The sequence below is a fragment of the Streptomyces sp. NPDC005794 genome, assembly GCF_042871445.1.
Lineage (GTDB): Bacteria > Actinomycetota > Actinomycetes > Streptomycetales > Streptomycetaceae > Streptomyces.
The window spans coordinates 173,015-260,444 of sequence record NZ_JBIAIN010000012.1 but is presented as its reverse complement, the minus strand read 5'-3'; the positions used below and the strand labels follow the sequence as shown (position 1 = coordinate 260,444).

Below are 87,430 nucleotides of genomic sequence, written 5' to 3'. Positions count from 1 at the left end.
CCGCTTCTGGTACTTGCTTGCCACCTGGTCACTGCTTCCTCTGGAACCACTCAGGTCCCAGTTTCCAGGTGTTCACGATCAAGGGGAAGCTTCAGGACTGCGCTTCAGCACAGACCAGCTGCTCGCCGATGTGGCGGGCAGCTGCATGTACCGGGCACTGGTCCCCAGCCTTGGTCCCCAAGCCAGCACGGCTTCATCTCCCTCGCTTCGACACACACGTCATGCACCTGCGGCACCAGCATCGACTCAAGAGCGCAATGAAGGAGCTCGCGGCAACCATCCATGAGTGAAACAAGTAACCGGGAAAAGGTGCGATCTAGCCAACCGGGGCCCCGAAGGAACGAGGCAGAGGCCATGCTGCCTACCGACCTCGAACCCGAGGCAGCTGTGTCCTCCGCGTGTTCGGGTCTAGATCCCCTGACCGGGGCCATCGCGCCGGGCACCGCCTGGCTGTATCGCAACCGGGGCGCAGAGGAGACGCGCACCACCTGCTGATGATGCCAAACAGCGGCCACCACGTGAAGATCATGATCTACAGCTGGAGCATCACATCAGCCTCCCGCCACGTTGGGCAGCACCTCACCCGCGCATGGGGGTCCTTGCGTGCTTCAGGCATCCGGACCTCGCCCCGCGATCGGGGCGTGCCCGGCCTGCGGGGTATTTGCCCAGACGGCCAGAAGTTCTCGCTGGATGGCCTGGCCACGAGCTCACGCAGCGAACTATTGGGTTCACGGTCTCACTGAGCAGCGCCTCGTGTAGGAATCGGTGTCAGCGGTCGCCAGCCGGGCGTTCTCAGCCTCCGGGGGATGTTCTCACGATCAATCACGGACCCGCCATCCATCGTGGGCTGTATGAATGGGGCAGGGCTCTCCATCGAACCCCCTCACACACTGCCCCCGTCACCCGCGCGACGGTTTCAGAGGCTTTCCCCAAAAGGCGCTTGTACCGCGATAACCCGGCTCAGCGGTTCTCACGGCAACGGTCGAGCCCCTTCAGTTCCTGAAGTTCGTCCCGACTCAGGTTCCCGCCAAAGTTCCGGTCCCGGCTCCGGCCCGGCATCAGCTTGGACAGCATCCGGCTGCCGGTCGCGTCTCGACCGCACCACCGTCAGGAAATCACGGGGAGTCGGGCTGCGGACGTCCCGAGGCGTCAAGCCAGTATGTGGAGAGCATCTCGCCCGGCCAAGTCGGCTGACGGACTTCACTTCGCGGTCCCATCTCCTTGAAGTAGGGCGCCAAATCGATAATCGGTGTCCCGTCGACGGCGTCAAGATCCGTCACCAGGAGATCCCGTCCCTCCACTTTCAGCAACCGCGGGTAGCTGGTCGCCAGCTGGTTGGGCCTCCGATGGTTGCGGTGGACAAACGTACCCGTCGCCGGCCACCTCGGATTTCCCCGTGGGCTGCGCGCGTGCAACTGGACGTCTTCCGGCTGCGCCATGTGGAAGCGCCACGTCACCGTCAGGTGGGAGAAGTCCTCGATGCCCTGCAATGTCTCGAGGGGGTACGCGTCGTTGAGTCTGATGACAGATTCGATCCCGCCCTGGTAGTCGTCCTGAACGCGAGTGTGGCCCCCGACCACCGTTGCAATCGACTCGACCTCGTACGTCGCCATTAGGAATCGTTCCCCTCACTCAGAATCTCGCATCCTGCAGCCGTCACGCGACGCAACGGGCCTGCTCCACGGTCAGCCTATGACCCGCAGCATCTCCCGTGCCCGGCGGTCCAACTCGGCAACGTGGCGACCTCCGCGTTGTCGAACGGGCGAGAGGTCGCTCTGCATGCGGACGATGACGTCACGGGCGCGGCCGGACTGGATGTCAGCCATGGCATCGAGTGCTCGCCCCCACGTGCCACATGCCTCATCGAGACGTCCTTGCTGGACCTGCACGGCGCCGAGGTAGCCGAGGGTCACGCTGTGGGTGCGGGCAAATTGCTGCCGACGGCGGGTGGCGACACTGTGCTGAAAGTGGCTCTCCGCGTCGAGGGGGTTGCCCAGGTCCCGGAGGGCGCAGGCGGTCTCGTGGGCGAGGGAGGCTTCCTGGAAGAAGCCGACGCGGTCGGGGGCGTCCTGGGTGTCGGCGTGTGCGAGGTCTTTCTCCGCGCGGCTGATGGCCGCGAGGGTGCCGGGGCGGTCGCCGTCGGCGGCCAGGGCGCGGGCGTGGACGATCGCGAGCAGAGCCTTCTCCCGAAAGCCGGCCTGGCCGTAGTGGGTGCGGGACATGGAGGCATCGGCCAGGTCGAGCGCTCTGCGTGGGAGCCCGAGGTCGACCGCCTGATGGGCAAGGGCGCGCAGGATGTGGCCGCCCAGTGGTCCGTCCCCGGCTTCGGCCGCGATGCGTGCTGCCAGGGTGAGGTAGCGCTGAGCAGTTCGGTGTTCGGATGCGTCGAACGCCATCCAGCCGGCGAGGTAGGTCATCTCTGCGACGGCCGAGTACGTGTCCCGGCGGTGCTGTTCGGTTCGGAAGCTGCTGCCCAGGAGCGGTACTGCTTCGTCGCGGAGATGGCCGGCCAGGGCGGAGCGTCCCGAGGCTCCACCGCGCTGTTGGTCGCGCGCGGAGTAGAAGGTGGTCAGGCTACGGACGTCGTCGATGTCGGCCTGGGTTACCCGGCGGGGAGAGACTGCTTTGCGCGTTGCCGCCGTGGCCGGGGCAGCTGCCCACCACGAGGCGGAAGGCAGGGCGAGGCCGGCGGCCGAGTATGCGGTGGTTGCCAGCAGCTTGCGTCGGTGCATGTCCAGATCGTCGCTTCCCAGCTCGGCCAGCACGGTCAGGGGGTCGACGCTCCAGTCGGAACTGCTGTCGGTCGTGCCTGTCGGCCCGTCTTCCAGTCCGAGGTCGGCCAGGGTGAGGAGGCGGCCGAGCCTGCGGGACAGCGTCTCACGCAGGATATGAGGCGCTCGTCCGCTGGGTTTGGTGCCCTGGACCCACATGGCGATGTGGGAGCGGGAGATGGCCTCCAGCTCGCGCGCACCGCTCTCTGCGGCAACGCGCGCGACCGCACCAGCGGCTTGAGGCTGGGACCAGCCCGCTTCGCGCAGGAGCGCGGCAAGGGCGGTGTTTCGCTCACGGGCCATGGACTGCCCCTCAGGTCCGGAATGATCTTTGACGCCTTTGACGGCCTTGACGGCCGCGCAGGCATACCCCTCGGAAGGGATTCGCGGTTCGCTCAACGTAGCGGCCGTATCACTCACCATGCACCTCGCTCGACGACAGTGCGTGGCGTCACTCGCTCAAGTTGCCTTGGAACGTACAGGAGTTGTGTCATGCGTCTTTTACTGGCTCCCCGTCGGGCGTCCCGCCGAAGCAGTGGCCCGGGCCGGAGAAGCCACCTGCTGGGTGAGGCGGGCCTGCCCCGGGACCAGACGGTTTCCGCGACGGAGACGGTGATGCTCGTACTGGGCAAGGACTCGCCGTTGCCCGAAACTGTGGCCGATGTGGAGGACCTCGCTCTGCGGCTGCGAGGACACGTCGGCCGGCTCGGAGCCCTGACTTCGTCGCGCGAGCCGACCCTGCTACGTGCGCAGCGGCTCTGCTCGGACGGTCTCCCCGATGGCTATGTGCCCAGCCGGGTGCATCTGGTCGAGCTGGCCACGGCGACCCAGGCGCTGATCACTGTCGTGCGCGCCCACGAGGTGGTCACCGCGACGAAGTCTCCGCGCCGACGGCGCTGGGGGAAGCCGCCGCTCAACATCCTGCGCGGCTCGGTCTTCGCGCTTGCCTTCGCCTGCTTGGTTCTCGCCGCATCGGTGTCCCGGAGGTGACCGTGTTCGGGGCAGTTTAAACGGCGCTGATTCTCAGCCCGACGGAGTGGCTGGTTCTCCAAGACGGCTGAGCAACCCGCCACACCGCGGGTCGAGGAATCTACGCCGAGGCAAAACAGACGCCCCCTGCGGTAGCTACCGAGTGCCTCCTCCCCATCATTGCTGGCTGCTGAGGCGGCCCGGACATCACCCCCGGTTTTGCGGGGTCTACGGAGATTCTCACGATGACGCGCCTTCCACGTATCGAGCAGTACGGCCTGATCGGCGACATGCAGACCAGTGCCCACGTCTGCGATGACGGGTCGATCGACTGGTTGTGCCTGCCCCGCTTCGACCGCCCGGCCGTCTTCGCCGGCCTGCTCGGCACGCAGGAACACGGCTCCTGGCAGATCGCTCCGGCCTCGCCTGCTGGCGAACCCGGCTCCGAAGTGGCCGCCGAGCGCCGGTACCGCGGTGACTCGCTCGTCCTGGAGTCGGTGTGGTGCACCCCGACCGGTTCGGTGCGGGTGCTCGATTTCATGCCGCCGCGCGACGGCGAGCCGCAGGTGATCCGGATCGTCGAGGGCTTGGCCGGCGAGGTGGAGATGGTCTCGGCCATGCGCCCGCGACCTGGATACGGCAGCGTCAGCCCGTGGATCCATGAGGTCGGCGGGCGCATGGTCGCGGAGGCCGGCGCGGACGCACTGTGGCTCGACACCGGTGTCCGGCAGGTGGAGAAGGACGGCGTCCTCGTCAGCGCCTTCGCCGTCGCGGGTGGTCAGAGCGTGGCGTTCGTGCTCAGTTGGTGCCCCTCCCACGCAGCCGCGCCGGAGATTCCGGATCCAGTGGCCGCACTCGCCGCGACGCTCGCCTTCTGGGAGGACTGGACGCGGGAATGCTCCTACGAGGGGCCCCACCGTGAGGCCGTGGTCAGGTCGTTGATCACGCTGAAGGCGATGACGTACGGGCCGAGCGGGGGGATTGTTGCGGCGCCGACCACGTCGCTCCCGGAGGAGATCCGCGGGGAACGACAGTGGGACTACCGTTTCACCTGGCTGCGTGACGCCTCCACCACATTGGCCGCGCTGTTGGGAACCGGCTACCGGCAAGAGGCGCAGGCATGGCGCCGATGGCTCTTGCGAGCCGTGGCCGGCGACCCGGAGAACCTGCAGATCATGTACGGAATCACCGCGGAGCGCGATCTGCGGGAACGGGAGCTGCCTTGGCTGCCCGGGTACGAGGGCTCCGCCCCTGTGCGGGTCGGAAACGGAGCGGCGAACCAGCTCCAGCTCGACGTGTACGGCGAGGTGATCGAGACTCTGTACCTCGCGCACGAGAGCGGCGTCGCCCACTGCGCCGACACCGCGGTGCTGCACCGGCGACTCGTCGAGCATCTGGCACAGCGGTGGCAGGAACCCGACGAGGGGATCTGGGAGATCCGCGGGGCACGCCAGCATTTCGTGCACTCCAAAGTGATGGCCTGGGTAGCGGTCGACCGCACCATCCGCCTAGTCGAAGCCGGCGCGCTCGACATGGACCTGGTCGCCCTGATCGAGCTGCGAGCGGCGATCCATCACGAGGTGTGTGCCAAGGGCTTCGACCCGGCGCGCAACACCTTCACCCAGTCGTACGGCTCCCAGGAACTGGACGCCTCCACTCTGCTTATCCCCAGCGTCGGCTTCCTTCCTCCCGACGATCCCCGTGTCATCGGCACCGTGGACGCGGTACGTCGGGAACTCTCCACGGCGGACGGACTCGTGCGCCGGTACCCGACCAGCGGCGACCACACCGGGGTGGACGGCCTGTCCGGCGACGAGGGCACCTTCGTCCTCTGCTCCTTCTGGCTCGTCGATGCCCTGTCCCTGACCGGCCGCCTCGACGAGGCGCGCAAGTTGTTCGACCGCCTCCTAGCCCTGCGTAGCGATCTCGGGCTCCTGGCCGAGGAGTACGACCCTGTGCAGCAGCGCCAGCTCGGCAACTTTCCGCAGGCGTTCAGCCACATGGGCCTGATTCAGAGCGCCCGGCTCCTTCAGCAGCTGGCGAACCACCCCTCCCAATCGGCAGACGGGAGCACGGTTTCGACGCCCCGCTCACGGACAGCAGCACGCCCCGAACCTGCACAGACCTGACACCGCAGCACGCCTAGCCATCCCACCCCTGACAAGGATTCCCATGCCTGACAGCGCCTTCCTGGCACGGTCGGCCACTCCCGGCCACCGCAGACTTCGGCCTTCACGGATCGATCCGATCACGCTGCACCGAGTCCGCCGGGCCGTGGCCGTGCCCTTGGTGCTCCTGGCCGCGCTGCTGGGCGCCGCCTTTGTCCTCTGGTCGATGTCCACAGCAGGTCCCGGCTGGCTCCTGGCCGGCCTTGTCTTCGGGTTGGCCGGAGTGGCGCTGGTGGCGGCTCGCGGAGCGCGAACGGTCGCTGAGGCCGTGCAGGCAGCCATGGAGGAGCGCCAGGCAACAGCGCTGACGGCGGTCATAGGGGCAGCGGCGGTCGTCGAGAAGTCGGTGCAGTGGTCGGCGGACGAGCTGTGCCGCGGAGGACGCCCGCCGCTACCGGACATGCGGGCACCGCAGTCGGCCAGTTCACCGAACGCCGAGATCAACAAGGCATTGAGCGCACTTCAGGGACAGGCCATCGCGTCGCTGATACGCGTGCATGAGGAGTCTCAGTCCGTCGTCCTCCTGGACGTGCTGCGCCGTCTGGCTATGCGGGAGCACGCCCTGGTCGGGAAGGCGCTTGAAGCACTGACTCAGCTGGAGATGCTGACCGACGATCCGGAGCTGCTGGCGAAGATCTTCGAGATCGATCACCTCGTGACGCGGATGCGTCGTCAGGTGGAGAGTACGGCGGTGCTAGGCGGGCAGTCCCTGCGCAGTGCGCGCCGACCTGTCCCCGTCACGACTGTGCTGCGCGGCGCGGTCTCCGAAGTGGTGCAGTATCCGCGTGTGGTGGTCGCGGCCGGGTCCGTGGGTGCTGAGCTGGGCCTTCCGGGACATGTCGGCCCGGACCTGACGCACCTGCTGGCCGAGCTGATCGAGAACTCGTGCGAGTGCTCCGATCCGGCAGCGAGGGTGACCGTACGTGCGCAGCGGGTCTCGAATGGGCTGGCGATCGAGGTCGAGGACCGGGCCATCCCTATGCATCCGCAGGCCCGCGCGCAGATGAACCACTTGCTCATGGCCCCGAATGAGGTCGACGTCAGCGGCCAGGTGCGAGAGGGCCGGCTCGGTCTGCTGGTCGCCGCGAAGATCGCCCAGTCACACGGGCTGTCCGTCCTCCTGCAGGAGAATGTGACAGGAGGAACCACCGCCCTGGTCGTCATACCGGCCCGACTCCTCGTAGCTATTACTCCCCTCGGGGACACGAGCGCCCGCCACCGCGAAACACATCCCTCCGCACCCCCGTCACGGCGAGCCGCTGCAATAACCGACGCCTCGGCGGGTCAGGCCAGACGCCCGACCGTCACAGGGGCACCGTCAGCCGGTGAAGCGGATCACCCTGCTCCTGTGCCCGTCCTTCCCCGGCGCACTCGTCAGACGGGTTCGTTCCGTCCGCCGCACGAGGGAGAGCAAGCCCCCGCGACTGCGGCGAGGCCCGGACTCGCCGGCGCCTTCCGCAAAGGCATGCAAGCCGGCGGGAACGCCAGCTCGCCCCCCGATGCGGCCGGGCAGACCAGGCACTGACACGCATCCATCCCGCATTCCCGCGGCCCCGGACATATCCGACGGCCCTCCCTCCTCTGGAGTGATACCCATGAGCACCCACCCTGAGATGACCAACGTGGCCGGAGGCGCCTCCGCGCCGGAGCTGGAACGGACGGCGAGCGGTAGGCGGAGCGACATGCTCTGGCTGCTGAGGCATTTCGCCGCCGAGGTTCCGGGCGTCACTCACGCCGTTCTGCTGTCGCGGGACGGGCTGCGGCTGCTGGACAGCGACGTCGACAAGGACTGGGCAGACGAGCTGTCGGCCGCCATCGCCGGAATGGCCTCACTCGCGGCGAACATCACCGGCCCCACGCACCAGAAGCGGCCGGCCAGGCAGGTCGTCATCGAGCGAGACGACTGTCTGTTCTTCATCCAGAGCGCCGGTCACAGCACAGCTTTCGACCACCACCCCGGCAGCCGCGGCGTGGTGGACACAATCCTCGCTGTCGTCGCCACCACGGACGCCGATGCGGGCAACGTCGGATTCGAAACAGCCCGGCTGGTACAGAAGTTCGCCCCCCACATGCAGATCCCCGTCCGCGTCGGCACCGAGGAGGAGATCCGGTGAGCACACCCGGCGAAGCGGCCGAAGATCTCACGTTCGTGCGGCCCTACACGCTGACGCGCGGTCGCACCCGGCCCAAGCACCTCCTGAGCCTGGAAACTGTGCTGGATGCCGGCACCGGACGGCCCGGCCCGGGCCAGACCGAAGAATACGAAGAGATCTTCGCCCTGTGTCGGGAGCACCGGCGGTCGGTGACCGAGCTGGCGGGCCGACTCCACCGCCCCGTCACCGTCGTCAAGATCCTCGTCTCGGACCTCCTGGACGCCGACGCCCTCGTCATCCCCGTCACCGCCCCCTATGCCGCGACGGACACGGACGCGGACGCACGCCCCTCCACACAACTGCTGGCGGCCCTCTCTACGGCCCTGAAAAGGAAGTGGCCCGATGCCATCGCCTACCCGCAAGCCGGATGACCCCGTAGGAGGGCCGTGGACTGCGTCGCACCCGCATACCGGTGCACCAACCGTGCTGAAGGTCGTGATCGCCGGAGGCTTCGGAGTAGGCAAGACCACCGCCGTGGGCGCGGTCAGCGAGATCACCCCGCTGAGCACCGAGGAGTACCTGACCGAGGCGAGCGCGGACGTGGACAGCCTGGAGGGCGTCGAGGCGAAGCAGACCACCACTGTCGCCTTCGACTTCGGTCGCCTCAGCCTGCCCGGCCCCAAGCCCTTGGAGCTGTTTCTGTTTGGCACGCCCGGCCAGGACCGGTTCGTCGACCTCTGGTATGACCTGGCCCGCGGCGCCGTCGGGGCGATTGTCCTGGTCGACACCCGCCGCCTGGAAAGCAGCTTCACCCCCGTCAGCTTCTTCGAAGACATCGGCCTGCCCTTCGTCGTGGCGATGAATGAGTTCGACGGAGCACATCGCCACCGCCCTGAAGACGTCCGCGCCGCCCTCGAACTTCCCTCTTCCGTACCGGTGGTCCCCTGTGACGCCCGCGATGCGATGAACGTCGCCGGCATCCTGCTGACCCTCGTCGACCACGCCGTAAAGAACACAGCAGGCACAGCTCAGCCCACACCCACCACCACCCTCCAGGACGCCTGATGTCATATGTGAACAAAAACCCCTACCCAGTAGTGCAGGACGCTTCGCCCGCGCTGCCCTTGCCGCAGCGCGGCATGCGGGACACCTCCCAAGGGCTGTCCCTCCCGGCCGGTGCGTCCATAACCGGCCCGCAGGCCCAGCGAGTGACCGAACTGACGCAGCGGTATGAGCTGCTGGAGCGCCTGGGCGTATCCACCGTTGCCAGCCGGGATTTCGACGAGCTGGCGCGCGACATGGCCGAGCAGGCAGGGTTCCTGTACGGGTTCGTGAATCTGTTCCTGGAGGAGCAGACCTTCGTGGGGCTGCACCAGCCGCCCGCGGACAGCGGGTACGTCATTGTGGGCCGCACCATGAGCCACGATCACGGCTGGTGCCCGGAGGTCGTGGCCCGCAAGAAGGCCCTGCCGCTGCATGACGTGCACGCCAGTCCGCGCTTCAGCGGCAACCACGTGGTCGACGCGGTCGGAATCCGCTCGTACTTCGGCGCACCGCTCATCCACGACAGCGGCACCGTGCTGGGCACGGTCTGCGTCATCGACCCGGAGAAGCGGCCCCTGAGTGAGGCCCGACGGCTCAGAGACATCGTCATCAACGCCGGCACACAGGTGATGGACCACATCGCCCATACGCCCGTCCGCTAGACGCCTTCCACCGCCCCCACCCGGGAGCCGCAAGCGATCCCCGGCCGCTCCACCGCGCGACCTTCACCCAGGGAGAGGGAGACGACCATGACCGCCACACCCACCGCGCCACCTCCGGCGCTGCGCCCCTATCTCACCGCCCGCCACGAACGGCTGTGGAACGAAGCGGACGCCTTCGCCGCCGAGCACGTCGCGCCGCGCGCCGTACGGATGGAGGCCGCTCCGGGCAGGGTGGAGCGCAAAGTCGCCGATCTGATGGCCGCTCGGCGGTGGTTTGCCATCACCGTCCCGGCAGCGTACGGCGGTCTGGGCGCCGGCCATGTGGCCAAAACGGTCCTGATCCACCGCATCGCCTGCGTCTCGGCGGCTGCCGCAGCCATCTTGCAGGCCACCCTGATCCCCGTCGGTGCCCTGCTGCACTTCGCCACCCTGGAGCAGAAGGTCCGCTGGCTGCCGCAGGTGGCGGACGGTTCGCTGCTTCTGTCGATCGCCGTGACCGAACCGGCCGCCGGCGGGCACATCGGCGGCATCGAGACGACCGCCGAGCGCACCGGCAGCCAATGGGTGATCACCGGCACCAAGGCCCACATCGGCAACAGCCACCTCGCCGGAGCCCACCTCGTCGTCGCCCGGACCGCCGAGCCCGGCGTACGTACCCCGCAGGCGCTGACCGCTTTCATGGTCGAATCCGGCCGCCCCGGGCTCTCCGTCTCCGACCACCGTCCCGCCCTTGGCCTGCACGGCTTCTCCACCGGCCACCTCGACCTCGACCAGGTCCGCGTCCCCGCGGACAACGTGATCGGAGAGATCGGCCAAGGACTGAGCGTGGCGCAGAGCAGCAGCATCCTGTACGGCCGTCCCAATTTGGCCGCCGTCAGCCTCGGCATCCACGAAAGGGTCGTCGCCACCACGACTGCGCGCCTCAATGCACGCCCCCGCTACCAGGGCGCCCTGTCCGATCTGCCGGTCCTGCGGGGGCGGGTCGGTGACATGGAAGCCCGCCTGCGTGCCGCACGCATCCTGGCCTACCAGTCCGTACACCTTCTCGATCAGGGCTTGTCCTGCGACGCCGACCTGATCAATGCGAAGTACCTGGGCCATCAGTGGGCCATGCAGTCAGTTCAGGACGCCATGGAACTGCACGGTGCCCAGGCTCTGGACCGCGACTACGTCCTCCAGCGCCTGTGGCGCGACATCCAGCACACCTACCCTCCGGCCGGGACCGGTGAAGTCCAGCGCATACGCCTTGCCGACGCCGCCTTCGACGAAGACCACATCCAGTGGTCCGAACGCCTCGCCGCCGAAACCGCCCAGGCACAACCCGATCCCACCGCCGCATGAACCCCCGCGCGCGGCACCCCGTGAATTCCCACCGCCGCGCGCGGGCCCGTGTCGCCGGCCCCCGTCCCCCGCGGGGGCCGGCGACACCCTTCCAGCGACCGTCCTGCCCCTCAAGCTCGCCTAGCCGCCACAGCGGTGGAACACCCCTGCGGCTGCCCTCCCTTGGACTCCGGACATGACAACCAACGCACCGATCACACCCTTAAATCCCACTCGTCAGCGCGTCGCTCAACACCTCATGAACGGCCTATCCCCCAGGGACATCGCCACGCAGACCGGACTGACGGACCACACCATTCGCCAGTACGTTCGCGATATCCGGGCGAGCGTCCACTGCCCGCCCCGTTGTAAGCCCCCGGTGCTCGCGCACTTCCTGCTCGCAGCTCAGCAGGTCACCCCACCCCCGACGGGCCAGCCAGCGCCCGATCTCAGCCCGGAGCAACGGCTGCTGCTGCACGCGGTCGCTGAGCACAGCACCCCCCGTGACATCGCCCTCGCCGCAAAGATCGCCCCTGCCGACCTCCGATCCGCACACGACGAACTGCTCGACAAGACCGGGGCGGTCGATGCCACCCAGCTCGTGACCCTTGCCCACGCGGGGGGCCTTCTGGGTAATCGGACGACCGGCACAGTGGAGAGCGGAGCGAGCCGTTGAACACCTCACCCACTTCCGCGGCCACCACGCCATCCCCCACACCCCCACATCAGCGCACGCCGGAGTCACCAGCCGTGTACGAGATACGGACCCTGTGCACGGGCGCCGAACGAAAGGAGGCCGCAGCCCTCGTCCAGGAGCGCCATCGCTGGCTCACTGTGCGCGGCCTGCCGATGCCCGCCCGAGCCGACTCCCCGGCCCTGTACCGCGACCCGCAGGCGTGGCCTGCCGGATTGTTCGAGGGCGGGCTGTTGCTGGCCTGCATGATCCCGCAGCTCGCACCCGACCTCGGATGGGGCGAGGGCCCGTGCCTCTACCTGGGCAGCGTCCACACCTTGCCCGACTGCTCCGACGACACCGTCCGGCTGATCACGCTGTGGGCCTCTGACTTCGCCGCGCGGCTCGACGTACCGCTCGTGCGGGCCGAGGCCCTGGCCCGCAGCCCCCTTGACGTTGACCCGATCGCCCCCTTCCTTCGTCGGCTCACCGACATGGGCTGGGAGGTGCGGGACCCAGGGATCGGCCGGGACGGTGAGCGAGTCGCTCGCCTCGAACTCGCCGCCGAGCACCGGCCTGGGCTGAGCGCACTCATCGGCTGCCATGTGCACGATCCTCAGCCCGCCGCAGGCAGCTGGTGCGTCACATGACAACCACCGAACCGCTGCGGCCGGACCTCGCCCGAGAACTCATCGCCCGCGCCGCGCAGTCGGCGGAGCGCCGGGCCAAACGCCTACGGAACTACCTTGATGCCGTGCAGCTCGGCCAACACCGCCACGCTGACCACGCCGACACCAAGGTGCTGCGCCAAATCCTGAGCGAGTATGACTGGCCCGGCCACCGCCTCGTCGGCGCCGATGCGGCACGTGCCGCATGGAGCCTCGCTCTTCACGCCGACGACGAACCAGATCTCCAGCGGGCGGCCACCACCCTGTTAGATCGGGCAGTGCAGGACGGCGACGCGCGCATCCAGCACTGGGCTCACCTCCACGACCGCGCACTGGTCAACAGCGGTCACCCGCAGGAGTTCGGGACCCAACTGCGCCTCAAGGCAACAGCGGTTGCGCTGTGCCCGCTGCGTGCGCCGGAGTCCGTGGACCAGCGAAGGGCCTCCGTGGGACTGTCACCAAGCGCCGTCGCCCTGGAAACGGTGCGCCGTCGGTTCGCCCCGGATCGCCATGCCACCGACTCCTCGACCGTCGTGCTCGCGCAGGTCGCATGACCCAGCTAGTCCAACCCACTCCATCGCTCCGACTCACCCCAGAGCCCACTCACCTGAAACGGACCGTTGACGTATGAAGCTCTCCACCGCTGTTCTCGCCGCCGGCGCTGCCGTCTCCCTCACCACTGCCGCGGTCGGAGCTGCCAGGCTCCGGCAGGACGCGCGGCACCAGGGCGAGCGGAACGAAGCGATCGTTGCGCGGAACCAGCTCGACTGGTTGGCGCAGCTGTCCACCAATCCCGGCCTCGCCAAGCTCTGGGCACCCGAGGACATGGACGTCCAGGAGTACATGCAGCTACTGCAGGCCAACCAGCTCATCTGCTCCCTCAGCCTGCGCGACCGATTGGGCTTCGTCCGCGACGAAAGACTGCCGTTCTTCGCCTCGATGGTCATGAACAGCGACGTCTACAGGCGGTACTGGGCCCGTTTCGGAGACTTTCGCGCCCAGGAGGCTGAGGGCGACGAGCGTGCCGAGCGTTTCGCGGACGCCCTGAGCCGGGCCGCGCAAGCCCATTCGCACGAACACCCCGCAGCCGCCTGAAGAAGTGGCTGCCTCGTCCTGCCGCAAGCAGCCTCGCCCACAACTCGCGAAGGAAACTGATGGACTTCAGTGCTGTTCCCCTACCGCCCGGCGATTTCACCATCGGAAAGACGTTCAGCTTCGAGGCTGGTCACCGGCTTCCCGGGCTGCCGGACGAGCACAAGTGCTCGCGCCAGCACGGACACAGCTATGAGGTCGAGGTCATCCTCACCGCCTCTGCGCTGGAGGAGCCCGGATTCGTCACGGATTTCGGGGCGCTCGCTCCGTTCAAACGGTTTTTGGACGTCGAACTCGACCATCACAACCTGCACGAGATTCTTCCCTTCGAACCGACCTCGGAGCGCCTGGCCCAGTTCCTGACCGGCTGGTTCATCCAGAACCTTCAACCCACCGTCCCCGGCCGCCTGGTCGCCGTCCTGGTCCGCGAGACCCAGAGCAGCTGGGCCCGCTTCGATGTGGAGGGACAGTGACCGCATCCGAAACGATCACCGACGAACCGACGGCTGACGCAGGCGAATCCCGCCTGATCATCGCGGAGTGCTTCGGCGTCGAGGTTCCAACCTTCCAGGGCGAGGGACCGAGCTGCGGACACCCGGCGCTGTTCATCCGCCTGTCCCGGTGCAACCTCACCTGCGTGAAATGCGACACGAAGTACACCTGGGACTGGTCTAGGTTCGACCCGCGCAAGGAGTCGACGAAGCGGTCCGTGGCGGACCTGGTGGCCTGGGCGCAGTCCTCGCCGGTCGGGCTTGTCGTGATCACCGGCGGCGAGCCGTTGATCCAGCAGGCGCGGCTGGTGCCTCTCGTGCGGGGGCTGACAGCAGCCGGCAAGCGGGTCGAGTTCGAGACGAACGGCACCATCGCGCCCGCTCCCGAGCTGATGGCCGACGGGATCCGGTTCAACGTCTCGCCCAAGCTCGCCAGCTTCGGCGTAGAGGAGACCAAGAGCATCGTCCCCGCCGCGCTGGAGTCGTTCGTGGCCTCCGGGCGGTCGGCGTTCAAGTTCGTCGCTTCCACGGTGGTTGACCTCGACCGGATCGCTGAACTGGCCGACGCCCACCGGCTCGCACCGGTGTGGGTAATGCCGGAGGGCACCACCCCCGAGGCGATCACCGCGACCACTCGGGTCCTCGCGGACGCGGTCGCGGCCCGGCACTGGCACTTCACCACCCGGCTACACGTGTTGGCCTTCGCGGACGCCCGAGGCCGCTGACCGCACGCGCCACCATGCCCATCCGTTCCCCAGTCCCCGGAAACGAGAGACGCCCATGACGACCTCTATCGCCAGCCCGGCTGTGGTGCCGCCCGCCGCCGCCCCCGGGCCCACTGCGGCCATCGACACCGGCCGGGTCGCCGGCCTGATCCACCAGCTCTTGGTCGAGCTGGGCGAGGACCCCGCCCGCGAGGGGCTGACCGGCACTCCGGACCGCGTAGCGGCCTGGTGGAACGCCTTCCTGTCCCCGGACGGCGCAGCAACGGCCACCTGCTTCACCGAGTCCCAGTTGGGCGGTCAGCTGGTCATCGTGGGCGGCATGAGCGTGTGGTCGCTCTGCGAGCACCACATGCTGCCCATGAACTTGCAGGTCACGGCCGGATACGTGCCGGACGGTGAGGTGGTGGGCCTGTCGAAGTTCGGCCGGATCGCCCAGCACTTCGCTGGCCGACTGCAGGTCCAGGAACGCTTCACCCGCCAGGTCGCCGAATACCTGGGCGGCGTGATCGGACACGAGGACGTCGCCGTCACCGTGCGCGGCGTGCACCTGTGCATGAGCATGCGTGGCGTACGGATGGAGGAGGCCCGCACCACCACTGTGCACTCGGGCGGGCGCTTCGGTACCGACCTCGTCCTTTCCCAACAGTTCCTCACCCTCACCACCGGCCTGTGGGGGGCGCGGTGATCGCCAACACCGGCATCGACTTTTCCGTCATCGCTCCGCCTGCCTACCTGGAGCACTTCGTCGCCCAGGAGCCCGCCCGCGTCCACCACGTCGCCGCCCAGCGCGTGCTGTCCGACGAGATCTACAGGGGCTTCTTCGCTCGCGAGGCCGAGCGTGGTGCCGAGATCATCGTCGACAACGGGCTCTTCGACCTCGGCTACGCCCTGCCGGCGGAAAGCCTTGTCGAAGCCGCGCTGGCGGTGTCAGCGAGGGAGATCATCCTGCCGGACGTCATGCGGGACGGGGCCGCGACCTTGAAGGCGAGCGAGAAGGCCGCGCGCGAGATCCGGGAGCTGTCCGGCAATGCATTCCGGCTGTGCGCGGTACTGCACGCTGGGGACGATGACGAATGGCTGCGCACCTACGACGCCTTCGTGACCAGCGACTGGGCCGGGGCCATCGCCCTGCCGGCCTCGCGTCGACCGGACCCCGACGAGCAGTTGTGCCGCACCCGCTGGTTGGCGACCGCCTACCTGCAGGACCACGGCTTGGTCGACGATCTGCTCGTCTACCGGCTCCTCGGTCTGGGCCGGACCGGGCACCTGGAGCTGATCGAGCAGCGCGAGCACGAGTGGATCTCCTCCGTGGACGGCGCGGCCCCGGTCATCCTCGGCGCAATGGGCGTCGCCCTGTTGCCCGAAGGGCCTTACGAGAAGCCGTCCACGCCCCGGATCGAGAAGCTCGGCCCGATCTCCGAGGACCGGTTCGGCCTCATTCGGAAGAACATCTCCGTCGTCCGCGCGGCGGCCGGCAGCACCGTGACGATCGCCGAGGAGCACCGATGAGCCCCTTACTGGCCGACCCCGCCCCCGGGCTACTGCGCGCCGCCCCGATCGAGCCAGCCGGGCACACCATGACCCACGCGAGGCTGCTGCGCTATCTGGAGATCAAGGTCCACCACCTCATCCAGGACCAGAACTGGGACAGCATCCGCGTCATCGGCGGCTACGACCGCACAGCGGTGGTCTCCCGGTACGAGAAGACCGGGAAGCTGTTCAACATCGAGCGGCCCACCGCGGAGGTCCACGGCCGTGACCTCGTCGTCAAGGCGTTCCCTGGAGCCGACTACGTCCAGCACTACGCCCTGATCATCGCCACGTACCTGGCCATGACCGGCCGCCCGGCCGACACCGTCACCTATCAGCCGCCCGATCAGGAGGAGTGCCGAACGGCGCTCAACGCGCTTGACCTGGAACTTGACGGCGACCTGGTGGTCGTCGGCTGGGGCCTTCAATACCTCGCTCCCGAGAACGGAGTCTGGACCCGGGGGCCCGGCTACGCGTGGCAACGCACCGAGGTCGCCGGCCGTCGTGTCGTCTACCTCGGGTTCCTCCACAGCATCTGGGGAGACGTGGCCGGACGGGTCGTCGCCCGGCTTGCCGAACTCGGCGCAGGCGATGTCGTCTACGTCGGCAAGGTCGGCTCGCTGACCCCGGGCGTCGAACCGAACACCTGGCTGGCGACCGGTAACACCAGCCTGGTACGCGGGGCGATGGTGAGCTGGGACGACTTCTTCGGCGACTACACCGCCGCCTGCGAAGGGGTGCGCAGCGGCCTGCACGTCTCCTCCCCGTCGATCCTGCTGGAGAACTGCGACTGGCTTCTCCAGCACACCGCCTCGTATGCCTTCGTCGACCCGGAGATCGGCCCCATGGGGGCGGCGGCGCGCCAGGCGGGGATCAGGTTCGGTTACCTCCACGTCATTTCCAACAACCTCGCCACCCACTTTGCCGCCGACCTGTCCAATGAGCGTCACAGCGACGTCCTGCGCCAGCGCGCCGTCCTAGTGGACCGCATCCGCACCATCATCACCGGCCGCCTGACCTCCAGCCCGACCCACACCCTGGGAGAATCCCGATGACGGCGAACGCGCCGACCACCCCCGCAGCCGGGAAGTTGATCACCTTCGTCGGCGGTGACGGGGCCGGCAAGTCCACCCTCGCTGCCCGCCTACACCAGGCCCTCAACGACGCCGGCCACACGGCAGTCCTCATCGGCAAGCACAGCACCGACGTCCCCCAGGACCCGGAGCTGTCCGCCTACCTCGACCGCCTCAACGAGCTGGTCTACCGGCGCGACGCCCGCGTTGCCCAGGCATGCGGCGACCACTACTGGCTGCTGGCCCTGGCCTCCTGGTACACCCTGCAGGACCGGCTCGTCATCCAGCCGGCCCTCGCCGCGGGCACCCACGTGATCCTCGACAACGCGCACCACAAGATCCTCGCCCGGTACGCCGCCAACCCCCAGGTCCCCGCCAGCCTGTGTGAGCAGGTCTTCGCGCATCTGACGAAGCCGGATCTGGTGTTCTTCCTGAACATCGGCGCCCACGAGGCGCTCGTCCGCAAGGGTTCGTTCACGTCCCTGGAGGCCGGCCACGCCGGCGGCGGTGACGAGGACTTCATCCGCTACCAGGACACCGTCCTGGACCAGATGCGCGGACAGGCGCAGCGAGGTACCTGGCTGACGCTGGACGTCGCCCCGTTGGACCGCGACCAGGTCTTCAAGGCCGCTGCCGCTGCCCTGGCCGACCGTCTGCACCTGACCGTCTGACCCGGCCCTCCCGCCCCGATCGACAAGGAACGCGCCATGGACCAGGCCCTGTCAGCCAGCGGAACATACGTCTGCCACGGCATCACCTGGGCGAGCGGAGACGCCCGTCTTCTGCTCGCCCCTGTGACCGGCGGGCCACTTGTCTACGCCCCGGTCATGGGCAGGCGCCTGGGTTACCAGGTGAGCAGTACCGGCCGGTGGTGCACCGGCCGGTACCGGTTCGCCGACCGCGTCCGCGTCGAGGCAGTCGCCTGCCCTGACCGGGCCCCGGCCGAGGCCGGCGGCCAGTGCGCGGCCTGCGCCGGCCGGGACGACTTCCGCTTCGCCCACCGATTCCACTCGGGCGGGCACGTTCCTGACACCCTGGCGGCCTACATGGCCCAGCCGCACTGGCTGTACCTGGCGACGTTCGCCAATGGCACCACCAAAATCGGCACCGCGGCCGAACCCCGTAAGCGCTCCCGCCTCGACGAACAGGGCGCGCTGATCGCCACCTACCTCGCACGGAATCCTGACGGCCGCGCCGTGCGATTCCTGGAGGATGCCCTCACCCGCCGCCTCGGCCTGGCGCAGACCGTGCGAGCCGCGGCCAAACTGACGGCCCTCGCTGAGCTGCGCGACCTCACCCCGGCCCGCACCGCCCACCAGCAGCACCTCGACCGCGCCACCGAGGCCCTGAGCGGCCTGAACGTCCCGGCCACACCGGAGCCGTGGACACCGCCCGGCGAAGGTGACCTGCTGCGGACGCCGGAGACCGGGCGCGCCTTGTACCCACACGACCCGCGCTCCGGTGAGCACGGGCTGACGGTGCTCTCCTGCCTCGGCTCCCAAGTCCTCGCCACCCTCGACGACGACGGTGAACAACTGCCCTACCTGCTCGACCTCGGCACCCTCAAGGGCCGGCGCATCGTCCTCGGCGCCCAATTCTCCTCACCGCCCGCCGCCGTACAGTCCGCGCTCTTTTGACCCTGCCCGAACGCCCGGCCTGCACTGCCGGGCCGCCCCGAGAAGCGAGGCCACAGCAACATGGCACCCCAGGACGCCATCCTCGGCTGGGACGAGGACAGCAATGCCGAGGCATACAACGCCTTCACCCGCGACCACTCCATGTACGACGCGACCAGCCGCGACCTCGCCCGCCGAGGCCAACTGGCCAACGCCAGCCTGGTGGTCGACCTGTGCGGCGGCGCCGGCGCGACCGCCCGCGCGATCCTCGACCTGATCCCCGCCCGCGCCCGGGTCGTCTCCACCGACAACGCCGCCGCGTTGCAGCGTGTCGGCCGCCGCACCCTGACCGACGCCCGCCTGACCTGGATCACCGCCCGAGCCGAACGGCTCGCCGACCACCTCCACACTGGCAGCGCCGATGCCGTGGTGTGCAACTCCGCAATCTGGAAAACCGATACCGCCGCAGTGTTCGCGGCCGTCGCGCACATCCTGCGCCCCGGCGGGCACTTCGTCTTCAACATCGGCGGCGGCTTCGCCGGCGTCCGGCACCCCGACGAACTGTCCGCCCGCATCGGGCCTTCCCTCAACGCCCTCATCCGCCAAGTCGCCGCTGAGGCCCACGGATACATCCCACCGCCTCGCGACGCCGACAGGCCACCGAAGCTGCCGCTGGAGACAGTCACCACGCAGCTGACCGCGGCGGGACTGACGGTCGTCGGCACAGAGGTCACCGCCCAGCACAGCACCATGGCCGAAAAGAAGGCGTGGCTGTCCATCCCCGTCTTCGCGCGGCCCGAGGGCGACTTCACCCACGCCCAGCGGATGCAGATTCTCGACACCGCCTACGCCATGACCACCCCCGATGCCGCGGCCGTGACGAGCTGGCTCGTCGTCGCCGCCCAACGGCCGGAGGCCGCCGCATGACCCCGGCAGCCCCGGCTCCCGGCGGCAGGATCCGCCTCTGTGACCACGCAAGCGTCGGGGTACTGATCTCCTCCCCGAGCGGCCTCCTGGTGTTCGAGCGGGCGACCCCTCCGGCCGGAATCGCCCCGGTCGCCGGCCACATCGACCAGCATGGCGGCCCCGAGCAGACGGCGCGCAACGAGGTCTCCGAAGAGGTCGGTCTCACCGTCACCCACCTGCACCTGCTGCTGGAGCAGTGGCGGCCCAACCAATGCCGCCGCACGCCCAGTGGCCCGGTCGGCCACCACTGGTGGATCTTCCAGGCCGAGGTTTCGGGATCGCTGTGCCCCTCGGCAAGGGAGGTCCGCACCCCCCGGTGGATCCACCCCGACCAGCTGCAGCTACAGGCGCAGCGGACCGCCGCGTACGCCAACGGGTGCCTGGGCCGTAAGGAGTTCGAGCGCGAACCCGGCCTGGAGCCGGTGTGGTGCCGCTTCCTGCACGACCTTGAGCTCGTCACTCTGCCCGCGGCCGACCTCGATCGGATTGAGGCCGTCCTGTGAACGGCGACCCAGGACATACCTCAGCGGGAGCCGACCGCCCGGCCAGCTGCCAGGCGGCGAGCGTGCGCACGGATCCGCTCGCGGTCCTCTGGGAAGACGCTGTCCCAGTCGCTGTCCAAACGGAGCCATGCCGCCGGCTGGTTCTGCTCCCCGGCGAGCGGTACGTCGCGTTCGGCGACCGCGGCATAGGACAGGCCCAGCGTCGGAGACCAGTCGGCCCGGTAGGAACGCACCGCCACAGCTACGGGCTCGGGCAGCAGCTCGCAGCGCAGGCCGGTTTCCTCCAGCAGCTCTCGTGCCGCCGCCGCACGCGGCGCCTCGCCCGGCTCAACCTTGCCGCCAGGCGGCACCCATCCACGCACGCGGTGCTTGACCAGCAGGACGTGCTCGAAAGCGGGGTCGGTGACCCACACCTCGGCCGCCAGCGGCTCCATCGGGTGCTGGCGGGCTTCGTCCAGCCAGGCCCGTGCACCGTCGAACTCCCATGCGGCGAGGCGGGCATCCACAACAGCCTCGTCCAAGATCATCTGACCGACTTCACCATGATTCACCCGTCCCACCCTAGGCCGACGAACTGGCCGGACGTCGCAGCGACGAGCAGGCAGCCATCCGGGGGTGTGCGGCCGACCCGGTGGCCCCTCCGGGCAGCAGGACGATCACCCGTGGCGCTCACTTCACACGAAGGAGTCCAGCATGCACGATGAGCAATACTTGGGCTGGGGGGCCTGGGTCGTCCTCGGCGGTGTCCACCTCCTCAACCGCACCGCGCCACGGCGCCCAGACGAGCCGATCGTGCTCGTACGAGTGCCACCGCAAGAGGTGTGCAGGCCGGCCACCACCGTGGTCGTCCGCTGGAACGCGCTGGGGCCGTGCTTAGCCGAAACGCTGCACCCCGGCGGCACCCGGCTCGGGACGGCCAGGATCGACGGCGGCGAACTGTTCCCTGACACCATCGCCGGCCCCGCCCTGCGCGGTCTGGTCGGCACCGAGGCTGCCCCCGGCCTGGTGCCGCTGTGCTACCTGGCTGAACACCCCAGCGGCGGCTATCACGCGTACGCGCAGATCCGCTTCCACCCCGAGGACGCCTGCTTCGTCCGCACTACCCGAGAACCAGTCGGCCACGGCCCGGTCGAGGAACTGCGCTGGCTCGAGCCCATGCTGACGGCGCACGCGGAGTCAGGCACGGCGCTCAACAACCACCTGCGTTACTTCCGCAAGCACTTCTCCGGCACCGAGCTGGAGTTCAAGTACACCCTCGACCCGGCACCGGACATCTGGGCCGCGTCCATGGAACTACTCAAGGCACTACGCGACGGCAAGCTGGAAGGCTGCCGTCCGGAGTACCGGGAAGAGTTCCAGATCCACCACACCGAGAACCATCTGTTCGACGTCACTGGCCCCGAGCCCGAGATCGGCTACGCCTCCTTCATCCCCACCGTCACCGCCGGGCACGTGCTCAAGCGGAAGTGGTTCGCCGAGGACGCCTTCGCCCGCCGCGAGGAACTCACCCCCGGCCTCGACATCACCCCCGACCGCTTCGAGGCGTTCCTGCGCGAAAACCTGGGCCTCCAGGTCCGGGCCATGCCGCCCTTCCAGCGCGTCCGCTACGACATCCAGTGCGAGTCGATGCGCACCGGACACGTCTACGGCATCTTCCTCGACCGCTGCGCCCTCCTGACGGCCCCCGAGGTGGTGCTCTCCCAGTGCGAGCTGGAGTATCTCCGCTCGCGCAGCATCCTCGACCACGACCAAGACGAGGTCCTCATCGAGATGAAGCGGATCGACATCTGGCTCTGCGATTACCTCGCCAGCCACGGCTGGGCAGCCGAGCACACCTTCTACTCGAAACGCAGCTTCCTTCGCGAGGCCATCGCCCTCCGCCCGGATCTCGCCACGCCATGACCGACCAGGCGGCCCCCGGCAATCCCCCGCAGGAGGTACCGCAACCCACATGAGTGATCGAACACAGCATCACAACCCGCCCCATCCGGCCACATAAGGAGAGGACCCACTATTCGAAAACAGGTTCCAGAATTCGCCCGCTTCCACCCGTTACGGCGACAGCAGACCCGCCGTTACCCGATCACCTGTCCGCATCCGCCCCGAGGAGCTCGCATGCATCCTGTACGCCGCTCTACGCTCGTTCATCCCGCGTTCGAAAACGCCGCTGCCTCCTCGGGTGTCAGCCTTCCCCTCGCCTCCGACCGCGCCGCCGGCGAACCGCTCAACCACGCCGCATGGCGCGAAGCGGAAGAAGAGACGGGGGTCTGCATCAGCGTCGAGCAACAGGAGTTCTGCGGCCTCATTGACCACCATGAATCCGCGGACGGCCCGGACCTGATAACCGCCACCTTCGCCGCCCAGTCGTGGGCGGGCGAGCCGCACAATGCCGAGCCGGACAAGCACGAGGGCTTGTTCTGGGTGTCGATGGAGAAGCCCCCGCCGGACTGCCACCCGTACACCACCTCCATCTTCCACATGATCACTCACGGCCCGTCCTCCCGGGCTCTGAACCGGCCGACGCAGGGAGGCAGCGAGTGAAGCGATTCTTCGGCAAGGTCCGCATGGCGGAGCCCCAGGTATCCGAAGCAGAACGCGAACTCTTCGGCGGGCCGTTGCGCTACGACATGGGCTGGTCCCAGCATGAGCACGCGGGCCTGGACTTGACCATGCGCTCCGCGCTGCGCCAGATGCCCAGACTCGTCGGCGCCGCCCTGCGGATGGCCTGGAGCGCGGATCGCCGCGCGCTCGTGGCAGTGGCAATCAGCGAACTCGGCCAAGGCATCGCCGCCGCGATCGGCCTGCTTGCCATCAACGCGGTCATGCACGCGCTGTTAGGGGGCGGAGACGCTGTCGAGCGGCTGCACGCCTTGCTGCCGGGACTGGTCGCAGCCGCAGGCGTCGCCGTCGTGAACTCCGCCCTGGCCGGCTGGTCGACCTCTCGGGCCGGCCGCCTGGAGCCAAAGGTCGAGCGAATCGCCACCACCCAGTACCTGGCCGCGGCCACCGCCGTCGAGCTCGAAGCCATCGACGACCCGGACTTTCGTCGTCTGATCGACATCGCACAGTACGGGCCCGCCTCCGCGCGCCGCATGATCGGCGCCTGTGTCTCCGCGCTGAACAGCAGTATCTCGCTGATCGCCACGGCCGGTGTGCTCACCGTCCTGCATCCGGCGCTGCTGCCCATGCTGCTGGTCATCGCCGCACCCCGCGGGTGGGGCGCCATGCGGGTGGCACAGGAACGCTACGTGTCGATGATGAGCTGGATCGAGCACCTGCGGGCCAGCCGCCTCATCGGCAACCTCCTCACCGAACGCACCGCCGCACAAGAAGTGCGCATCCACGCCGTCGGTCCCTTCCTCCTCGACCGGTACCGGCGCATGGCCGACAGCGCAGAGGCGGAGCAGGAACGTCTGGCCTCCAGCAAGGCCGTCACCGAATGGGTCGCCTCCGCACTGTCCGGGCTGGCGATGGCCGCCACCTACGGAACGATGATCTGGCTGATCATGGCCGGGCACATGAGCCTCGCCGTCGCCGGCACTGCCGTGATCGCGGTACGGACCGGGTCAGCGAGCCTGGGTGCCCTGGTGATGAACATCAACCAGCTGCACGAAGAGTCCCTCTACGTCCGGGACCACGGACAGTTCCTGGTCGAAGCTACCCAACGCGCCATCCCCCAGACCGGCAGTCCCGTCCCCTCCCAGGTCAAACAGGTCTCCCTTGAACACGTCACCTACCGGTACCCCGACCGCGACGCACCGGCCCTGGACGACGTGACGCTCACCTTCCCCATGGGGTCGGTCGTCGCCGTGGTAGGCGAGAACGGCTCCGGCAAAAGCACCTTGATGAAGATCCTGTCCGGTCTGCTCCTCCCTCACGCCGGGTCGGTGAGGTGGGGCGAGGTTGACGTCTCCGGGCTGAAGCGCTCCCAGGTCTTCGACCGCGTCTCGCTTCTCACACAGGACTTCCAGCGCTGGCCCGTAACCGCCGCGATGAACATCCGCATCGGCCGCCCCGGCCACGACGCCTCGACGCATGACCTGCAGACGTCCGTCGACTACGCCGGAGCCGGATCCGTCACCGCCAAACTCCCCAACGGCCTGGAAAGCATGCTCGGCCGCATGTTCCGCGGAGCCATCGAACTCTCCGGCGGCGAATGGCAGAAGGTGGGCCTAGCCCGCACCCACTGGCGCAGCTCGACATCGCACGAGGACAGCGTCCTCATCGTCGACGAGCCGACCTCCGCGCTCGACCCCCAAGCCGAGATCGCTGCCTTCGACCGCATCCGCCGCCTCGCCGCCCCGCACCGGGCCGTTGTCCTGGTCACCCACCGCATGTCCGGCGTCCGCCATGCCGACCACATCTACGTCCTCAACCAAGGGCGCCTCGCCGAGCACGGCACGCACGACGACCTCATCGCCGCACGTGGCCGATATGCCGCCATGTTCGACACACAAGCCGCCCAGTACGCCCCGGCCCCGAACGTCCCGAAGCCTGCTTCGCCCCGCGTCGCAGACAAGGCATGACCCGCCCCATCGAAAGGCAGAGCCATGTCCTCCTCTCTCCCCCCGTCACCACGAGTTGCCTCGCAGTCCGTCCTGTCAGCAGCGCAGTACGCCGCAACCCGTCACGCTGTGTGGCTCGGCGCCGCCGCGATCATCACCGACCAGGTCGGCCGCGTTCTGTTGGTCCACCCCACCTACCACGAGGACGACAGATGGCTGCTACCCGGAGGCGTCGTCGAACCCGGCGAGCATCCCTTGGACACCTGCCGGCGCGAGATCACCGAGGAACTGGGCCTGTCGAACCTGCCCCTGACAAGCGTGCTCGCCGTCCACTCCCTCTCGTCACACCACGCCGACCTCCGGCCCGGCATGTCCTGCCCCGGAGAGATCCGCTACGTCTTCGACGGAGGAACCCTCACCGCCGACCAGGCCGAGGCGATCTGCCTGCCGCGCGAGGAACTGTCTGAGTTCGCCTTCTTCGAAACCCGCGACGCGGTGCAGCGGCTGCGCTCCATGGACGGGCAGATCATGCTCGCCGCCTACCGTGCCCGGCTGGGGAATACCGCCACGGCGCACCTCGCCGACGGCCAGCACATTCTCGACGTCCCGGCGCTGGACCATCATGATGTCCACGTCCGCTACCGCCCCATGTGGGACAGCCCCCTCAACCGCGGCCCCATGCCCGAGCGGCTCCCCGTGCAGCAAGCCCGGGCTTGGTGCTTCGTTCCCGACGGCAGGGTCGTACTTGTGGCCGACCCCGGCCCGCAGGGCGCGCTGCCGATGCTGCCCGGCGGCACCGTGGAGAGCACCGACGCGACACCCGAGGACACTCTGCACCGCGAAGCCGCCGAGGAAGCCCAGCTCACCCTGACCGATCCGGTTCGGCTGGGCTGGGTGCTGGATGAGACCGGCGAGGTCTACGGCGGCGTGGGGCCCAACGCCCGGCTCCGCCTGGCCGCCCGGGTCACCGCCATCGGGCCGGCGGCCGTCGACCCCGCCACCGGCCGCCCCTTCGCCCGCCTGCTCGCCACCCCCGCCCAGGCCGCCGCCCTGCTGGGCTGGGGCCCGCCCGGAGCGCGGCAAGCGCAGCTCTCCGTGGACACGGCACGACAGCGGTGGGGCCTACCCGCCGCAGCCCTCGCCGCTATCGAGGAGATCCCTGCGGAGGGGATGCGGCTGAGCTGACCCGAACCCACCCTCATCTCCTCCCGCTCCACGCCCCTCTGAGGTAGCCCCCATGCCGTTGTCGCACGATCACATCCGCACCACCGTCGATGCCTACCTCGCACGCCACCCCCACGAGCGCGAGCAGCTCGGCGGCCTCCTCGACGCCCTCGACCGGACCGGCGACGACATCGCCAGCCGTTCGACCTTCACCGGACACGTCACCTGCAGCGCGATCGTCGTCGATCAGCTCGGCCGCGTCCTGCACGTGCTGCACCTGGCCAGCGGGAAGGTACTAACCCCCGGCGGACACACCGAGCCCACCGACGATTCTCTTGCAGCGGTGGCCCTGCGGGAGCTGCACGAGGAGACCGGGATCCCGCCCCGAGCCGTCACGGCGTGGCCCGGCTACGAGACCGTGCCGCTGGACATCGACATCCACGACATCGACGCCCACCCGGGCAAGGGCGAACCGGGGCGCCAGCACTTCGACCTCCGCTTCCTCTTCCGGCTGCACACCTCGACCGAGGTGCCGGTCGTGCTTCAGGAGGACGAAGTCGTCGGCATCGAGTGGCGCCCCGTGGACCGGGTGACCTCACCGGCCCTGCGCGAGAAGCTGCTCAAGCTCCCGCTCCAGGTCGAACCGGAGACGGCCAACGCCTCGGCCCTGATCCACAACGACCGCGGCAAGTACCTGCTGCACCTGCGCGACTACTTCCCCGGCCAGATTTGGGAGCCGGGCATGTGGTCCCTTCTGGGCGGCGGCCGAGAGCCCCAGGACGCCAGCCTGGAGCACACCGTCCGGCGCGAACTGGCTGAGGAAGCCGGCCTCGACCTCACCGACCTGACCCCGTTCGGCACCGAGTACGCCACCGACGACGCCGGCGCGACCGTGCCCATCGCCATCTACGCAGGCCGCTGGAACGGTGATCCGCGCGACCTCCATCTGACCGAAGGCGTAATGCTCGCCTGGTTCGCCCCCTCGGACCTCCACCGCCTGCGCATCGCGGACACCACCAGCGACCTCGTTCGGCGCCACGCCGCCCGCAATCCAGCGACGCACAGCGGACCCGAACCCGAGGAGAAACGTCTGGCATCGCCGGACGGCACGGTCCCCAACATCATCGGCGTCCACCTCTATCTGGAGCGGCCCGACGGGACGGTGCTGCTCGGACTGCGCCACCCCAACTCCGCGTTCGCGCCGTCCACCTGGCACGTCTTGGCTGGCCACTGCGAGCAGGAGAACGCCATCGCCTGCCTGATCAGGGAGGCCCAGGAGGAGGCCGGCCTGCACATCGAGCGCCAGGACGTCGAACTCGTCCACGTCGTCCACCACATCGGCAAGCCCAGGAACCCACCCCGCATGGGCCTGTTCTTCCGCGCCCGTACCTGGCGCGGGGAACCGAAGCTGCGCGAGCCGGACAAGTGCCTGCAGTGGAAATTCTGGGACCCGACTGCACTCCCCGATGACCTCGTCCCCTATACCCGACTGGCTATCGCGAAGATCCTGAGCGGTGAGCTGTACAGCGAAACGGGCTGGCCCGCATGACCGGCACCCCCACCAGCGCACCCAGTCGCGTGCTCGCTGCGACGGCGGCCGGGCGCCCGGACACCCGCCTCGTGGTGATCCGCGGGAACTCGGCGTCGGGCAAGTCGAGCGTGGCCCAGGGGCTGCGAGATCACTACGGCCGCGGTGTCGCGATCGTGGGCCAGGACGTGATCCGCCGGAACGTACTCAGGGAACACGACACCGCGCGCGGCGCCAACATCGCCCTGCTCGGCAGGATCGCACGCGCAGCCCTGAACGCCGGCTTCCACGTCGTGCTCGAAGGGATCCTGTACGCAGACCGCTACGGCCACATGATCACGTCGCTGGTACGGGACCACCGCGGCGTCTCAGCCTGCTACTACCTGGACGTGCCGCTGGAGTCGACGTTGGCACGGCATGCATCGAAGGCGGACGCCGCGTATCTGGAGCAAGTCACCGACAGCCACCTCACCTCGTGGTACCGGGAGCTGGATCTGCTGCCCGGCGGGCTGGAAGCCGTGATCCCGGCCGAGAGCACGCTGCAGGAAACCGTCGCCCGGATCGTGCGCGACACCGATCTGATCCCTGCCACCGCCCTGCCACCGCAGTGCAAGCCTTCACAGGGAGACTCCGTGAACCCTCTGGTGCTGATGTCCGATCCGCAGGTCGCCGCGATCCCGGTGCGCGAGTGCGGAGAACTGCTCGTCGACGTGCGCGACCACGACTTCCGCGTCGACCCCCGCAAGCAAGACCCCCTGGGCGCATTCGCCCACGTCCGTGAAGGCATCCTCACCCGGCTGAAGCACGCCCGCTCGCTCCTGCCCGCCGGCACCGACCTGCTGTTCATCGAGGGCTACCGACCACTGGCCCTCCAACAGATCTACTTCACCGCGTACCGCGATGAGCTGGCCGCCGCCCATCCCGACTGGACACCTGAGCAGCTGCACCAGGCCGCCAGCCGGTACGTGTCTCCGCCGGAGATCGCGCCGCACTCCGCGGGAGCAGCCGTGGACGTGACCCTCGTCGACCAGGACGGCCACGAACTCGACCTCGGCACCTGCGTCAACGCCTCCCCCGAGGAGAGCAACGGGGCCTGCTTCACGCACGCCTTGAACCTCAGCGACCAGGCGCGCCACCACCGGATGCTGCTGCTCAACGCCATGCAGGGCGCGGGCTTTACGAACTATGGAACCGAGTTTTGGCACTTCTCGGCAGCGGACCTGTACGACGCGCTGATGCGCCAGGAGCCGCACGCGCGCTACGGACCGATCGAACTGCCCTAGCACCCCGGCGGACTCGTTCGCTTCCCCGCCACCCACTCCGATCCGCAGACACAGGAGTGCGCGGCCACCGCTCCACGACCAGTCCGCACGACCGCGACGAACGAACAGCACCGAACGGAGGCACGTATGTCCGACGACACACAGCAGACGATCCGGGCCGTCCCGAGCCCGTCGGCCGGCAACATACCGCCCGAGCACCACAGGCACCTGCTCGGGCGGTACTACCGCCACGTGGAAGCCGGTCGTAAGACGATCGAAGTGAGAGTGGCCGCTCCGAACAAGCGCGACATCGGGGTCGGTGACACGGTCGTCTTCCACGACCGGGACACCGGGCGGGAACTCGACGTCATCGTGCAGCGGATTACCCCGTACTCCTCCTTCGAGGACCTGCTCCGCTCGGAGGACACCGCTCGCATCGACCCGGACGGGCCGCCCGGAGAGCTGCTCGCCAACCTCCGCGGCATCTACCCACCGGATGAGGAAGCCCTTGGCGTGCTCGCCCTTGCCTTCGATCACCGCCCCGCCCGGCCCGGCCGCCCCATGCCGATGACAGCCGAGGAGTACGCGCAGACCGTCCCCCACCACACGGTGTACGGCTGCCTGTACATCCGCGACGCGCACGACCGGCCCATCCAGCTCCGCTCGGTCTACGGCTCGAGACTCTGGCAGTTCCCGGGCGGCAACTTGGACGCCCCGGACGAGGAACCGCTGCAGACCGCTCAGCGCGAGCCGGTCGAGGAGACGGGCCTCGCACTCGGTCTGGACGCGCCGAGGCTACTTCTCACGCACTTCATGCACGCCGGTTCACGCCTGCCGTTGAACAAGATCGGGCTCATCTTCGACGGAGGTCGGCTGACCGCCGAGCAGCTCGGCCGGATCCGCCTCGACCCCGCCGAGCACGACATGTGGGCCGTCCACGACCTCGCGACCTGGCGGGAGCTGATGGCACCGCTCGCTTTCGCCCGTCTCGACGCCGTCGAACTCGCAAGGCGCGGTGACGGCCCCACCTTCCTGACCACTCACACCTGAACCTTCACCATCCCTATCAGGAGGCAACCGTGCCCGCCGAGGACACCAACACCCGGGCCTGGCAGATCTACGGCCAGCGGCAAATGGCCCGCGCCTACACACCGCCCGTCCCCAACCGGCTCGGCTGGACGCCCTGGGAAGGGATCGGACCGGGAGCGGAGGTCCTCGGCGATGTCGCAGGCCGCCGTGTCCTGGACATCGGCTCCGGGGCTGGACACCACGCCGTCCATCTCGCCCAGGCTCACGGAGCCCGCGTCACCGGCATCGAACTGTCCCCGACCCAGCACGAACGCGCAGTCTCCGCCCACGCGGACGTAGAGGGCGTGGAGTTCGTCCAGGCGGACGTGACCGAGTACCTGGCCGAAGTCGAGCCGTTCGACGCCGCGTACGCGATCGGGACGCTCTCCTTCATTGATCCGCACAGCTCGCTGCCGGCACTGCGCGACGGCCTGCACCCCGGCGCACCTCTGATCCTCTCCCTCCTCCACACCGACCTGCACGGCCGCGGTCCGTCCACGGAAGTGGCACCGCGCGAGCAGATGATCCTGCTGCGCGACGACCCGCCCCTGCCGACGCAAATGTGGGTCCTGGCACCGCAGCTGTGGGAGGACCTGCTCACCGAATACGGCTTCCGAGTCGAGGCCATCGAGCTGTTCCCGCACCCCGACGAGAGCGCCTCGGTCATCCAGCAGCTCATCCGCGCCCGGCGCCTTCCCAAGCGGCCCGCGCGAGTCTCCAGCCGACCCCGCAGCACCCGAGCGCCGGCCGCCCACGCGGCCGTCGGCGTCGGCGCGATCCTGCTCAGCGAACGGGGCATCCTGCTGGGCCGGCACAACCGCGGAACACTCGAACTGCCCGGCGGCAGCGTAGAGGCCGGGGAAACCTTCGAAGACGCGGTCATCCGCGAGCTCGCCGAGGAATGCGGTCTGGTCGCTCGGCGCGGCGACGTGAGACTCCTGGGCACGCTTGTCGACCACGTCGAAGGTGTCCTGCGGATCACCGTCGGCGCGCTCGTCCACGCCTGGCAAGGACAACCGGCTACGCAGCCGGAGGAGAGCGTCGGCGACTGGGCGTGGTATCCGCTCGACCAGCTCCCCGACGGCCTGTTCGTCTGCAGCGCCCAGATCCTCACCTCCTGGCGGCCCAGCCTGCCCATCGACCACCCGCCGGCGCACTTCACCACCTTCGCCCCAGCGGAGTAGTCGGTGCACTAGCACAACGGTCGACACCGATGATCTGCCGCGACACGAGGTAGGTGCCGCGCTCCTGTAGCAACACACACCACTCAAGATCAAGTTGGAGTCCTCCATGCCACATCTCTCCATGCGCCGGCCCATATCCTCGGACGGCGCCGTCGGCACCGGCCGATTGCATGATCTGGAGCAGACCGCCCTGCGCCACAAAGTCCCCGTCGAGGACGTGCTGCTGATCGCCGTCAACCTGTACGGGATCACTTCGGCCCAGGACCGTCACCGGGCCAGGGTCAACCTCCGCCTCGTGCGCCGCCCCGACGTTGCCTGGCAGATCATCGTTCCGCTGAACCAGCCGGCCAGCCCGTTCCGGCTCCGGGGTGACGAGCTGTCGCTGAACGGCGAGGTGGTCGCACACGTCGAGCGCATCGCTGCCGACGAGGCGGTCGGAGGGTACTTCCGAAACGAGGGGCGTGCCGCGACCCTCAATCCCAACGCCCGCAGCCGGTGCGTCGGGTGCGGCTGGTGCCCGAACACCCTGGAGGCCGCCGCCGACCCGAGGATGCAGGAGGACCAAGGGCTCGACGCTCTGCTGCGGGCCCTCGGCGAGCAGCACCCCCGCCGCAACCTGGCCGAGTTGGAGGAGGTCACCGTCTCCACCGGTTGCTTCGAGCGCGAGGGGGCCGCCGTCGCGCACTTGACCGCCTTACGCCCCGCTCTGCAGCGGGCCGGTGTCACGGCTCGGATCGGCTTCCTCACCTCCGTGCTGCGCACCGACGAGGCGTTCGAGACCATCGCATCGCAGGTCTCGCCGTTCGTGCTCAGGCTGACGACCGAGCACTTCACCCGGCGCATCGCCCTGATGAAAGCGACTAAAGCCGACCTTGGCCCCGAGCAGATGCCGCGCCTGCTGACGCGGGCGCGGAAGGCAGGGCTGGACACCTCGTACACGTACATCGTCGGCCTGGACCCGATGGAGGACCTCACGCGCGGGGTGAACGAGCTGGCGGGCGAGGTCACGGCGTTCCCGAACGTCCAGGTCTTCCAGGCACACACAGTGATCATGCAGGGGATGCGGACGCCGGGCGCGGAGAGCCTGGAGTACTACCTGCAGGCACGTACGGTGATCGAGCGGGCCATGGCGAAGACTGGGCTGCAGCCGGTGGGCTGGGAGTGCTACCGACCGCTGTGGTACTTCACCTACGCGGGAGAGGACCTCGTCGATGGGCCTCGCTGACCCGGCCATCGACCGGGGTGAGGGTCGAGCGCCTCGACGAAAACGTGGCGGGCCCGTGGGAGGCCGGCGACAGCCAGTTCGCGGTGGTGGTCGAGTCCGGCGGGGTGGCCGGAGTGTTCGCTCCGGTCGACGAGCTGCCCGCCGCCTTGGTAGCCACCCGGCTCGGGCAGAGCGCTCTGCACCACCCGGTGGTCGACCACGACGGTCTGCTGCGCAGACTCCTGGCCGAACTCGGTCCGCACGCGGCGGGGCTCGGACGCTGGGCGGTCGGGGCGCTGGATTGCGCGGTATGGGACCTGCACGGGCACCTCGCCGGCCTCCCGGTCGCGGCCCTGCTCAGCGACCGTCCCGCACGGCAGGTGCCGGTGTACGCCTCCTGGCTCTCCCTGGACCTGAACGCGGCTTCGGCCGTCGAGTCGGTCAAGGCCACCGCTGGCCAGGGGTTCGCCTTCACCAAATGGGCGCTGCGCGAGGCCGAAGCCGACGAACTGGCGCTGCTGGCCGAACGGGCCGCGGAGTGGGCGGGGCAGAGCGTAGCGGTGGACGCCCTGGGCACGTGGGGCCACACACGGTCCAGGGAAGTTGCACGGCGGCTCACACTGGAGGCCGTGCGCTGGGTAGAGGACCCGCTCCCGCGGACCGATCTGGCCGCCTACACACTTCTGCGCAGCCAGACGAAAGGTCTACCGGTCGCGGTGGGCGAGCGGCTGTCCTGCCTGGAGGAGGTCGCAGTCCTGCTGAGGCGATGCCGACCGGAGGCGCTTACGTTCGACGCGGTGTGGTGCGGCGGCATCACCGAAGCGCGGGACTGGCTGGGTGTCGCTCACGATGCCGGGGTGCCGGTCCATCTACACGGGCGGGCGTTCCTTCCCGCCGTGCACCTGGCCGCAGCCTTCCCTCACGCGGCGGGCGCGGTGGAGTACCAGGTGGTGTGGGAGCCGCGCCGGCAGCGGACGCTGCGCGGCACGCTCCGGCCGGAGGGCGGGCACGTGGCCCTTCCCGACCGGCCCGGTCTCGGGGTGGAGGTGCGCTGGTAATGCCTCGACACACAGGTGAGTTAGTGGTCCGCGGACGTCTGGAGCAGCGCGAAGGAGCCGTCCTGCTCGTCGTGGACGAGCGGCTGAGCGGACACGACACTTTCCTGTCGACAACTCTCCGCCTCGACCAGCCGGTGCGCCTGCCCGACCTCCCTGTCCGGATCCTCACGTTCGACGACGTCACCGTTCTGGCACCCCTCGTCTCCGTCCTGCCCCAGTCGCAGGACGGCGAGGAGTGGGGCGGTACCTTGCTGATTCCGCACGGCGCCCGCCCGCCGACGATCCCCGACGACCTCGCCCAGGCTGCTGCCGAGGCCGGTGTCGACACCAGCAGCTGGTCGCCGGCCGAAGCCCGGCACTTGCTGACCTTCCTCAGCGAAGCTGGTTCCGGGCCAGTGCGCACCGAGCGGATCGGCCTGATCATCGCGGCTCTGGCGGGTCTGTCGTGAACGCAGGTGGGGTGCGGCTGGTGAGCCTCGATGTCGGATACACCCTGGGCGAGCCGTCAGGGACAACGCTGACGCAGCGCCTGGTGGAGCTGTCCCCGCTCCCGGCCCGTGAGGCGAAGCAGGTCGCCCAGCGGATCCTGCACGCCCTGGACCCGCGCCGTGATGCGTCGGGGCCGCAGACGGTGTGCGCCGCTCTGGGTCTCGCGCCGTCTGCCTTCCCCCACGACCACCGCCCGCCTCACTTCACTCTGTGGCCCGGCGCGGTAGTGGCGGTGGCACGGATCGCCCGGATCGTGCCAGTGGTCACCCTGTCGAACGTGAGCCACTGGGACGAGCGGGAGACCGACGTCGCCGCCCTTCTCGCCCCCCACCTCCGGGCCCACCACCCCTCGTGGCAGCTCGGGTTCACCAAGCCCGACCCACGCGCTGTGCAGACTGTTGCCTCGCTGCACGACCGTGATCCCGCGGAGGTGCTGCACGTAGGCGACAGCCTCGACTACGACGTGCGCGGCGCCCTCGCCGCCGGAGCCCAAGCTCTGTGGATCACCCCGCGCCCGCCGTCGGCCGAAGCCCTCCGGCTGCTGGCCGAGCACCCCGGGCGGGTCACGGTCGTACCCGACCTCGCCCGCGCGGTCGGGCACATCGAGCAAACCGTCCTTCCGTCACCCCACACGATCAGGAGCACCACCCCGTGAGCCAGTTCGACACCACTGCCCCGTTCTACGCCGCCTACCGGCCCGGCATCCCGAAGGAGGCCGTCGAGCTGCTCGCGCGGCGGGTGGCCGGCAAGGAGCACCGGGTCCTGCTCGACCTCGGGTCCGGCACCGGACAGGTTCCCCTCGCCCTGGCCGGGACGGTGACGGAGATCGACGTCGTCGAGCAGGACGCGGGCATGCTCGCCGAGGCAGACAAGGCGCTCGCCGGGCTGCCGGTCACCGTCCGCCTGCACAACGCCTCGGCCGAGCAGTTCACCCCGCGCTCCTCCACCCGGGCCGATCTCGTCACGGTCTGCCGCGCGTTCCACTGGATGGACCAGGAACTGGTGTTGTCGCGTCTGGAGGGCATGACCGCGCCGGACGCGACCGTCGCGGTCATGGACGACGGCAGCCTGTGGACCGCACGCACCGAGTGGACCGACGCCCTGCGGGCCCTGATCCAGGAATACCTGGGCGAGAAGCGTCGAGCCGGAGTGGGCAAGAAGTACGAGGCGCACGACCGGCCATACAGCGAGATCCTCGCCGAGTCCGCCTTCGGCCAGGTCGAGGAGCACACCATCGCCGTCGAGCGGCAGTGGACCACCGACACCGTGATCGGCTACCTGTACTCGACTTCCTTCGCCGCCCGGCCGCTGTTCGGGGAGCGAGTCGAGGACTTCGAGCGCCGTGCCCGAGCTCTGCTCGACGAGCACACCGCCGCAGGCGGGCTGATCGAGCACGCCTCCTTCCAGGTCGTCCTCGGCCGGCGCGGCTAACCCGCTCCTCCCTCTACGCCGGGGCGGCCCACTCCCCACCCCGGCTCTATATCCCGTCCCTCCGGAAGGAGAACCACCATGCCCCGACCTCAGACGTGGAGCGACGACGAGCGGCGCCGGTTCCTTGACGACGGCGTCCTCATACGCCGTGGCCTGATCCACGGCGAAGTCCTGTCCCGGGCCCGTGACCTCGTCAGCGACTGGTTAGCCGAGGCGTACGACCCCGCGCGGCTCACCGCCTACACCGAACGTAGCTTCGCCCCCGAGCTGGAGAAGCACCCCGACCTCCTCGCCTTCTACCAGCGCAGTGGCCTGGCGGAGCTGGCCGGAGATCTTCTGCGGCCTGCGAGGACCGCTCCGGTCACCCGGGCGCAGATCCAGATCCGGCTGCCCCACGGCGCGCAGCAGCCGGTGAAGCGGATGCACGTCGACGGCGTCTCCTGCCCTCACCTGGAACCCTGCGACCTGCGTACGTTCACCTTCATCGTCGGCGTCGTCCTGGACGGCAGCGCCACTGCGGGCGCCGGCGCTCTGCATTACGTGGCCGGCGGGCACCACCGGATGGCCCGGTATTTCGCCACGGACTGGGCCCTGGGGCAGCCGGCTCAGACTCCCGACGACGTCGACGTCCAGGACGGCACCGCCTTCACCGCTGAGCCCGGCAACGTGGTCGTGATGCACCACCTCGTTCCGCACCGGGTCGGCATGAACACCAGCAGCGACCCGAGGTTGATGGTGTACTTCCGCGTCCACCACGCCGAGCACCCCGACCTCGCCCTACGTGCCCTGTCGGACCCGTGGCTGGAATACCCGGCGCTCGCCGCCCTCGCCCACCCCGGCAACGCGTGAGAAAGGGAGAGCACCGTGGATGTCCTCACCCTCGCCCAGCTCCCCGACGCGGCCCGGATGGTGGCCGCCGGGCAGATGGTCGCCGTGCCCACCCCCCCGCTGGTACATGCTGTGTGCCCGCGCCGCCGACCCCGCCGCCATCAACGCGGTCTTCCGCGCCAAGCAGCGCCCCACCGCCAAGCCCCTGCTGCTCCTGCTCGACTCCCCGGTCACGGCCGAGGCCCTGTTCGTCCTGAGCGGCGACGCCCGCCTGCTGGCCGACGGCCTGTGGCCGGGGGACCTGGCGCTGCGTCTGCCGTGGAGGCCGAGCACCGAGACCGTCACCGCGGTCGGGTCCCCGGCGCTCGTCGGATGCCCCGACGGGATCCTGGGCCGACTCGTCACCCTGGCCGGTGAACCGCTGGCCGCCGCCGTGTGCAGCATCTCCACTCCCGCCGCCGGCGAGAAGGACCACCCGGCGCTCACCGCCGGCCAGGTCGCCGCCTTCGAGCGGACCACGGGGGCCAGGATCGCCGCGGTCGTCGACGGCGGGATCTGCCCGCAGGGCCGGCACATGACCATCATCGACTGCCCCGCAGGCGCCGCAGCCCGCCTCCAACGTGAGGGCACCGTCCACGCCCGCGCCGTCGAAGCCGCTCTCGCCCCGCCAGGAGGACCACATGTGGGCTGACCTCGCCCGCCGCACGAACCGCCTGGTGCCCGACGTCTCGGTGGCCGCCGTCGCCGACGCGCTCGACTACCTCTGTCTCGCCCAGCTCTACCTGCGCGACGACCCGCTCCTGGCCCGGCCCCTGACCCCGGCCGACGTCAAGACGCAACCGGCCGGCCACTGGGGGGTGTGCCCACCCGTCAACCGGATGCTCGCCGCCCTGGGCCCGCTCCAGGCGGCCGTCCCCGACGGCTACGAGCTGCACGTCCTGCATGGCGCCGGGCACGCCGGGCCCTCCGCGCTCGCCCACGCCTACCTCACCGGACGACTCGGCCGCGCCCACCCCCGCCTGCGCCTGGGCGAGGCCGGGCTGCGCGAACTCGTCGCGGGCTTCCCCCGGGCCGATATCGGCGGGGAGATCACCCCGATGATCCCCGGCCACCTGCACACCGGAGGCCAGCTCGGTCCCGCCCTTGCGATCGGACAGGGCACCGTCCTCGACGCACCCCACCGGCTGTCCGTGGTCCTGATCGGCGACGGAGAGTGCGAGACCGGGACGACCGCCGCCTCCTGGCTCGCCAGCCGCGCGCTGCACGGTACGGGCGACCACGGCACCGTCCTGCCCGTCGTCCTGCTCAACGGGCTGCGCATGGGCGGCCGGAGCGTGCTGTCCACCCTGAGCCGCGCCGAACTCACCGCCTATTTCACCGGCCTCGGCCATCGGCCCGTCTACAGCGACGGGCTCGGCATCGGCCAGCTCCGCCAGACGGTGGCCGAAGCGCTCGGCGCCGCACAGCCCCTGGGCATTCCGGGACCGTCGAGCGTCCTGGTCCTCACCCTGGACAAGGGCCACGGCGCCCCCACCCACCTCGCCGACACCCCGACAATCCACAAGACACCGCTACGCAACCCGGCCGGTGTACCCGCCGAGTTCGACGCGCTCGCCGAGTGGCTGGCCTCCTACCAGCCCGCCCAGCTCCTCACCTCCAGCGGCCGGCCCCGGCCGCACCTGCTGCCCGCGCTCCCGCTGCCCCGGCCCGATCCCGACGGCCTGCCGGCGCCGCGCGGCTGCGTCGCCGCCTCCACCCAGGTCGCCGCCCACGCCGCCGGCCGCCCGTTCGCACAGGTGGTCCCCGAGGTCCTGCGGGCCCGCGCCGAGCAGGGGCCGTTCCGCGTGTTCAGCCCCGACGAGCTGGCCTCCAACCGCCTCGACCTCACCGACGAGCACGGGCGCCCGGTGCCGTGGGCGGTGGAAGTGCTCAGCGAGGAGCTGTGCCACGCCTGGGCCCAGGGTTACACGGAGACCGGCCGACACGCCCTCGTCGCCACCTACGAGGCATTCGCGCCGATCACCCTCAGCCTCATCCAGCAGCAGCTCAAGCACCGGTCCATGCGCCGGCACGCCGGGCTCGCCCCGCTGCCCAGCCTGGTCTACCTGCTGACCAGCCTGGGCTGGCACAACACCCTCACCCACCAAAACCCCAGCCTCACCTCAGCCCTACTGGCCGGCGGCGACCCCGCGCTCCACGTCCTCACCCCCGCCGACCCCGCGCGCACCGCCGCCGCCCTCACCTTCGCCCTGCGCAAGCTCGACCGGTGCACGATCGTCGTCGCCGGCAAGCACACGGCCGTCCACCACCCGCTGGAGACCCTCGACGAGGAACTGCGGCACGGCATCGCGACCTGGCCCCACCTGACCCACCCCGGCCCCGGAGAGCCACACCTGATCCTCGCCTCCGCCGGCGACCTGCCCGCCGAGGCCCTGACCACCCTCGCCCAGCGGCTGCGCGCCGAACGCCCCGGCCTGCGCCTGCGGTACGTCCACGTCCACGACCTCACGGTCCTCGCCGAGGACGGCACCCGCCCCCTCGCCCTCGCCCCGGAGGCGTTCGCCCGCCATTTCGGCACCCGGGCACCGGTCGTCCTGGCCACCAACGGACACCCCGCCGACGTCCACGCCCTGCTCGGACGCCACCACCCCGGGCCCCGGCTCACCGTTCTCGGCTATCGCGACCCCGGGCGCCCCGTCTCCCAGACGCACCTCCGACAGTTCTGCGGCCTCGACGACCCCGGCCTGTGGCAGCTCGCCACCACCCTCACCGACGCTCCGAAGGAGATACCGGCATGAGCACCCCGCCCCCACCCTTCGCCCCCGACGCCGGCACCATCGACGCCTTCGAACGCGACGGGTACGCGGTCATCCGCAACGCGATCACCCCGGCCCTAGGCGACCGGCTCCTGACCGCCGCCGAGAAGCTGCTGGGCAGCGACATCACGCAGGGCCGCGACCGAGGAGGCGACGGCAAGGACGGCTTCCGCGGATGCCTCAACCTCGACCCTGCCTTCCTCCCGCTCCTCGCCAACCCAGCCGTCCTGCCCACCGTCGTCCAGCTCCTCAGCCCGAACATCCACCTACTCTCCGCCCACCTCATCGCCCTGCCCAGCGGCCCGCCCCGCACCATCCGCATCCCCGGCCGCCACGGCTGGCACCGCGACATGTACGGCGTCACCGCCGACCTCGGCTTCCCCCACACCCCCCGCATGGCGATCAAGGCCGCCCACTACCTCACCCCCGTTACCCCCGACTGCGGGCTGACCATGTTCCTCCCCGGCAGCCACCGCCTCCCCGAAGAGCCCGTCGTCCCCGCCGGCGCCATTGACCCGCCCGGCGCCGTCACCCCCCACATCAGCGTCACCGGAACCGACGCAGTCCTCTTCGAGAACCGGACCTGGCACACCGGAGGCATCAACCTCTCCGGCCGCCCCCGCATCGCCCTCATGCTCCAGTACGGATACCGCTGGCTCCACCCCGTCGACGACCCCGCCACCGACCTCCGGAAAGACCCCGCGCTCACCCCGAGCGAACAGCAGCTCCTGGGCCTGCCCGACCGTCACCCGGACGGATCCCTCGCCAAGGGCAGCGGAGCCGCTCCCATCCGCTCCTGGTGGGAGAGCGGCCCATGGGCTTCAACGTCGGCCCAGAAGCGTTGGTAGGGGCTTCTGGCTAGAGGTTCCGCGCCGTCACACTCGGGGGTGAGACGGCCGAGCCGTTGGGAGGGCGAAACCGCGCGGCGGAGCCTCCATGCCCGCCTGATGGAAAAGGCGCGGAAGGTCATCCTCGTGCTGACGCACCCGTCCTGGGGGACGTTGTCCAGCCCGACCCTGTGGAGGCCCGTACCCCCAAGACCGCCGCGAAGCGATTAGCCCCAGCCGTAGCCATGCCTGGCAACACCCCGCACTCCGGCACCATCGGTGACCTGGAGAAATACACGAGCCGCGCGAGGTTCACCCGGCCACCCGACTGCGAGCTGAGCCGACGGCGCCGAAGCCGGCCCGCCACGGGCTACTACGCCGCCATGTACGAATGCGCACGCCCACCCCGCCATTCCACCCACTCCGGCCGGTCCAGCAGCTCCACCCCGTCCGGCAGCCCTGCCCGGCGCAGGAACTCCACGACGTCCTGGTCCTCATAGGCCAGCCCGGCGATCTGGCCACGGATCGTAACCCGACGCCCACCCGTGGGAGAGAGGCGGTGAATGACTATCGGCGCGCTCATCTCTCCAGGGTGCGACTCATCGCCGGTCACGGCATGTTCGCTGTGCCGGTGCGGCGCGCCCGGCCTCATTGGCGCAGCTGTAAGGGCGCACCTAGGACTGCCCCGCCCTTTCGCCTGGCTCCTTTCATGAGGCCCATGCCGCGCATCAGATGCACGCCATGATGCTCGACCTAGCGCTCCTGCCCGGCAAAGCCCCTCCCGGCCAGCGAAGTTGCCCTTCCACCCCTTTATCGGCACGGCGGCTGCGACATCGATCAGCCCTACCGAGAAAACGGATGCTCCGGGAAACGGAGCTAGACGTTCATCTAGGTGAGGCAGGAGTAACGAGGTATATCCAATCGTTGACTGGGCGCCCCACCAGAAAGGCACTAAGCGAGCGTCCAGTACATTATGTGAACATGGAGAGAATGCGACGAGCCCGCGTCGGGGAAATAGCCGAAAGACTGTACCAGCGGCCGACGACAGCTGACTACCGGGGGGCCCCCATCCCCGTGGAGGAGGCGCTCACGCAATCACTGCCGCGTGAGGACGGCAACAACCACGTTCGGGCAGCACTAAAGGCCATAGTGGAACGTCTCGGGTTTCCCGCTCAGTACGGGGGTAGCGGAATTGGCCCGAGCATCCGGTGGCAGTCAGCGACCGACACCCTACTTTTGGATCAAGGACGGAGCGGGTTGCAACTCTCCATCCACAGGAGCGACGATCTCAACGACCGGGAGCTCTCGATCTTTCGCCAGGGGGTGGGTAGTGCCCCCAATCAGGTAGCAACTTACAACGATCTTCCTTACCTGTGGCAGGTGATCCGCAAGGATGGAGCCGAACTCGCCACCTTTGCGCCGTCAAGTCCTCCAGCCTCGGACTGGCCGCTCCTGGAGGAGTCGTTCAGATCACTGCTGATGGCTTTGTCGAATCAGCTGCCGGCTCAGCTTGGCTCCGCCGCAGTGGGGTTCAATGTCACGAACCGGGCAGACGGGGATCGAGTCCTGGCTGTCCTGTGCAACCCGCATGATGAGCTGATGGCACTAATCGACGGAACTGACTCGCCAGACCAGTGGAGCCCAGGTCACACCGAGTACGAAGCTGCCATTCTGAGCCGTGGCTGGCACTCTGAGGTTCCGTTCCGGTGGTGGGAGGCGACCTTCCCTCGCGGGATGGAGGGGGCCACAGACCTGGCCGCCCTCATCGTCCGCGAGCTGCGACACCGTGGTGCTCGGGACCCCGCCGATCTCGACCTATCGGAGCTCACCGTGGACGAGACGCTCGAAACAGGCGGTATAGGGGCGGATCTAGGCAAGCTGCTCCTGCCGGGTTTGGGCGTCAACCCGCCGAGCAACCCCAGCCCCGCGCGCCCCAGCCCTTCGTTCGATAGGTAGCCCAGCGCTCACCCCCTGCGGGCCGATGAGCGGCGCAAAGCTGACGCTAGGTCATTTACCTAAACAGCGGCGCAGTTGTTCACACCCTCTCGAATACCGACCCTGCGGCTCCACGCCACTGACACTGGCGGCCCGGGTGACGCTCCCTCACATTCGTTTGACAGGCGGGGATTTCCGGCGATTGCAGACAACACCCTCTCAAGGTGCAAAGCTATGCGGCGCCTTGCGATCCGCAGTCTTGGGCCACCCTTCCAACAGGAATCCACAAGCTTCGAATCTATTGACTTGAAGACTCAGAAGCGAAGTTGCCTATCCCGACATTTAGGCCATCGCGCCCACCGGCTCGATATTCTGTGATTCGGACCACACAGGCACTGTCGCGCTCTGCCGACTACGTGGCGCAGGCGAGATCACTTCGCGACACTCGGCGCTGCTAAATACCCCACCCCGAATCAGAGTTGCACACACGAAGTGGCGGCCCACCGCATCCAGCCAAATGACCAGCAGGGCATGCACCCGACAAATCCCTGTCTGGCGGCAAGCATAAGGTCATCACACGGAGAGGCTCGCTTCCCCGGCATAACCTCTCGCGCTCACAGGAACGCGCCACTCGCGCCGGACTGACATGCGCAGCAAAAGTGGCAACCAGGAAGGGACGGCAATGCTTTCGTCGCGTTCGCTGTTTTCGGGCAGCGAGATGCGCAAGTTGCGGCGGCGGTGCGACGCAAAGCTGCGCAACTTGCCGCTCCCGAGTGACGCCCCCGACGTGAGCGCCCTGGTGGCCCCCATGGAAGCCGTCAGTGGCCGCACGATCCGCCTCGTACAGGTGGACGACATGGAATCTGATCGTCGCACTGCATGCGGGCTGCGGGTCCGGGGGCGAGATACCACGTACATACTTTTCCGGCGGCGCCCAACCCCGCATCAGACAGAACATACAATTTTGCACGAACTGGCCCATGAGTGGCTCGACCACCGTTCCAACCTCTCTCCCCGAGAGGCCCTTCTCAGCGTCCCTGAACCCGTCTGGGAGCGCATCGTCACCGACCTTGGGCCGGACCTCGTGGTCCAGGCCAGGGCACGCTTCGGCTCGGTGGAGGAGAGGGAGGCCGAGCTGTCTGCCACTCTCATCAAGATCAAGCTCCAGCGGCAGGCAGGAACCGGCAAGGATCCGATGAGCCTCCTGGAGTCCAGCCTCTCCCATCCCGTGGCGCCGCCGCTCTACACCGGGAAGTTCTGAGGCGGCACCGATGCTCGACATCTGCACCTACATCGGAGCCACCGTCATGACGGTGATGGCCTTGTGGCGGTTGCCGGCGCTTCGCTATGACGACCCGGAGAGGCGGGCCCTCTGGGCGTGCGCGTCCGGGTTCGCCGCCGCGTTGTGGTGTCGTGTACCTGCGGTCAAGAGCGCTCTGGACTCCCCGATAACCGACCTGTATGTGCTGGTGAAGTACCTCACCTCGATATTCGCCATCCTCGCCGTTCTGCGGTACATCACGGCCATCTACGGCAAGACTCGGGGGCCGGCAGCCAATCCGCGCTACGTGGAGACGTCCCGTCGCGTCAACCGCATCGCGCACGGTTGCGCGTTCGGCGCTGTCGGCGCGATGGTCATCCTCTTCTTCACCGCGGTGGACCGAAGCGGCCCTCCCAGTACCGAGTTCGCGACCGACCACGCGGGGCAATGGGGCGCGGCCACCTTCATCAGCATCCTGTATATCTACCTTGCGTCTGCCTCGGCGACCTGCGCCTTCCAGTGGGGCCGCGCCGCTCGACACGCGGACACTAGGCTTCTGCGCATCGGACTCGCGCTGATGGCCATCGCAACGGCGCTGTACACGCTCTACTCGCTATTCCGGATCGTCACAGTCTGGGCCCCGACGAGCGCCAGTGCCCCGACCATGCGAGTCGTCGCCGATACCAGCAATCTCACGGTTGCCCTCCTGTGGGCCGCGGGAGCAAGCATCCCTTCCGCGAAGGCCCTTTCGGCGCGCTGGACGGCCTGGAGGGCGCTGCACGCGTTGTACCCGCTGCGGCGCGACCTGATGGACGCCTTCCCTGACATCCCGTTCCAACCGTCTGCGAGCCGTCTGCGGGAGTGGACCAGGACTTCACCGTCGCTCGATGTCAGGCTCGATCAGTGGACGCAAGACATCGGGGACGCAGTGGAACAGCTGCGGCATTACGCCACTCCGTCCCTGCTGCACGTAGCGGAAGACGCGACCGCCGCGCACCCGGACCCGGAGCCGGCAGCGGAGGCGTACTGGATCAAGGCAGCCTTGCATAACGCGCGCTCCGGCCTGCGTTCCCGGTTGCCGGTGAGAGGACTCCGGGACAAACCGCTCTCAGATATCCATGCCGAGGCGCACTGGCTCGCTCGCGTGCAGGCCGTCTACGCGACCATCTCGGACAGGCAACTCGAGGCTCTGCTCGCCCGGGCAGCCGGGGAGCCCGACGCGCACCACCTCAGCGACCAAGCTGCGCGTTAAACGCACGCGGTACTGGATCCGACGGGCATCGGTCAGCGCTCACCCTCATCGTCAGCGAGCAACTTGTTGAGGACGGCCAGGAAGGCTGGGGAGATGCCGCCCTCGCCGCCTCGCGCAGCGAGGGCCACGTCATGTTGAGCCGCCAGGAAGCGGATGTCCTCCAGTACGCGTTTTTGCGCTGACTGTCCGTTGTGAAAGACCATGGGCGATACATCGAAGTACGCGCCGAGCGCCTCGAAAGCGACTGTGCGGGCGCCGTCGTCGAAGATGTCTTCAGCAGAGGCGCCGCTGAGCAGTGCGTCCACCTGCTCGGCCTTGAGCACCTCCGCACCGAGCTTTTCGTTGACTGCGGCGGCCAGTTCCCCAGCTCCGGGACGACTGTCAGGGAACCGCGCTTCCATGAGTTCGGAGAGTGTGTCGGCTAGCTGGGGGCCGGAGGAGTCGACTGGCTCTGGCGTGGGAGCGCTCTCCCCGAATGATCTGCGCTGGGCCGCCTGCAATTCCTCAATTGTGACCCCGTAGAGCCCTGCCAGGTCGGGCAGAGACGACTCGTCGAGCATGCGCACGCCGCGCTCCGCAGCCCCCAAGCGGAACCGGCTGACCGCTTCGCTCAGCTCCGCCGCGTGACTTTGGGAGTACCCCGCGTCGCATCGGAGGTCCACCAGGTCAGGATCCCCGTCACGCGGGAAGAGGACGTCGATGTCCGCGCCTAGCGCCCGCGCGATAGCCGGGAGCTTCTCGGCCGGGGGGATCGACTTGCCGCTCTCCCAGCGGGCCACGGGCTCATGCGACCCCACACCCGCCTCCCTGCCCAGGACGCGCTGGTGCATGTCGGCTTCCCGGCGCCTGGCTCTCAGGCGTCGGCCATCGAATCGGCGCGGAGGCATCGGTCGCTCCCTGAGCTGCAGGTATCGGAGTGGAGGGCCACCCCCCCATACTCTTGCAACAGAAATCTACATGACGTAGGTTCTCGTCGCACGGACTCTCGCGCAGCAAAAACGGAGTCCAACCGTCCGCTTGTGGCTCACTGTGCTCCGTCGCATGGCCCACACCTCGGCCATCTGACTCCGGAGAACCCTTCGTGATCCACTATCCCGCGCCTCCAGCCGCGCGACTTCTACAGAGTTTAAGAACCAAGTCTGGATCTTGAAGCGCGGTCCTGCGTATGTTCGTCGTCGCCCGAGCACCCGGTCCGGGCGACGACAGAAGGAGCAGCACAATGCGGGCATTCAGCGCCTCATAGCTCCAGATACAGCGACGGCGTCCGAGAGGTGCAACTCCCGGACGCCGAACGCCTAACGGCTGTACCGCCCCGGCAAGGGCGGAGATCGCCACCATCACCACGCTGATCCCTTCCACGGGGCGTCTCAGCGCGGCAACACAAAAGGAGATTCTTGCATGCGCTCCGCCATGCGCAAAAGGCCCTTCCCCCCGGCCTACACGGCAGCCGCCTCCACCTCCGCACCTCGCCGACCCAGGTCGGCACGCGCCATCCCTGCCTCGGCAACCTGCGGGCGCCGCCTCGTCGCCAGGAGCGGCCGATGAGCGCCGATGCCCGCGAATGGGTGTGGGAGCACAGCTCCAGCCGAGGGGCCGCGCGTCTGGTCCTGCTGTCGATCGCTGACCGGGTGGCCGACGATCAGTGCATCTCCTGGGCCTCGCTGTCCAGCCTGGCCAAGCGCACCCGGGCCTCGGTCTCCACGGTGCGCGAAGCCATCGAGCGCCTGCTCCTCGCCGGCGAGCTGGAACAGCTCGACGACCTGGTGGGCCCGCAGCGCAGCACGGTCTATCGCCTGCCTCTCGCCGCCGAAGCGGTCGCACAGGCGCTGAGAGAGCAGCGGAAGGAAGACGGCGACACGGCGGTGTCGGACGAGCCCGCCGCCCCTGCGGAGCTCCGGCTGTCGGCTTTGCGGCGGTACGGAATCCGCCCGCGTGAGGTGCCGGAATCCCCTGCGAGGGTCCGGAAACCGGCAGTACCGGAAACCGGCAGGTCGCGACGGAAACCGGCACAGCGGCGTACCGGCCACCGGCACAGCGATGTACCGGCCACCGGCACACAGAACCGTAGTGAACCTGATTTGAACCGGAGGTACAGCAGTGGTGGTGCTGCGGTCACCTCGGCTGCCGAGTGGCAGGTCGACCCCGCCACCCACACCTGGACCCGCCAGCAGGGACACCTCGACCGCCTCGGCGAGCAGGGCCTGCAGTCCGCCGACGCGAAGTGGCGTGCACACCGGGCAGGCCATGCTCCGAGGCCGGCGGAAGCCTGGGCTGCCGACTGGCGCTCCTGGATCACCCGGGAGCACGCCCCCAACCGCCCGAACCTCCACGCCGTGCCCGGCAAGAACACCGCTGCGTCTGGCGGGATGACGCGGGCGGAGGCCCACACCGCCGCCCTTCTCGCCGCCCTCGACGAGCCGACCGGAACGGAGGGCTGACCGTGGACCGCCGCGAAATAGCCGCCCTGCTGGCCTACATCGGCCGGCTCGACCCCCGCAGCATCCGCACCGACGAGGGCGAGGCCCGCGACCAGCTCGCCCAGTGGAACGAGCTGCTCGGTGACGTGCCGATCGCCACCCCGCACGGCTGGGACGCCCGCGTCACCGCCCGCCAGCACTACCGCACCTCGCCGTACCAGATCCAGCCGGCGGACGTGGTCCGCCCTTGGGAGAGCTACCGGCGCAACCGCCTTGCCCTCCACTCCGACCCCACGCCGTCCGCGGACCCGGACGACCAGGCCGCCTGGACCGCCGAGCTGGTCGGCACCCGTCGCGCTGTCGCCGCAGGCATGGCGCAGCCCGCGCAGGCCCTGGCCATCACCAGCAGCCAGGATGAGATCAACCCGAGGCTGCAGGCTCGGCTGGACCAGATCGGCTCCTGCATACCGCCCGCTGCCCGAGCCGCTCTCGCACCGTTCCGGCCCTCCCGGGCAGCGCGCGAGGCCGCCGTCGCGCAAGGACGGCCCGATGCCCTGAGCGTGCGATGCGAGTGGTGCCTGGCCCCGGTCGGCGAGCCGTGCCGACGCCGCCGGATCGGCCCCAACGACGGGGTACGCGCCATCACACCGCGCGCCACCCCGCACCCCGGCCGTCTCGACCTCGCCGACGCCCAGCAGGTCCAGCACACCGAGCAGGCCCAGCAGCCCGCCCTGGCCTGACCGGCGCACCCGGCGCGTGCATCCCGTCCGCTGCACCGCCACCTGACCTCACCGCCCCGCACCGGCTGCGACGCACGCCCACGCACCGCAGCCGGCACCCGACGCCGCACCCGCCGAGCACTGCGCTAGCCGGCCGGTGTGGCAGCACATCGGAGACTCACCTTGCGCCACATCACCACCCACGACGCGCCGGCCACCGGCCTGCGCGGCATCGGAGACACCAGCTGGCACACCCGCGGAGCGTGCCACGGCATGGACGTCGAGGACGCCGACGCCGTGTTCTTCCCCGGGCCCCGGGATCACGAGGAGATCGCGGAGGCGAAGGAGCTGTGCGGCTGGTGCCCCGTACGCCGCGAGTGCCTGGACTTCGCCCTGGAGAACGTCCTCAAGGAGGGCGTCTGGGGCGGGCTCACCGAAGCCGAGCGGCGCCCGCTGCACGACAAATTGCACCGGCGCTTGGACTACCGGCGTGTGACCGCCTTCTTCCAAGGACGCGACGTTCACCTGACGGAAGCCGAGCGGCAGGTGGTCATCGACCACGCGTACGTCCGGGGCTGGCAGCCCGACCGGCTCGCCGCCTCCCTGCAGATCAGCTACAAGCACGCCCGCGACCTGCTCCGGCAAGCGGCCAACAAGGTCTTCGACCGCGACCGCAAGTACGGCGTGCCCCGCTCCAAGAAGAAGCGGAAGAAGACCTTCAAGGGCAAGGGCGCCCCCGCGCCCGCAGTTCCCGGTACTCAGCAGCCGACAGGCCGCCCGGCGGCTCCGACCTCGGCGCACGCCCCTCTCGGAAAGGCAGCATGACCCACCCTGTCCTCACCTTCGGTGCTACTTCGGATCTCCCTCTCCTCCTCGCCGTCGTCGTGCCCGCCGCCCTCGCGCTCGTGCTGACCGCCTGGACCATCCGGCGCCGGGGGACTCGCTCGCAGAAACGTCTCGGCGGCCCGGCAGTCAAGGTCGCCGCCGTCGCCGCCTTGGGCTGCACCGCCTACAGCGCCGACACCTCGTGGCGCTTCGCCGCCGACTACCTCGACATGGCCGGCACCGCCGAGAGAGCCGCCATGTTCGCAGCCGCCGAACTCGCCCTGTTCGCGACCGCGCTGATGGCACGGCAGAACCTCACCGTCCAGGGCGCCCCCGGCCTGCCGGGCACGCTGGTCTGGGTGATCACTACGGTGCAGGTGATCCCCGCCTACGCCGAGAGCGGCCCCGTCGGCGGCACGGTCCGTGCCTTCGTCGGACCGGTCATGGCGGCGATGCTGTGGCACCTGGCCATGGGCATCGAACTGCGCCTGCGCACCCCGGGTGCAGCCTCGCACGGACTGATCGCCGTCCTGGGCCGGGAGGCACGCGAGCGGCTGCTGTCCCGCTTGGGCATCGCCGCGCGAGACCGCGACGCCGCGCAGATCACCCGGGACCGGGCCACCGGCCGTGCGGTCACCCTCGCAGCCCGCCTCGCCGAGCGCACACCCGAGCAGCAGCAGAGCCGTCGCGGCCGACGGCTGACGCGACGCCTGTCGAAGGCGGTCGGCAGGGCTGCGGTCGGCACCGACCCCCTCCAGCGAGCACAGCTGCTCGACCAGCTCGCTGCCCGGCGACACGCGCTCGCGCTCGCCACGGTCCCGCTCCCTTCTCCCTGGTCCCCGGCGCACAACAGCGCATCGGCAGCCACGGTCCCCGCACAGCCGACATCGAATGTCCCCGTCCCCGTCCCGGGTCCCCATGGTTCCGACGAGCCGGTCCGGGACCGAGGACCGAGGACTCCTCGGGGACCGGTCCCCGAGGAGGCGGACCCTAAAGCTAAGGCCGACGCGGGGACCGAGGGCGACGCAACGGGGATGTCCGCGGGGACCAAGCTCCCTGAAGACAGCGCGGTCCCGGGGACCGGTCCCGCCGATCCAGAAGCCGCAGCGCGGGACACAGCGGCCGCGAGGACTGACCGCAACGCGCGAAAGGTAGCAGCTCAGGACCCAAATTCTCATCGGGGGCCGAGCCTCGCGAAGTCCGGGACCGATAGCGCCGAGGACCGCGGACCGACCCCCACCGAGTCCGGGACCGAGAACACCCAGGACCGCGGACCGACCCCCACCGAGTCCGGGACCGAGAACACCCAGGACCGCGGACACAACGTCCCGCTTCGCCGGAAGCCGACCAGGACGTCCCGGACGAAGAACAAGGACAAGCGTGCCCGGTCCCGCTCTCCGCAGACGGAGCGCCAGGCACGCGAGCCGAGCGAGTCCGAGCGCCAGCTTGTCCGCGAGGTACACCCCCATGTTCCCGCTCTCCTCGAACGGGACGGCAACGGAGCGATCACTCGGGTGCAGCTGCGCGAAATCATCCGTCGCCAGGGCCTGACGGGTGTCGGTAACGACCGAATCGGCCTCGTCCTTCAGGAGCTGCGGAACGAGGACATCACGACGACGAGGAGCACCGCCCGATGAAGACCTGCCACCAGTTCAAGACCGTCCGCGCGGAGTACGAGCGAGAGATCGGATTCATGCTCGCTCACTCCAAGCGGCACGCAGGCAGGCCGGCGGCGAAGTCCAGTGCGAAGCAGGCTGCTTCGGCGAAACAGCGGATGGCCCGCGCGCTCAACAGTCACGTCGGGCGCTGCCCCGAGTGCGGTTGAACCGGCAAAACCCCAGCTCAAAGCCCGTACCCGTAAAGTGGCCCGGCTCCACGCCGGGCCACCGCCCCTCTTAGGAGGTACGCCGTGATTCCTCGTCCCCCTCGCCTTTCCGAGCCCCCCACCGCCGAGGCCGATGCCTGGGCGGACGTCCTGGTCCGCCGGCAACTCCTCCACGCCGTCGTCCTCACGCCAACCGGGCAGTGGCTCGTCCAGGACCGTCCCAACAGACCGGTCCGCGTCCTTGCCAGCCCAGCCGATGTCCTCGCGCTGGCCGCAACCATCCAGCAACACACCCGCTCCACGAGGACCGAATCCCGATGACAAACGCACCCAAGAACGGCACCACCCCGGCACCTGCACTTGAGCCCAACTCGGTCTCGGGGCGAGCAAGTTATCGCAAGAGCATTGCTCCCGTCGGGAGCAATGCTCTTGCGTCCCCCGCCCCTGGAGTGGCGGGAGCGGATCGGCACCGGGGGGCGCCGATCCGTGAGGATGCGACCGAGGGCGGTTCGCATCCTGAGAGGCAGGACCAGCACGCCTGCCACAGTGCGCACTGCGCTCACACCGTGCCTTCGAAGCCGCATGTGCAGCAGCGTGAACGCCTGCGCGACGAGAACAAGCGCATGCGCCAGCCCAGCTGCCGCATGAATGACGACGAGTACCAACTCCTCTCCCGTGCAGCCGCCGTGTGCCAGATGAGCGTCGCCAGTTTCCTCGCCCACGCCGCTCTTAAAGCCGCCGGCGACCTCGACCGTACGGCGGCGGAAATCGCCGCCCAACGAGAAGTCCACAACGAGCTCTTCGCTGTGCGCCGGCACCTCGGCCACATCGGCAACAACGTCAACCAGGTAGCCAAGGCCATCAACTCTGGTGCCGACGTCCCGTACGCCGAAGCCGTACTCGGCGCCGTCCAGCGCGCTACCCAGCGCGTGGACTCCTTCATCCAGCACTACCTCGACATCGAAAGGCGAACCGGATGATCCCGCGCGTCCACAAGCGCGGCTCGAACACGTTCGGCCTGCTCAACTACCTCTACGGCAAAGGGACCCATGAGGAGCATGTCGACCCGCATCTCGTCGCGGCCTGGGACAGTTTCGCTCCCGATCCCGGTCGCGATCCGCAGGCCACGAAGCGGCAGCTGCAGCAGCTCCTGGACCAGCCCGTCCAGGCGCTCGCGGCGTTGCGCCGCCCGGCGAAGCACGTCTGGCACCTCTCGGTGCGGGCCGCACCGGATGACCCGGTTCTCTCCGACGAGCAATGGGGCGAGATCGCCCGACGCATGGTCGCCGCGACCGGCATCGCTCCGGCCGCCGACGAGGCGGGATGCCGCTGGGCGGCCGTGCGCCACGCCGACGACCACATCCACATCATCGCCACGCTCGTCCGCGAGGACGGCCGGCGCCCGCGCCTCAACAACGACGCCAAGCGGTCTCAGGCCGAAGCCCGCCTGATCGAAGCCGAGTACGGGCTCAAGCAGCTCAGTGCCGGGGATGGGACCGCAGCGCAGCGCCCGACCAGCGCCGAGCGCCACAAGGCCCAGCGCCAGGGCCGCGAGCGCACGGCGCGCGAAGAACTGCGCGAGAGCGTACGTCGAGCGGTGACCGGCGCCAGAAGTGAAGAGGAGTTCTTCGACCGTCTCGCCGCCGCCGGCCTGCTGATCCGCAAGCGCGAGGCCCCGTCCGGCGACCTGCTCGGTTACAAGGTCGCCCTGCTCGACGACCTGAACAAGGACGGCGAGCCGGTGTTCTACCCCGGTGCGCGCCTGGCTCCCGACCTGTCCTTGCCTCGCATCCGCGAGCGGTGGTCCGGTGATGCGCAGGACGTCCCTGCGGCCCAGCGAGGGGAAGCGATTCGTAGGGAGCCGGGCAGTCCGGCCTCCGCGCGCCGCGGAACTGCATCGGCCGTGTGGCAGGCCGTGCTCGTCGTCGAACACGGCGAGGACGGGGTCGCCGCCGCCCACATCGCCGCGGTCGGCGAGGTCCTGGATGCCCTCGCGAAGACGTCTGCCGCTCACACCCGCCGCGAACTGCGCGACGCAGCAACGGCTTTCGAACGGGCCTCGCGCTCTCACGTTCGCGCTGTACGCGGGCACGATCGAGCCCTGCGACAGGCCGCCCGCGACCTCGTCCAAGGCGGTCCGGCCCTCGGCCGGGGCGAGGACGGTGCCACCACGGCGATGGCGATCGACATGTTGTTCTTCCTCGTCACTGCCGCCGCCCACTGGCATGCGAGGAAGGGCCATGCCCAGCAGGCCGAAGCCGCTAGCCGGGCCGCCGAGCACCTGCGCAACGCTTACCGGCCCGCCGCCGCTCAGCCGCTCGGCGTGCTCTACCAGCGCGGCCGACGCCTGAGCCGGCCGGTGCTCCAACGACAGACAGCGCTTCTGCGCGAAACGCTGCCGAGCCTGGCCGAGCAGATCCTCGCCGAGCCCGGTTGGTACGCCCTGGCCGCGACCATCGCGGAAGCCGACGCCGCCGGCCACGACCCGGCAGCGCTCCTGTCCGACGCCGTGGAGAGCCGAGAACTCGGCACTGCGGACTCGGTCAGTGACGTCCTGGTGTGGCGACTGCGGCTCCGGGCAGATCTGCCGGTCGACGCTACCGCAATACCGAAGAACCGCACGGCAAAGAATCCGGCGACCGTGCGCCCGCCGACGCCCCGAACCACCAGCTCTGGCCGCCGTTTCGGCGACGAGGCACCCGGCAACACGCGATGAGCCCCCGCCGCCGATGCGAGTGCGCCTCAGAGGAACTCGTGGACGCCGCGCACTCTCGTACGCAGCTTCGCCTGGGTGGCCCGGCTGTCGAGGCGGACGTCGAGTGCACCGGAAAGCGAGGTGCCGGCGCGGAGTCCCTCCGGCAACCGGGAAGCATCGAGCCCGTCCCGTTGAGCGATCAGCACACCCAGACGGTGACGACTCACGGCATCCCCACCCGCAAGGTGGTGTACGCCGCACGCGTCGGTGAAGGCCAGCTCCAGCAGGGCAGCGGCGAGGTCCCCGACATGCACGGGACAGCGGACGTCGTCGGTGAACAGGGCACCGGTCCGGGAGCCGGTCGCGAGGTCGTGCACGAGGCGGACATGCTCGGACTGGATGCCGCCGATGATCAGAGAGGTACGGGCGATGACGGCATCCGGAGTCAGAAGCCGGATGCCAGTCTCCGCCGCCGCCTTCGCTGCCCCGTACGGGGTGACGGGATCGGGGAGACAGGACTCGTCGTAGTGGACTCGGGTGCCGGAGAACACGGCGTCGCTGCTCACGTGAACGAGGCGGCAGTCGTACTTCGCCGCCGTCATCGCCAGGCGGACGGAGCCTTCGGCCGTGACGGCCCAGTTGGCGCTGCCGCTGCTCGCGTTGATGACCACGCAGGGGGCGAGCGAGGCAACAACCTCTTCGACACGGCCGCCGTCCCTCAGATCCACCTCATGCCACGTCGCCTCCGGACCATCGCACGGCCTGGTCGCGAAGGTCGCGGCAACGCGATGCCCAGCGACAGACGCCTGGCGGACCAACTCGGCGCCCAGGAACCCACTGCCTCCGACAATAAGGACCATCACGGCATGCCACGGTAGACGATCCCCACCTGGCTCGGAGTGCCTCGCCCACAGCGGCCCTGACCCGAGGATGCAGGAAACGCCTTATGACCTGCCGAAAGTCACTGTGAACTTTGTGAATTGAAACCGCCAGGGGCGTGAGGCACGATCATGAAGCGAGTAGGACGAGGCAAGGGGAGGACGCCAGCGTGTTTCACCGAATACGACGCAGGGCCAAGGAACCGAGCGAGGAGCAGCGCCAGTTCGCCGAGGTGTTTGCGCGGATGCAGAACCAGGTCCCGGCGGGCTTCGGGGAGCCGCCGGCCGAGCCGGAGCCCACCGACCCGGCCGGCGCGGTGGACGACTTCCTCCCGCCGGAGCTGCGCGTACCGAGCCACGACCAGGTCGACGGCAAGATGATGCCGTGGACGCAGCCCCTGGTCCTCGACGGCGAGATGGTCGCCTGCGCCGAGTGCGGTGCATACCGGGACTGGCTCATCCTCTCCACCCACGGCCAGATCTGGCTGCGCTGCCGGGCCGGCCACCAGCAGCAGGAGACCCGCCTCGACACCGCGTGGTACAACCGGCACTCTGGACCGGCGGACGCGACGCATGCAACGTTCGAGGACTGCCTGCGCCACCTTGGGCACTGACCACCACTCCTACGACCCCACCGGGCCTCCGGGCCCGCACTGACCACCCGTCGCCTAGCACCAAGGGGTCAGTTCCGTCATGCGCGCTCGCGTCGCCACCACCATCCTCGGCATCACCGCCGTCCTCCTCGCCGTACCCGCCTGCTCCACCGACACCGTCGGCACCACGTCCGACTCCGCGCCGTCCGCCCGTACCGGGGCGCAGGCCGACGCCGCCCAGCAGGCTGCCCTGCTCTCGTCAGCCGCGCTGGAGACGCGCCTGCTCAACGAGAGCGACCTGGGCAGGGGCTACCTGCGAAAGCCTGAACGCCCCTCCCAGCACGACGACGTCACCGTCATCGGCTGCCCGGCCCTGAGCGAGCTGGGCGGCGACGCCGCGACCGGCGGCACGCTCAGCTTCCCGCGCAAGGCGAAGGCGGACTTCACCTACGGCGGCAGCTCCTCAGAGGTCTCCGAGGATCTGTACAGCGACAGCCCGACCAAGCTGTCCGACGGTATCGGCCGGATCTTCGACGCGATGACCGGGTGCCCGACCTATCAGGTCGTCGCCGGCGGCGCCCCCATCGACATGGCCACGCAGAAGCTGATACCGCCCCACGAGCTCGGCGACGAGCAGTGGAGCCAGCTCCTGACGTTCTCCACGAGGGAACGGAGCACCGTGGTCAAGCAGACCGCCATCCGCGACGGAAGTCTGCTGCTGATTGTCTCCGGCTCCCCGGCCCTCGTCGACCGGCACCTCGACAAGGCCCTCACCAAGGCCACGGCAACGAGCTGACCTGCCCATCCGCCCTGCTGCTGCCTCCGACCGCTGTGCGTCGGGGGCAGCAGTGCGTCACAGGGGGCAAAGCCTTGTGGACATCAACGGTGCACGGCGACTGTCGCGGTCCGGGAAGCAAGAAGCCCGGCGCCCTCCGATGAGGAGGGGCCGGGCTGCGGGCGTCGGGAGTGGCTGGCTGGATGTTAGATGGCCGGCGCGCGCAGGAGCTGAGCCTGGGTGGCCTCGGGCAGCACCCGGCGCAGGACCGGCGCGGTTGAGCTGAGGGAGGCAGCGAAGGCCGCGACGAGATCGTGCGGGACGCTCGTGCCAAAGGACACCGCCCACAGGCACGGCGCGCCGAGTGCGGGCTCCGCCCACGCTTGCCACCCAGCCGATCCCACTTCGTCAACCTCGGTGGTCAGGGCGCGGGGGTCGCCGTCCTGGATGAGGGGCGGCACCTCGCCGAGGCTGATGTGCGAGGTGAACGTCGGATCCGTCGCCGCCCGGGGTTGGTCGATGTCGCGGAACCAGCCGTGTGCAGCGACGGCGTCGAGAACCAGCTCGGGCCCTGCGATCGGCACGGCGGGCTGGTTGCGGGCATCTAGCGCGACGAGAAAGTCGGCCACGGACTCGCCGGGGACGCCGGAGGTGAAGTACGCCGACCACTGAGCGAGCGGGCTGCTCGTGTCCGGGCGGGCGGAGACCTGCCAGGCGATCGGCAGATCTCCCAGGTGGAACGGCTCGTCCGCCAGGCTCCACTGTGCCCACCGGAGGGTGTCGGGGCTGATGTGCAGGACGGTGCTGCGCAGGACCTGGCGGTCCTCATCTGCTTCGTCCGGCTGGTGGCGACCGCGGACGATCGTCAGGCTCGTCCAGCCCAGGCCGGAGAGCGTGTTGGCGACGGCGTCGTAGAGGCGCCCGTCGTCACCGGCCAGATATCGGGGCCCGACCCAGAACGCGGGCTGGCCGCCACGCGGAGTGGACGGATCGAGAGGGAAGTCGGGGTACAGGGGCGCCTCCAAGGGCTCGGTGCGGGTTCTACTTGCCGCCGGCACGGCGGCGGGGTCGGCGTGGGGGCGCCTGGACAGGGCCCTGCCACGTCAGGTCGACGGCCACCTCGGGCGGCAGATGGCCGAGCTGGGTACTCTCGTCCCGCCCTTCGGCCAGGTAAACGACGGTCCGGCCGGTCTCGTCCACCGATTGCACGACCTGTGCCAGCCGGTGTGCCATCGGAAAGAACGGGTTCATGGCCTGGCGGACCGGAGCACTCCGGTCGCAGGCGGACAACAGGTCGATGAGATCACCGACGGTCATCTCCGGGGACGTCACGAAGGGCCTCCTGGAGTGAGGGGAAACGGGGAGCGAAGAAGGCCGGCAGGAAGCCGGTCCTCCGGGCGGGGGCTTCCGCTGAGTTCCGCGCGGTCATACGCGACGCGACGTCTCCAACACTCGGGCCACGGCGGCGGCGACGATGTCGGCCGGTGTCTCAGTGCCGAACGACAGGTGGTAGCCGGGCACCTCGACCGTGCCGGTGACGGCTATCGTCCATCCCTCACCGTCGGTGCCGGGGCGACCGAGCGGGAACCAGCCGAGGTAGAAACGGCCGTCCTTCGAGCTGACATGCACGTCCGCGCGATCGTCCACGATCAGGTGGAAGTCCTCCGCGGAGAATTGGTCCATGACGAGTGTGGGCTGACCGGGGCCGAGCTGCCACTCCCGCGGTCGCAGGGCTTCGATGGTGGTGGAGAAACCGGGGCCCGCAGGGAGTGTGGTCATAGGCAATCACCTCTCTGACCTGGGGATTCCTGCAAGGTTGTCTACGTTGACATGCCCTCGCGGCCGTTGGCCAGTCTTTCCGCACTCTTTCCTGTCTGCCCCCGGCGAACTGTGTCCGTCGACATCGAACCCGGCCCCACATTGACCGTGAGAATGGCGATGCGCCGAAGCTCGGCAACAGCATCACGAAGGCAGTTCCTGAGGCCCTCGGCGCGTCGGCAGGCCCCAGCACCAGCATCTGCCGCCTTACCCGTTCACGCCCACTCCACCCAAAAGGCCCTGGGAACCACCCATGGCTCCCAGGGCCTTCGAGGCATGCGCAGAAAAGCGCCCGTTTACTCCACCCACAGGGTCAGACACGCATGACGACCACCGACGCAAGGGCGCCAGCCGCCCAGGCGAGCAGCAGGCTCTGGCTCCTGCTGACGCCGTTCGCGTCAGCCCACCGTTTGGCGAGGGCACGGACGATCACTCCAGTCACGGCCGCTACCTGATTCCTGGACATAAGTCAGTCCTTCCGAGAGAAGGGAGAGACGCTCGAATTGGCGCCGCTCACTCACAGAAGCAGAGCAAAGCCACTGGTGACAACGGGCATAGGTGCGTTTGCAAGTTAGAGCGGCCCGGGACGGGAGTACTCGGCTCGACCGGTCGGCCACTGCGCCACTACGTTGCTCCGCATGGCAGTTGAAATCCGTGTTCTGCGGCGCGACGACCTCCTTCTCGCCGCCACGTCCGCCGGCTTCAGTGTGATGACCGAGCGGCGGCTGGAGGACTTTCGACGCGACGGCCTGATGCCCCGACCCGTCCGCGTTGGCAACGACGGGCGCCGTCCGGTCTGGATCTACCCGCCGGGCAGCGACCGCCAGCTGGTCCAGCTCCTGCGCTGGCGCAAGCACACCTCGAATGTGGACGTGCTGCGCGTCGTGTTGTGGATTGAAGGCTTCCCACTCGCCCTTGACGTTGTCCGTGCCTCCGCGATCGCCGTGATGGACGGCCTGTCGCACGAGCTGGAGCAGCTCCTCCGGACGGAGGCATCCAGCCGGGGCCTCGACCCGGCTGACGACCAGGACGCGGTCGTGGGTGCCGTCGCCGAGACTATGGCCGCGAAGCGAGGCAAGGACGCTCTGCCCCGCCCGATCCGCGTCCCGGCAGGCGAACGGGCGACCGCCGTCGCGCAGCTGCTTCATATCTTCGCCCTCGGCACCCAGCCGGACGTGACCGAAGACGAGGCGGAGACGGTCGAGAAGGTCCTTGGCGTCTCTCCGGGCAGACGGCATCGCGTGGAGGACGCCGGCCCCTGGCTGACCGGTCCGGCGAGCGTCCTCGTCGGCGCTGCCGACTTCGTCTCCCTGCCGCGGATGACCGAAGCACTCACCGACGCCACCGATTCCGAATGGGAGGAAGCTCGCTCATCAGCTGCGGCGTTCTTCCTCCAGCTCCCCGTTTTCAGTCGGGCTGTCGCCGCTATGACCGGCAATAAGAACTTCGCTGGTATGGGCGGACACACCGCGCTGGACAGCGAACCCCTCATGGCCGTCCTCCTGATGGCCTTCGTCCTGGGTGCACGCGGGGCCGACTGGTTCGGCAACGTGGAGGACCTGGCTGCCTCACTAGCGCGATGGCCGACCTTGGTGGGCGAGATGAAGCAGGTGCTTGACCTGCCGCAGGCCCAACTTGACCGCAATCTCGCCGGCCTCGGCCACGAGATGCGGGCCCGCACTCAGAGGGTCATCCAAGCCCTTCTGGACGGCGAGCTGGACACCGGTCCCAAGCTGTGCGGTGACGCGTAATTCACGACGAAAAGCAGACCTTAGGCTTCTTTCATGAGCACAGTGCGCGCCCGGGTGTGGCGCTTCACGATTGAGAAGGGGAAGGCTGGCGCGGAGGCTGTCCGGGCCGTCGAAATCGGGCAGGGCCCGCTGCCGGTTTCCTTGGCCGCCATGGTCAACGTCAACGCCCTTGCCTGTGACCTGCGCAAGACGGTCGACCAACGTGTACGCGATCACGAGATCAGTCTGCTGCTCAGCTACATCGTCGGCGATCAGGGCAAGGGGCAGCTCGGTGCCGAGTGTTACGCCCTCGACTCCAGCGCTGGCCACATCCAGCGTTTCGTCAGCGAGTGCACCGGGCTCGGTGTGATGAGCGCTGCCAGCGAGGTCCTGTTCGACTGGAAGCACACGACCAGCGGGCTCAGCAGCTTCGACGTGTTGCCTGGAAAGCTTCGTGGGGTGTACGCGAATACGGGCGTGCGACCGGATCTCCTGTACGACTTGGCCGACGGGCCGGTCGCCGGAGAAGCACGGGGTCGGCGAAGGCGCGCCAAGCAGATGTTCCCGGCAGGCAAAGGCACCCCGGAGCAGCGGAAGCGTCTGGAGAAGCTCGCCCAGTGGTCCGTTGACCACGGTGATCATGCCTACTTCATGAGCTGGGTCTGGATCGGCCAGGGCGGCGTTTACGTCGATATCTTCCTTCCCGAGGACTCCGTCGCCCTGAAGGGCCTCAAGACCGGCTGGATCGAGACGCCGGGAGGCGGGAAGCCCTGGCAGTTCCGCGTTCCCCGGCCCGACCCCCGCCGCGTGGTCGCCCCGGCCCCGGAAGGAGACCTCGCGATCCAGGTTCCACTTCCTATGGTCAGCGGTCAGGTTGCCACCAGGGCAGCGCTCAGGCGGGTGGGGCCAGCGGCGGAGGAAGCGATGAACCGGGCCTTCAGCCGCGAGGAGGACGAGATCGGCACGTTCGCCGGCGTACCTGTCCGGGGGCGTTGGATCCCCGGCGACACCCTTGGTGAGGCGCGGCACGAGGTATTGCTCGGTATCTTGGGCGAGCGCGTGGAACTGGACCGCCGTGCTCAGCGCGAGCGACTGGCCGCCCTGACAGGAGATCGGCTCGACACGTTCCTCGACGGCCGCCTGGTCACGGTCGTACGCTCGGTCGAGAGCCCCCGACCGACCTGGGATCGGATCAGCGCGGAGTTGCTGGAGCACTGAGGCCCGTATCCCGCGCATCAGCGGCAGGCCAGATCCTGAAGGGCTTGTTCTGGGCGACTGGCCTGCTGCGGAGCGCTCACATCCACCCCACATACCCGCGCTTGACCACCTGCGCATCGTGTATGAAGGCCCAGGAGGTCGGCAGGTAGGCATTATCCCGCCCGCGGATGACACGGGCTTCTGGACGGCGCGCCGGCGGGTTGGCCAGGTAGGCGTCGATGACCGGGATTGCAAAGCCGATGCCTCGTCGGCGCTTGCGCTCATACGGCGCTAGCTCGTTCAGGTTGCACGGGAGGCAGAGGATCCCGCGGACGCAGCAGCGGTTGCCGGACCTCTTCATGTCGCAGCAGTAATGGTCGTGATCGATCTGCCAGGGGCGCGGTTCGGCGTGAGGGATACCGCCGTCGCAGGGCTCTTCATTGTCCCCGCAGAGGCCGCACCGAAAGTTTTGCGCACGCCAGATGGCGTTGTACTGGGGGATGGTGAGCCCGTACTTCTCGATGCCCCGGCGCATCCGATAACACCCTTGGCACTCGCGGCCCCGTACCAGGCGGGCCGCCCACGCCCCACAGTCGCAGAATTCACCGTCCCCTTCGAGTTCGATCTGTGTAACGATCTGCTTGATCTCTTCCGGGGAAATCATGCCGGGATTCTAGTAGAGCTTGCCTCTGACAGCGCCTACCGTCATTGAGCGCTTTCCAGCTTATGTCTGAGCTGGTCGGACACAGGTAGAGGATCTGCGTGTCAGAGCAGGGCCGCCCCAGCGCAGCAGCCGAGTACCGTGCCCGTCAGGCTCAGGGCGAGAAGGACGTTACGGGCGCGCACCTGCTCGGGTCCAACGGCCACCACCATGCCGCTGCGGTCAAGCCGCACGCACCACAGCAACAAGGCCGCACCCCATCTACGGAACAGCCATCGTCCGTACAGCGCGCCGAGCAGCAGGGTGCTCAGCAGGCCGATGACGGCCATGACCACCCGGCTCTGGCCTGTGTCGGCGACGAACGCCGCGGACCAGAGAAAGCGGGCTCCGAGGGCCGCACCCAGAACGAAAGGTGCGGCAGCGGCAGGCAGGGGCCCACGGATGCCCTCCTGCCAGGCATGGATGAGCAGTGCCAGCGTCGCGAGACCCGCCACCCACGGCGCCGCAATCGCGTAGCCGGTACCGGGGGGACACGGGACACCGATGCGCGGACCGCAGTTCGTGGCCGCTCCTGCGAACTCCCACCCGAACACGAAGAGACAGCTCACTCCGCCCCAGACCAACAGATTGAGCAGGAGCACCGTGAGCCCGGATACGAACATGTTGTTCGGAACGGCCCCTTTGTCCCGCCTGCCTTCCTCATTCATCTGTGCGTCGAGCACTGGGCGTTCTCCATTCGTGTGGTCCGGTGGCCAGTTGGACCGAGAGACAGGTGGAACCCCTGTAGACGGGTTTCGACTAAGCGGGGAGGGCTCGATCACGACCGCAGCGTAACGAGGCGTCCATGTGCTCGTGAACAACGGAGCCCCCGGATTCCAGTCTGTGGAATCCGGGGGCTCCGTGTCGTGAAGGGGGTGGAGTGCGGGTCAGCTCTCGGTGGAGTCGTCGGCAGGGCTGTCGGTGCGGCTGCGGCGTGCCATGGCGAGGGCTCCTCCGCCTCCTGCGATCAGCACGGACGGGAGAGCCCCCGGCTTCCACAGTGTGGAAGCCGGGGGCTCTGTGTCGCGAAGGCATCGAGGGTGAGGGGTCAGCTCTCGTTGGAGTCGTCAGGGGACTCGTCCGCTCGACGGCGGCGGACCATGACGAGGACGCCTCCGCCGAGGATAATCAGCGCCCCCGCGCCGCCGATCAGCCACGGCGTGGCATCAGCGCCGGTGTGAGCGAGGGAGCCCGCTGGTGCCTTCGACGTGGAGTTGCCAACCAGGGTCGCGGTGGCAGGGGTGGAGGAGTCGGGATCCGGTGTGTCGGTGGCTGGCGCTGAGGGCGTGGTCTCGCCGGAACCGCTGCTCGGCGTACCCGGTGTGGACGGGTGCTGGGTGGGCTTGTGGGTCGGCTTGTCCGAGGGATCGGGCTTCGGGTCGGTCGCGGTTTTGGCGTTGGTGACGGTCACGGTAACCGGGGCGCCGGGGCCCGCGGTGAACGTCTTGGTCGGCTTGTAGAGGTCGTAGCCGGTGGGGGCTTTGATCTCCTTGACCCAGAACTGCGTCTTCTCGCTTGTTACCGGCAGGGCTCCGGAGGCCGTGCCCTTGGCTCCGGTGGTCAGGGTGAGCAGTGTCGAGTCGCCAGTACCGATGTTCACGGTCGCTCCGGGCAGGAGTTTGCCGCTCTTGTCGTCCTTTGCCTGCAGGAGAACCTTGGCCGCCTTGAAGGGGCCGATGATCGTCAGCCGGGTGGTCGCGCCCGGTGTGACGATGACGTCCTGGTCGGCAACGATCTCGTGGAGCGGACTGCCGGAAGCAGTCTCCTTCAACCGGTAGACACCCGGCGCGAGGTCGGTGAAGGTCAGCTTCCCCTGCGCGTCGCTCTTCCCGTGTCCGGCTTCCTGACCGGCGGCGTCGAGTAGCAGAAACGTGGCGCCCGGCAGCGCGTCTCCGGCAGTGTCCTTGGTGGTGATCTCGACGCTGCCCGCGTCCGGGGCCGGCGTCTCGGCGGGGGCGGCGGAGGTCAAGGGGGTCGGTTCGGAGGGCTGGGCGCTCGCGGCGGGAGCCCAGGTAAGGGTGCCGGTCACCGCCACAGCGACGGCAGCGGTTCGGACGAAAGGTGCGTGCACGAGAAAGGGGACTCCTTGAACATGGGGGAAGGTCAGCGGATGTAAGCACCGTTGCGGGTGAGCGGCGGGGCAGCGGCCTTGAGCGCGGTACGCCCCGTCGTGCGGCTGGGTGCGGACGCGGTCCAGGCGCCTGGGAACCAGACGGCGGTGTACTGCTCGATGGCGTCACGCAGCCCGGTCGTGACGGCGCCGTCCCACGGCGGGCGGCCGGGGCGGTTGTAGGTGTCGAAAGTGCCGTATTGCTTGGTGTTCGGACGGGTGTTGGTGGCTTCGTCGCGGCGGTGGAACGTGCCGTGGTCCAGGAAGCTGAGTGCCACCGCGTCGATTTCGCCGCAGTCGGGGTGGACGACCGCCAAGCGCAGCCCGCCGTAGGTCTCCGCGTGGATGGTGCGGCTGAAGTCGATCCGCAGCCGCATCGGTGCGCCTGGGATGGGGACGGCGAAGTAGGTGTTGCCCACGACGGTGTGATCGTGAAAGGGAAGGCACAGCTCGGCGAAGAACTCGGGGGCCTGCAAGGACAAAGAGGGTTCTCCAGATGTGGGGTTGGGCTGCCGTCAGCGACGGGGGCCGGGCAGGGCCGGTCGGCTGGTGGTGCTCCAGCGCGGGACGCTGGTCGCGGGGAGCGCGGCCAGGCGTCGGGATGAGACAGCCCGCTGCACGTCGAGCGGGGTGGGAGTCGGCGGGCCGGGCGGCAGGATCGGAGTGAGCTGGACCATGCCCTCGCGGTAACTGAACGTCGCCTCGCGCCAACGGGGCAGTGGGGCCGGGTCGGAGACGCACTGGGTGACGGCAGTGAGCAGGGCGACCGGGGTGCCGGTGCTGGCGGTCGCGTACCAGGCAGGCCGGTCGATGGACTTGCCGGCCCACAGCTGCCAGCGGGCGTCTCGGGTGGTCAGTTCGGCTTCCGGGTCCAGAGGCCCGGTGGTGAACTCCAGCCCGGCGAGCCCGTCGGGTGACTGGACTGCGAGATTGCCCCACCGCGTGCGCTCCAGCTGCCAGCCTCGTTTGATGAGGGGGACGACGGCCAGGAACGGCTCGCGGTCATCGCTTCGGGAGTCCGGTGCCGCGAGGTAGGCGTCTGGGCCCTGCTCGTACGCCGAGGCGAGAGCTGTGGTGAATGCCTGGACGAACTCGGTGGGGGTGCTGTCGTTGAAGCAAACGCCCCAGGTCGGCGGTCCGAACGGGTCCTGGTAGGCGTTGATGCGCCAGAGACCGTCGTCCTCGCCTGCGGGGAGGTAGCCGAGGTGGATCTTGTGGTCGGGGGCGTTCGTGTACGCGTTACCGAGGTCGTCGTGCTGCAGTTCCCAGCCGAGGTCGAGGAGCGGAGCGAGGGCTGGGTCGCCGATGCCGGTGGTGCCGGCGAGGTAGCGCGGGGAGACGTAGACGTCCCCGTCGATGTCGGAGCGCGGATCGGGCTGATAGCTCATCGGTCTGCCCTCGTGGCGACGGTGATCTCGTCGGCGGCGGCATCGAGGCGGTCGGTGACCTCGGCGGTGTTCCGGCCGGTGACGATGTAGAACCCGGCCCGGGCGGTGAACAGGTCACCGTCGGGCGGCAGGCGGAGCTGCTCGCCGATCTCGCGGATCCACTGCACCTGCCGCAGCCACGGGGTATGGGCGGCGAACGGGGTGTTGATGTGCCGCGTGGTAAGGGTGCCGGAGGCTTCCGGGTAGAGCATGCGGATGCCCGCTGCCCCGCGTCGGGTCGGGGTGAGGTCCGGTGCCCGGCCGCAGGCGAGGTCGGCGGCGGCCTTGGGCAGGTCGATGCCGGTGGCGAGGCGCACTAGGTGGCCGATCATGTCGCCGCCGATGCGCGCGTTGACCTCGATCAGCCGGGGCCTCCCGTCCACGAGACGCAGTTCGACGTGCTGCACACCGTCGGCGATCCCCATCGCGTTGACCGCGGCAGCGGCGGTCGGGGCGACCTGGGCCAGGAGAGGGTCGGCGGCATCGACGGTGTGCCCGGTCTCGTCGAAGTACGGGGCGGGCCCCAAGTGCTTGCGGGTGAGGGCGACCGCGGTGGTCCGTCCCTGATGGGTGACGCATTCGACGGAGAATTCCGGTCCGTCGAGGTACTCCTCGACCAGGACGCCGGTGTCCTCGCGGCTGCGGCTCGCGCCCTTGGAGGCGAACGCGAACGCGGCAGGCAGCTCTTCGGGCCCATCGACGCGGATCACGCCGATACTGCCGGCGAATGCGGCGGGCTTGAAGACGGCTGGGAAGCCCAGCGTCATCGTCGCAAGGCCGGCCTCCAGCAGCGTTCGTGCCTTCATCGAGGCGGCCGACGGTACCCCATGGCGGGCGAACAGGGTACGGGCAGTGCCCTTGTTGCGGCAGGCCCGCATCACCTCGACGGAATTCGAGGGCAGACCAAGCGCGCGGGCGAGGCGGGCGGTGGGGACGAGGTGCCACTCGTCCCAGGTGACCACGCCGGCCAAGTCGTGGCGCTCGGCCAGGGCCCGGCCACCGGCGAGCAGGGCTGCGGGGTCGGTGAGGTCGGCGACGGCATGGTCGACGATGAACGGCCTCTCCCACGACGGCTCGGTACCGGTGAGCAGGACGACGTCGTACGCGGCGGCCACCTGCTCAAGGCAGTAGCCGCGATAAGTCTCATCACCCGGAGAGACCAGGAGTACGAGGGGACGAGCGGACAAGGAAAGGGTTCTCCGTATCAGTGGACGGCAGGACGAGAGAAAAGGCAGAGGTGTCTCAGGCGGCACGGCGACGGCGCAACTCGAACGCGCCGGCCCAGCGGGGGTGGTCGGCGATCAGCTGGCGCGCGTAGAGGGAGGTGTAGTTGTTGTTCAGCCCGGTTACGCCGTGCGGGAGTTGGCGGCGCAGGTCTTCGAAGAGGTCCTTGAGGCTGACTCGTGTGGCGCCGGCGGCCAGACGGCGGGTGGCCATGCGTTCCAGCGCGCGGTAGACGTGGGGGTTGGCCGCGTCGAAGGCGTGGAACTGTTCGGTGATGCTGCGACCGCTCGCGCGGTGCGAGCCGAGGACGGCGGTGGGCATGAGGTTCTCCACAGGCTGGGGAGTGCGGCAGGGTCAGGTGCGCAGGGCGGGATCGGTGCGCAGCCGGGCGAAGGCGCAGAACAGGCCGAGGGCCTGCAGGGCGGCGCAGGCGGTGATGACGTGGCCCAGTGCGTCTGGTGGGGTGAGCGCGGTGAGGATGCCCGCGAGGGGGAAGGGCAGCAGGAGGATGAGGATGGTCGCCGAGAGAGTGCTGCCGAACTTCTCCGGAGGGATCAGGCGGGAGCGAAGGGTGCGCAGGACGACTGTCATGCCGCCTTCGGCCGCCATGAGGACCGCGATCAGGATCAGGTAGGACAGGTAGTCGGGGGCCTGGGCGGCGGCGAGGCAGGCGAGTGAGGCGAGGGCGGCGCAGGTGGCGCCGACCGGCCACAGGCCCAGGCGGTCGAGGGCGAAGCGGCAGAGGGTGACGCTGAGGAGTGTTGCTCCAGCGGCTGCGGACCAGACCAGGCCGACGGCCGTGGTGGACTGTCCGAAGTGCTTGACGACGATCACCGGGCCGGCCGCCTGGAGGAGCCCGGTGGCCAGGTTGGACAGGGTCAGCCCGGTCACGAGCCAGCCGAGCGCGGGAAGGGAACGGATGGTGCGCCACCCGGTGAGCAGTCCGGTGCCCGGCTGCCCCTTCGGTGCGCGGGCGGGGACGACGGGCGAGGGGGGTGTGCGCAGGGCGAGCAGCGCGGCGCACAGCGAGAATGCGGTGATCACGGCGAGCATGGGAGGTGGCCCGGCGAGCAGGAGGAGTCCGGCGAGCGCCGGGCCGGCCAGCATCGCGGTCTGGTCGATACCGAGCAGGACGGCCTGGACGCGGTGGGCCCGTGTCCCCGCTCGGCGGCCGGCGGCGGCACCCGCGGTCTCGGCCGCGATGTAACTGAACTCGGTGAGCATGCCGGTCGTCGCCGCGAGCACCATCACGGTCACGCTCGCGACGAGGCCGGATGGGTAGAGGTGCAGCAGAACCGCGCCGGCGGCGAGGGCCAGCGCGCGTCCCAGGGAGGCGAGGTGGAAGACGACGGCCGCCCCGCGCCGGTCGACGATCGATCCGGCCCATCCGAACGCCATCAGCCGCGGGATCCACTCCAGGGCGAACGCGGCGCCCGTCAGCGCGGCGGAGTTGGTGGTGGCCAGGACCAGCAGCGGGATGCCGTACGTGGACATCGCGGACGCCAACGCGTCCGCCGTACGGGGCAGGTAGATACCGTGCATCAGCCCGGTGCTGTGGCGTGCGTGCCGGGGTGCAATCGCTGCGCTCACGCGACCGGCTCGGGCTCGGGTATCCGGGTGGCCTGGGGGCTGTCGGCCAGCCACTGGATCAGCAGAGCGCGGACACGGCCGAGGTCTGCCACGGCCTCGGCGCTCGACAGGTGTGCGCCCCACGGCCACGAACTGCCTTCGGCGTCCTGGGCCACGAGTGACGGGGTCAGCAGGTCGAGGACGTGTCGGATGCGGCTGCTGAACTCGCAGACCGGTGTCGGGTAGGCGTGGCGGCGGGCCCAGCGAGCTGCCGCGTCGTACAGATCAGCCAGCTCCGACCCGGGCTCGGTGAGTTCCAGTCCGGTGCCCGGTGCGGTCCGGACGAGACCGTGGGCGCGGGCGGCTTCGGTGGCGCTGCGCTGCTGGTGCCTGGGGAGGTCGGGGAGGATGTTGGCCAGTCGTCGCGGCGGTATCGTGCCGTTGTCGTCGATCTCGGTGACCAGGCGGATCAAGGGGTGTGAGGCCAGCAGGTCAACGGCGGTGCGTACTTCGGCGGGAGTGAAGAGGGTGGTCATCGGCGCGGGCCTCCCGCCGGGAGGGCCGCCTTCGGGCGTGCGGGCGTGGCGTGGGAGAAGAGGTCGCGGTTGTGCCACGCCGGTGAGGTCTCAAGCGTGCGGGTCTGTGGGAGGGCCGCCGGGACAGACCGTGGCTGGCTGCTGACCCACTGGCTCGGCGCGGGTTGCGTCTGGGTGTGCCCCCAGACCGGGTGATGGGCTGCCTGGCTGAGGGGCTGCCCGGCCGACCACGCGGACAGAGCACCGAGAACGGGGCCCAGGCCGTCGCCCGCCGCGGACAGCCGGTAGGGCCGGCCGTTGCCCTCGGTGTCGACCAAGCCGTCGGCGACGAGCTGCCTCAGCGGCGGATACACGTTGGTCCAGTCACTGCTGGGCATCACGATCCGTGCCAGAGCCATCGCGCCGACGTCCTGGCGGGCCTTGAGCACCCACAGGATGGAGGCGGCGTGCCGCCGGGTGAGCAGGGTGAGACTGTCCTCGATCTGCTCGATCGCCGGCAGCGGACGGTCCGCCGTCTCCAGGTGCTTCTCGGCCCAGGTGACGATCACCGGCAGGACCGGCAGAAGGGCCTCGCCACGCTCGGTGCGTCCGTAGGTCACATGCCGTGCGGTGTGTTCGGTGCGCTCGACGAGGCCCGCGTCGCACAACGACTTGAGCTTGGGGTGGAGCTGGCCGCTCTGCAGCCAGGACACCTTGGCCGCCAACTCGCTGTACCGCTGCGACGGCCCGGAGAGCGCCAACAGGATTCTCACGTTCCAGCGTGGGGTGATCATGGCGAGGGCCTCGGTGACGCGGGTGATGTCGGCGTCGGTGTCGGGAGGCAGAGCAGTGATGGCCACGGAAAAAACTCCTGGTGAATAAGGGGGAATAGCCGGATCAGCGGCTATGTGCCGCGCTCTGGCACGGAAGGGCCGGAGCCGGAAGGGGCGAAGCCGGGACGGCTGGCGAGGGAGTCGCCGGGGACGGCTCCGGGGCCGGGACGCGGGCGAGGCTCTGCAGAACGGCGTCGAGCGACTTGGCCTGGACGTCGCGGACCGCGACGGCCTCGGCGAGCCGGCGTACACCGTCAAGGAGATGGGAGACCTCGTGCCGGCCGACCTGGCGCTCGGGGTGGATGAGCCGGGCGAGGTGGTCGCGGTGGAAGTCGATGCTGCGCTCGGCGAGGGCAAGGGTGCCGTGCATGCCGAGCAGAGCGGAGAGCATGCCGGGCGCCTGGCCACGGGCGTGGGCTTCAAGGTCGGCGAGCGGCGCGCCGTACAGGTCCTCGATCCGTCCGGCTACCCCAGCGGACGTGAGGTGGGACAAGCTGCGGCTTTCACGGTCGGTGGGCCCGGGCCGCCCCGGCACGCTGGGGTGCCGGGGCTGCGGACGGGGGCAGGGTCGCGGTGGTCCTGAGTTGTGCCATGCGGACGGGCCGGGCCAGCTGGCCAGGAGGAGGCATGGTGCGCAGCAGCTCACCGAGGGCTACGCGATAACTGTCGCGTGCGTCCAGCGCCGCCTCCAGCCACTGCGCATCGGCGCGGAGCTTGTCCGCCGACAGATCACCCATATCGCGATCCGGATCCATGTCCGTGTGCACACGGTCTCGGACACGGGCGACCTGCTCCTCGGTGAGCGCGAGGAAGGAACGAAGTTCCAGGGCGCGGGCGAGCGCCGGAGAGGCATCGGGGCCGGTCGCCGCCTCGTACAGCTTGGGTACCGGGGGCCCGAAGACCTTCTGCAGTTCAGCGTCCATGGTGCTGGCCTTGTCCCGGCTCATCGCACGGCCCTACCCGCCCGCCATGCCGGCGCCGGTGGCCCCGGGGGGCGTTGGGGAGCGCTGGTCTGCACAGCCGGCCCGGTTCGCGGGCGCAGGCGGGCAAGGCGTTCGGCGGCGCGGCCCTGCTTACCCAGAGCGTCCGGGTCCAGGAGCCATCGCACGATGATGGCCCGCCCGTCGCGTGTGGCAACGGCCGCGTTCACACGGTGGGCGAGGCCCATGGTCGGGTCGTCGACCTCGCTGGGCTGCGTTTCCAGCGCGGTCTCCGCGCGGTTGAGCGCAGCCTGGGCCGCGACCAGATGGCCGTGCCACTTGACGATGTCGGTGGCGTCAGGGTTGGCGGTCGGCGCGGCGGCCACTGCGGCCTTCAGATGCTCCATGTCCATGTCGAAGCGCGCTTCGATCCGTTCGGTGAGCACGCCCACGACATCCTCGACGTCAACGGAAATGCCGTCGGACAAGAGAAAAGCTCCGTTCTGGAAAGGCCGGTGCCTGGCAGAAATATGAGGGGCACCTGTCCCGGTGGCTCGGCCAAAGCAGGCACGAGCTCTGTCAGTTCAGGCACATGCGGACGTCGCGGTAGACGTACGTGCCGGACACCCAGCCCTTGACGCCCGTGGTCCTGTCCGTGATGTAGAGCCAGTTGCCGCTCTTCTTGTGCACGGTGAACATGTGGCTGCGGTAGAGCACGCCGAGCGCGGTGGACTTCGTGGTGGCCTTGGACCGGATGGTCACGGCCGCCGTGTGGACCTCGTAGGGCAGCGGCGGCAGGGAGGAGCAGCTGCTCGCGGGGGCGGCGGCCACGACGGCGGGTGCCGCGCTGGCGGTCGTGGCGGACAGCATGGGCACAGCGAGAGCGCCGAGCATCGCTGCGGATATGGCAATTCGGGTGGAGCGCATGCGGAAGAAACCTCCGTGAGGGCATGGGGGATTTACTTGGAATGGCGCCGCGGTTGTTGTCGCGGCGGCTGTATAAGAGTCCGGAGAATCGCCGGTTTGGCTAACCGGCGATCGTCGGTTATGTTGCGCCGCTTGCGTCGGGCTTGACGCTCAGCGAGAGCGGCCGGCCGGGCGCGGGGCAAGGGTCTTCGCAACCCCTGCCGGAGGGGTGGCTGAGGCTGATGGGCGGACCGGTGGGAGAGGGCTGGCCTCGCCGGTGAGACGGTCCTCGCACCACTGCAGGGCGGCCGTGCTCGTGTCGAAGCCACCCTCGCGCAGGGTGTGGGTCCACGCGTCGGTGTCGACCTCCTCGACCACGACGCGGTACGGGCTGGGGGCTCGCTCGTCCAGGGCGCGCAGTGCCACGACGGTGACCATGTCGTCCGGGTCGTCGCAGGTGTAGGAGTAGCCCATGGCGTAGCGGTCGCCGTCGTCCGCGAGGCGCTTCTCCAGCGCACGAGTCGCTTCGTCCGCCGGCGGAGGCCCCAGCTCGGCGTCGAGGCTGATGGCTTCGTGCGGGCAGCCACGGTGGATGAGCCACGACTGGGCCATTGCGGGCAGCGGCAGGGCAGCTCGCTCGAAGGCGAACGTCTTCCTCTCGAAGTCCCGTTGAAGGTGCACGGCAAGCAGCTGCGGCTTGCCGGGGTGCCCCCACGTGGCGGTGCGGTCGAAGAGTACGTAGAAGCTGTGCAAGCCGCTGTGGTGTTCGGCGAGGGGGACGAGCATGTCCTCGTGGACGGCGACCTGACGGTAGAAGTCGAGGTATCTCTCCTCGTCGGCGTCGAAGTCGTCGATCCCGAAGTTGACTTGGGGGATGAGGTTCCGAGCCGGTTCCGGTTCGGTGGGAGACAACAGGGGCCTTTCGGTGGAGTTCAGCGCCGCTGCGTCGGGGTGGACGCCGGTGTGCCGGGCCGAGCCGGGAGCTTGGGCGCCTGGGTTGTGGGGGTGCGGCGCGCGGCGAACAGCGCGGCGCGTCCGGTGTCGGTGAGGGCGACCGGCTGGCCTGCGTGCAGGGGATGGCCGGTGTCCCGGTCGACCAGGCCGGCGTCCTCCAGCCGCTGCAGCTCGGGGTGAGGGATGCGAGTGCCGGAGGCAGCGGTTACGGACATCCGGCCAGTCAGCAAGTGTTCGTAGAGCTTGGCGCCGCCAGCGATGGCGAGGAGAGCCGCATGGTCGTCCGTCGAGAGCGGACTCGGGCCTTGCGCCGAGGCCGTCGCGGCGGCCTCGATGGGCTCCAAGGCGGCGCTCGCCGTCCGGGCAGCGGCATCGCGGGTATCGGTGGCCTCCTCCAGCTGGTTCACCGTGCGGTCGATGCGCGTGAGCAGGGCGTCATCGACATCGAACTCGCCGCTGGAGAGACGGTTGAGGAGCTTGAGGTAGAACACGACACCGGTCTGGGCCTTGGCCAGCTCACGGTGTCGGTCGACCATGTGGGCGTGAGGCTCGTCCAGGACACCGCGGTCGCGGTAGGCCCACAGGGTGTCGATGTCGTGGCCCGTGGCGGCTTCGACGCGGTGGTCGAGCGGGGAGACCGCACGCCGCACTGGTGTCGGCGTCGGTTCAGGAGGCATAGGCAGGGCTCCAGGCGGTCAGCGGGCGTGATAGTGCGTGGGGTTGGATGCGGGACGGGGCAGACCCGGCAGTGCGGTGGACGGTGGACCGGGCCGGGGCACGGGGCCGCGGGTCGTCAGCTGCGGCGGGCGGGAGCGTGCCGCGTGAGTGCGGGCGCTCAGCGGCCGGCGGGCCATCCCCAGGCGGCGGCCGACTTCGTCGTAGACGTCGTTGCCCGCACGCGGTCGGACCGCGACAACGTGAACTTCCTTCGGGTGTGCGGACTCCGCGGGTGCCGGGCGGAGGCCGTAGACGACGCGCCATTCCTTGCGCGCGTCCACGAACAGCTTCCGGAATCCCTCCAGGTCACCGTCGAGGCGCAGCCCGAAGCGCTGAGCGTTCACGACTTCCTGCAGGTAGGCGAGGGTGAGGTCGCGAATGTCGCTGGGGGCTTGGAGGAGGTCGGTCAGGGCTCGGGGGTCGAAGCTCAGGCCGAAGGCGGGCTGCCCCTGTCCCGTGCTCATGACGTCGGCTCGTCCGGCTCGGCAGGCCCGGCGGCTTCCGCCGAGGCCGCCGCCTCCGTGCGCACGGACGGCGGCGGGCCCGGCAGGAGACGGTGTGCGGGACGGTCGGGAGAGGTCATGCACGCCGACAGCGGGCCGCCGGGGGCGCGGATCGCCGCGACAGCGTGGGTGAGGAAATCCCGGTGCCACACGAACAGACCGGAGAGACCGGCGTCGGGTTCCTTGTGCTGCTGGTAGGCGAGCCACAGGGCGTGGAGCCAGGCCACGACATCGTCGTGTTCCTGCCACTGCAGACACCAGGGCGCCGCGGTGGTGACCTCCGAGCCGTAGACCGGGAGGAAGAAGTCGTCGACCCAGTCCGACAGGGCGTCGAGTTCGTCTTCCCGTTCCTCCCCGTCGAGTTCCAGGATCGGGCGCGGCTCGGGCGGGACGGCGAGAGGCGGCCCGCCGAGCCCTGGCATGCCGAACGCGGCGAACGGCGATCCGCTCGGCTCCGGGGCGGACGCGAGGTGGTCGAGCTGCTGCGCCTGCTGCGCCGACTGCTCCATAAGCCGACGGACGCTCGCCACGATTCCCTCCAGCTGCGGATCCGGGATACGAACCGGCTCCAGCTCCCCCTCGTCAGCGGGCTTTTTGGATTCGGGCATGAAAAGTTTCGGCCTCCTACGGGACGCGGAAAGAGAGAAGGACGGAGCGGCGACGCACGGACCAGACGGCGAGATACAGGCTCTGCTGTGCCGGGATTCCGCTAAGGGCTCCAGTGGCCTCGACCGGAAGCGCGGTCACGGCTCAGGCGGTGAGAACCACGTCGTCCTGGGTGAGCGTGTCGCGGACTGTCTCGGTGAGCCGGTCGGCCGCGATCGACGCGTAGTGCTCGGTCTTCTCCACACCGATGAAGTCCCGGCCTTCCAGCAGGGCAGCGACGCCCGTGGAGCCGGAGCCGGCACAGAAGTCGAGCACCGTGCCGCCCTCGGGGCTGATCTTGACCAGCTCGCGCATCACCTCGACGGGCTTCTGCGTGATGTGCTGGCGCTTGGACCCCGAGGGCTGCGACGCTGAGTACATACCCGGCAGGTAGACCGGGTTACGGGAGCCGTCGATCGGCCCCTTGGATGCCCAGATGATGAATTCACAGTTCTGGGTGAACCGGCCCTTCTGCGGCCTGGCCTGCGGCTTGTGCCAGGCCAGCACGCCCCGCCACAGCCATCCGGCCGCCTGGATCGCATCCGTTGTCGTGGGGAGCTGGCGCCAGTCGGTGAACAGCAGCGCGGTCCCGCCGGTCTTCGTCAGACGGTGCGCTTCGGTCATGATCTGCGTCAGCCAGAACCCATAGCTGCGCTGGTCCATGTTCTCGCCGGTGAAGTCGGCGAGGTCGTTCTTGGAATCGGCGGAGGTGTACTTCTGCTTGGCGGAGCGGGTGGTGCGCTCCTTCGCGGTCCGGCCCCCGCTGTTGTACGGCGGGTCGGTGATGACGGAGTCGACGCAGCCGTCTGGAAGGCCGGTGAGGACGCTGAGGGCGTCGCCCTGGTGCAGGGAAAAAGGCAAAGAGGAACCCCTATTCGGGTATGGGAACGCGGAGCGAAATGGGACTCACCGCCTCACGCAGTAGTCCTCGCGGGCTGGAATCGGGCATGCAGAAGCCCAGGGCCACAGACCGAGGAAGGTGAGGGGGAGTCCAAAAACTGTAGAGGCGAATCCGCCGACGACCAAGAAGTGCTCCGTTGAGGTGCCGGATTCCGATACCTCACGCCGATTTTTTGGTCAACGGCCGATCCGCGCCTACTGTTTTTGAACCGCCCGGCGCACACCGCCGCTGGCTATTCCCCTCCGTGCCTTACAGAGGTACTCCCTGCCCTGGAACACCTAGTTCACGGCCCGGTCGCACGTGGCGAGCGGCAACTCGCCCGTGCCAGCCCGTCCCGATCGCCCACCCCGGCCGCCGCGCCCTTCCATGACGCCTCGCGCTCACGGCACGCCGGTCACCGCACCCCGAAGGACACGTTCATGACGTCTCGCTATCCACCCATGCCCGAAACCGGTGACCGGCGAGCGATCGGCTCCGGTTGAAGGCGCTTGCCGCCGGCATCGGCGTCGTCTTCCTCTCCCCCATCCTGATCGCCGGCACCGGCATGATGCTGGCGACCTCCGCCGACGCCGTACAGAGCAGCGGCTCCCTCAGCAACTGCCTGACCGGCATCGACACCGACAAGGTCGCCGAGCAGGTCGGCAAGATCCTCGACGGCGCATCCGGCGAGAACGTCGACATCGAGGGCCTGGACCTGCCTTCCGAGCAGGTCCCCAACGCGCAGACGATCGTGGCCGCCGGCCTCTCGCTCGACGTCCCCACGAAGGGCCAGATCATCGCGCTCGCCACGGCGATGCAGGAGAGCCGGCTGCGCAACCTGAACTACGGCGACCGCGACTCCCTCGGCCTGTTCCAGCAGCGGCCATCCCAGGGCTGGGGCAGCGCCCAGCAGATCCGCGACCCGGTCTACGCCTCCGAGCAGTTCTACAAGCACTTGCTCAAGGTGAACGGCTGGCAGCAGATGACCGTCACCCAGGCCGCCCAAGCCGTACAGAAATCCGGCCTGCCGGACGCGTACGCGCAGTGGGAGAACCTGGCCACCGCATTGCAGGCTGCCATCGCCAAGACCTTCCCCGGCGGCGGCACCGACACGGACCAGACCACGCAACCGCCGACCCTTACCACCGGCTGCGCGCCGGGCCAGGACGGTTCCGGTTTCGGTCCCATCCCCGAGGGGAGTGTCCCGAAGGGCTACACGATCCCCAAGGACGCCGACCCGAAGGCGCGCAAGGCCATCGAGTGGGCGATGCACCAGCTCGGCACGCTCTACCAGTGGGGCGGGTCCTGCACCAACGCCCACGGACCCGACCCGATGGGCCGCTGCGACTGCTCCAGCCTGATGCAACAGGCATACGCCCGCGTCGGCGTCACCCTCACCCGCACCACGTATACGCAGGTCAACGAGGGCAAGGCAGTATCGCCCGCCCAGCTCAAGCCCGGTGACCTGATCTTCAGCCGCGGCAGCGCCGCACGGCCCGAACACGTCGGCATGTACATGGGCGAGGGCCTCGTCATCGAGGCGCCGCGCACCACCAAGCCGGTCCGGATCACCCCGATCAAGGACTGGACGATTCTCGCCGCCCGCCGCGTCCTCTGACGCCCCGCCCGCCACCGCGCCGGGCGTGCCGCCGCCGCAACATCCTCCGCGCCCGAGAGGACACCTCCCCCCTCCGCTTCCCCTTTTCTGCCGGCCTTCGCCTGGCCCGCGTATGCAAGGAGCCCTGCCACACCTATGTCCGTCCCTCTCGCAGACCGCGTCATCCACCTCGCCTACGACCCAGGCATCTCGCCCCAGGGCGGCGGGCTGCCCGGCCTCGCCGTGCTGAAGAACGTCGTCAACAGCATCAACATGTTCGGCATCATCGCCGTGGTCGGCGCCCTCGCCGTCTCGCTCGGCGTGTGGGCCTGGGGCCACCACACCGGCGGCCACCAGGCCGAGGCCAACGGGAAGAAGGGTGCGACCGTGGCCGCCGGCGCTGCACTCGGCCTCGGCGCCGCCAACGGGATCGTCGCGTTCTTCTCCAATCTGGGGTCGCAGGTTCACTGATGCGGACACGATTCCCTTCTCTCTCGGCGCTCTCGTACGGGGCGCACTGGCCAGCCGGCAAGCGCATCGCGATCGTCGCCTCCGCCGTCGCCGTCCTCCTCGCCATCGCCGCGGTCGTCGCCCTACTGACCGGCGGTGGAAACGGGCACCAGGCTCCTGGGGCCGCCACACCCGCCCCGACGGACAGCCCGTCCTCCACCGAGGACGCCCCGAAGCCTTCCTCCGGAACGGGGGCGGTGCCCAAGCCTCCCCAGATCGCCGAGCCGGTCGCCTACGCCAAGGCGGCGGCCCAGATGCTGTGGTCCTACGACACCCGCAACACCAGCCGCGACCAGCAGCTGGCCGGTATGCACGCCTGGATGACCGGCGAGAGCGCGTACGCCGACTGGGCCTCGGTCTCCGGTCAGGTGCCCGATCCGGTGCTGTGGTCGCGGATGGCCGACCAGGAGCAGCACGCCAGTGCCAGCGTCACCGAGGGCCACTTCCCCTCGGCGTTCAAGCAGGCGCTGGCCGATGACCCGTCCGCGATCACGAAGGCGTACATCTACGTCGTCACCGTCAACGGCAAGCAGCAGATCGCCTGGAAGAAAGGTGGTGGCGGAGCCGAGGAACGGGCTGTGACCCTTGCCGTCCAGTGCCGCCCGAACCATGACTGCACCCTGGCCGCCATCGCCCCGAGCGTCACGCAGTGACCCGCGCCTGAGACAAGAACGGAGGGGTAACTCCTCGTGGGTTTCTGTGATTTCCCCTTGGCAGACAAGCTGTGCGCCGTCGGCGACGCGGTGGACTTCGCCTCGGACCCCGGCAAGGCCATCGGTGACTGGATGGCGAAGTCCGCCGGCGAACTCGCCGCTGCGGCGGCCGACCTGGCCGCCGAGGCGGTCAACACCACCACGAAGGTGGACCTGAATGCCGGCTGGTTCGTCGACAACTACGAGATGCTGCTGCCGCTGGGCCTGGTCCTGCTGGTCGCCACGTTCTGCGCGCAGCTGGTGCGGGCAGCCATCCGGCGTGACGGGCAGGCCCTGACACAAGCGTTCACCGGCACCATGAGCGGCGTCCTGTTCGCCTTCTGTGCCATCGCGTTCACGACGGTCGCGGTCGAAGTGGTCGACGCGATATCCGATGGCCTGTTCAAGGCCGCGCACCTGAACATCGAGACGGCCGTGCGCCGGATCGTGAAGGTCAACCAGATCGGTGCCCTGGCCGGACTGGGCTGGCTCGTCCCGGTCGTTGCCGGTCTCGGCGCCGCCATCGGAGCGTTCCTCTACTGGTGCGTGATGATGGTGCGCAAGGTCGGCATCCTCGTCATGGTCACATTGGCGATCTTCGCTTCCGCCGGTGGCGGCTGGGAGGTCGCACGGCGCTGGCGTAAGGGCTGGATCGAGGCCACCGCCACGCTCGTGGTCTCCAAGCTCCTGATGACCGTGATCTTCGTTCTCGGGATCGCTGCCATGGGCAAGACCGAGGCCAAGGACGGCATCGCCGCTCTGGCTGACGTCATGGCCGGCATCGTCATCATGGTTCTCGTGCTGCTGTGCCCGTATGCGGTCTTCAAGTTTGTGCACTGGGCAGCCGACGGCACCGACGGCGAGTCCATCCACCGTGCCGGTGGCGCGGGAGCCCAAATAGCCAAGGCACATGCCGAGAAGGCCGCCCGCAAGGCCGCCTCGGCTGCGGCCACCGCCGGGACCGGCGGTGCGGCAGCAGGAGCGGGTGCCGCCCCGCAGGGCCCCGATGCCGGCGGTGGAGGGGGATTCCCCGGCGATGTCGCCGCCAACCCGACCGGCGGAGGCACAGAGGGCAAGGAAGGTTCGCCATCCGGCGGCTCGGGTGTCTCGCCCGGTGGCGATGCCGTCAAGTCCGGTCTGGAGAAGGCCGTCCAGCCCGCGCCGACCAGTGTGTCCGACGACACCAGCGGCCAGGTGGGCGGGAGCCAAGGGCCCGGCGGATCGGGGGCGAGCGCCACGTCCGGACAGGGCGAGGGTTGGCAGTCCACCCCGCCGACCACGACCCCGCCGCCCCAGGGCGCACCGCCGTCCTCCGGCTCCCAGAGCGCCACGTCCAGCGGGTCGGCCCCACCGCCGGCGGCCGGTCTCTGATTCTCTGCCCGACTCCCGGGGGCGGGGCCACGCGCCCCGCCCCCGGGTACCACCCGCGCCTCCAGGAACCGCCCCTTGACTGATCTCTCCGCCGCCCCGATCACGGTGAAATTCCCGCACCGGAGCCGCCGCGGCATCCTCCTCGGCCTCTCACTCCCCCAGCTCTCCTTGGCCTCGTGCACGCTGGCGCTCCTGCTGATGACGGTGATCTCCACGGGCCTGCTCGGCGCCGTCGCCCTGGCCCCGCTGTGGGCCGCCTCCGGTGCCCTCATCGCCATCCGCCGGCACGGCCGCTCCCTCATCGACTGGGCGCCGATCGTCACCCGCTACGCACACCGCCGCCGGACCGGCCAGACGCTCTGGCTCGCCCGTCCCGTCACCCGCCCACGGCAGGACGGCGTCCTTCACCTGCCTGGCGCCGCAGCCTCCCTCAAGGTGGTCACTCCCGGTGACTCCGCCAACGGCGCTGCGGCCGTGCACGACCCGCACCAGCAGACCCTGACCGCCATCGCACGCGTCACCTCCCGCGCCTTCGCCCTCCTCGACCCCGCCACCCAGAACCACAACGTCAACAGCTGGGGACGAGCGCTGGCAGGCATCGCACGGACCGGCCACATCGCCACCGTGCAAGTGCTGGAGCGCACCGTCCCCGACAGCGGTGACACCCTCACCCGTCACTGGACCCATAACGGGCGTCCCCAGACCCCGGTCGCCGGACAGATCTACTCCGAACTGGTCTCCTCAGCCGGCCCCGCCGCCGCACCGCACGAGACCTACCTCGCCATTTCCCTCGATCTCAAGGCCGCCCGGCGCCTGATCGCGCAGGCCGGCGGCGGTTTGCCAGGCGCGTTCACCGTCATGGAACAGACGACCTCGTCCCTCGCCCAAGCCGCCCGGAACGCCGGTCTCATGGTGACCGGGTGGCTGAGCGCCCGAGAGATCGCCGCGGTCATCCGAACCGCCTACGACCCCAAAGCCCTCGCAGCCCTCCAGCAGTGGTCCGAGACCGGCCGCGCCGAAGCGGAACCCGCAGCCGCGGGACCTGTCGTCCAGTTCGAGGAGTACGACCGCCTTGCCACCGACTCCGCCCGCCACGCCACGTACTGGGTGGAGAACTGGCCGCGCACCGAAATGGGAGCGGGCTTCCTGCACGGGATCATGTTTACCGCCGGAGTGCGACGCAGCCTGTCCCTCATCTACGCACCCCAGGGGCTCGAGTCCGCGCTGCGGGACGTCCAGCGAAGGAAGGCCGCAATCATCGCCGACGCGAACGAGCGCGCCCGCCGCGGGCAAGTCGATTCCGAAGAGGATTCCGTCGAGTACGCCGACGTCAAGACGCGAGAGCGCCAGCTCATCGCCGGGCACGCGGACGTGGCCCTGACCGGGCTCGTCACCGTCACGGCCGAGACCGACGCTCTCCTCGACTCCGCCTGCGCACAGATCGAGACCGCCGCCGTCACCGCCGGCGTCGACTTGCGCCGCCTCAACTACCAGCAGCCCGACGCCTTCACCGTCGCCGCCCTCCCCCTCGCCCGCACCACCTTGTAGCGGAGGAGTCCTCCATGGGCACATGGGGCACTGGCCCCTTCGACAATGACTCGGCAGCCGACTACGCCTTGCTGCTCGACCGGTCAGGCGTGCCCGAGGTTCTCCTGCGCCACGCCCTCTGCCAGCCAGACAGCACCACGACCGAGAGCTGTGAAGTGATGGTCGCAGCGGCAGCGGTGATCGCCTCGTCCTGCCCTGGTGGCGAGCCTCTCCACCCCGTGTACGGCCCGCACAAGCCCCTGCCGCCGCTCCCCCACGATCTGCGGGAACTCGCGGCTGCGGCCCTCGTCACCATCCTCACCCGGCCTCCACAGACCTATGGATGGGTGAGCGAACAGCTCCTCACACACTGGCTCTCCAACCTCGCCCAACTGCACGGGGTGCTCGCAGCGACGCCAGCCAAGCCGCCCCAGTCGGCTCCAGCCCCATCTCCGGCCTGTCGCCCCACCCCGACGGCGCCCGACTCGGGCCCCCGTCGCCGCTGACCTCACCGACCCAGCAAGGACCTTCTTGAACACCAGTCCCGCGCACGAAGCACAGCCCTATCTGCGTGCCGCCACCGCCGGCATCCGCCACCACGCCCGGAGCCTGCCCACCCAGGACCGCGCCGCCGACCGCGTTCACCTGGACGTGCTGCACGCCCACCTGACCACGCTGCACCAGCTTCTGAACCAGCTCGCAGACACCACCCGGCCCCAGAACCCCGCTGCCGGGCGCCACCTCGCCACCGCGCGGACCCGGCTGTGGCAGGCCGCCACCGAAACCCACGCCGCCTTCCACCAACTGCCCATCACGACTGCGAACTCCACCGAGTGCCGCCCCGAACAGCTTCCCGAGGGACCGACAGTCCTCACGATCTGCCAGCGCCACCTCGCCGCCGGGCACATCATCCGGCGCAAGACCACCCCCACCGACCTCCGCGCGCACACCACGGCATGCGTGCGATGAGCACCACCCGCAGAATCGAGCGCCCCCGATGAGCCACCGGCCCGCCCGCCGCGCCCGCCGCGCCTCCGCCAGCCCGCTGTTCACCCCGCATGGGACCGACCGGGCCAGCCGCAAGAAAGCCCGTCGCCAGCTCGCCGAAGCCACCGCCAAAGCCCGTGCCGAAGCCAGCGCCCACCAGACAGGCACCGCGCCCGCCGAGCACGAGACACCCGCACCGCTCTACCCGTCAAGCGGACGCCCCGGGCCCGCCTCCGCCCGCCAGAACCGGCTGAAACTGCCCGCCCACCGCATGACCACCGCTGTGGCCGCCGGCGCATACCCCTTCCTCGCCGAAGGCGGCCTCGGAGCCGAAGGCATCTACATCGGCCGCGACGTCCACGCGGAAGCCAGCTTCGTCTTCGATCCGTTCGCGCTGTACGGCAAGGTCGAGGGGTTCACCAACCCCAACCTCCTGCTCGCCGGAGTGATCGGCCAGGGCAAGAGCGCCCTGGCCAAGTCCTTCGCGCTGCGTTCGGTGGCCTTCGGATACCGCGTCTACGTACCGTGCGACCCGAAAGGCGAGTGGACGCCGGTCGCGGAAGCCCTCGGCGGCCGGTCCGTCGCCCTCGGCCCAGGACTGCCCGGACGCCTGAATCCCCTGGACGCGGCGCCGCGCCCACAGGGCGTCTCCGAGGCCGACTGGGTCGGCGAGATCCGCAAGCGACGCCTGCTCCTGCTCGGCTCCCTGGCCCGGACCGTTCTGGGGCGGGACCTGATGCCCATGGAGCACACCGCCCTGGACGTCGCCCTGGACGCCGTCGTCACCCGCGCCGCCGCGGGCGGATGCACCCCGCTTCTCGGCAATGTCGCTGCCACCCTCAACGATCCCCGGGCGCTCGACGAGGCCGCCGGGATCATGTCGGGGCAACTCGGCGACGCCGCCCGCGACCTCGCCCACGCGATGCGACGCCTTGTCCACGGGGACCTGGCCGGCATGTTCGACGCCCCCTCCACCGTCGCCTTCGACCCGAACGCGCCCATGCTCACCATCGACCTCTCCCGCCTCGGCGGATCCGGCGACGACACCGCTCTCGTCCTGGCGATGACCTGCGCGAGCGCCTGGATGGAGTCCGCCCTCTCCGATCCGTCCGGCGGCCGTCGTTGGATCGTCTACGACGAGGCGTGGAGGTTGATGCGGCACGTCGGTCTGCTGCAGCGGATGCAGGCCCAGTGGAAACTGAGCCGCGGCCTCGGGATCGCCAACCTCATGGTGATCCACCGGCTGTCCGACCTACTCACCGCCGGCGACGCCGGATCACAGGGCCGCGCCCTGGCCGAAGGGCTTCTCGCCGACTGCAGCACCCGCATCATCTACCGACAGGAAACCGACCAACTCCACGCCGCAGCCTCCCTGCTCGGCCTCACCTCCGTCGAGATGAACGCCATCGCCCACCTCAACCGAGGGCGCGGATTGTGGAAAGTCGCAGGTCGGAGCTTCATCGTGCAACACCTCCTGCACAGCCACGAACTCGCGCTCTTCGACACCGACGCCCGTATGCACTGAAAGGTCCGTGAGTTCACACCACACGGCGACAACCGACAGGAACACTTTCGTGCCCATCCACATCGTGTGGGACTGGAACGGCACGCTCAAGGACGATCGGACCGAACTCCTCAACGCCGTCAACCACACCCTCTACGGACTCAACTCCCCGCCGATAGACCTTCACACCTACCAGGCCAAGCACATCCTGCCCATCCGCCTCTTCTACGACCGTCTGCTCAACCGGCCACTCTCCGATGGAGAATGGGCACAAGCACAAAGAGACTTCGCCGCCTTCCTACGCGACCGCCCTGCACACCTGCGCTCCGGAGCGCACCAGCTCCTGGCCCGCACTCGTGGTCTCGGGCACAGCCAGTCCGTCCTGTCGCTGTATCCCGAGGAACTGCTGCGCTCCGAGGTGGACCAGTTGGGCATCGCGGGCCTCTTCACCCGCGTCGACGGGCGGCGCGGCAGCGACGGCACTAAAGCGGGCGTCCTCGCCGAGCATCTCCAGGCCCTGGCGGTCTCGCCCTCCCGCCCCGTTCTACTCATCGGGGACACCCTGGACGACGGGGTTGCCGCACAGGCCGCCGGCATCCATGCCGTGCTGCACACAGGAGGGCTGGAGCCGACGCAGCGACTGCGCTCCTCCGGCCTGCCCGTCGTCGACACCCTCGACGCGGCCGTCGCCGCGGGCATCCACCACCTGACCGCGTCCTACCTGCCATCGGCTGACGCCCGTCCGGGCCCACTCACCCCTGTACGCCTTAGCCGGCCGCCGACCCCGGCAGTGGGCAACTCGCTCACGCCACGCTCTCTCTGAAACCTAGGGACCCGCGGCGCGCAGCCGCCTGCCGCGCTCCATACCTGATGCTCCAGGCCCGCCAGGAAGCGTTCTGCGCCTTCGCAGCTCACCGTGCAGGTCGCACCCGGGAGTGAGTACGCGCCGTCGGTGATCACCGACTGGGTGTATCCCGCATGGCCGTTGGTAGAGCCGACCGAAGCCCTCACCAGGTCGTACTGGTCGACGACCTCTTGGTCGAAGTCCGCACCCTCGGTTCAAGAATCCGCCTGCACACATCTGGGAGACCGACTGAACTTCAACCATAGAGACAGGAACAGAACGCCCGTGACACCCGGCATCCAACGCGACCTGATACCCAGCGCCGAGGCCCATCACCTCATCGGCACGCTCAACGCGATGAAGAACAAACTGCTCAATGCCGCCGAGCAGTGGCAGCTGCTGGACGAGAACGGACACGTTCCGGCCACACCCTCTTACCCCACACTGCTCCAGCACGCCGTCGACGCACAGGACCTCTCCCGCGACGTCCTCCGGCTGACCGCCGACTTCGCCCGGAGCCCTCACCGCACCACCCGTGCCGGCAGCACCGTGCTGAGACATCTCGGTGTGGCGGCGACCATGTCGAGCCACGCAGCCCCGCACTTCTCCGAGACTGCGGAGTGTGCCCTGGCCCTGCCTCGGTCTGCCAACCCGACCGACCAGCACTACCTCACGAACCGCATGGTCATCGACCACGCCTCAGCCCGCGCCTTCCTGCGGCGTACTTCGGAATCCCTTCGTGACGCGGCGAAGGAACTCGATGACCACCTCGGCTTCCAGCGCTTCCTCGCGCCGCTCACTCGTCAGGAAGGCCCGCCGCTGCCTCCACCCCCCACGCCGGGCGGTCGCTGCCGCTGACCGCACCGAACCCGCAGCCCGATGCACCCACGTCCCCCCAAGGAATGCTCTGAACCGCCCCGTTCATTTCAGTGACGCCGACTGGGCCGAGTTCCAGCAGTGCCAGGCCGAGCACGACGACCTCATGGCGCAGGTCGCCGACCGCGAAGCCCATCTGGAACACGACCTGATCGCCACCTTTGACGAGTACGAACTCGACTTCACCGCGCTTCCGAAACCGGAAGCCGGCCCTGCCCGCCGGATGCCTCCGCCGCACCGCTCGCCGGCCTCCCGCAGGAGGAGCCGTGGCCGCTGACGAGGACAACACCCCCGACACTCGCCGCGCGACTCCCCTCGCGCCGCTTCCTGACCACCGCAATGTGAACACCCCGTGGTGGCAGGAGCTGTGGCGCCGCCACGCGCACATCACCACACCCCTGCGAGAGCGCGGGCTGGAGTGTGACATCGAGTTCGGTCTCAGCGCCTACATCGTGCGCGTGTCGCTCCCCGACGACAGTTACCTGATCATCGGCCCGCCGCAAGAGCCGCCGTCCGAGCGCCCGCCCGGGGACCCGGAGGGTTGGATCGTGACCCGTGAGCGCAACAGCGACCGGTCAAGTTATTTCGAGCGCATCTACGACTCGGCTCCCCCCGCATACCCCGATCGCCCCGAACAACCAGAGGCCCGCCACGGCGGCAGCGTCCAGCCCTTGATCGCAGCCCTCGACCATCACCTCGCGCAGCTCGGGCTGCTGCCCCACGCCGCCGCGCCCCACGAAAGCCCACCCGTGCACGCAGCTCATCCGCCCCACCCGTCCAAGGATCCGGACGTCACCGAGAGAGCAGACCGAACCGCCTACGCCTACGGCGACGTGCTCCTCGCTCTCACCGACCAGCTCAACGGAACAAACTCGCACGCGGACGCCGCCGCCCTGCTCCACCAGATCCTGGAGCCGACCCACGGCCTGCTGGAGCGGCTCGGCGAATTCTTCGAGGCAGCCGCAGAGAAGGCGAAGGAAGCGGAACAGGACGACGGCTTCGATCTGTCGTACGACTTCGCCGACGCTGCAGCCGAGCTCCGAAACGTCGGAGAAGTCCTGCACGTCGCCGAGGACCGGATGCGGGCACTGGATCCGCAACCGTCGGCACCCCGGACACCAACGACCCCGCCCCGAACCGCGCCCCTCCCTCCGCCTGTCCTCCCCCCGGCGCAGCAGCGGCACACGCGCTGACCTTCCCGCTCGAAGATCATTGGAGCCCACATCCGCATCATCCGTCGCCCCCTGGAGCTGACGGTCGGCGTGGCCTGTCTCGCCCTGGCCATGACTGGCTGCACCGACAACAGTCGCGCCGCCGAGGCCGAACAGGCGCCCCGGGCCAGCACTGCGCCGAAGCCGACGCCGTCCCCTGCGCTCACCCGCGCGCAGGCACGCGAGGCCCTCGCCCGCTATTCAAAGACCAACAATTTCGCTCGCCTCAGCCAGGATCGCGCCCTTCTCGACAGTGTCGAGGGCGGGCCACGGTACGCGATGTCGCTGGCTGACATGAAGGAGGACGAGGCCCTGCCCGAGGCCGACCGCGAGCCGTACCGACCGTGGTCGTACGACCTCTCGGCCACCGACCTGTACATCCCGCGGTTGAAGGACGGGCAGCAGCGATGGTTCGCTGCCGTCACCCGTGCCGGCAGTCTGCAGCAGTACGCCCGCGTCCTGATCATGGCGCAGAGCACCCAGTCGAAGCAGTGGGAGATGGTCGCCACCATCGACCTCGACGATCCCGAGCAGCTTCCGCGGATCGTGCTCGACAAGGACGGGTACGCCACCGCGGTGGACGCCGCCTCATCGTCCCTGCCGGCGCCGGTCGGTGTGCTGCGCTCCGCCGTGACCGACAACTACGCCACCGGAGGCGAGCAGACCGGGAAGAAGGTCCTCACCCCGTCGGAAGCCTCCCTACGGCAGATCAAGATGCACGACGAGACGCAGGGAAAGTTTGGCCCACGAGGTACCACCCGCTTCGCTGCCGCCGACCCGCAGTTCGCCGACGCCTACGCGCTGAAGACCACTGCGGGGGCACTCGTGGTCTTCTCCCACACTCACACCCAGCACGACGCGGTGAGCGCACTGGGCCTGGGGATCGTGCCGGAGAAGCAGGACCGGGCCTGGCTCGGCACCACCCCCGGCCCCGCCTTCACCTACACCTTCACCTGCTCGGACATCGCCGCCGTCCCGAACGTGCCCGAGCCCTCCAACCTGCTGGGCTACGGCTGCCGCCGCACCGACGCCAAGGCTGCCGGTCCCAGCACCTCCGTTTAGAAGGACCCATGCCCCAGGACCCCGACTTCGAGCTGTACGACAACGTCGGCCGCGACGCCGACCAGATCGCCGCCGCCCGCTACGGCATCGCCACCCGCGGTGACCTGCTCCGGTGGGCGAGGCGGGACGCCAAGCCGTTTCTGGCAGAGCATCCCTTGCCGGACAAGCCCGTGCCGAGCCCTGACCTCGCCCCGTACCTGGCCGCACTCGCCGCAGCACAGAGTCATGCCGAGGTCAGCGCCGTCACCCAGCACCTTCTGGATGCCGCCGAGCCCGCGCTCCGGGCGGTGAGCGAGTATTTCTACGCCGCCGCCCAGTGGCGCGGTCAGCACCGCGGCGCGGTGAAGGGCTCGCCGCCCAAACTGCTGATGGAGGCAGCCAGCCGCAGCCTGTCCGTGGCGGCCATCGCGGACCAAGCCGATCTGACAACCCTGCGCGCCACATACGATCCGGCGCCGGCGCCACATCTGCCGGAGCGAGCACCGACCTCGACCGGGCTTCCCCCGCGCCCACCGCACGCCCCGCCCGCCGGCCCCGCGCCCAGCCGGTAACCAGCCACCCCCTTCGGAGGCCCTCTCTGTCGACCCGCTCCTTCATCGCCCGCCCCACCCCCACCGGCTACACCGGAATCCACGTCCAGCTCGACGGTGTCCCCAGCCACCACCTGCCTCTGCTCCTGGCCGCCTACCAGCACAGGTTCGGACGCGACCTGGAAGCCCTCTCCCGTCACCTCATCGACGACGTCGCCGTCGGCTGGCAGGAGCTGGGCACGGACCTCCTCGACGGCGCCCCGCCCTCGCTCATCACCGCGCTGACCGGCACAGAGCAGTGGCCCAGCCGCACGCTGGACCACCTGATCACTCCGGACGGCTCCCCACCGGTGCGCATGACGGTCACCGACCAGACCGCCGATGCGCAGGACATGGACTGGGGCTACGTCCTGCACCGGCAGGGCATCGAGGTGATCAGCCTGCTCCACGAGAACATCGGCCCGGTCGTGGACTGGTCCACCCACCCACACACCGCCTTCAACGACCACCCCGGAGCCTGGTCCTCCCTCGCACCCCCACCGGGCATGCAGCCCGTACGCCGCACCCGGTCCCGGACCGCTCCCGCCCCGGCCCCAGCAGATGCCAGAGCCACACGCCCCGCCACGGCCGCTGACCCCCACCCTCGTCCCGGCAGCCCTTCCGCTCCCGCTCCCCGGCGCTGACCTGCTCCACCACCGACCATGTGAGGAGAACTCCGCCCTCTTGGACCCTGGCACCCACTTCGTCTTCGGTACCCGCAAGGAACACGGCTTCGTCGCCTCTTTCACCCCCTCCGTCTCTCCGCACCTCGCCCACTGGTTCCTGCTCCGCGAGCAGTTCGAACCCGTCCCCGACGAACCTGGGCTGTTCCGGCTCAGCGAACCCGAGCGCGAGGGCATCCGCCGCACCCGGCAGGCCGTGCACGACCTGCGCAGCCAGGGATACACCGTGCAGGCCGACATCCCTCTCGACCCCGCCGCCTCTGCCGACCCACCACGGCCCGCCCCGTCGAACGGCCTTATGGAGCGCCGCAGCCGGCTTGCACAGGCCGCCGCCGGCCGGACGACACAACGGGGTACCGCGCCCGCCACCTCGCCACCGTCGGCCCGGCCGATCCCACCGAAGCCCTCCTACGCACCGACCGTCCACCTGACGGCTTCGGGCGGGG

At 69.3% G+C, this 87,430-nt stretch carries 97 protein-coding genes (1 of these 97 only partly in view); 68 read left to right on the top strand and 29 right to left on the bottom strand.

Translation table 11 applies throughout. The annotated features are described in order from the left end of the window. Positions 1 to 1,115: 1,115 nt before the first annotated feature. Complete coding sequence (locus tag ACFYQ5_RS21260; RefSeq protein WP_389199435.1) at positions 1,116 to 1,613, bottom strand: SAM-dependent methyltransferase; 498 nt, start codon at positions 1,611 to 1,613, stop codon at positions 1,116 to 1,118. Between the two features lie 72 nt (positions 1,614 to 1,685). Next, the gene (locus tag ACFYQ5_RS21255) at positions 1,686 to 3,074 is read right to left on the bottom strand and encodes a Tat pathway signal protein (RefSeq protein WP_366533152.1); all 1,389 of its coding nucleotides are present in this window, start codon (positions 3,072 to 3,074) and stop codon (positions 1,686 to 1,688) included. 189 nt (positions 3,075 to 3,263) lie between these two features. On the opposite strand from ACFYQ5_RS21255, the gene ACFYQ5_RS21250 reads away from it, so the two are divergent. From ACFYQ5_RS21250 to ACFYQ5_RS21150, 21 genes are all read left to right on the top strand, one after another. Beyond that, complete coding sequence (locus ACFYQ5_RS21250) at positions 3,264 to 3,761, top strand: DUF6415 family natural product biosynthesis protein (RefSeq protein WP_389199433.1); 498 nt, start codon at positions 3,264 to 3,266, stop codon at positions 3,759 to 3,761. Between the two features lie 224 nt (positions 3,762 to 3,985). Further along, positions 3,986 to 5,869, top strand: coding sequence for a glycoside hydrolase family 15 protein (locus ACFYQ5_RS21245; protein WP_389199431.1), 1,884 nt, complete (start codon positions 3,986 to 3,988; stop codon positions 5,867 to 5,869). A gap of 43 nt (positions 5,870 to 5,912) precedes the next feature. Beyond that, positions 5,913 to 7,433 carry a sensor histidine kinase gene (locus tag ACFYQ5_RS21240; protein WP_389199429.1) on the top strand — a complete coding sequence of 507 codons (1,521 nt, stop codon included), beginning with the start codon at positions 5,913 to 5,915 and terminating at the stop codon, positions 7,431 to 7,433. 70 nt (positions 7,434 to 7,503) lie between these two features. Beyond that, the gene (locus ACFYQ5_RS21235; RefSeq protein ID WP_366533148.1) at positions 7,504 to 8,022 is read left to right on the top strand and encodes a roadblock/LC7 domain-containing protein; all 519 of its coding nucleotides are present in this window, start codon (positions 7,504 to 7,506) and stop codon (positions 8,020 to 8,022) included. Continuing rightward, positions 8,019 to 8,432 carry a DUF742 domain-containing protein gene (locus tag ACFYQ5_RS21230; protein WP_366533147.1) on the top strand — a complete coding sequence of 138 codons (414 nt, stop codon included), beginning with the start codon at positions 8,019 to 8,021 and terminating at the stop codon, positions 8,430 to 8,432. Before ACFYQ5_RS21235 ends, ACFYQ5_RS21230 begins: the two co-directional genes overlap by 4 nt. A 52-nt stretch (positions 8,433 to 8,484) precedes the next feature. Continuing rightward, positions 8,485 to 9,066, top strand: coding sequence for an ATP/GTP-binding protein (locus ACFYQ5_RS21225; RefSeq protein ID WP_389199427.1), 582 nt, complete (start codon positions 8,485 to 8,487; stop codon positions 9,064 to 9,066). A 74-nt stretch (positions 9,067 to 9,140) separates the two neighbouring features. Further along, positions 9,141 to 9,707 (top strand): GAF domain-containing protein, encoded by a 567-nt coding sequence (locus tag ACFYQ5_RS21220; protein ID WP_389199454.1) that lies wholly within the window; start codon positions 9,141 to 9,143, stop codon positions 9,705 to 9,707. A gap of 87 nt (positions 9,708 to 9,794) precedes the next feature. Continuing rightward, the gene (locus ACFYQ5_RS21215) at positions 9,795 to 11,048 is read left to right on the top strand and encodes an acyl-CoA dehydrogenase family protein (RefSeq protein ID WP_389199425.1); all 1,254 of its coding nucleotides are present in this window, start codon (positions 9,795 to 9,797) and stop codon (positions 11,046 to 11,048) included. Positions 11,049 to 11,286: 238 nt separating this feature from the next. Then, a complete protein-coding gene (locus tag ACFYQ5_RS21210; RefSeq protein WP_389199423.1) occupies positions 11,287 to 11,703 on the top strand; it encodes a DNA-binding protein in 417 nt (138 codons plus the stop codon). 74 nt (positions 11,704 to 11,777) lie between these two features. Beyond that, positions 11,778 to 12,350 carry a hypothetical protein gene (locus tag ACFYQ5_RS21205; RefSeq protein WP_389199421.1) on the top strand — a complete coding sequence of 191 codons (573 nt, stop codon included), beginning with the start codon at positions 11,778 to 11,780 and terminating at the stop codon, positions 12,348 to 12,350. Further along, positions 12,347 to 12,922, top strand: coding sequence for a DUF6624 domain-containing protein (locus ACFYQ5_RS21200; RefSeq protein WP_366533141.1), 576 nt, complete (start codon positions 12,347 to 12,349; stop codon positions 12,920 to 12,922). Before ACFYQ5_RS21205 ends, ACFYQ5_RS21200 begins: the two co-directional genes overlap by 4 nt. Positions 12,923 to 12,995: 73 nt before the next feature. Continuing rightward, positions 12,996 to 13,463 carry a DUF6082 family protein gene (locus tag ACFYQ5_RS21195; protein WP_389199419.1) on the top strand — a complete coding sequence of 156 codons (468 nt, stop codon included), beginning with the start codon at positions 12,996 to 12,998 and terminating at the stop codon, positions 13,461 to 13,463. A gap of 59 nt (positions 13,464 to 13,522) precedes the next feature. Beyond that, entirely contained in the window at positions 13,523 to 13,933 is a 411-nt protein-coding gene (locus ACFYQ5_RS21190; RefSeq protein WP_389199417.1) for a 6-pyruvoyl tetrahydropterin synthase family protein, read from the top strand. Beyond that, entirely contained in the window at positions 13,930 to 14,676 is a 747-nt protein-coding gene (locus ACFYQ5_RS21185) for a 7-carboxy-7-deazaguanine synthase QueE (protein ID WP_389199416.1), read from the top strand. The genes ACFYQ5_RS21190 and ACFYQ5_RS21185 overlap by 4 nt, the downstream gene beginning before the upstream one ends. Positions 14,677 to 14,731: 55 nt before the next feature. Continuing rightward, positions 14,732 to 15,361 carry a GTP cyclohydrolase I FolE gene (gene folE / locus ACFYQ5_RS21180; RefSeq protein ID WP_366533137.1) on the top strand — a complete coding sequence of 210 codons (630 nt, stop codon included), beginning with the start codon at positions 14,732 to 14,734 and terminating at the stop codon, positions 15,359 to 15,361. Continuing rightward, positions 15,358 to 16,185, top strand: a complete 828-nt coding sequence (locus ACFYQ5_RS21175; protein WP_389199414.1) for a hypothetical protein — start codon at positions 15,358 to 15,360, stop codon at positions 16,183 to 16,185. Before folE ends, ACFYQ5_RS21175 begins: the two co-directional genes overlap by 4 nt. Beyond that, entirely contained in the window at positions 16,182 to 17,261 is a 1,080-nt protein-coding gene (locus tag ACFYQ5_RS21170) for a hypothetical protein (RefSeq protein ID WP_389199412.1), read from the top strand. The genes ACFYQ5_RS21175 and ACFYQ5_RS21170 overlap by 4 nt, the downstream gene beginning before the upstream one ends. Beyond that, positions 17,258 to 17,950 carry a dTMP kinase gene (locus tag ACFYQ5_RS21165; RefSeq protein ID WP_389199411.1) on the top strand — a complete coding sequence of 231 codons (693 nt, stop codon included), beginning with the start codon at positions 17,258 to 17,260 and terminating at the stop codon, positions 17,948 to 17,950. Before ACFYQ5_RS21170 ends, ACFYQ5_RS21165 begins: the two co-directional genes overlap by 4 nt. 36 nt (positions 17,951 to 17,986) lie before the next feature. Continuing rightward, positions 17,987 to 18,916 (top strand): DUF2797 domain-containing protein, encoded by a 930-nt coding sequence (locus ACFYQ5_RS21160; RefSeq protein ID WP_389199409.1) that lies wholly within the window; start codon positions 17,987 to 17,989, stop codon positions 18,914 to 18,916. A 60-nt stretch (positions 18,917 to 18,976) separates the two neighbouring features. Continuing rightward, positions 18,977 to 19,822, top strand: coding sequence for a class I SAM-dependent methyltransferase (locus ACFYQ5_RS21155; protein ID WP_389199407.1), 846 nt, complete (start codon positions 18,977 to 18,979; stop codon positions 19,820 to 19,822). Next, positions 19,819 to 20,364, top strand: coding sequence for an NUDIX hydrolase (locus ACFYQ5_RS21150; RefSeq protein ID WP_366533131.1), 546 nt, complete (start codon positions 19,819 to 19,821; stop codon positions 20,362 to 20,364). Before ACFYQ5_RS21155 ends, ACFYQ5_RS21150 begins: the two co-directional genes overlap by 4 nt. A gap of 20 nt (positions 20,365 to 20,384) precedes the next feature. On the opposite strand, the gene ACFYQ5_RS21145 is transcribed toward ACFYQ5_RS21150, so the two are convergent. Then, positions 20,385 to 20,891, bottom strand: coding sequence for an NUDIX domain-containing protein (locus ACFYQ5_RS21145; protein ID WP_389199406.1), 507 nt, complete (start codon positions 20,889 to 20,891; stop codon positions 20,385 to 20,387). Between the two features lie 166 nt (positions 20,892 to 21,057). Here ACFYQ5_RS21145 and ACFYQ5_RS21140 point away from each other — a divergent pair, with 166 nt between their 5' ends. From ACFYQ5_RS21140 to ACFYQ5_RS21060, 17 genes are all read left to right on the top strand, one after another. Beyond that, entirely contained in the window at positions 21,058 to 22,266 is a 1,209-nt protein-coding gene (locus tag ACFYQ5_RS21140) for a hypothetical protein (RefSeq protein WP_389199405.1), read from the top strand. A gap of 213 nt (positions 22,267 to 22,479) precedes the next feature. After that, a complete protein-coding gene (locus ACFYQ5_RS21135; protein WP_389199404.1) occupies positions 22,480 to 22,905 on the top strand; it encodes an NUDIX domain-containing protein in 426 nt (141 codons plus the stop codon). Further along, positions 22,902 to 24,890, top strand: a complete 1,989-nt coding sequence (locus ACFYQ5_RS21130) for an ABC transporter ATP-binding protein (RefSeq protein WP_389199402.1) — start codon at positions 22,902 to 22,904, stop codon at positions 24,888 to 24,890. The genes ACFYQ5_RS21135 and ACFYQ5_RS21130 overlap by 4 nt, the downstream gene beginning before the upstream one ends. Positions 24,891 to 24,914: 24 nt before the next feature. After that, entirely contained in the window at positions 24,915 to 26,054 is a 1,140-nt protein-coding gene (locus ACFYQ5_RS21125; protein ID WP_389199401.1) for an NUDIX domain-containing protein, read from the top strand. 52 nt (positions 26,055 to 26,106) lie between these two features. Next, positions 26,107 to 27,582: an NUDIX domain-containing protein gene (locus ACFYQ5_RS21120; protein ID WP_389199399.1), complete on the top strand. Its 1,476-nt coding sequence runs from the start codon at positions 26,107 to 26,109 to the stop codon at positions 27,580 to 27,582. Continuing rightward, the gene (locus ACFYQ5_RS21115) at positions 27,579 to 28,844 is read left to right on the top strand and encodes a M15 family metallopeptidase (protein WP_389199397.1); all 1,266 of its coding nucleotides are present in this window, start codon (positions 27,579 to 27,581) and stop codon (positions 28,842 to 28,844) included. The genes ACFYQ5_RS21120 and ACFYQ5_RS21115 overlap by 4 nt, the downstream gene beginning before the upstream one ends. Positions 28,845 to 28,970: 126 nt before the next feature. Next, positions 28,971 to 29,873: an NUDIX domain-containing protein gene (locus ACFYQ5_RS21110; RefSeq protein ID WP_389199396.1), complete on the top strand. Its 903-nt coding sequence runs from the start codon at positions 28,971 to 28,973 to the stop codon at positions 29,871 to 29,873. A gap of 29 nt (positions 29,874 to 29,902) precedes the next feature. Beyond that, positions 29,903 to 31,075, top strand: a complete 1,173-nt coding sequence (locus ACFYQ5_RS21105; RefSeq protein WP_389199394.1) for an NUDIX domain-containing protein — start codon at positions 29,903 to 29,905, stop codon at positions 31,073 to 31,075. 106 nt (positions 31,076 to 31,181) lie between these two features. After that, on the top strand, positions 31,182 to 32,300 hold the full coding sequence (locus ACFYQ5_RS21100) for a hypothetical protein (RefSeq protein WP_389199392.1): 1,119 nt from the start codon (positions 31,182 to 31,184) through the stop codon (positions 32,298 to 32,300). Positions 32,301 to 32,317: 17 nt separating this feature from the next. Then, positions 32,318 to 33,337 carry an enolase C-terminal domain-like protein gene (locus tag ACFYQ5_RS21095; RefSeq protein WP_389199390.1) on the top strand — a complete coding sequence of 340 codons (1,020 nt, stop codon included), beginning with the start codon at positions 32,318 to 32,320 and terminating at the stop codon, positions 33,335 to 33,337. Between the two features lie 23 nt (positions 33,338 to 33,360). Continuing rightward, positions 33,361 to 33,786 (top strand): hypothetical protein, encoded by a 426-nt coding sequence (locus tag ACFYQ5_RS21090; protein ID WP_389199389.1) that lies wholly within the window; start codon positions 33,361 to 33,363, stop codon positions 33,784 to 33,786. Between the two features lie 20 nt (positions 33,787 to 33,806). Next, positions 33,807 to 34,481, top strand: coding sequence for an HAD family hydrolase (locus tag ACFYQ5_RS21085; RefSeq protein ID WP_389199387.1), 675 nt, complete (start codon positions 33,807 to 33,809; stop codon positions 34,479 to 34,481). Next, on the top strand, positions 34,478 to 35,257 hold the full coding sequence (locus tag ACFYQ5_RS21080) for a class I SAM-dependent methyltransferase (RefSeq protein WP_389199385.1): 780 nt from the start codon (positions 34,478 to 34,480) through the stop codon (positions 35,255 to 35,257). The genes ACFYQ5_RS21085 and ACFYQ5_RS21080 overlap by 4 nt, the downstream gene beginning before the upstream one ends. A gap of 78 nt (positions 35,258 to 35,335) precedes the next feature. Beyond that, on the top strand, positions 35,336 to 36,106 hold the full coding sequence (locus tag ACFYQ5_RS21075; RefSeq protein ID WP_389199383.1) for a phytanoyl-CoA dioxygenase family protein: 771 nt from the start codon (positions 35,336 to 35,338) through the stop codon (positions 36,104 to 36,106). 106 nt (positions 36,107 to 36,212) lie between these two features. Further along, complete coding sequence (locus tag ACFYQ5_RS21070) at positions 36,213 to 36,776, top strand: L-threonylcarbamoyladenylate synthase (RefSeq protein WP_389199381.1); 564 nt, start codon at positions 36,213 to 36,215, stop codon at positions 36,774 to 36,776. After that, positions 36,766 to 38,883, top strand: a complete 2,118-nt coding sequence (locus ACFYQ5_RS21065; protein WP_389199380.1) for a phosphoketolase — start codon at positions 36,766 to 36,768, stop codon at positions 38,881 to 38,883. The genes ACFYQ5_RS21070 and ACFYQ5_RS21065 overlap by 11 nt, the downstream gene beginning before the upstream one ends. Then, entirely contained in the window at positions 38,880 to 39,749 is an 870-nt protein-coding gene (locus tag ACFYQ5_RS21060; protein ID WP_389199378.1) for a phytanoyl-CoA dioxygenase family protein, read from the top strand. Before ACFYQ5_RS21065 ends, ACFYQ5_RS21060 begins: the two co-directional genes overlap by 4 nt. Positions 39,750 to 40,101: 352 nt before the next feature. Here the strand turns inward: ACFYQ5_RS21060 and ACFYQ5_RS21055 are convergent, their stop codons facing one another. Further along, positions 40,102 to 40,311 (bottom strand): hypothetical protein, encoded by a 210-nt coding sequence (locus ACFYQ5_RS21055; protein ID WP_104791578.1) that lies wholly within the window; start codon positions 40,309 to 40,311, stop codon positions 40,102 to 40,104. Positions 40,312 to 40,703: 392 nt separating this feature from the next. On the opposite strand from ACFYQ5_RS21055, the gene ACFYQ5_RS21050 reads away from it, so the two are divergent. From ACFYQ5_RS21050 to ACFYQ5_RS21040, 3 genes are all read left to right on the top strand, one after another. Further along, complete coding sequence (locus ACFYQ5_RS21050; RefSeq protein WP_389199376.1) at positions 40,704 to 41,684, top strand: hypothetical protein; 981 nt, start codon at positions 40,704 to 40,706, stop codon at positions 41,682 to 41,684. Positions 41,685 to 42,627: 943 nt separating this feature from the next. Next, on the top strand, positions 42,628 to 42,924 hold the full coding sequence (locus ACFYQ5_RS21045) for a hypothetical protein (protein ID WP_366533018.1): 297 nt from the start codon (positions 42,628 to 42,630) through the stop codon (positions 42,922 to 42,924). Between the two features lie 10 nt (positions 42,925 to 42,934). Next, positions 42,935 to 44,176, top strand: coding sequence for an MAB_1171c family putative transporter (locus ACFYQ5_RS21040; protein WP_389199375.1), 1,242 nt, complete (start codon positions 42,935 to 42,937; stop codon positions 44,174 to 44,176). Positions 44,177 to 44,208: 32 nt separating this feature from the next. Here the strand turns inward: ACFYQ5_RS21040 and ACFYQ5_RS21035 are convergent, their stop codons facing one another. Beyond that, complete coding sequence (locus tag ACFYQ5_RS21035; protein WP_366533020.1) at positions 44,209 to 45,063, bottom strand: helix-turn-helix transcriptional regulator; 855 nt, start codon at positions 45,061 to 45,063, stop codon at positions 44,209 to 44,211. Positions 45,064 to 45,717: 654 nt separating this feature from the next. Between ACFYQ5_RS21035 and ACFYQ5_RS21030 the strand changes: the two genes are divergently transcribed. The 7 genes from ACFYQ5_RS21030 (at position 45,718) to ACFYQ5_RS21000 (ending at position 52,678) form a co-directional block, all read left to right on the top strand. Next, positions 45,718 to 46,614 (top strand): helix-turn-helix domain-containing protein, encoded by an 897-nt coding sequence (locus tag ACFYQ5_RS21030; protein ID WP_389199373.1) that lies wholly within the window; start codon positions 45,718 to 45,720, stop codon positions 46,612 to 46,614. Between the two features lie 2 nt (positions 46,615 to 46,616). Beyond that, positions 46,617 to 47,333 carry a hypothetical protein gene (locus ACFYQ5_RS21025; RefSeq protein WP_366533022.1) on the top strand — a complete coding sequence of 239 codons (717 nt, stop codon included), beginning with the start codon at positions 46,617 to 46,619 and terminating at the stop codon, positions 47,331 to 47,333. Between the two features lie 162 nt (positions 47,334 to 47,495). Next, positions 47,496 to 48,137, top strand: coding sequence for a WhiB family transcriptional regulator (locus tag ACFYQ5_RS21020; protein WP_366533098.1), 642 nt, complete (start codon positions 47,496 to 47,498; stop codon positions 48,135 to 48,137). After that, complete coding sequence (locus ACFYQ5_RS21015) at positions 48,134 to 49,774, top strand: hypothetical protein (RefSeq protein WP_389199372.1); 1,641 nt, start codon at positions 48,134 to 48,136, stop codon at positions 49,772 to 49,774. Before ACFYQ5_RS21020 ends, ACFYQ5_RS21015 begins: the two co-directional genes overlap by 4 nt. Then, a complete protein-coding gene (locus ACFYQ5_RS21010; RefSeq protein WP_366533024.1) occupies positions 49,771 to 49,962 on the top strand; it encodes a hypothetical protein in 192 nt (63 codons plus the stop codon). Before ACFYQ5_RS21015 ends, ACFYQ5_RS21010 begins: the two co-directional genes overlap by 4 nt. Positions 49,963 to 50,528: 566 nt before the next feature. Further along, the gene (locus ACFYQ5_RS21005) at positions 50,529 to 50,942 is read left to right on the top strand and encodes a plasmid mobilization protein (protein ID WP_366533025.1); all 414 of its coding nucleotides are present in this window, start codon (positions 50,529 to 50,531) and stop codon (positions 50,940 to 50,942) included. Next, entirely contained in the window at positions 50,939 to 52,678 is a 1,740-nt protein-coding gene (locus tag ACFYQ5_RS21000; protein WP_389199370.1) for a relaxase/mobilization nuclease domain-containing protein, read from the top strand. Before ACFYQ5_RS21005 ends, ACFYQ5_RS21000 begins: the two co-directional genes overlap by 4 nt. Before the next feature lie 26 nt (positions 52,679 to 52,704). Here the strand turns inward: ACFYQ5_RS21000 and ACFYQ5_RS20995 are convergent, their stop codons facing one another. After that, positions 52,705 to 53,520, bottom strand: coding sequence for an SDR family oxidoreductase (locus ACFYQ5_RS20995; RefSeq protein WP_388207731.1), 816 nt, complete (start codon positions 53,518 to 53,520; stop codon positions 52,705 to 52,707). 185 nt (positions 53,521 to 53,705) lie between these two features. Here ACFYQ5_RS20995 and ACFYQ5_RS20990 point away from each other — a divergent pair, with 185 nt between their 5' ends. After that, entirely contained in the window at positions 53,706 to 54,149 is a 444-nt protein-coding gene (locus ACFYQ5_RS20990) for a hypothetical protein (RefSeq protein ID WP_388207734.1), read from the top strand. Positions 54,150 to 54,228: 79 nt separating this feature from the next. Beyond that, the gene (locus ACFYQ5_RS20985) at positions 54,229 to 54,924 is read left to right on the top strand and encodes a hypothetical protein (protein ID WP_389199368.1); all 696 of its coding nucleotides are present in this window, start codon (positions 54,229 to 54,231) and stop codon (positions 54,922 to 54,924) included. A 185-nt stretch (positions 54,925 to 55,109) separates the two neighbouring features. On the opposite strand, the gene ACFYQ5_RS20980 is transcribed toward ACFYQ5_RS20985, so the two are convergent. From ACFYQ5_RS20980 to ACFYQ5_RS20965, 4 genes are all read right to left on the bottom strand, one after another. Next, positions 55,110 to 55,928 carry a DUF317 domain-containing protein gene (locus tag ACFYQ5_RS20980; protein ID WP_366533030.1) on the bottom strand — a complete coding sequence of 273 codons (819 nt, stop codon included), beginning with the start codon at positions 55,926 to 55,928 and terminating at the stop codon, positions 55,110 to 55,112. 16 nt (positions 55,929 to 55,944) lie between these two features. Then, positions 55,945 to 56,235 (bottom strand): hypothetical protein, encoded by a 291-nt coding sequence (locus tag ACFYQ5_RS20975; protein ID WP_389199366.1) that lies wholly within the window; start codon positions 56,233 to 56,235, stop codon positions 55,945 to 55,947. A 93-nt stretch (positions 56,236 to 56,328) separates the two neighbouring features. Continuing rightward, the gene (locus ACFYQ5_RS20970; protein WP_366533032.1) at positions 56,329 to 56,682 is read right to left on the bottom strand and encodes a DUF317 domain-containing protein; all 354 of its coding nucleotides are present in this window, start codon (positions 56,680 to 56,682) and stop codon (positions 56,329 to 56,331) included. A 352-nt stretch (positions 56,683 to 57,034) separates the two neighbouring features. After that, on the bottom strand, positions 57,035 to 57,187 hold the full coding sequence (locus ACFYQ5_RS20965) for a hypothetical protein (RefSeq protein WP_319304664.1): 153 nt from the start codon (positions 57,185 to 57,187) through the stop codon (positions 57,035 to 57,037). A 172-nt stretch (positions 57,188 to 57,359) separates the two neighbouring features. Between ACFYQ5_RS20965 and ACFYQ5_RS20960 the strand changes: the two genes are divergently transcribed. Both ACFYQ5_RS20960 and ACFYQ5_RS20955 read left to right on the top strand, forming a co-directional pair. Next, positions 57,360 to 58,472 carry a hypothetical protein gene (locus ACFYQ5_RS20960; protein ID WP_389199364.1) on the top strand — a complete coding sequence of 371 codons (1,113 nt, stop codon included), beginning with the start codon at positions 57,360 to 57,362 and terminating at the stop codon, positions 58,470 to 58,472. A gap of 33 nt (positions 58,473 to 58,505) precedes the next feature. After that, positions 58,506 to 59,669, top strand: coding sequence for a hypothetical protein (locus ACFYQ5_RS20955; RefSeq protein ID WP_366533034.1), 1,164 nt, complete (start codon positions 58,506 to 58,508; stop codon positions 59,667 to 59,669). Positions 59,670 to 59,745: 76 nt separating this feature from the next. Here ACFYQ5_RS20955 and ACFYQ5_RS20950 read toward each other — a convergent pair whose 3' ends face one another. The 19 genes from ACFYQ5_RS20950 to ACFYQ5_RS20860 all read right to left on the bottom strand — a co-directional run bounded on the left by ACFYQ5_RS20950 (position 59,746) and on the right by ACFYQ5_RS20860 (position 73,532). Next, on the bottom strand, positions 59,746 to 60,312 hold the full coding sequence (locus ACFYQ5_RS20950; RefSeq protein ID WP_389199363.1) for an endonuclease domain-containing protein: 567 nt from the start codon (positions 60,310 to 60,312) through the stop codon (positions 59,746 to 59,748). A gap of 101 nt (positions 60,313 to 60,413) precedes the next feature. Further along, the gene (locus ACFYQ5_RS20945) at positions 60,414 to 60,971 is read right to left on the bottom strand and encodes a hypothetical protein (protein WP_389199362.1); all 558 of its coding nucleotides are present in this window, start codon (positions 60,969 to 60,971) and stop codon (positions 60,414 to 60,416) included. Positions 60,972 to 61,396: 425 nt separating this feature from the next. Continuing rightward, entirely contained in the window at positions 61,397 to 62,419 is a 1,023-nt protein-coding gene (locus tag ACFYQ5_RS20940; RefSeq protein WP_389199360.1) for a SpaA isopeptide-forming pilin-related protein, read from the bottom strand. Positions 62,420 to 62,451: 32 nt separating this feature from the next. Continuing rightward, complete coding sequence (locus ACFYQ5_RS20935; protein WP_389199358.1) at positions 62,452 to 62,940, bottom strand: hypothetical protein; 489 nt, start codon at positions 62,938 to 62,940, stop codon at positions 62,452 to 62,454. A gap of 33 nt (positions 62,941 to 62,973) precedes the next feature. Continuing rightward, a complete protein-coding gene (locus tag ACFYQ5_RS20930) occupies positions 62,974 to 63,846 on the bottom strand; it encodes a DUF317 domain-containing protein (protein ID WP_389199356.1) in 873 nt (290 codons plus the stop codon). After that, on the bottom strand, positions 63,843 to 65,072 hold the full coding sequence (locus ACFYQ5_RS20925) for an ATP-grasp domain-containing protein (RefSeq protein ID WP_389199354.1): 1,230 nt from the start codon (positions 65,070 to 65,072) through the stop codon (positions 63,843 to 63,845). The genes ACFYQ5_RS20930 and ACFYQ5_RS20925 overlap by 4 nt, the downstream gene beginning before the upstream one ends. A 55-nt stretch (positions 65,073 to 65,127) precedes the next feature. Further along, the gene (locus tag ACFYQ5_RS20920) at positions 65,128 to 65,430 is read right to left on the bottom strand and encodes a hypothetical protein (RefSeq protein WP_366533041.1); all 303 of its coding nucleotides are present in this window, start codon (positions 65,428 to 65,430) and stop codon (positions 65,128 to 65,130) included. Positions 65,431 to 65,463: 33 nt separating this feature from the next. After that, entirely contained in the window at positions 65,464 to 66,699 is a 1,236-nt protein-coding gene (locus tag ACFYQ5_RS20915; RefSeq protein ID WP_389199352.1) for an MFS transporter, read from the bottom strand. Continuing rightward, positions 66,696 to 67,214, bottom strand: coding sequence for a regulator (locus tag ACFYQ5_RS20910; RefSeq protein WP_366533043.1), 519 nt, complete (start codon positions 67,212 to 67,214; stop codon positions 66,696 to 66,698). The genes ACFYQ5_RS20915 and ACFYQ5_RS20910 overlap by 4 nt, the downstream gene beginning before the upstream one ends. Continuing rightward, the gene (locus tag ACFYQ5_RS20905) at positions 67,211 to 68,053 is read right to left on the bottom strand and encodes a winged helix-turn-helix transcriptional regulator (RefSeq protein ID WP_389199350.1); all 843 of its coding nucleotides are present in this window, start codon (positions 68,051 to 68,053) and stop codon (positions 67,211 to 67,213) included. Before ACFYQ5_RS20905 ends, ACFYQ5_RS20910 begins: the two co-directional genes overlap by 4 nt. Positions 68,054 to 68,090: 37 nt before the next feature. Beyond that, positions 68,091 to 68,519: a hypothetical protein gene (locus tag ACFYQ5_RS20900; RefSeq protein WP_366533045.1), complete on the bottom strand. Its 429-nt coding sequence runs from the start codon at positions 68,517 to 68,519 to the stop codon at positions 68,091 to 68,093. Between the two features lie 10 nt (positions 68,520 to 68,529). Continuing rightward, positions 68,530 to 68,973 (bottom strand): hypothetical protein, encoded by a 444-nt coding sequence (locus tag ACFYQ5_RS20895; RefSeq protein ID WP_389199348.1) that lies wholly within the window; start codon positions 68,971 to 68,973, stop codon positions 68,530 to 68,532. Continuing rightward, positions 68,970 to 69,434 (bottom strand): hypothetical protein, encoded by a 465-nt coding sequence (locus ACFYQ5_RS20890; RefSeq protein WP_389199347.1) that lies wholly within the window; start codon positions 69,432 to 69,434, stop codon positions 68,970 to 68,972. The genes ACFYQ5_RS20895 and ACFYQ5_RS20890 overlap by 4 nt, the downstream gene beginning before the upstream one ends. 91 nt (positions 69,435 to 69,525) lie before the next feature. Continuing rightward, positions 69,526 to 69,840, bottom strand: a complete 315-nt coding sequence (locus ACFYQ5_RS20885) for an SH3 domain-containing protein (RefSeq protein ID WP_389199452.1) — start codon at positions 69,838 to 69,840, stop codon at positions 69,526 to 69,528. A 183-nt stretch (positions 69,841 to 70,023) separates the two neighbouring features. Continuing rightward, a complete protein-coding gene (locus ACFYQ5_RS20880) occupies positions 70,024 to 70,767 on the bottom strand; it encodes a hypothetical protein (protein ID WP_389199451.1) in 744 nt (247 codons plus the stop codon). A 17-nt stretch (positions 70,768 to 70,784) separates the two neighbouring features. Next, positions 70,785 to 71,483 carry a hypothetical protein gene (locus tag ACFYQ5_RS20875; RefSeq protein ID WP_366533047.1) on the bottom strand — a complete coding sequence of 233 codons (699 nt, stop codon included), beginning with the start codon at positions 71,481 to 71,483 and terminating at the stop codon, positions 70,785 to 70,787. A gap of 18 nt (positions 71,484 to 71,501) precedes the next feature. Next, complete coding sequence (locus ACFYQ5_RS20870; RefSeq protein WP_366533048.1) at positions 71,502 to 71,987, bottom strand: hypothetical protein; 486 nt, start codon at positions 71,985 to 71,987, stop codon at positions 71,502 to 71,504. Continuing rightward, positions 71,984 to 72,535 (bottom strand): DUF4913 domain-containing protein, encoded by a 552-nt coding sequence (locus ACFYQ5_RS20865; protein WP_366533101.1) that lies wholly within the window; start codon positions 72,533 to 72,535, stop codon positions 71,984 to 71,986. Before ACFYQ5_RS20865 ends, ACFYQ5_RS20870 begins: the two co-directional genes overlap by 4 nt. A gap of 241 nt (positions 72,536 to 72,776) precedes the next feature. Next, positions 72,777 to 73,532 (bottom strand): site-specific DNA-methyltransferase, encoded by a 756-nt coding sequence (locus ACFYQ5_RS20860; RefSeq protein ID WP_366533049.1) that lies wholly within the window; start codon positions 73,530 to 73,532, stop codon positions 72,777 to 72,779. A 518-nt stretch (positions 73,533 to 74,050) separates the two neighbouring features. Here ACFYQ5_RS20860 and ACFYQ5_RS20855 point away from each other — a divergent pair. From ACFYQ5_RS20855 to ACFYQ5_RS20780, 16 genes are all read left to right on the top strand, one after another. Beyond that, entirely contained in the window at positions 74,051 to 75,169 is a 1,119-nt protein-coding gene (locus tag ACFYQ5_RS20855) for a C40 family peptidase (protein WP_389199344.1), read from the top strand. 135 nt (positions 75,170 to 75,304) lie between these two features. Beyond that, positions 75,305 to 75,619 (top strand): DUF6112 family protein, encoded by a 315-nt coding sequence (locus ACFYQ5_RS20850; RefSeq protein WP_366533051.1) that lies wholly within the window; start codon positions 75,305 to 75,307, stop codon positions 75,617 to 75,619. Continuing rightward, the gene (locus tag ACFYQ5_RS20845; protein ID WP_389199342.1) at positions 75,619 to 76,311 is read left to right on the top strand and encodes a hypothetical protein; all 693 of its coding nucleotides are present in this window, start codon (positions 75,619 to 75,621) and stop codon (positions 76,309 to 76,311) included. Before ACFYQ5_RS20850 ends, ACFYQ5_RS20845 begins: the two co-directional genes overlap by 1 nt. A 36-nt stretch (positions 76,312 to 76,347) precedes the next feature. Then, a complete protein-coding gene (locus tag ACFYQ5_RS20840; protein WP_389199340.1) occupies positions 76,348 to 77,721 on the top strand; it encodes an ATP-binding protein in 1,374 nt (457 codons plus the stop codon). Positions 77,722 to 77,796: 75 nt separating this feature from the next. Continuing rightward, complete coding sequence (locus ACFYQ5_RS20835; protein WP_389199338.1) at positions 77,797 to 79,269, top strand: SCO6880 family protein; 1,473 nt, start codon at positions 77,797 to 77,799, stop codon at positions 79,267 to 79,269. 14 nt (positions 79,270 to 79,283) lie between these two features. After that, complete coding sequence (locus ACFYQ5_RS20830) at positions 79,284 to 79,754, top strand: DUF4259 domain-containing protein (protein ID WP_389199337.1); 471 nt, start codon at positions 79,284 to 79,286, stop codon at positions 79,752 to 79,754. A gap of 25 nt (positions 79,755 to 79,779) precedes the next feature. Beyond that, complete coding sequence (locus tag ACFYQ5_RS20825; protein WP_389199335.1) at positions 79,780 to 80,217, top strand: DUF6238 family protein; 438 nt, start codon at positions 79,780 to 79,782, stop codon at positions 80,215 to 80,217. A 28-nt stretch (positions 80,218 to 80,245) separates the two neighbouring features. After that, positions 80,246 to 81,760 (top strand): ATP-binding protein, encoded by a 1,515-nt coding sequence (locus tag ACFYQ5_RS20820; RefSeq protein ID WP_389199333.1) that lies wholly within the window; start codon positions 80,246 to 80,248, stop codon positions 81,758 to 81,760. Between the two features lie 49 nt (positions 81,761 to 81,809). Further along, positions 81,810 to 82,562, top strand: coding sequence for an HAD family hydrolase (locus tag ACFYQ5_RS20815; RefSeq protein WP_389199332.1), 753 nt, complete (start codon positions 81,810 to 81,812; stop codon positions 82,560 to 82,562). A 306-nt stretch (positions 82,563 to 82,868) separates the two neighbouring features. Beyond that, positions 82,869 to 83,441, top strand: a complete 573-nt coding sequence (locus tag ACFYQ5_RS20810; protein WP_389199331.1) for a hypothetical protein — start codon at positions 82,869 to 82,871, stop codon at positions 83,439 to 83,441. Positions 83,442 to 83,565: 124 nt separating this feature from the next. Beyond that, on the top strand, positions 83,566 to 83,736 hold the full coding sequence (locus tag ACFYQ5_RS20805; protein WP_366533060.1) for a hypothetical protein: 171 nt from the start codon (positions 83,566 to 83,568) through the stop codon (positions 83,734 to 83,736). Next, a complete protein-coding gene (locus tag ACFYQ5_RS20800; RefSeq protein ID WP_389199330.1) occupies positions 83,726 to 84,652 on the top strand; it encodes a hypothetical protein in 927 nt (308 codons plus the stop codon). Before ACFYQ5_RS20805 ends, ACFYQ5_RS20800 begins: the two co-directional genes overlap by 11 nt. Positions 84,653 to 84,742: 90 nt before the next feature. Next, entirely contained in the window at positions 84,743 to 85,732 is a 990-nt protein-coding gene (locus ACFYQ5_RS20795; protein WP_389199329.1) for a hypothetical protein, read from the top strand. A gap of 8 nt (positions 85,733 to 85,740) precedes the next feature. Continuing rightward, complete coding sequence (locus ACFYQ5_RS20790; RefSeq protein ID WP_389199328.1) at positions 85,741 to 86,283, top strand: hypothetical protein; 543 nt, start codon at positions 85,741 to 85,743, stop codon at positions 86,281 to 86,283. Positions 86,284 to 86,360: 77 nt separating this feature from the next. After that, the gene (locus tag ACFYQ5_RS20785; RefSeq protein ID WP_389199449.1) at positions 86,361 to 86,945 is read left to right on the top strand and encodes a hypothetical protein; all 585 of its coding nucleotides are present in this window, start codon (positions 86,361 to 86,363) and stop codon (positions 86,943 to 86,945) included. A gap of 40 nt (positions 86,946 to 86,985) precedes the next feature. Next, positions 86,986 to 87,430, top strand: partial view of a hypothetical protein gene (locus ACFYQ5_RS20780; protein WP_389199326.1) — the 5' portion only. 14 nt of this gene lie beyond the right edge of the window; 445 of the gene's 459 nt are visible here — the first part of the coding sequence; the start codon lies at positions 86,986 to 86,988; the stop codon falls past the right edge of the window.

Bases quoted from the DNA above. Each gene is read 5' to 3' on its own strand.
- ACFYQ5_RS21260 (WP_389199435.1), bottom strand. From the start codon at position 1,613: ATGGCGACGTACGAGGTCGAGTCGATTGCAACGGTGGTCGGGGGCCAC.
- ACFYQ5_RS21255 (WP_366533152.1), bottom strand. From the start codon at position 3,074: ATGGCCCGTGAGCGAAACACCGCCCTTGCCGCGCTCCTGCGCGAAGCG.
- ACFYQ5_RS21250 (WP_389199433.1), top strand. From the start codon at position 3,264: ATGCGTCTTTTACTGGCTCCCCGTCGGGCGTCCCGCCGAAGCAGTGGC.
- ACFYQ5_RS21245 (WP_389199431.1), top strand. From the start codon at position 3,986: ATGACGCGCCTTCCACGTATCGAGCAGTACGGCCTGATCGGCGACATG.
- ACFYQ5_RS21240 (WP_389199429.1), top strand. From the start codon at position 5,913: ATGCCTGACAGCGCCTTCCTGGCACGGTCGGCCACTCCCGGCCACCGC.
- ACFYQ5_RS21235 (WP_366533148.1), top strand. From the start codon at position 7,504: ATGAGCACCCACCCTGAGATGACCAACGTGGCCGGAGGCGCCTCCGCG.
- ACFYQ5_RS21220 (WP_389199454.1), top strand. From the start codon at position 9,141: ATGCGGGACACCTCCCAAGGGCTGTCCCTCCCGGCCGGTGCGTCCATA.
- ACFYQ5_RS21215 (WP_389199425.1), top strand. From the start codon at position 9,795: ATGACCGCCACACCCACCGCGCCACCTCCGGCGCTGCGCCCCTATCTC.
- ACFYQ5_RS21210 (WP_389199423.1), top strand. From the start codon at position 11,287: ATGAACGGCCTATCCCCCAGGGACATCGCCACGCAGACCGGACTGACG.
- ACFYQ5_RS21200 (WP_366533141.1), top strand. From the start codon at position 12,347: ATGACAACCACCGAACCGCTGCGGCCGGACCTCGCCCGAGAACTCATC.
- ACFYQ5_RS21195 (WP_389199419.1), top strand. From the start codon at position 12,996: ATGAAGCTCTCCACCGCTGTTCTCGCCGCCGGCGCTGCCGTCTCCCTC.
- ACFYQ5_RS21190 (WP_389199417.1), top strand. From the start codon at position 13,523: ATGGACTTCAGTGCTGTTCCCCTACCGCCCGGCGATTTCACCATCGGA.
- folE (WP_366533137.1), top strand. From the start codon at position 14,732: ATGACGACCTCTATCGCCAGCCCGGCTGTGGTGCCGCCCGCCGCCGCC.
- ACFYQ5_RS21170 (WP_389199412.1), top strand. From the start codon at position 16,182: ATGAGCCCCTTACTGGCCGACCCCGCCCCCGGGCTACTGCGCGCCGCC.
- ACFYQ5_RS21165 (WP_389199411.1), top strand. From the start codon at position 17,258: ATGACGGCGAACGCGCCGACCACCCCCGCAGCCGGGAAGTTGATCACC.
- ACFYQ5_RS21160 (WP_389199409.1), top strand. From the start codon at position 17,987: ATGGACCAGGCCCTGTCAGCCAGCGGAACATACGTCTGCCACGGCATC.
- ACFYQ5_RS21155 (WP_389199407.1), top strand. From the start codon at position 18,977: ATGGCACCCCAGGACGCCATCCTCGGCTGGGACGAGGACAGCAATGCC.
- ACFYQ5_RS21150 (WP_366533131.1), top strand. From the start codon at position 19,819: ATGACCCCGGCAGCCCCGGCTCCCGGCGGCAGGATCCGCCTCTGTGAC.
- ACFYQ5_RS21145 (WP_389199406.1), bottom strand. From the start codon at position 20,891: ATGATCTTGGACGAGGCTGTTGTGGATGCCCGCCTCGCCGCATGGGAG.
- ACFYQ5_RS21140 (WP_389199405.1), top strand. From the start codon at position 21,058: ATGCACGATGAGCAATACTTGGGCTGGGGGGCCTGGGTCGTCCTCGGC.
- ACFYQ5_RS21135 (WP_389199404.1), top strand. From the start codon at position 22,480: ATGCATCCTGTACGCCGCTCTACGCTCGTTCATCCCGCGTTCGAAAAC.
- ACFYQ5_RS21125 (WP_389199401.1), top strand. From the start codon at position 24,915: ATGTCCTCCTCTCTCCCCCCGTCACCACGAGTTGCCTCGCAGTCCGTC.
- ACFYQ5_RS21120 (WP_389199399.1), top strand. From the start codon at position 26,107: ATGCCGTTGTCGCACGATCACATCCGCACCACCGTCGATGCCTACCTC.
- ACFYQ5_RS21115 (WP_389199397.1), top strand. From the start codon at position 27,579: ATGACCGGCACCCCCACCAGCGCACCCAGTCGCGTGCTCGCTGCGACG.
- ACFYQ5_RS21110 (WP_389199396.1), top strand. From the start codon at position 28,971: ATGTCCGACGACACACAGCAGACGATCCGGGCCGTCCCGAGCCCGTCG.
- ACFYQ5_RS21100 (WP_389199392.1), top strand. From the start codon at position 31,182: ATGCCACATCTCTCCATGCGCCGGCCCATATCCTCGGACGGCGCCGTC.
- ACFYQ5_RS21075 (WP_389199383.1), top strand. From the start codon at position 35,336: ATGCCCCGACCTCAGACGTGGAGCGACGACGAGCGGCGCCGGTTCCTT.
- ACFYQ5_RS21070 (WP_389199381.1), top strand. From the start codon at position 36,213: ATGCTGTGTGCCCGCGCCGCCGACCCCGCCGCCATCAACGCGGTCTTC.
- ACFYQ5_RS21065 (WP_389199380.1), top strand. From the start codon at position 36,766: ATGTGGGCTGACCTCGCCCGCCGCACGAACCGCCTGGTGCCCGACGTC.
- ACFYQ5_RS21060 (WP_389199378.1), top strand. From the start codon at position 38,880: ATGAGCACCCCGCCCCCACCCTTCGCCCCCGACGCCGGCACCATCGAC.
- ACFYQ5_RS21055 (WP_104791578.1), bottom strand. From the start codon at position 40,311: ATGAGCGCGCCGATAGTCATTCACCGCCTCTCTCCCACGGGTGGGCGT.
- ACFYQ5_RS21040 (WP_389199375.1), top strand. From the start codon at position 42,935: ATGCTCGACATCTGCACCTACATCGGAGCCACCGTCATGACGGTGATG.
- ACFYQ5_RS21035 (WP_366533020.1), bottom strand. From the start codon at position 45,063: ATGCCTCCGCGCCGATTCGATGGCCGACGCCTGAGAGCCAGGCGCCGG.
- ACFYQ5_RS21030 (WP_389199373.1), top strand. From the start codon at position 45,718: ATGAGCGCCGATGCCCGCGAATGGGTGTGGGAGCACAGCTCCAGCCGA.
- ACFYQ5_RS21015 (WP_389199372.1), top strand. From the start codon at position 48,134: ATGACCCACCCTGTCCTCACCTTCGGTGCTACTTCGGATCTCCCTCTC.
- ACFYQ5_RS21010 (WP_366533024.1), top strand. From the start codon at position 49,771: ATGAAGACCTGCCACCAGTTCAAGACCGTCCGCGCGGAGTACGAGCGA.
- ACFYQ5_RS21000 (WP_389199370.1), top strand. From the start codon at position 50,939: ATGATCCCGCGCGTCCACAAGCGCGGCTCGAACACGTTCGGCCTGCTC.
- ACFYQ5_RS20985 (WP_389199368.1), top strand. From the start codon at position 54,229: ATGCGCGCTCGCGTCGCCACCACCATCCTCGGCATCACCGCCGTCCTC.
- ACFYQ5_RS20970 (WP_366533032.1), bottom strand. From the start codon at position 56,682: ATGACCACACTCCCTGCGGGCCCCGGTTTCTCCACCACCATCGAAGCC.
- ACFYQ5_RS20965 (WP_319304664.1), bottom strand. From the start codon at position 57,187: ATGTCCAGGAATCAGGTAGCGGCCGTGACTGGAGTGATCGTCCGTGCC.
- ACFYQ5_RS20960 (WP_389199364.1), top strand. From the start codon at position 57,360: ATGGCAGTTGAAATCCGTGTTCTGCGGCGCGACGACCTCCTTCTCGCC.
- ACFYQ5_RS20955 (WP_366533034.1), top strand. From the start codon at position 58,506: ATGAGCACAGTGCGCGCCCGGGTGTGGCGCTTCACGATTGAGAAGGGG.
- ACFYQ5_RS20950 (WP_389199363.1), bottom strand. From the start codon at position 60,312: ATGATTTCCCCGGAAGAGATCAAGCAGATCGTTACACAGATCGAACTC.
- ACFYQ5_RS20945 (WP_389199362.1), bottom strand. From the start codon at position 60,971: ATGTTCGTATCCGGGCTCACGGTGCTCCTGCTCAATCTGTTGGTCTGG.
- ACFYQ5_RS20930 (WP_389199356.1), bottom strand. From the start codon at position 63,846: ATGAGCTATCAGCCCGATCCGCGCTCCGACATCGACGGGGACGTCTAC.
- ACFYQ5_RS20920 (WP_366533041.1), bottom strand. From the start codon at position 65,430: ATGCCCACCGCCGTCCTCGGCTCGCACCGCGCGAGCGGTCGCAGCATC.
- ACFYQ5_RS20910 (WP_366533043.1), bottom strand. From the start codon at position 67,214: ATGACCACCCTCTTCACTCCCGCCGAAGTACGCACCGCCGTTGACCTG.
- ACFYQ5_RS20895 (WP_389199348.1), bottom strand. From the start codon at position 68,973: ATGAGCCGGGACAAGGCCAGCACCATGGACGCTGAACTGCAGAAGGTC.
- ACFYQ5_RS20885 (WP_389199452.1), bottom strand. From the start codon at position 69,840: ATGCTCGGCGCTCTCGCTGTGCCCATGCTGTCCGCCACGACCGCCAGC.
- ACFYQ5_RS20875 (WP_366533047.1), bottom strand. From the start codon at position 71,483: ATGCCTCCTGAACCGACGCCGACACCAGTGCGGCGTGCGGTCTCCCCG.
- ACFYQ5_RS20870 (WP_366533048.1), bottom strand. From the start codon at position 71,987: ATGAGCACGGGACAGGGGCAGCCCGCCTTCGGCCTGAGCTTCGACCCC.
- ACFYQ5_RS20865 (WP_366533101.1), bottom strand. From the start codon at position 72,535: ATGGAGCAGTCGGCGCAGCAGGCGCAGCAGCTCGACCACCTCGCGTCC.
- ACFYQ5_RS20850 (WP_366533051.1), top strand. From the start codon at position 75,305: ATGTCCGTCCCTCTCGCAGACCGCGTCATCCACCTCGCCTACGACCCA.
- ACFYQ5_RS20845 (WP_389199342.1), top strand. From the start codon at position 75,619: ATGCGGACACGATTCCCTTCTCTCTCGGCGCTCTCGTACGGGGCGCAC.
- ACFYQ5_RS20830 (WP_389199337.1), top strand. From the start codon at position 79,284: ATGGGCACATGGGGCACTGGCCCCTTCGACAATGACTCGGCAGCCGAC.
- ACFYQ5_RS20820 (WP_389199333.1), top strand. From the start codon at position 80,246: ATGAGCCACCGGCCCGCCCGCCGCGCCCGCCGCGCCTCCGCCAGCCCG.
- ACFYQ5_RS20805 (WP_366533060.1), top strand. From the start codon at position 83,566: ATGGCGCAGGTCGCCGACCGCGAAGCCCATCTGGAACACGACCTGATC.
- ACFYQ5_RS20795 (WP_389199329.1), top strand. From the start codon at position 84,743: ATGACTGGCTGCACCGACAACAGTCGCGCCGCCGAGGCCGAACAGGCG.
- ACFYQ5_RS20790 (WP_389199328.1), top strand. From the start codon at position 85,741: ATGCCCCAGGACCCCGACTTCGAGCTGTACGACAACGTCGGCCGCGAC.